The organism is Bacteroides luhongzhouii (assembly GCF_009193295.2).
GTDB lineage: Bacteria > Bacteroidota > Bacteroidia > Bacteroidales > Bacteroidaceae > Bacteroides > Bacteroides luhongzhouii.
Genome location: NZ_CP059973.1, coordinates 5,536,458 through 5,651,800 on the forward strand (window position 1 = coordinate 5,536,458; position 115,343 = coordinate 5,651,800).

A 115,343-nucleotide genomic window follows, 5' to 3' on the forward strand; every position below is an offset into this window, starting at 1 on the left:
TTTGCCGGGAGGAGCGAATAAAACTCCGCTAAAGGAAGGTCAGAGCGTTATGGTGGACTTGGGAGGCAACTTCAACGGCTACATGAACGACATGAGCCGTGTATTCTCAATTGGCAAACTGCCAGAAGAGGCTTACACCGCCCACCAGGTTTGTTTGGATATTCAGGAAAAAATTGCTTCCATTGCCAAACCGGGCATTGCTTGTGAAGTGCTCTATGACACAGCTGCCGAAATAGCCAAAGAAGCCGGATTTGCCGACAAATTCATGGGAACAGGACAACAAGCCAAGTTTATCGGCCACGGTATCGGACTCGAAATTAATGAAGCTCCGGTATTGGCTCCCCGCATGAAACAACCATTAGAATCGGGCATGGTCTTTGCCCTCGAACCGAAAATCGTTATTCCGGGTGTAGGTCCGGTAGGTATTGAAAACTCTTGGGTGGTAACCAACGAAGGAATAGAAAAACTGACGAACTGCAATGAAGAAATCATTGAATTAAGTTGAACAAGTGCGGTTTTAGATTAAAACCAGCTCGTTTCGGTACGCTTATGAACTGTTTCAGCCTATTCTGACAAGGGTATATACTCATTGCAATGAGAAAAAATTCTCATAGTAATGAGTATTTTTTCTCGTTACTATGAGTATTTTTTCTCATAAGGATAAGTACAGTTGAGAATATTTACGGAAGTTTTTTTGATCCACCCTATATCAGCGCACCGGTGTCAGCCCCATCTTCTTAGCCCGCTCCAGCATGAAAGCATGAGCTGCCTCATATTCGTTCGGAATCACTCCATCCAGGATAGCATCCTTTATAGCACTTTTCAGAACACCGACTTCACGACAAGGTTCCAAACCGAAAATCTCCATAATTTCTTCTCCACTCACGGGTGGCTGAAAATTACGGACACGGTCTTTCTCCTCCAAATCCTTCAGTTTTTGTCGAACCAACTGGAAGTTATTCAGGAAACGCTGCTTACGTTCCATATTCTTGGAAGTAATATCCGCTTCACAGAGCATCATCAAGTCATCAATATCATCTCCCGCCTCAAAAAGCAAACGACGTACAGCCGAGTCTGTCACCACATCATCCGCGATAACAATCGGACGCATGTGCAGGCTGACCAGCTTCTGCACGTACTTCATCTTCTCATTCATCGGCAACTTCATCTTGCGGAAGATATTCGGAATCATCTTTTCACCGATAAAGTTATGATTATGGAACGTCCATCCCGCTTTAGGTTCCCAACGTTTCGTGGCAGGCTTGGCAATGTCATGCAGCAAGGCAGCCCAGCGTAACCAAAGGTTATCAGTCTTCTTGCTGATATTATCCAGCACTTCCAATGTATGATAAAAATTATCCTTATGCGAACGTCCGTTCCGGGTTTCCACACCCTGCAAGGCAGCAAATTCCGGGAAAATCAACGACAGCAAACCACTACGTTCCAAATCAATAAAACCTTTTGAGGGAATCGGAGAAAGAATAATCTTATTCAATTCGTCCGCAATACGTTCACGGGAGATGATTTCAATCCGTTCTTTATTCCGGCAAAGCGATTCAAAAGTATCATCGTCAATGTAAAAGCCCAGCTGCGTAGCAAAACGGATGCAACGCATCATGCGCAAAGGATCATCACTGAAAGTGATATCCGGGTCGAGCGGAGTACGGATTGTCTTTTCCTTCATATCCTCCATGCCTCCGAAGGGGTCCACCAGTTCGCCAAAACGTGCTTTATTGAGACATACGGCAAGAGCATTGATCGTGAAATCACGACGGTTCTGATCGTCTTCCAGCGTACCGTCTTCAACAATCGGTTTGCGCGAATCCCGTTGATAAGACTCCTTACGCGCACCTACAAACTCTACTTCCGTACCTCTGTATTTTACTTGTGCTGTTCCGAAATTCTTGAAAACAGAAACATGAGCACCACGTCCCAACCGTTTTCCAAGGGCTTCTGCCATTGCAATTCCACTTCCTACAACTACTACATCTATATCTTTAGAGGGACGTTGCAGAAAAATATCACGAACGTAACCACCTACCACGTAACACTCCATGCCGAGCGCATCGGCCGTTTCGGCTATCTGTCCGAAGATGGGTTCGCTAAAATGCTGCTTCAATTCCTCTTGAGTCAACTCTATCATTCTTTTTAGTTATAAGTTTTGAGGGGACAAAATTACAAAAATAAGGGATATATTTGTATTTTTGCCGCTAATAAAGTGAATGAAGAACAGAACGATGAACAGTGAATGGCAAACGGACACTGCTTATTCATGTAAATAATAAAACTAGTAAATAGAATTTGTGATGAAAAAACTGATTATCCTCTTTTGTGGTACGCTGGCATTAGCTGCCTGCGGAAATGGCCTTGAGAAAAAAGCCAATGAAAAACTGATGGTTGCCAAGGCTGCCTACGAACGTGGCGACTATGAAGAAGCTAAGTTGCAAATTGACAGTATCAAGATTTTGTATCCCAAAGCGTTCGAAGCACGTAAGGCGGGACAGGCACTGATGCTTGATGTTGAAACAAAGGCACAGCAAAAAACACTTGCTTATCTGGACAGCGCCTTTCAAGCAAAAACGAAAGAATTCAACGCCATCAAAGACAAATTCACACTAGAAAAAGATGCCGAATATCAACAAGTAGGCAACTACCTCTGGCCTACACAGACCATTGAGAAAAATATGCACCGTTCGTACCTCCGCTTCCAAGTGAACGAGCAAGGCATCATGAGTATGACCTCTATCTATTGCGGTGCCGGCAATATCCACCACAACAAAGTGAAAGTGATTGCTCCTGACGGCAGTTTTGCCGAAACTCCAAGCTCCAAAGACAGCTACGAAACAACCGATATGAACGAGAAAATAGAAAAAGCTGATTACAAACTGGGAGAAGACGGAAATGTAATCGAATTCCTACATCTCAATAAAGACAAAAATATCCGTGTGGAATATATAGGCGACCGTACCTATAAAACAACGATGAGTCCCACCGACCGGCAAGCCGCAGCAAATGTTTATGAATTAGCGCAAATCCTCTCTGCGATGGAACAGATTAAAAAAGAACAAGAGGAAGCTAATCTGAAAATCGGATTTATCAATAAGAAAAAAGAACGGAAGGCACAGGAGAAAATTACCGACTAATAAAAAGGAAATCCATTTGGCAAAAAGAAAGCTATCCACAGTAACACTCATAACCGTCAAAAGAGAAGCTATTTAGCAGAAAAAGCTATCGGTTAACAATAAAACTGACGGGAATAGTTGTTATTTTTCATAAACGACAACCATTCCCGTCAAATGTATAATGAGTCTCTTTATTCTCTGCGTAGGAGAAAAGGCGTTTCCTGGTATGGAGAAAAGGCGTAGTCTGTCATCATTAAACGGCGTAGCCTGGCAAGCAAAAACGGCGTAGCCTCCACATCCTTATTTTACCCTTCTATTCAATTGATTATTAGCCTTTTCCTGTTTTGATTTTCCGACCCGTTTTCCGGTTGTCTTCTTTTTACCGGCTGCGGACTTTGTCTTTCCGACGAAAGGATTGTTACTTTTTTTGATTGGCATAGACAACACTTATATAAACAGTAGTTATATCTTATTCTTGTTCTTCTTATTCTCCTTCGTAATATTCACCCAAAAACCAGCGAGCCACAAAATCCCAGTTTTCCTGCAACAGCTCTTTCCCGTTCTCAAACGGGAACTGTGCTTCTGACAACAGATCATGTTCCATTCCATATTTCAACAAATCAAACGGGCATAAACCTTCTTCACAAAACAGCTCGTATGCTTCCTCTTCTGCTAGTTCAGCATTGTAAAGCGGGTTGTGTTTGTCAGCAAAATATTCGGCCACGTCAGGACCGATCAACAACCCTTTCGGATTGGCGAAAACCACGAAGTTATCAAACGCGTTCAAATCAGGCAACAGAGAATCTTCTTCATCCTCCCACTTCAATGATTGCACAAAGAAAAATTTCAGCGCATCGTAAGAGTCGAAGTATAAAAGCGGTTCACCTTTGCTTGCTTCAAGAAAACGTTCTACGTTGGCAGGCATTTTTTCTCCCGGCAAAGCTACCGGCAGAGGCATTCGCTTCTTTTGCATCAGTTCCGTTTCCATCAGCCAGTCCGTTGCAAGGTAATCACTGATAGGAGCCAATTCAAACGCAGCATCCAAACGGTTGTATAGCGCATCTGCAAACTCCAGCAAATCTGCGTCCATCGGGTTCTCCACTCCGTCAAAATCATCACCGACCGGTGAATTGATTGCCCACAAAAGGAAAACAACATCTTCACGGTTGATTTCATCCGGCAGATATTCGTCCGTCAAAGCGTAGAAAGGCAGGTAACGTCCGTAGTTTTCCTGATGCCAGTGAATAAATTGACGCCAATTTCCTCCGTCTGCCACACAGTCTTCCAAGTATAAAGCACATGTCAAAGCCACTCGTTTCTGGTCTTCTTCCATGTCTTTCCCACCATATATATACGATTCAGTCACCAATGGCAACAGCTGATTAGCGAAATCCAGATACCACTCATCCGTATCCACCGCCTTTACACGACCGTGAGCATCCAGCCATGCCTTCATATAAATTTTCTGTTGTTTCATACTACAAACGTTTCAAAGCCAGTTTGATAACCTTTTCTACCGGAGCATCCGGCTCTTCCTTCAAGATAGCCAACACCACCTTCTGCGAAGGCGCGGCAGCGAAACCAAGCATTGTCAATGCAGACACTGCCTCTTCCTGCACTTCCGCATTGGCAGGTTGCAGCAACAAACCTGCGGAAGCACCTCCACCGGCAGCAGACATTCCCATTGTTTTTATCTTATCTTTCAGATCGACAATCACCCGTTGTGCAGTCTTCAGCCCGATACCTTTCACCGTTTTCAGCAGATTCGCGTTTTCGGTGCTGATTACGTTCACCAGTTCGGCAGGTGAGAGCGCCGAGAGAATCATACGTGCCGTATTCCCCCCGATTCCGGAAACGGAAATCAATAACAGGAAAATCTCCCGTTCCTGTTTCTCGGCAAATCCGTAAAGCACATACGCGTCTTCCCGAATCGCCTCGTAAATATATAGCTTACAGTTTTTCTTTCCCTGAATAGCCGAATAGGTATTCAAGGATATATTGGCGGCATATCCCACCCCGTTACAGTCAATCACTGCGGTTGCCGGACTCAGTTCGGCAAGTTCGCCTCTAATATATTCTATCATAACAGGGACAAAGATAAAACAATTTCACCACAGAGGACACAGAGGCCACAGAGTTTTTTCGATGTAATACATCACACCCTGATTTGCTTTCATGCGGACCGGTATTGCCTGCTAGTGAAAAAAAATAAAATATTAAAGCGAATGAACCAAAGTTAGTAGTAAATTGTTTACTTTTGCAAGCAAAAGAAAGAAATTTGTTCATTAAAACCAAGAAAAGAATGAAAAAAGTAAGAGCTGCCATCGTTGGTTATGGTAACATTGGGCATTATGTACTAGAAGCGCTTCAGGCGGCACCTGATTTCGAAATAGCCGGAGTCGTTCGTCGTGCAGGAGCAGAGAACAAACCGGAAGAGTTGGCAAACTATGCAGTAGTAAAGGACATAAAAGAGTTGGGGGATGTAGACGTAGCTATTCTTTGCACGCCAACCCGCAGCGTTGAGAAATATGCAAAAGAATATCTGGCAATGGGAATTAATACGGTAGACAGTTTCGATATCCACACTGGTATCGTAGACTTACGCCGCACACTGGATGCTGCCGCCAAAGAACATAAAGCCGTATCGATCATCTCTGCCGGATGGGATCCGGGAAGCGACTCTATCGTACGCACCCTGCTGGAAGCGATTGCTCCGAAAGGAATCACTTACACCAACTTCGGTCCGGGTATGAGCATGGGACACACAGTAGCCGTAAAAGCTATCGACGGGGTGAAAGCCGCTCTTTCCATGACTATTCCTACCGGCACAGGAATCCACCGCCGCATGGTATACATCGAACTGAAAGACGGATATAAATTCGAAGAGGTAGCGGCTGCCATCAAAGCAGATCCTTACTTCGTGAATGATGAAACGCACGTGAAACTCGTTCCGAGCGTAGACGCTCTATTGGATATGGGTCATGGCGTGAATCTCACCCGCAAAGGTGTATCCGGCAAAACACAGAATCAGTTGTTCGAATTTAATATGCGTATTAACAACCCCGCACTGACAGCACAAGTGCTGGTATGCGTGGCACGTGCTTCGATGAAGCAACAACCGGGATGCTACACAATGGTAGAAGTTCCTGTTATCGACCTTCTCCCCGGCGACCGTGAAGAATGGATCGGACATTTGGTATAATATATTTTATACATAAAATAAAAATTGAATAGAGAAAGGTGATGCACCTTTCTCTATTTTTTATCTTTATGAACATACTACAAAAATTTCTTGATTTCCGCAAGCAAGTAGCCAGGCAATACAGTGGAAAAATCATTCTAAAAAAAGAATAAGGGGGAAATGCTTTACGGAAAATAAAGTATCTTTGCGACTCAATATTTTTGTGGCTTAACAATTCAAAAAAAGGAACATTGAAGAACAAACGATACAATAATATAGAAGAATGGGCAAATACCCTTAGTCATGGAATAGGCATTCTGCTTGGAATCGTGGCCGGATATTTGTTATTGGAAAAGGCTTCCGAAAATGTAGAGCCGCAGTGGGCAGTTGCTTGTGTATCTGTCTACTTGGCGGGGATGCTTTCTTCTTATGTCAGTTCTACGTGGTATCACGGCAGCCGTCCGGGAAAGCTGAAAGAACTGCTCCGTAAATTCGATCATGGAGCTATCTATTTGCACATTGCCGGAACCTACACTCCTTTTACCCTGCTCGTTCTGCGGCATGCCGGCGGATGGGGATGGGGAATTTTTACTTTCGTCTGGCTGTCGGCTATCGCCGGTTTCATTCTTAGCTTCAAAAAACTGAAAGAACATAGTAATCTCGAAACTGCTTGTTACGTAGGTATGGGCGCCTGTATATTAGTAGCCATGAAACCTTTGTTAGATCATCTGGCAGAGTTGGGAGCCACTACCGCTTTCTGGTGGCTGATTGGCGGAGGAGTTTCGTATATCGTGGGAGCTGTTTTTTATTCGTTGCGCAAACCATACATGCATGCCACTTTCCACTTGTTTTGTCTGGGAGGCAGCATCGGACATATCATTGCCATCTGGCTGATTCTATAAGGAATAGTAGGGACAAAAAAAAGGCTATCTATCCCAGACAGCCAATCTTTGTTAACCTTAAATCTAATACTATGAAAAACACAGTACAAAGATACGGACTTTTCGGTTATCTCCAAATTTCCGGGGCCAAGCTGCCTAACTTATAACACGGTTTAATAAAAAGCAGAGGTTCGTTAACGTTTAACGCAACAAAGTTAAAAATTAACGAATCGTTTATCAACTATTTAAATGATTGAATGGCCGTTGAAGAGACTTTTCCCATCTGAAATTGAAACGAACATACAAACAGATTCGCCGATTCGTTATATATAGAGAAACTTAAAACTATTACCGGTGTCATAGAGAGCGGTCTTTTCATAGGTTACGATGTCGAAATTATCGTGGCAGAATAAAAGAACGTAAACCGGGAAATTCATTAAAAATTCGGGTAGAATATTACCCCCCATCTCAAAATTAATGAGAAACAGAGACGACTAAATAAATAAGAACTGATAAGGAAAGTTTCAATAAAAGAAACCGAAAGAATGGGTATATTTGCGAAAAATGAAACAAAATCACTGAAAAACAATAAGATAGAAGAGGAAAGTACGAAAAAACAGGAAGAAAAAAAATCAATAAGTCTTAGCAGAACTTGGTACATTCGCGATTGTAAACTTACCATCAATATCAGTGATAGTACCAAGGGTAGTGCCATTCACCAATATTGAAGCACCTACGACAGGTTGTCCATCTTCTTCAGAAGTAACCAAACCGGTAACTCTGGATGTCTGCGCTGTCACCAGACCTATACCTATAAAAAGGAAGGTCATTAAGAACATCAATTTTCTTTTCATAAATTCTCTCTTAAATTTAACCTATAAACAGATTTTTTGTCTCTAACAGGTTGCAAAGATAACACTAATTACGACAGATTAAAAAAAGCGTTACGTTTTTAACTAAAAAATATCATTCTGTAAGCAATAAGCCACCTAAAAATAACAAGTTCAAATATTACATTTCCAAATTAGCTTATTTTAAAAGAAAAGCTCTATCATAAAGATATCGCAAAAAGCCGCCTTTCCAAGAAAAAAAGAACATTATTTCCTCCAAAACGGTATCTTTTTATCATTTTATATCTCCAAGAATACTAAATAACTATTAACAATGATGAAAACTGAAGCGTTCATGTACCAAGTTCTGCTAAAACTTTGCGCATTTCTTATGTAGGAATGATTTCGCAGGACGTTTCCATCAAACCGGGAGTAATAAAAGTCGTATTAAAAAGTGACGCGAAGGCACTGGATGAGGTTGTAGTGACAGCTATGGGTATCTCGCGTGAAAAGAAGGCACTGGGTTACGCCGTTCAGGACGTAAAATCAGATCAGTTGACGCAAGCTGCCAACTCCAATCTGGCAGGAGCGCTGCAAGGTAAAGTATCCGGTTTGGACGTTAAGCCTTCAAGTGGTATGCCAGGAGCTTCTTCACAGATTACCATTCGTGGTGCACGTTCTTTCTCGGGTGACAACACTCCGCTTTACGTTATTGACGGAATGCCGGTAACCAGTACGCCGGACGTTAGCACAGATATACAGAACAATGGTAGTGTGAGCGGGGCAGACTTCGCCAACCGTGCGGTAGATATCGACCCTAATGATATTGAAAGTATCAACATCCTAAAAGGACAAGCTGCTTCTGCACTTTATGGTATCCGTGCTTCCAATGGTGTGATTATCATCACAACCAAAAGTGGTAAAGGACTGGAAAAAGGCAAACCGCAGGTTAGCTTCTCTTCTAATGTCAGCTTCGATGTAGTCGGCCGTCTGCCGGAGTTTCAGAAAACATACGCACAAGGTTCGGGTGGAAAATTCAGTGCCACATCAGGAACCTCTTGGGGACCCAAGATTTCCGAACTTCCCAACGATGCAACATACGGTGGTAACACGGACAACAAATACACTCAACAGTATGGTAAGCAACAAGGAAAATATTATGTTCCTCAACGTGCATCAGCCGGTCTTGACCCATGGGTCACTCCACAAGCATACGACAATGCCAAAGATTTTTTTGATACAGGAATCACTTGGAGCAACTCACTGAATGTTGCACAGATGCTCGAAAAAAGCTCCTACTCTATCTCATTGGGAAATACACATCAGGACGGTATTATCTCAAGCACCGGTATGGACAGATATAATGTAAAAGTTAGTGCCGACACCAAACTGACCAACAACTGGAGTTCCGGATTTACAGCCAATTATATCACTACTTCTATCGACAAGGCAGTGACTTCCGGTAACGGTCTGTTGAGAACGGTTTACGCAGCTCCTCCCAGCTATGATCTTGCCGGGATTCCAAGCCATGTAGACGGTAACCAATACACACAGAACTCTTTCCGTGGTAGCTTTGACAACGCTTATTGGGCGATGGAAAACAACAAATTCACAGAAGATACTAACCGTTTCTTCGGAAATGTATACGCAAGCTATCAGACTGATTTCGGTACAACTAACCACAAGTTGAACGCAAAATACATGGTCGGCGTGGATGCTTACACCACTCACTATGTAGACAGCTACGGATACGGTAGTAACACGGGTGGCGGTCGCGGACAAATCGAAAACTACGGTTGGACGAACGCTACATACAACTCTTTGCTGACCATCAACTACGACTGGCACATCAATGAGGACTGGGGACTGAACGCCGTATTGGGTAACGAAATTATCCAAAGCAACAGAAAGAAGTATTATGAATATGGTACGAACTACAACTTCCCGGGATGGAACCACATCAACAATGCCACTACTCAACAGACAGAGGAAGAGACGTGGAAAAACCGCACGGTGGGATTCTTCGGTAACGTATCGGCTTCTTACAAAAATATGCTTTATCTGACCCTCACCGGACGTCAGGACTACGTATCTAATATGCCACGCAACAACCGCTCGTTCTTCTATCCTTCTATTTCAGCAGGTTTTATCCTGACGGAACTGGATGCATTGAAAAACAATGTTGTTAATCACGCTAAATTGAGAGTATCTTATGCGGAAGTAGGACAAGCAGGAAATTTCCTCGAAAACTACTACTCAACTCCGACATACGGAGGTGGTTTCTATATGCTGACTCCAATCATGTATCCTATGAAAGGTACTACCGCCTATACTCCGTACTACACGATTTTTGACCCGAAACTGAAACCACAGAACACACGTTCGTATGAAGTGGGTACTGACATGAACTTCCTCGATAACTTAATCACATTCAGCTATACATACTCACGTCAGAATGTGAAAGACCAGATTTTTGAAGTGCCTTTGGCTTCTTCTACCGGTGCTAGCAAGCTGCTCACCAACGGTGGTAAGATTCATACCAATACGCATGAATTCACTCTCGGCTTCAACCCCATCCGTACGAAGAATATCAACTGGGATTTTGCATTCAACTGGACCAAAATCGACAACTACGTAGATGAACTGGCACCGGGAGTAGAAAATATCTCTCTGGGTGGTTATGTTACTCCACAGGTACGCGCTTCAGCAGGTGAAAAATTCCCTGTAATCTATGGTGTAGGCTACAAGAGAGATGAAAACGGCAATCGCCTGGTGGACGAAAACGGTCTTCCTATCGCTGGTGAAGCACAGGTAATCGGTAAAGTTTCTCCGGACTTCCTGATGGGATTCAACACCACATTACGCTTATGGAAGTGTACAATCAGTGCAGTACTCGACTGGAAACAGGGTGGGCAGATGTACAGTAGAACAACCGGACTTGCAGACTACTACGGTGTCAGCAAGAGAACGGAAAACCGCGAAGGTACCATCATCTTCGACGGATACAAAACCGATGGAACTAAAAATGATATCGCCATCACTGGTGCAAACGCACAACAGGTATATTACAGCCGTCTGAACGATATCGACGAATCTTCAGTATATGACAACTCTTTCATCAAACTGCGTGAAGTGGCTGTCAACTACAAAATTCTTCAAAAACGTTCAATGGAACTTTCTGTAAACGCATTTGCCAGAAATATCCTAATCTGGGCTCAATTGCCTGACCTTGATCCGGAAGCCAGTCAGGGTAACAACAACATGGCAGGAGCATTTGAAGATTATTCAATGCCGCAGACAGCTAGTTTCGGCTTTGGTTTCAACATTAAATTTTAATCTGCAAGACAATGAAAAAATATAAATCAATAGGAAAATTGCTGGCAGTTTCTTTCTTGACTGCTGCCATTGCTTCTGCTTGTACGGAAGATGCAATGGATAAAATCAATGAAAACCCTAACAATCCGTTGGATGCACCCGCTAAGTTTTTGATAACAGACTTAGGTGTAAACACTGGATTTAGCACTGTGGGAGGAGATTTTTCACTCTATTCCTCTGTTTACATGGAACATGAAACTGGTATATCAAACCAGCTTTACCGTGCGGAAGCACGTAGCGGAGAGCCTACAACGGCTACTACTTACAATAACGCATGGATCAACGTCTACGCAAATATCAAGAACGCTAAAATCGTTATCAAAAAGTGCGAAGAAGATCCCTCGGAAAAAGGAAATGTAGTGACGGAAGCGATTGCTAAAATCTTGCTCGCCTACAACGGAGCAGTGGCAGCCGATGTGTTCGGAAACACACCGTACAGCCAGACTGGTATCCTCAATCCGGACGGCACACCAATGTATATGCAGCCTAAAATAGATACGCAGGAAAGCATTTACCAAGAAGTAATGCAGAATCTGGATGATGCTATCACTCTACTGAATAACGGTACTGCCAAAGATACAGGGTTATCCGGCGCAGTCGGTTCTAAAGATTTGATCTATGGCTCAAACACCAGTACACAAGCAAGTATGTGGCTCAAAACGGCCTATGCGTTAAAAGCACGTTATACAATGCGTTTGCTCAATAAAAGTGCCAACAAGACAACAGATCTTCAGAATATTCTCACTTATGTGAGCAAATCATTTGCTAATGCAAGTGAAGAATGTAAACTGGCTATTTATGATGCTGACTCACAGCTAAATCCGCTTTGGGCCTTTAGCTACAGCCGTAACAGTTTGGCAGCTAGCGCAAGTCTGATTGAAAAATTTGTTGAACGCAATGACCCTAGAGCACCGCAGGCGTTTCTGGAACCCGACCCCAGCGGAAACTTCCCTGCCGGCTATGCAAGTGGTACGCAAGCTACAGACATCGCAAGTATCAAAGCGGCTCCTAACGGAACCCCGCAAGAGTTGCAGAACAATTATGGTATGTCAATGATATCATGGGCAATGTCGGCTCCTACCCTTTTAATCAGTTATCACGAAGTGAAATTCCTCGAAGCAGAAGCATTATGCCGCTTAGGAGGCAGACTGGACGAAGCTAAGACTGCTTTAAAGGAGGCAATCACTGCCGGATTCAAGAATCTGGAAAACTCAATTATAGATGCCGTTGATACTTGGGTAGCAGATGGTGACAGTGATTTGGGTGCAGATGTGGCAGAAGCCTATTTCACAGACGAAGTAGAACCGTTATTCAATGCCAACCCTTTGCAAGAAACAATGATACAGAAATACCTCGCTTTCTTCGGTGCATCCGGCGAATCACTGGAAGCCTATAACGACTACCGTCGTTTGAAAGGTGCAGGAGAAAATTTCATTGTACTGAAAAACCCGTTGAACAACAATAAGTTCCCATTGCGCTTCGGTTATGGAGCAGACGACGTATTGGCAAATCCTGAAGTGAAAGCAGCTTTCGGTGATGGCCAGTATGTATATAGCGAAGCTGTCTGGTGGGCTGGCGGAAACAAATAATGAACTTAAAATCTCTCAAAGGAGAGACTTTACATGGAGTCGTCTCTGTACTCTAACAAATTAACAGAGGCGAACAAAAATAGGCCAACCGTGAGGTTCGCCTATTTTATTTTATCCAATTTCATCAGATGAATGTTCCATACCATTTTTCTACCCGGTCATACTCTTTTTCTACTTTATTCCGTATTTAATGTTTAAGCACCTTTTAAATAAATTTAAAAAATCCCGTACGAATCAATTTCACCACTGCAAATCGGGTAAATATTTGCTCAAAGTAGTGCGGAGAATACTCAAGGTAATAGGTTTTACCAATACTTCAGTTGCTCCTGCGTTCATTGCGTTTTCCTTATCCGAGCTGAAAGCATAGGCTGTCTGCATGATAATAGGAATTTCGGTATTAGACTCACGAATTATCTTCGTTGCCTCCAATCCATTCATCACCGGCATCTTGATATCCATCAGCATTGCTTTGGCTCTTTCCTGATGCTGTTGAAACAACTGCACCATTTCCTGCCCATTTTTAGCCCACTCGATATCACACTTTTTGCCTATGATAGCCTTGATTAATTTAAAGTTGCTGTCATCGTCCTCAGCCACCAAAATTAAGGGTCTGAATTCATTCATTTGTTCGCTTTCCATATCGCTTATATATTGTTTTTTTATCTGTTTTTTTGGATCAATCTCCCTTTTCAGCCCGCAAGTTATAAAAAAGATTCATATATTTCGCTATCTTTGCGCCTCAATTTAAAAGAATAGTATGATTTCTGTTGACGGACTAGCCGTAGAGTTTGGCGGCACTGCTTTATTTAGTGATATATCTTTCGTAATTAATGAAAAAGACCGCATCGCACTGATGGGTAAAAATGGGGCGGGGAAAAGTACGCTGCTGAAAATTTTGGCAGGCGTACGACAACCGACACGTGGAAAAGTTTCCGCGCCCAAAGATTGCGTAGTTGCCTATCTGCCTCAACATCTGATGACGGAAGACGGAAGAACAGTGTTTGACGAAACGGCCCAGGCATTTTCACATCTGCATGAAATGGAAGCGCAGATTGAAAAACTGAACAAAGAGCTCGAAACACGGACGGACTACGAGAGCGACAGTTACATGGCGCTGATCGAGGAAGTGTCTGCCTTGAGCGAGAAGTTTTATTCGATTGACGCGACTAATTATGAAGAGGATGTGGAAAAGGCATTGCTCGGATTAGGGTTCACCCGGAGTGATTTTCAACGCCAGACGAGTGACTTCAGCGGTGGATGGCGGATGCGCATCGAGCTCGCTAAGTTGCTGTTGCAGAAACCGGACGTCCTCTTGCTCGATGAGCCGACGAATCACTTGGATATTGAATCTATTCAATGGTTGGAAGATTTTCTTATTAATAATGGAAAAGCAGTTATCGTAATCAGCCACGACCGTAAATTCGTGGATAATATTACAACACGCACCATCGAAGTGACGATGGGACGTATTTATGATTACAAGGTGAATTACTCCCAATATCTGCAACTGCGCAAGGACCGCCGTGAACAACAGCAGAAGGCTTATGACGAACAGCAGAAATTTATTGCTGAAACAAAGGAGTTCATCGAACGATTCAAAGGAACATATTCAAAGACATTACAGGTACAGAGCCGCGTCAAAATGCTGGAAAAGCTGGAATTGCTCGAAGTCGATGAGGAAGATACTTCTGCATTGCGACTGAAATTCCCGCCTTCACCCCGTTCGGGCAGTTATCCGGTTATCATGGAGGGTGTTGGAAAGGCATACGGAGAAAAAGTGGTGTTCCGCAACGCCAATCTGACGATTGAGCGTGGTGATAAAGTAGCTTTTGTCGGTAAAAACGGTGAAGGTAAATCTACTCTTGTGAAATGTATCATGAAAGAAATTGAGCACGACGGTACACTGACTCTCGGACATAATGTACAAATCGGATACTTTGCCCAAAATCAAGCTTCATTGATGGATGAAAACCTGACGGTTTTCCAAACGATTGATGATGTAGCCAAGGGGGATATCCGGAACAAGATCCGTGATTTACTGGGTGCTTTCATGTTTGGTGGTCCCGAGGAATCGATGAAGAAGGTAAAAGTGCTTTCGGGTGGAGAGCGTACCCGCCTTGCCATGATTAAATTGCTGTTGGAACCTGTTAACCTCCTGATTCTGGATGAGCCGACGAATCATCTGGACATGAAGACGAAAGATATTCTGAAACAGGCTTTGCTGGATTTTGACGGCACACTGATTGTTGTTTCACACGACCGTGATTTCCTCGACGGACTGGTAACCAAAGTGTATGAGTTCGGAAATCAAAAGGTGACGGAACATCTTTGCGGTATCTATGAATTCCTCGAAAAGAAGAAAATGGATTCGTTGCAAGAACTGGAAAAGAAATAATAAATAATAAAAAGAGGATATCGGCTGCAGGCGGAATAAAAGTATTTGTATATTTGCATTTTAAATGCTCTGAAAAAGCTGATAACCTCTAAAAGAAAGGATGAAAGGGAAGAAAAGAATTATAGTAACTCTGCTGTTTTTAATCAACATTATAATGTTGGTGGCAGCCGTTATTCCCCATCACCATCATCCCAACGGAATGATTTGCATGAAGCAGGACTTGCCTGTAGAACAGCAATGTCCCACGCATCATCATCACCCGGGAAACGATTCATGTTGCAGCAGCGAATGTATGACTCGTTTCTACTCTCCTACTCCATCCGTACATACGGATAGCGGACCGGATTACGTATTCATCGCTACCCTGTTCACGGATGTAATCATCGAACATCTACTACGGCCACAAGAGAGACGGATCAAGAACTATTACGTCTACCGAGACTCTCTGCATGGGACGGATATACACCGTGCCACTCCTCTTCGTGCCCCTCCCTACTCTGTTTTTGCGTAAAAGCGTGAATGCAAATCAGTCGCATTTACGTTACCTTATCTTTGTAGCGTACAAAAAACAGTAAAATTTAGTAGGAAAATATCATTATGAAAAAACTTATTTTCGTAGGAATCCTAGGCTTATTCGTGCTGGGTTCCTGTAATAATAGTACCGTCACACACACACACAATGAACACGATCATGCCACAGAAGGACATAATCACGAGGCAGAGGGTTCCGAACATTCTCATGAAGGCAAATGTAACGGAGAACACAACCATGAAGCGGCCGATGAACATAACGAGTCTGTCGAAGCGCACACTGATGAAATCATCCTTCCGAAGGCAAAAGCTGAAGCAGCCGGCGTTAAGGTGAGCGTTATCGAACCTGCACCTTTCCGGCAAGTGATTAAAACCAGCGGACAGGTGCTGGCTGCCCAAGGTGATGAATCGGTTGCCGTAGCTACAGTGGCCGGCGTTGTATCTTTCCGTGGAAAAGTAACGGAAGGAATGAGCGTCGGCAGCGGCACGCCGCTAGTCACCATTTCTTCAAAGAATATCGCCGACGGTGATCCGGTACAACGTGCCCGCATTGCCTACGAGGTATCTAAGAAGGAGTACGAACGTATGAAAGAGCTTGTTAAAAACAAGATTGTATCTGACAAGGATTTTGCACAGGCAGAGCAAAGTTATGAAAATGCCCGCCTTAGTTACGAAGCCCTTTCCAAGAATCATTCGGCTATCGGCCAAAGTATTACAGCTCCTATTGCAGGATATGTAAAAAGCATTCTTGTGAAAGAAGGTGACTACGTGACCATCGGGCAACCGCTGGTGAGCGTAACGCAGAATCGTCGTCTTTTCCTCCGTGCCGAAGTGTCGGAAAAGTATTATCCATACCTCCGTACAATCAGTTCCGCCAATTTCCAGACTCCTTATAATAATCAGGTGTACGAGTTGAAAGCATTGAACGGCAAACTTCTCTCTTTTGGAAAAGCTGCCGGAGACAACTCTTTTTATGTGCCTGTCACTTTTGAGTTCGACAATAAAGGGGAAGTGATCCCCGGATCATTCGTAGAGGTGTTCTTGCTTTCTTCAACGATGGAAAACGTACTTTCTCTCCCACGCACGGCACTGACAGAGGAACAAGGTATCTTCTTTATCTACCTGCAACTGGACGAAGAGGGTTATAAAAAACAGGAAGTAACGATAGGAGCCGACAACGGTAAAAGTGTTCAGATCCTGACCGGAGTGAAGGCTGGCGACCGTGTAGTGACCGAAGGTGCTTATCAGGTTCGACTGGCAAGCGCAAGCAATGCCATCCCGGCACATAGTCACGAACATTAAAGCGGCGAGGTGCCGCAGCCGGATTTTCTTGCGGCGCATCTATCAAGTTATTTATAACTCTCAATTAATGAAATATCATGCTTAATAAAATTATACATTACTCCCTACACAACCGATTGGTTGTAGTCTGCGCGGCCATCCTCCTGCTAATTGCGGGAACGTATACCGCCATGCATACGGAAGTAGACGTATTCCCCGACCTGAACGCACCTACGGTAGTCATCATGACCGAAGCCAACGGTATGGCTGCGGAAGAGGTTGAACAGCTCGTCACTTTTCCTGTTGAAACTGCCGTAAACGGAGCTACGGGTGTACGCCGTGTCCGCTCTTCTTCTACCAACGGATTTTCCGTTGTCTGGGTAGAATTTGATTGGGGAACCGATATTTATCTCGCTCGCCAGATTGTTAGCGAGAAATTAGCTGTGGTCAGTGAATCACTGCCGGTCAACGTCGGTAAACCGACACTCGGACCACAATCTTCCATCTTGGGCGAAATGCTCATTGTCGGTCTGACTGCCGACTCTACTTCAATGCTCGATCTTCGTACAATTGCCGACTGGACTATCCGTCCCCGTCTATTGTCTACCGGAGGAGTGGCGCAGGTTGCCGTGCTCGGAGGAGATATCAAAGAATATCAGATTCAGCTGGATCCCGAACGGATGCGTCATTACGGTATTTCAATGGGAGAAGTGATGGCTGCGACACAGGATATGAACCTGAACGCAAACGGAGGCGTGCTCTACGAATTTGGAAATGAATATATCGTACGTGGTGTACTTTCAACTTCTAAAACAGAGCAACTTGGCAAAGCGGTAGTAAAGACAGTGAACAACTTCCCTGTTACGCTGGAAGATATTGCAGACGTAACCATCGGACCGAAAGCTCCGAAACTGGGAACTGCTTCCGAGCGTGGAAAATCGGCCGTATTGATGACCATTACCAAACAACCGGCTACCAGTACGCTGGAACTGACAGATAAACTGGAAGCATCTTTGAAAGATCTTCAAAAAAACCTGCCACCGGACGTAAAAGTTTCAACGGACATATTCCGTCAAAGCCGCTTTATCGAAAGCTCCATCGGCAATGTGAAAAAATCACTCTTTGAAGGAGGTATTTTCGTAGTAATCGTACTTTTCCTGTTTCTGGCAAATGTGCGCACTACATTGATTTCATTGGTAACACTGCCTCTTTCCCTGCTCGTTTCGATTTTGACCCTACACTACATGGGACTGACAATCAACACCATGAGTCTCGGAGGTATGGCGATAGCCATCGGCTCGTTGGTAGACGACGCCATCGTCGATGTGGAAAACGTGTATAAACGACTGCGTGAGAACCGTCAGAAAGCAGAAGCGGAAAGATTAAGTACACTCGAGGTGGTATTCAATGCTTCGAAAGAGGTGCGGATGCCTATACTTAATTCTACACTGATTATCGTTGTCAGCTTTGTCCCGTTGTTCTTCCTTAGCGGAATGGAAGGCAGAATGTTGGTTCCGCTGGGCGTTGCCTTTATCGTGGCATTATTCGCGTCGACAGTAGTTGCTCTGACGCTGACTCCGGTGCTCTGTTCTTATCTATTAGGAAGCAATAAGACAAACAAGGAACTGAAAGAAGCTCCCCTTGCTCGTTGGATGAAAGGGGGGTATGAAAAGGCATTGACTTGGGTGCTGACACACAAACGAGTGACACTTGGAAGTACGATCGCACTCTTTGTGGTTGCGCTCGGAGTGTTCTTTACACTCGGACGCAGTTTCCTTCCTTCCTTTAATGAAGGGTCATTCACCATCAATATCAGTTCTCTACCGGGTATTTCACTGGAAGAAAGCAATAAAATGGGACAGCGGGCAGAAGAGTTATTGATGACGATTCCCGAAATACAAACCGTAGCCCGAAAAACGGGACGTGCCGAACTGGACGAGCACGCGTTAGGGGTAAACGTTTCCGAAATAGAAGCTCCGTTTGAACTGAAAGATCGTTCGCGCAGTGAACTGGTAGCGGATGTACGTGAGAAATTGAGTACTATCACCGGAGCAAATATAGAAATCGGACAACCAATCAGTCACCGTATCGACGCTATGTTATCAGGTACGAAAGCGAATATCGCTATCAAGCTGTTCGGAGACGACCTGAATAAGATGTTCTCACTCGGTAATCAAATTAAAGGAGCTATCAGTGATATTCCCGGTGTTGCCGACCTGAACGTGGAGCAACAGATTGAGCGTCCACAGCTGAAAATACAACCTAAACGGGAAATGTTGGCTAAGTTCGGTATTACTCTGCCGGAGTTCTCGGAATATGTGAACGTTGCTTTGGCTGGAAAAGTGATCTCGCAGGTTTATGAACAAGGCAAGAGTTTCGATCTGATCGTGAAAGTAAAGGATGATGCCCGGGATGAAATAGAAAAAATCCGCAACTTAATGGTAGACACGAACGACGGCCGGAAAGTTCCTTTGAGCTATGTAGCCGAAGTGGTATCAGCCATGGGACCAAATACGATCAACCGCGAGAATGTAAAACGTAAAATTGTGATTTCTGCCAATGTGGCCGACCGCGATTTGCGTAGTGTCGTAAATGATATTCAGAAGCGCATTGACACATCGGTACAATTGCCCGAAGGTTATCACATCGAATATGGCGGACAGTTTGAAAGTGAACAGGCTGCCAGCCGGACATTGGCGCTGACTTCATTTATCAGCATCGTAGTAATCTTCCTATTATTGTATAATGAGTTCCGTAGCGTGAAAGAGTCTGGTGTCATCTTGCTGAATCTTCCGCTGGCACTGATCGGTGGTGTATTTGCTTTGGTGATTACAACAGGAGAGGTCAGTATTCCGGCTATCATCGGTTTCATTTCCTTGTTCGGTATTGCAACACGTAACGGTATGTTGCTCATCAGCCACTACAATCATTTGCAAAAGGAAGAAGGTTTGAATGTGTATGATAGTGTGATTCAAGGTTCTCTCGACCGTCTGAATCCGATTTTGATGACAGCATTGTCTTCTGCACTGGCACTGATTCCATTGGCACTGGGCGGCGACTTGCCCGGTAACGAAATTCAAAGTCCGATGGCAAAAGTGATTTTAGGAGGATTATTAACGTCTACTTTTCTGAACGGTTTTATCGTTCCGATTGTTTATCTGATGATGCATCGGAAAAAGGCCCAGGAAAGCCTGTAGCGGGTAATGTTTTTCCTCGGAGCCAACCAAATAGATGCCTTATCATAAAGTATCTATCAACAATAGCTTGTAATAAATAAAGAAATTAGAAATGAAACAAATCATGACCATAAGTGCTGCACTTCTTTTCTTAACCATAGGCGAAGTGCAAGCCCAAAACGGAATTGAACAGGTATTGAAGAATATCGAAACGAACAATAAGGAGTTGCAGGCAAACGAGCAACTGATTACTTCGCAGAAGCTGGAAGCTAAAACGGATAATAACCTGCCTGATCCTACTCTTTCTTACGCACATCTATGGGGAGCGAAAGATAAAAGCGAAACAATCGGCGAACTGGTTGTTTCACAAAGCTTTGATTTCCCTAGTTTATATGCTACACGTAACAAGTTGAACCGTCTGAAAGCCGGAGCTTTTGACAGTCAGTCGGATGTTTTCCGTCAAGAGAAGCTGTTACAGGCGAAAGAACTTTGCCTAGACATTATCATGCTTCGTCAGCAAAAGCATATTTTGGAAGAACGCCTCCGCAATGCGGAAGAACTTGCAAAGATGTATGCCAAACGTCTTCAAACAGGAGATGCAAATGCTCTCGAAACCAACAAAATCAATTTGGAACTGTTGAATGTCAGAACAGAAGCGTCTCTGAACGAAACAGCACTCCGCAACAAACAGCAGGAGCTGAATACGCTGAATGGTAATATTCCGGTAGTTTTCGAGGAAAACCAATATCCGGCTATACCTTTCCCCACTGATTATCAAATATTGAAGTCGGAAGTCATGGCAACGGACCGTACTCTTATGGCACTCGGCAACGAGAGTCTTGTCGCCCGTAAACAGATTGCTGTCAATAAATCCCAATGGCTGCCAAAACTGGAACTCGGCTACCGTCGGAACACAGAAACAGGCGTACCTTTCAACGGTGTAGTGGTAGGTTTCTCTTTCCCGCTATTCGAAAATCGGAATAAAGTAAAAATCGCTAGAGCACAAGCTCTTAACATTGATTTGCAAAAGGATAATGCTACCCTGCAAGTGGAATCTGAATTGGCACAGCTTTACCGGGAAGCAAAAACACTGCATGCTTCGATGGAAGAATATAGCAAGACTTTCCAGTCGCAACAAGATCTGTCACTGCTGAAACAGGCTCTGACAGGTGGACAGATTAGCATGATCGAATATTTCGTTGAAGTTTCTGTCATCTACCAAAGCCATCAAAATTATCTGCAACTGGAAAATCAGTACCAGAAAGCAATGGCACGGATTTACAAGAGTAAGCTGTAAATAAGTACATAAAGCCCTTTAGGCACGGATTACACGGATTTCACGGCTTTTAGAAATATGATTGCCATAAAGCAACAGCATAATCCATGTAATCCGTGCCCATATATATCCCCTCTCATTTTCTTCAAGTTCCAACTAAATATTTCAAAATAATATGTTACATTTGCAACGAACATAAAATACAGATTATGAAACCTAAACAATTCTATCTATTAATGTTATGTTGCATCCTTACACTATTCAGTGGATGTAAAGAGGATGAAGAAAATCCACTTCGTTTTTACAACAGTGAATATGAAGTACCCATGGGTGGCAGACGTTACCTTGGACTGGAAAGCGGAAATGGTGATTACTCGCTTGAAGTTAAAGACACACGCATCGCAAGCGCAGGAACCGAAACCGGCTGGACCGGAGTACCTGCCGGACGTATGATTTATGTTACCGGTATTCTCACCGGGCAAACTTATCTAAAAGTAACGGATAACGCTACACAAGAGACCTGCACCCTGCCAATCAAGGTTGTCGACAATTACGAAGATATAAAGTTGCTCCGCAGCTACTTGTCTAACTTACCAAACGGAGACGCAAATCTTTTGCCTGGTATTTCCGACATTTTTCTAATCAACAACCACGCACGGGATGCTTATTTTTTCAAACAGGGAGAACAAACAGCTTTTTCATCCGGACTTACCTTAATAACTCAAGGAAGTTATAAACTGGAAAAAGAAGAAGGAAATAATGAGAAAGCCATACTGACCCTCACCTTTTCCAAAGATGCAGCAACACCTGTTTCCGATCATAAATTCATCTTGTGGGGGAATACATACGCATTTCACCGGCTGGATAAAAGCTTAAATTTGAATTGGAATACTCCACCCATCGGAGAAACACGGACATCACCTGTGCCACCTCCCTCCTACACGCTGGAAGAGCTCGCTGGAGGCGAACCAGGCACAGGCAGACAATTGAGTTTTACCCTTTCCGAACAGGAAATACCTGCAGGAATACTGCCTTAATCAACAGTGTCTTCCGATAATATGCGTATATTTTCCGGCAAGTATCCACTACGAATACGCCATTCTTGCGGATAGAGATTATTGGCACGATTGCCGATGTTCTTCACAAATCCGAGAGGAATATGCCGATACGTAAGCAAAACATATCCACGAGGGGCTGTTACCGGCAAGGTAATGGCCTCTTTTCGTAAATAAGTGATGGCCTGTTTATAACTTATTTCTTCCGTAGCGAAAGCTTCCCGGCATAAAAGTGAACTACACATCGCCAATGCATGGTCAGGTATCAAATCCTTTCCTTTCACTTCTCCTATCTCCACTCCTGCCGATACGATTTTCAGGCATTGTTTCATCGCCATTAATTCATCAGCATAATGCCGTGAAAAAGCCCGGATACTTGTTCCTTCCGCCGACAAAATATACTGGTCCGAATTTTCATTATTCAGCCAACTTTTTGCTATATTCAGCTGTTCTTTCGAAACAGGAGAAGATGCTGCTCCCCCTTTCCTATCTTTCTTTTTAGAAGCTTTCTCCTTCGAGAAAGAAGCTACCGGAATCTCGTCTCCTGTCTCCGGTTTCCGAAAAGCTGCCAGAAAAAAACCTTCTCCTTTCGTCTTATGAGGGAAAAAATGATAGACAGGAATAGAAGATTTAGAACCATCACAGTTATCCGCCAGGAGATCTCCTGTTATATTCCAGTTTTCCTGTATCTGCACAGTTAACGGTTCAGCTCCATACTCTTGTTGAATCCAACGTGCATTCTCTTCATCTTCTTTCGTATTAAATGTACACGTACTATATATAAGAATTCCCCCAGGCTTCAACGTGTCCCAAATATCTCCAATAATCCGCCGCTGCCGCTGCCAACAGATTTCTACATTCTCGGGACTCCACTCTTCTACAGCGACAGGGTCTTTACGAAACATTCCTTCACCGGAGCAGGGAACATCTGTAAGAATCACGTCAAAGAAAGACGGCAAAGCCGAAAAATCTGCCGGATCATTATTAGTTACTACCACATCCGGATGTCCCCACTTCGTTAAATTCTCCGCAAGGATCTGCGAACGGTTCCGAATGACTTCATTAGCCACCAGCAAACTCCCTTCAGGAAGCACACTGCGGGCATGAGTTGACTTTCCACCGGGAGCTGCACAAAGATCCAGCATCTTCACCGGTCCGGTAACATACTGCCGGAGCACCTGCTCCACAAACATAGAAGAAGCCTCCTGAACATAATAACAGCCTGCATGAAACAATGGATCAAACGTGAAAGTGAGACGTTCATCCAGATAAAACCCTTCGGAAGACCAAGGGACTTGATTTAATTCAAAATTAAAAGTTGAAAGTTGAAAATCAGTAGCACAACTTGCTTGCTGTACAATTGTGCATTTTCCATTTTCAGTTTTCAATTTCCCATCATTCAACCGGATGCTGACAGGTGGTTCTTGTTGGATGGCAACAGCTAATTTGGCGTATTCTTCATCGCCCAGCAGGGCGCGGGTATAGTCTATAAAAGAAGCAGGTAATTCCATTTCTCGTGATAAATTTCCGCAAATATCAAAAATATTTCGTCTCTTTGCAACTTTCTATGATATTAACTACGTCTAACAGACAAAGAAATAAATAAAAAAACTATTGATATGAAAAATTTTCTATTAGCATTGATGGTTGTACTGACCACTTGCACACTGGCTATTGCCCAAAACAAAACCACCATTGTCCGCGATTCCGTCGGAACAGTCAAAGTAACTGTGGCCAAGGATAACAAAGCAAATACAAACAATACCGCTGTCACAGTCATCGGTGTAGATACAGCGGATACTGATTCCACAGAAGTAGATGCAAACTCTAGTAATGTCAGTACAGGTCATGGTAAGGCCAGTTTTACATTCGAATCGGACGACGACGATTTCCCATTCCATGGTTTTGGTATTAATGGAGGTATTCTCATAGCAATCATATCGATCATTGCCGTATTCGGATTTCCGGTATTCATTCTGTTTGTAATCTTCTTTTTCCGTTATAAAAACCGGAAAGCACGCTATCGCCTTGCCGAACAGGCACTCGCAGCAGGTCAGCCATTGCCAGAAGAATTTATTCGTGAAAACAAAACGGTTGACTCACGTTCACAAGGCATCAAGAACACCTTTACAGGTGTCGGTCTTTTCATCTTCCTTTGGGCAATCACCGGTGAATTCGGAATTGGAGCTATTGGTTTACTTGTTACATTTATGGGTATCGGACAATGGATTATCGGCAGCAAACAACAGACTCAAGGTATAAATGCTCCCCAGATGTATACTACCCATAAAAATGAAAAAAAGAATCAGGATAACGTCAAAACCGATGGCTTCGAAATCATCCCTTCCGAATCCGGAGAGAAAGATAATGGAGTAAACGAAGAAAAGAACGACGAGAATAAATGAGCCAACTCAATGATATATCGTTAGTCGCACAGGTCGTGGTGTTCAAGAACACCAGGGCCTTCGACCAGTTGGTCGGGAAGTACCAGTCACCCATCCGACGATTCTTCCTGAACCTGACTTGCGGCGACAGCGAATTGAGTGACGACCTTGCACAAGATACGTTTATCAAAGCATATACAAACATTGCCTCTTTTCGAAATTTGTCAAGCTTCTCTACGTGGCTGTACCGTATTGCTTATAATGTTTTTTATGATTATATTCGCAGCCGGAAAGAGACAGCCGACTTGGATACAAAAGAAATAGACGCCATTAACAGTACCGAACAAGAGAATGTAGGACAGAAAATGGATGTCTACCAGTCACTCAGAATGCTTAAGGAAGTGGAAAGAACCTGCATTATGTTGTTCTATATGGAGGACATCAGCATCGACAAAATAGCAGGTATTGTAGGAGTACCGTCAGGAACGGTGAAAAGCCACCTGTCACGTGGAAAAGAAAAATTAGCAACGTATTTAAAACAAAACGGTTATGGCAGAAATAGACAATGATAAGCTCTTGCGTGATTTCTTCGCAGAAAACAAGCAGGAAATAGCTGACAACGGATTCAGTCGCCGTGTCATGCACCATTTACCCGGTCGTAGCAACCACTTGGCTCGTATCTGGAGTGCCTTCGTAATGGCTGTGGCCGCCGTACTTTTTGTATGGTTAGGCGGATTGGAAGCAGCTTGGGAAACAATAAGAGAAGTATTTATCGGTATGATTAATCATGGCACTACCAGCCTTGATCCAAAGTCAATAATTATCGCAGCTGTTGTACTATTATTTATGGCTACACGAAAGGTCGCTTCTATGGCATAATTAGTTCCTAGAAGTTTCTCTTTTCGTTAAAGAATGATAAATTTACCCTTAATAGGAAAGGGGCCCAAACATAGATATCGTATCTTTGTTCTTCTGTAAACTAAAATAGAGAGAAGAGTTTTGAAACTACGTATATTTATTTTATTTCTGTTCCTGTCTTTATTACATGTTCAGGCAGATGTCATCGACAGTCTGATGACGCAGCCCAGAGACTCAATCGGACTAACAAGCGATTCCCTAGTACTGCATTTCTTGGAAGAGTCGGGAATCCCTATCTCTGATAATAATAAAGTAAAACTGCTAAAAAGCGGACGGGAAAAGTTTATCGATCTATTTGAAGCCATCCGGGAAGCTAAACACCATGTTCATCTGGAATATTTCAACTTCCGAAATGACTCCATCGCCAATGCGTTATTCACTTTGTTAGCCGAAAAGGTGAAAGAAGGCGTTGAAGTACGAGCCATGTTTGACGCTTTCGGCAACTGGTCGAACAACAAGCCCCTTAAAAAGAAACACCTCAAGAAAATACGTGAACAAGGAGTCGAAATCGTTAAGTTTGACCCGTTCACTTTCCCTTATATCAATCATGCCGCTCACCGCGACCATCGCAAAATTGCTGTTATCGATGGAAAAGTGGCATATACAGGCGGAATGAATATCGCCGATTATTATATCAACGGACTACCCAAAATCGGAACCTGGCGTGATATGCACATGCGTATCGAAGGGGATGCTGTCAATGATTTGCAGGAGATTTTCCTGACTATCTGGAACAAAGAGACTAAACAGAATATAGGAGGGGAAGCTTATTTTCCCCAACATGAGGGACAGACAGACAGCACAAATATCGTTGTAGCAATCGTAGACCGTACCCCGAAAAAGAATAGCCGTATGTTAAGTCATGCCTATGCCATGAGCATCTACTCGGCACAAAAGAATGTCCATATCGTCAATCCTTATTTTGTACCGACCTCTTCTATCAAAAAGGCGTTGAACCGGACAATCGACCGGGGAGTAGATGTAACCATCATGGTTTCCTCTGCTTCCGATATCCCTTTTACTCCGGATGCCGCACTTTATAAGTTACATAAACTGATGAAAAGAGGAGCTACTGTCTACATGTACAACGGGGGATTCCATCACTCGAAAATTATGATGGTGGACGACTTGTTCTGCACAGTCGGTACTGCTAACCTGAACAGTCGTAGCCTACGATATGACTACGAAACAAATGCCTTTATTTTTGATAAAAGAACAACCAGTGAATTGAATAATATGTTCCGAAACGATATCGAGCATTGCACCCAGCTGACACCGGAGTTTTGGAAAAAGCGTTCTCCCTGGAAAAAGTTCGTCGGCTGGTTTGCTAATTTATTCACTCCATTTTTGTAATTTTGTACGGAGAATCATTTTCACTGCAAATTATTCATTATGAAACAATACCTGGATTTACTCAATCGTGTGCTAACCGAAGGCACGGAAAAAGGGGATCGTACCGGAACCGGAACAATCAGTATCTTCGGTCATCAGATGCGTTTTAACCTTGATGACGGTTTCCCGTGTCTGACAACCAAAAAATTGCATCTGAAATCAATCATATACGAATTGCTTTGGTTTCTGCAAGGAGATACAAACGTGAAATACCTGCAGGAACATGGAGTACGTATTTGGAACGAATGGGCGGACGAGAACGGTGATTTGGGTCATGTCTACGGTTATCAATGGCGTTCATGGCCTGATTACAACGGCGGCTTCATCGACCAGATCAGCGAAGTAGTGGAGACACTCAAACACAATCCGGATTCACGCCGTATCATCGTTAGTGCCTGGAACGTAGCAGATTTGAACAATATGAATCTACCTCCCTGCCATGCATTCTTTCAGTTTTACGTAGCAGACGGGCGGTTGAGCCTGCAACTATATCAACGCAGTGCCGATATATTTCTCGGCGTCCCCTTCAACATTGCTTCATACGCATTATTACTGCAAATGATGGCACAAGTGACAGGTTTGAAAGCCGGTGATTTCGTTCATACTTTCGGTGATGCCCATATCTACCTGAACCATTTGGAACAAGTAAAGCTCCAGTTATCTAGGGAGCCTCGTCCATTGCCACAAATGAAAATCAATCCGGACGTGAAAAACATCTTCGATTTTAAATTTGAGGACTTCGAGTTAGTAAACTATGATCCGCATCCGCATATTGCAGGAGCAGTAGCCGTGTAAAAACATGAGTAAAGTATCCATCATTGCTGCCGTAGACCGCCGCATGGCTATAGGCTTCGAGAATAAACTTCTTTTCTGGTTACCGAATGATTTGAAACGTTTCAAGGCATTAACTACCGGAAACACCATACTTATGGGACGCAAAACTTTCGACTCATTACCGAAAGGTGCGTTGCCCAATCGTAGAAATATCGTTTTATCTTCCAACCCGGATACAGTATGTCCTGGTGCGGAAGTGTTTCCTTCACTCGAAACGGCTTTGAAAAGTTGCCGGGAGGATGAACATATATATATTATAGGAGGGGCAAGCATTTATCAGCAGGCTCTTTCCTTCGCTGACGAACTTTGCCTGACAGAGATAGACAGTACGGCTCCCGAAGCTGATGCCTATTTTCCGGAAGTATCCCCAGAGCTATGGCAAGAAAAAAGCAGAGAAGCCCATCCTACGGATGAGAAACATCTCTACTCCTATGCTTTTGTTGATTACGTGAGAAAGTAAAGGAAACGATTCTTACCGCACCTCAACCACGAATACTGACTAACGATTAATCTTCATCTTCTATGTCGACCATAATCGGCATTTGCCGCTTAATGGCTTCATGGAAGGAGATTAATGTTTCGGTACGTGCCAAACCCAATGGTTGCAACTTATCGTGAATAATACTCAATAAGTGATGGTTATTCTTTGCGTAAATTTTGATAAACATATCGTACTTTCCGGTAGTGAAATGACACTCCACCACTTCGGGGATAGCTTCCAAAGCTTTTGTTACCGAATCAAAGGATTCGGGGTCTTTTAGATATATACCAATATAAGCGCAAGTCTCATATCCGATTTTCTCGGGGTCGATGACATACTCCGAACCTTTTAATATTCCTAGATTAGTAAGCTTCTGAATACGCTGATGGATCGCAGCGCCGGAAACATTACATGCTCTTGCCACTTCCAAAAAAGGAATACGCGCATTCCCTGCAATCAGTTTCAGAATTTGCTCATCTAAAGCATCTAATTGATGATGTCCCATTTTTGAATCAAATTGTTTTTATCAATGAATCTTTTATGCAAAGTTAGCGATTTTTCGACAACAAATACTATAATCTATTACTTTTATTTGCAGAAAGCGGATAAGTCAACAATAGTTCGTACCTTTGCAAAAAACATAAATATACCATTTATATGAAACATATTTGCTGTATCATTCTGTGTTTCTGTACTTCTATAGGAAGTTACGCACAGAATTTTGCTGATTATTTTCAGAATAAAACATTGCGAGTGGATTATATCTTTACCGGGGATGCTACACAACAGGCTATTTATCTGGATGAGCTTTCACAGCTCCCTACCTGGGCAGGCCGTCAACACCATCTCTCCGAACTTCCTCTGGAAGGCAACGGACAAATTATTGTGAAAGACCTTGCCAGCAAACAGTGTATCTACAAAACTTCTTTCTCTTCTTTATTTCAAGAATGGCTGTCAACAGACGAAGCTAAAGAAACAGCTAAAGGATTTGAGAATACCTTTCTCCTTCCCTATCCCAAACAGCCTGTGGAAATAGAAGTGACTTTATATTCTCCGCGAAAGAAAACAATGGCTGCTTACAAACATATCGTGCGTCCGGATGACATATTGATTCATAAACGGGGAGTATCACATGTTACTCCACACCGGTATATGCTACAAAGTGGCAATGAAAAAGACTGCATAGATGTTGCTATCCTGGCAGAGGGATATACAGAAAAAGAAATGGATATATTCTATCAGGATGCACAACGTACCTGCGAAAGTTTGTTTTCGTACGAGCCGTTCCGTTCCATGAAGAGTAAATTTAATATTGTTGCTGTAGCCAGTCCTTCTACAGATAGTGGTGTCAGTGTTCCTCGCGAAAATCAGTGGAAAGAAACAGCGGTTCATTCTCATTTCGATACCTTTTATTCAGACCGCTATCTGACTACCAGTCGGGTAAAGTCCATCCACAATGTATTGGCTGGTATCCCTTACGAACATATCATTATCCTCGCTAACACGGATGTATATGGCGGAGGAGGAATATACAATTCTTATACGCTGACCACGGCTCATCACCCCATGTTCAAACCGGTGGTAGTGCACGAATTCGGACACAGCTTCGGTGGATTGGCCGACGAGTATTTCTATGAAGATGATGTGATGACGGACACTTATCCCCTGGATGTCGAACCGTGGGAACAGAATATTTCAACACAGGTGAACTTCACTTCCAAATGGAAAGATATGCTCCCGTCAGGTACTCCGATCCCTACTCCTATTACTGAAAGAAAGAAATATCCGGTAGGAGTATATGAAGGAGGAGGTTATTCTGCCAAAGGTATTTATCGTCCTGCCTACGACTGCCGCATGAAAACAAACGGATATCCGGAATTTTGTCCGGTTTGCCAACGTGCCATCCGCCGAATGATTGAGTTTTATGTTCCTTAATTGAATTGCAATCATCGATAGTTGCCAACGGTAAATACTCATCCAAAAACAAAATCAATATACAATCATATTATTGTCAAACTTAAAACCCAAACCTCATGATTAGACTTCAACCAATCAGTACGTCGGATCTGCAACATTACAAATTTATGGAAGAACTCCTGATTGATGCATTTCCACCGGAAGAGTACCGCCAATTGGAACAACTGCGCGAGTACACTGACCGTACGGGCAACTTTCATAATAACATCATCTTCGATGATGACCTGCCGGTCGGCTTCATTACCTATTGGGATTTTGACAGTTTCTACTATGTAGAACACTTTGCAACCAATCCTGCCCTGCGAAATGGAGGTTATGGAAAACGTACACTGGAATACTTGTGCAATTATTTAAAACACCCGATCGTATTGGAAGTAGAACGTCCGGTGGAAGAAATGGCCAAACGACGTATCAACTTTTATCAACGCCAAGACTTTACACTATGGAAAAAAGAGTACTGCCAACCTCCTTACAAGCCCGGAGATGACTTTCTCCCCATGTATTTAATGGTACACGGAGAACTGGATTGTGAAAAGGATTTTGAAACAATCAAAAAGAGAATACATAAAGAAGTATATGGAGTAAAAGACAATTAAAAAAGAATCCCGATAGTTCCAATGACTACCGGGATTTTTTATATCATACCATTACAGTTCTGTAATTAAGTCCAACCGTTACTGTATCTAAAACGATAACGAATATCAAATACTCTGCCATTCATCTGATAATATCTATCGAACTCTTTTTTATCCGGATCTCCCAAAATTTCCCCTAAATTTGCTGTCTTCAGAGAAAGAACAAAGAATTTCCCGTTGGCTAACCCGACTCCCAGTTGATTACCTTGTGAAGTTTCCGCATTCAAAGCTGTAACTTCCGCATCAAATGTTTTCAATTTTATCGGTTCATCCCTGTCTATCGTTGTACGGTCAACATAATAAAGGTCGTTCCCTTTACCTATCAACAGATAGGTTCTATTATTAATATAAGGTGCTGTATAAATTACAGCTCCTTCTAATAAATTACCAAAACTAATTGACTTGTTGACAGATGGAGTAGCCGTTACCTGATTGCTATTAGAAGCCTTGTTGACAGAATATTCCTGATACAAATATTCACTTCCCTTTTTCAGAATCAGAGTCATCACATATGTACCATCTGTCAGTCCAGTAGTTTTAGGGCGGGCATAACCCAGATACACAACTTCATAATCCAACAGATCATGCAACTTCGGCGCATCATAAAAGCCATTCTTATTATAGTCTTCTTCCTTTGCTGTAAATTGAAGTACCTTACCGGCAGATTGCTTGTCATAATCCATTAGGGCTAAAATACGTTGGTGTCCTTTCTCACCTTCCACAAATGCCATATTCAAAGCACGCATTTCCGGTATAATCAAAAATCTATCAACTTTTACCTCTTTATTTTCAAAAGTCAATGGTATTGACAGGAATTTACCTGTATGAAAAGCTTTTTCTGATAGCTTTTTACGTGTGTATGCTTTTCCGTCTTGGTCCACTACAACAGTCAACCATTTTAGCTCTGCAATCTGCTTCACATTCAAGTTATCTGCAAAACTGGGTTCTAGAAAAGCATCCGGTAAAACAAGGTCTTTAGTAAAAGCGGCACCTTCCAAATCCACACACTTAGTAGCTTTCGGATTCACAATCCATACAGAAGAAGGATTACTACTTGAACCTCCTGAACGGAAATGTTCTAATAACCCTAACGTTTCCTTAGGAAGAGCTTCTCGATTTTGTTCTTGATAAACTTCCAGATGCTCCTGATAAGTCACCGCATCAGTACCTGTTGCAGTCATAAAATTCAGATAAGAAGCTTGTTCATCCTTTGACAACACCAGCCAACCATATAAATTATATTTCTGCGTGAAATCCATCGATGTACGGCCGATGTATGTAAGACCAGTCTTCGGATTAGTCACACGCAACTGACATTCTACCTGGCTTGCTATTTTCTCCACCGTGAATTCCAATACACGTTTATCAGATATAAATTCACCATTCAATGTCCAGTTGTATTCCAGTTCTGACTCTGCAACTTCTTCCGTAGCAAAAGTAATGGTCGGTTCCAATTTGGCTACATTTCCTACAACATAAGTATATTTAGCACCTCCTAAATCAACTGTTATCTCATTTACATCCTCATAATCATAGTTTCCTTTATCGCCATAGCAACTTTCCAAAACCACTGTCAGAGAAAATAACAGTAGAATATATATATTCTTTTTCATATTCAAATCCATTTTACTCATTAATAAACCGGAATATCAATATCCAATCCGTGCTCTGTTATATACTCCTTGAAATCCAATGCATATTTTCGAATCAAGGTTTCATCCATACCAGTCAGATCATTCACTCCTGTACATTTTATAAACTCTTCAAACTTATAAGGATCATACTTGCCTAAATAACTTTCGACAGTCTTATCCCACCACAAAGGTGGCTTAGCTATATTATCAAAATTAATAGTAATACTACACTGATCGGCAAAGCCCGGTTGAAAATTTTCATTCTCCTTAATACCAAACACTAACGTCGCTTCTTTATCTTTCAATATATTATTCGGATTCTTCAAAGTCACCGTAACCTGATCGATAGGAGTTCCTTGATGAAATATAGGGTGAAGATTTAACTCATACATTTCCGGAGTAGCAGTTGTTTTCTCTGTATCAATATACAGTTCAAAATCCTTGTCTTCTTCCAATAAACCTCCCATAAGATTTACCTCAAATTCTAGTGAATGAGTGTCAAGGCCAGGATAATAAGAAAAAGAGAAATTCTGTACTGTAGTTTCCTTTTGCGTAAAATAAACATACGATCCCAAATCATATCTGCCTATCTGGTCTTTCTCACATGCCGTGAGTGTCAAAACCATTGCCGTTAAAAATAAATATATCTGTTTCATTTTCGATCCGTCTATAAATTAGTAAACCATCTCGTTATCCGGTAATGGGAATATAAAGTTAGCCTTTGAATTAGGAAGTATATTATACTTCTTATAAAAATAATATAACTGACCTTCACCTAAAAATTCCTTACGTGCATCCTTTAAAACAGCTTCCTGATATTCCTCTAAAGTAGAAACGTATGAGAAAATACCGGCTGTACACCCTCTATTGGTTGCAACAGTTTCTAACTCCAGTGCTCCACTTGCAGGATCTGTTTTCGCCAAATATTCACCACGGATATAATACATTTCACTCAAACGGATAACAGGAATAATACGTTTATCAAGATCCGTATAAGAGGCATCATCCATATATTTTTTAGAAATCACACAATACCAGTCATAGTCGCTATGAATTTCCATCATACCCCCACTCTCATTCCAACGTCTGTCATTCGCATTTTCATTCAAAATTTCCTCATAATCATCATAATCGATAGAAACCATTCCACCATCTTCATCCACATTATCCCACGCCTTGAAAAGTTCTACTTCTTTTGAATTTGAAAGAGCGAAAATTAAATCATCCTTCATCTTAGGATTCGTATTAAAGCTTGCATTAGCAGTGAAAGTAAACATCTTATCTCCATTATCGTCTGTATAATTTATAACCTCTGACGCTGCATCATAAGCTTTTTTCGCCTCTCCCGCATAAGAGAATACACGTGCTTGTAAAGCCGTAATAGCCATATAGCTCATGCGAAAACCACGGCTAGCGTAAAAAAGGTCTGTCACCAAATCCCCACCTTCAAAGCGATAACCTTTGGTCATTAATATCTTATAACCTTCTTGATTATCATAGGTCTGCACCAAATTGCGCGCATCTTCCAAATCTTTTTCTATTTTAGCCAATATCTCTTTCACTGTTAGGTAGGGTTCTGACACAGAAGGGAAAGTTGCATAATAAGGAATGTATTTCTTACCATCATCTGCTGCTACACTAGGAGCAAAAAAACGAAGGACTTCGAAATGCAAAATTGCTCTTAACGCCAACGCTTCTCCATGAATTAGATCTCGTTCAAGCGTTTTACCCTGAAAGATGGTAGGATCGACACTTTCTATATTCTTTATCAATTCATTGCAATTGGCTATTGCATTGTAAGCCGTAGACCAGATGCTCTGAATAACCGGTTCCAACGTTTTATCCGTATATTTATACTGGCAGGCTTGCCAATACTTGGAGTCCGTACTACCTAAATTAGATTTAGTATAATTCTGTCCCAATACATCAGCCATTCCCCAGGTCAGTTCTTCTCCCCAAAGATACTGGCTTGACATCTGTTTGTAAATACCGTTTAAGGCAATGCGGTATCCACTGCCAGAGTTAAACAGGTCTTCTCCATCCACTTGATTATTAGGACGTACATCCAACCAATCGGAGCAGGAACAAAACGTCAATGACGTACATAAAACTAATATAATATGCTTAATTTTCATATACTTCCTTCTTTTTAAAATTTGTCACGATCAACTTAGAAACTTGCATTCACAGTAAAATTGACGCTTCTTGAGTAAGGATAACTCAAACCGCGTTCTTGTTTCACTGTACAGAAACGGGCAAGGTCATTAGCACCTATTTCCAAACGGAGCATGCTCAATCCTAATTTCTTGATTTGTTCCGCAGCGAAAGTATACCCTAATGTAATTGAATTCAATGACAACAAGTTGTAGTCTTCAATAAAACGGGTCGTTGATTTAGTTATTTCAATGCTGTTCTTACCATTATACAACGCTTTAAAACGTGCATTGTCTCCCGGCTCTTTCCAACGGTCGGAAAGAACACGCTTGTCTACGTTAGAGTTGTAGATATCAGCATTCTCAACCTTAGATACCAGCGTTGAATTATAGCGTTGACCACCATACTCATACATAAATGTAGTGTACAAGCTGAATTTCTTCCAAGAGAAGTTGAAACCAAATGTTCCCTGAATATCCGGTTCGGTATCACCACAACTAATCATATCAGCTGAATCCCATTTAGTAGTCAATGTACCGTCTCGTTTTTCAAAGATTTCTTTTCCCGTTGCCGGATCGATCCCATGAGATTTCACTGCAGAAATTGCAGTAGTAGACACACCTTCTTCATATTTGCGGAAAGGCTTAGCAGCATTAGCATCATAATTGCCCAGTTCTGCATATTTCTGATCGACCAAATCATTATATGCTTTCAGACTATTGGAAATCTTCACCAACTTATTCTCATTGTGCCCTAAGTTAGCAAATAATGACAACTGCATATCACGCTTACGAATAATATTACTGCGTACATTGATTTCATATCCACGATTCTGCATTTCCCCAACATTGTCTTTATAAGAAGTAAAACCGGTAGAACTAGGAATCGTTACATCATTCACCAAATCCACTGTACGTTTATTATAGTAAGCAAATGAAACATAGAACAAACGTTTCAACAGACCTAATTCAAATCCAAAGTCCGTCTGATAGGTCGTTTCCCAACCCAAGTTCACATTCCCCATTGCTATCATATTGGCCCCCATTCCGGTTTCATACCATTCATCACCATTAATCTCGTAAACGGTTTTTGCAGCAAAAGGCTCAAAATTAACTTTACCGGAAGAACCATAAGTTCCGCGAATTTTAAATTCATCAATAAAGCTCAACTTCTTTATAAACTCATAGTTATGCAAAGCAAGTCCCAACCCAAACGACCAGAATAAGGCAGTCTTGTTGTCCGACCCAAATTCGGAAGAGCCATCGCTACGAACAGAAGCGTCAAGCAAATAAATGTTCCGATAACTATAGTTTAAAGTAGCCAACGCACCGAACAAACGTGATTTGTTATCGCTCCAATCCGGTTTTTCGTAAATTTTTTGTGCATAATTAGGAGAATCGAAGTCACCGGACGGGAATCCCATATAGCGAGCCGAAGAACTTGTAGCACTGGAAGAAGTAGCGTTAATACCTACTGATAGATTAATATTATGCTCTTTAATAGTCCGGTTATATGCCAGAAAAGCATTCATATCCCAAGAAAAAGAATTACCACTACCAGTAGTCAATTCACCGGATATTTTATTCGTTCCACCCAAAACGTCTGTATTTTTTGCCGACAACGGGTCAAGAAAGTTACGGGACTCGGAATAACTTTTAGTTAATGCAAACTGCCCTTTAATTTGCCAGTGATCATTAATGTACCAATTTGCAGACAAGTTATCAATAAATTCGTCCGCACTAGACCTATCATAACTTTTCAATGTAGCTTCATATAAAGGATTGGCCAAGTTATCCATCCCTAACTTATGCCACTCGGTTGTCTTTGTTACATAAGTTCCATCATCATCACGGAAAGTATCATACGGCAACTTAGTTGTATAATCCGAGAAATTTCCATAAGGCGATTCTTTAGAACGTGTTGCCGAATAAGAAACGTAATTACGTACTTGCAAACGACCGATACGGTAATCCAAAGATAAACCTCCACTTGTACGATCACGATAAGAACCCTTCATCACACCATCAGATTTATTATAGCTCAAGTCCACAGAGAAACGTAGATTTTCCGTACCTCCGGTCAAAGACAAACTATGTTTATGATTGAATACGGAATGTACCGGTTGAGAAATCCAGTCGGTATCAACTCCCCGTCTTACATTCTGTAATTTACCATAATATTCTTTGTCAAGAGTATATTGTTCAGCAGCATCTTTACCTTTATAAAAACCGGACAAACGTTCTGTTTCCAGTTTTTCCGATGCATTCATCAAATTATAGTCAGACAAGTCCGGCATCTGCAAAGTTCCGGTCATACTATAATCAATCTGCAATTTTCCTGGTTTAGGAGGTACAGTAGTGATAACAACGATACCGTTTGCCGCACGTGAACCATACATAGCTGTCGCAGCCGCATCCTTTAAGATGGTAATACTTTCAATACGGTTCGGATCAAGGTCATATAATTTAGTAGCCGAAACTTCAAAACCATCCATAATGAACAACGGGAGGTTCGGATTATTCTGCAAATTAGATTTAGACACTGTTTCCGAGTCCAACTCTTTGATACCTATACCAGAACGACCTCGAATATACAGTTCCGGAATAGCGTTCGGGTCCGACCCCCATTGACTATTTTCCTGAATACGGAAAGAAGGGTCGAATGCCTGCAAAGCAGAAAAAACATTTGTCTTGGAAACCTTTAACAGTTCGTCTTTTTTAATCTGCACACTGTTACCCGTAAAGCTCTTCTTATTGATATTAGAATAACCGGTAATCACCACTTCATCAGTCATCACAGCATCTTCTTTCATAGAAATCACCCGGGCCTTTATGTCTTTTGACGCATCATCTCCCAAGCTTATCTCCTGTGTAGTCATTCCTATATAGGAAACAATAATCACCGGATGTTTACGAATAGGATACATTAATTTAAAGTCTCCATTAACATCCGTAGTGGTACCAAAATCTGTGCCTTTCAGTCGAATAGTAACTCCAACTAATTGAAGCCCTTCCTGATCAACCACTTTTCCAAAAACAGTCCGATATTCTGATGACTGTTCTTTACTTTCAACCTTTGGCCTTTGGCCTTGTTGCTTATTATCTTTCTGTTGAGCCACCACCGTGACTATAGACAAAAGATATACCAAGGAAAAAAGAAATACTTTTTTCATAATCCGTGTTGTATTCTATTTATGCAAAACAATATATTGTATTATTTAAATTTTAGGAATATCTTTCCAAGAACGTGTCATCAAGAACAGTAAATATTTATAGTGAGCACGCGTCTGTTCATCTCCCGTCATTTGTTGTTTCTTTATTAACTCCGACAACTTCTGATAAGTGCCGTACCATAAATGATTCTGATTATCAGCCGCAATGTTATAAACAACAGCACGAGACCCATAACCTTGTTCCTCTATGGCACTTTCAGCATCTTCATTTTCCTCCTCATCCAAGGCACCTACTTTATCAGCGTTGTCATCCGACAGATAATATTGTCCGAACCATCTCTTCTGACCATTTATATCCACGCTATTACGCACATTCGACAAAAATTCAGCTTGCATAATACGTTCGGGTTCTGTCAACGAACGTCCCTCCATTGTCGGACGCCATACAAACTCATATAAATCATCGATATATTCTTTTGGGCTATAAGAAGAGGGATCGCGATAGTACGTCAACGAAATACGCTTGGTTTGATACAAATCTGTAATCACATTCTTTTCTTTTACTACATAGTTCTTCAGAATTTTACGGGCTTGTGAACCGGAGAATGAAAGTTTCTTTATAACATCTTCATCATCAATCCATTCCAAATCTTTCAGTTGAGTAAACAGGAACTCTAAAGATGCCTTTTGTAATTCCTTGGGTACCGCCGTGAGAGTTGCGTTAGCGTCACCTACAAAATGCTCATTCAGATAGAATGAACCAATGTTACGATATACATTAAACAAATATCCTCGCAATTGCTGTACAATAAACGGGAAGACCATATTACGATAATCATAATTCTTATCTTCCGCATCCATCCACTCATGCATATGAGCTACAATGTAACGCAAATTATTGATACCGTATGTACTAGCTTTAATCGCATCATTTCCTAAATCAAAAGAAAGAGCTGACGGGTCGAACGTGGTCAACAAATACTGTTTGGTTCCGAAACGATACATCGGATCACCGCTTTTCTCACTAATCCACTGGCGCACTATCTTATTTTCTTCCTGCGGAGTTTGTGCTTCTAAAATTGGTTTGTAGGCTACTTTAATAGCATAATAATCATACACTCCCAATTTAGGAGAAAGCATCACTCCCTTATCACCCGGTTGAGCAACGTAATTGAAACCTACTTCATCCATCACAGATGCAGTTATTCCATATTTCTGTGTATAAGAAGCTGACCGTAATGAATCTGTCGGTATAGCAGCAGAACCTGCCATATTCTCTATCAATCCCAGAGCAAAACCAACTTCCCGACGAACGGCACAACGAAGCGTTTCACTCATTAAGTCATCCGGTAACCGAAGATGACGCGCATCCGGATCAACCTGGGAAGTCTGTACAAAACGCTGGATATTATTCCACTTAAGCAAATCATGATAAAGATATAAAGAAGCATTCATGATTTCTCCGGTACGAGGATCAGCAAATGACGCATCTTTCATAGTCGTTACCACCCCGGTAGGAACATAACGAATCGTACTGTATTTCAAATTATCAGGATCAAAATTCGGATCATCTTTCGGAAAGTCCTTTACCTGGATAGCATCTTTAAAACCAATAGCCTCGAAAGCCTTATTCCAGTCATTTACTCCTGCTTTTACAGCGGCTCTCCAACTTACCGGAAAATTCGGATCCATATAAAAAACAATCGGCTTTTTCGGTTCTGTCAGATCACCACGTTTGTACTTGTCAACATCCGACACCTCCAGATTCCAACGTTTCATCCGGTGTTCCATTCTGGAACCGTCTACCTCCGTACCCATATTTTCCATAGCTACAGTCCCTATTCCTATTCGGGGATCGGCCAAACGGGGACGCATCTGCGGTTTCTCCGGAAGCAATAATAAAGTACGGTTTACTGTTATGCTAACAGGTTCATCCACACTTACAAGTTGTCCCCCCACACTTAAATTCATTAAGTAAGTCAATTTAGAAATAATAGAGACGTTATCTTCAAAGGCCTTCACCCCCATCAGGTAAGACAAATCATCCTTGAATTTTACCGCCTGACTACCCGATCCATATTCCATTGTACGTTTGCCACTTGAAAAAGGATTCATATTTTCTGTATGAGATACAAAGTAGGAAGTCATATCTACCACAACAGCCGAAGAGTCTTTATTAAAGGCAGCAATAGTGAACGCATCAACAATGGTTGATAATGAATTCTTCTTCAATCCCTCCTGCATATTCTGGTTCGCCGAACTGGAGAATATCATATTCTGTCCTGTTCTACTGACTTCCTTCATATATAGCGTACTGTCTACCATTGCAAATTTGATGTGCCGGGGAGTATACGACATCGTTCCTGCCGGTCCATTTCCCATGTCAGAGGTTTCTACCACCTTCGATCCTAAAAGAAACTCACGTCCCATGAGTGAAACAGGGAACTCGACGAGCAGTTTTTTCTTGTCTACAAAGTGTAAAGTGAGCAGACCTTTAGAGGTTTCCACCTTCTTGTCTTTAAACAGCTTTTCGTATTTGCTGAGTTTTTTCTCTTTCTTTTCTGTTTTGTCTTTTTTCTTTTTCCAGAAAATCGTATTTGCGTCTGCAGCAGGCAACGTAAATACCGCAGCCAGACAAATGATTAAAAATCGTCTCATATCGTGTTTTCTTATTATTTTACCAATTACGTATATCTTCTATCTTCTCAAGCAACTGTCCATAGTGCATCCTTGTTTCATCAGAACCAGAATTCAAACGCGATTCCATCAACTTCTGAACACGAATCAACAGCCCATGATACAAATGCAACTGATTATCATTAGATAAATTGGTGATATATCCCAAAGGTCCGAATCCTCCAACTGTATTTACTTCAGGCCGAACAGACTGTAACAGTGTTTCAATCTTCTTACCTTTCTTTTCACGACCTGTAGTTTCCATGTGATTGGGCAACTGCAACTTTCTCAAAATCGCAGCAATCACTTCATATTGAAGCAGCATCTCTGCACGGTTCAATGACTTACCTTTTAAAGTCGATGCCCATACACCACTGTAAATGTCATTCAAGTATTCTTCAGGAGAATAACTGTTCTTATCTTTGTAGTAAGCTAATGACACTCGTTTAGTAGCCACCAAAGCAGTTGCAAAATTCTTAATCATCTTTTGATAAACCGGAGTTTGTACCGGCATATTACGAAGGATGGAAGAATCATCCAACCAGGTCATATTACACAACTCGTTCATTACAAAACGAGCCGCTTCACGCTGTTGCGCTTTAGATACAACAGATAGAGCCTGATTACGATCGCCTACCCTATGTTCGGACAGATAAAATCCTCCTACATTTCGAAAAGCATACATCAAATATCGGTTATACTGATTAACTATCTCCGGGTAAATCTGAATGCGGAAACGATAGTCCGAATCTTGTTGTTCCACCCATTTATCCATGTTTCCCAAGATATATTTCAGATTACTGATTCCATATTTTCCCGCTTTAACAGCATTGTTGCTCAAATCACCTCCGAGCGCACTCGGATCATATTCTGCGTCCTGATATTGCGCTTTTCCATAGCGATAAACCGGATCTCCTGACTTCATAGATACCCATCTCATGATCTTTTCACAGATTTCTTCCGGCGTCTTCGCATCCGGAATGAGCATATATCCCATCTGAATCGCATATAAGTCATAAGCTCCCAACTTATTTTGAACAAAATCAACCTTACCATCTCGCGGTTGGGCAATATAATTAAAAGGAAGCTCATCCATCACAGAAGAAGCAATGCCGTTCTGTTTGGTAAATTCAGGTGAACGCAATGATTCTACAGAAAATGCAGCCGAAGCGGAAGCATTTTCTGCCAAACCTAAACAATGACCTACTTCACGAGCTACATAAAGCCGGATACCCTCTAATAAAATCTCTTCCGACAACTGCCCCCCCCGTATACGTTCATCAGCTTGAGCTGTTTGAACAAAACGTTGATTGGCTATTGTCTTAGCTATATCATGTCCGACAAAAATAGTTCCATTAATAATTTCTCCACTACGAGGATCCACCCAAACTTTACTCTGAGTTTTTGAAAGATTTACAGGAACATAACGGATACAAGAATACTTCAAATTTCCGGCATAAAACGTCGTATCATTTGCTGGAAAATCCGCAGTCTGCACAGCATCTTTAAATCCAGCCATTTTAAACGCTTCATTCCACCAGTTAACTCCTTCTTTTATTGCTTTTTTCCAGGCTTCCGGAAAATCACTATCGATATAGAACAACACAGGTTTTCGTGGAGCAACTAAATCACCCCGGCGATATGCCTCCTCATCGGCAGGAAGCAGATTCCATTTATGTTGCAAATATGAAAAAGCCGTACCGTCTTTTTCTGTCGATATCTTTTGCTTCTTGGTATATGTATATCCTAAACGAGGATCGCCCAACCGCCAGGTCATTACCTCTTCCGGCAATAAAAGCATTGAATAAACAGCCTTCACCCGTACATTTCCTCCTCTAACCTCTCTTTTATTAGCAAGTAGAGACTGATAAAAACTCATATCCAGATTAATTTCCAAGTTATCATCAAAGACATAGAAATTCCTGATAGAAGAGAGATTCTTTTTCAAGATAGCTTTCAACTCCAATTTACCATATTTCTCATCTCTTAAAGAAGCACTATTCTGGTCAAATAAAGGAAGGCGTTTATTATCAGCAAGAAAGAACTTAGTAACTTCAAATACCACTGCCGTGCTATCCATATTATAAGCCGCAATCTTGAATGATTCCATATTCGGCGTTATATTACTTTTCGCTACTGCCCTACTTATATCAGACTGGTTGCTATATACATCCATTCGAGAAACAGGGGTTACATTTTGCATATATATCTGATCCTCTTGTATAGCAAAACGAATATGCAACGGAGTAGTCATAGTCTGTCCTACAAGACCGCTTGCATTATTACTTGTTGCCGAAACCGAAGAACCCATCAAAAAGTCACGTCCAAGCAAACTTTTAGGAAATTCAAAGTAAAGTTTATCATTAATCTTATGGATTGTAATAAGCCCTTTCTTTGTCACCACTCTTTTGTTCTTAAACAAACGTGGATATTGAGTATTCCTTTTTTTAGAAGCAGTCTGAACCGTATCCGATTTTGCTTCCGTTTGCACCTTCTCCTTTTTCTTGGCAAAAACATCAGAAGTTCCGGTAGCTAACATAAAAGCCCCGGTCAATAACACTATAAATAACTTCATCACTCAACAATTTTTATTTTGCCTTTTCAAAATCAGTAATGATAGACAATAAATATTCATAGTGAGAACGGGTTGCATATGAACCTGAATTCTTACGCTTTTCCACTATATTCTTTATACGTGTCAATAAATCAAAGTACAGATGATTCTGATTATTATTTGAAGTGTTAAGCACATAATAGATATAATCAAAACCTGCATATTCATTTATCTTTTTCAGTGCGTTAGCAGTCTTGTAATAATGTCCTGCATCTACACAACAATCTGCATCTCCCTGCTCTGTCAAGTGCTTATATACATCAAATAGTTGGAACAAAGGTAAATCCGTATTGGCGGGTAACTGTAAAGCACCCGTCTGGGCAGCTTGTTTCAGATCTGCAAACAAAACTTCATCAATCTCGTCTTTCTTCGTCAGCGGGTCAGCATTACGAATAATGCCCATCAAGACTTCGGTCTGCAAAATACGTTCGGATTCGGTCGGTTCTACGTTCTTTATAGTCGACTCCCACAAAATATTATAAATATCATCTAAATATTCCTGTGGAGAATATGCGGAAGAATCACGGTAAGCAGCCAATGAAACACGTTTTGTATTCAGAATCTTCTTGCTCATTGATTTCAAGATAGAACGTGACATTGAACCATCAAAAGTCAGATTCTTTACCACATCAGGATTATCTATCCAGTCGATGTTCTTTAATTCATTCAAAACAAACTGAACAGCACGTTTTTGCATATCATGAGGAATCACTTCAGATGTGTTATACGGATCGCCGACATAATGTTCATTGATAAAGAAACCGCCCACATTTGCCCAGGCATTATTCAGATAACGTACATACTGCGAAACCAATGCGTCATAAAGATGATCACGATATGTAAAATCAGGATCCTTGTCATTCAGCCATGCATTGAGATTACCTAATATATATTTCAGATTCTTGATGCCATAAGCACCTGCCTTCATGGCATCATTACTGATATCTTCCGATAAAGAAGTCGGGTCGAAAACCCCATAACCCAATTGTTGCTTTCCATATCTATATTCCAAATCCCCTATTTTACTCTTAATGATGTTTTCCAAATAAGGAACCTCCTCTTCTGAAGTTTTTGCCTGCGGGAATACGGTATATCCCCACTTGATGGCATAATAATCATAAGTGCCTAATACCGGAGGAGTAAGACATACATCTTTGTCTTCAGGTTGTGCTATATAATTAAAACGGGCATAGTCCATGATGGACGGAGTTGTACCATGTTCTTTCATAAACACAGGATCACGATATGATTCCGTTGCATAAGCAAAAGAAGATCCCATATTGTGCATCAATCCCAAACAGTGACCTACCTCATGAGATATGATATAGCGCAAGCTCTCGTCTAATACATCCTGCGGAAGTTTAGGAGTACGTACTCTTGGATCAACCTGTGCCGTTTGCACGAATCTCATGTCATTCACCAACTGGATAACATCGTGATATACAAATACAGAAGCATTAATGATCTGACTGTTTCTGGGATCAATCCACGATGGTCCCATTGCGTTTGCAATTCCAATCGGAGCATAATTAATGCAATTATATTTAATATTAGCCGGATCAAATTCTGGATCATCCTTTGGGAAATCCTTCACTTGCATTACATTCTTAAAGCCAATACGTTCAAAGGCTTTATTCCATACCAGCACTCCTTCATGGATACCCTTTTTCCATTCTTCAGGAAAAGCGTCATCTACATAAAAAAGAATAGGCTTGGTAGGTTCAACAAGTTCTCCTCGTTTGTAAGCTTCTACATCTTTAGGATATACATTCCACTTGTTGGTATAAGTATTCATTTTTACTCCGTCATAATCATCGGCGATTTCTTCCTTATTAGAAGTAAAATAACCAATTCGGGGGTCAGCCATACGCGGCATCATTTCAGGAGTCTCCGGCAACAAAACAAATGACCGGTTTACTTTTACCGTCACGGGTTCCTGATAGGCTATTGCAACAATCCCCATATAAAGTAAATCCTGCAAATAGCTCAAACTTGATGTTACTGATATATTATCATCAAATGATTTTATCTGATCGACATAAGAGAGCTCTTTTTTGAACGTCGCCCGACGAACGCAAGCACCGAACATTGTTTTCTTACCATAAGGATCAAAAATAGCCATACGCTTATTGTCGCTCACCAAAAAATCCGTCATGTCAAATACTACAGCTGTACTATCTGCATTATAAGCCATCACTTTGAATCCTTCCATTACAGGCTCTCCGATTCCTTTCTTCATCGCCTCTTTAATAGACTCATCCTTACTCGTAGAAAAGATTGGGCGACGTGCAAAGTTACTCACTTCGCGCATCTCCATCACACTATCGCGTAATGCGAATTTAATGTGCAGGGGCTTCTTAACCTTTTGCCCAACCAATGCATTTCCATTGTCACTAATCTCTGAAACTGTCGATCCTAAAAGCATCTCGCGATTCTGAAGAGTAAGAGGGAATTCAAATAAGATTTTTCCTTCAATCTTATGAAGAGTTATCACCCCTTTTTTCACCTCATCTTTCTTCCCTTTAAAAATCTTCTCATAGGGAGACTCTTTCTTCGCAGTTTTCGTGTTTTTTTTCTTCTTTGCGTAAATCGGTTCTACCGTCACTAACATTGCGCACGCTAGTACCAGCAAAAGAAACGCCTTCTTTGCAACTAACTTATTCACAATTAAAATTATTTAATAATATTATAAATAATAAAACAGGTGCAAACATATATATAATTCTTATTGAAAGTGAATAACATCACACCAAATTAGCATTCTTTTATTCTTTTTTATCTTATATATCTTTTATTTAAAAGAGTGTAAAATGGCTATATTCCAATATGATGTAACATTTGCATATAAAAAGAAAGGGTGTCCAAACCGATTTGGACACCCTTTCTTTTTATATATCAAATTAACTAATTACTTTTCACCACGTTTAGTAGCCGAATAGTTAATCTTCAAAGCATAAGATTTTCTAAGAGCATTTTTTACGTCAGTAATAATACCCATCTTTGTCTTTTGGTCTACTTTCAGAGACACAGTCATTTTAGCTGCATCACCTTCATTCATACTTGCACGTTCCTGGAAAATGAAGTCTTGTACTTCACCAACTTCAGCATAGCTGTCGTTGAGCTGAATACGACTTTCAGTACCCATTTTCGCGCGATATTCCTGTGTAGGTTCTCCTACATAGATGAATGTTACCAGCGATTTCTTCTCCAGTTTTTCGAGTTCAGTACCTTGCGGAAGTGTAAACTGTACCTTTAACGTTACCTCACGCATTGTTGTTACAATCATAAAGAAGAACAACAAGGTAAAGATAAGGTCAGGCAACGAAGAAGTATTCAATGCCGGCATTTCACGTTTACCAGTCTTATTAAATTTTCCCATTACTTACTTCTTTTTTTCTCCGTATTTTTTAGGTTCTGCCTCAGAAATTCTCTGCGGATAAATTTCGCGAATCGCTTTTTGCTGATCGTCATTCAATTCCGCATATGTAGTTCCAAATTTCTGTTGAGCCAACTCGTCTCTCAATTCATTGTATGCAGCCACCAATTCGTTCTGCACGCTAATATAAGCCTGATAAGAAGATCCACGGTCATTCTGCAAAGAAATTACATGCTTGTCGTTAACGAGATAAGTGCCGAAGAATTCCACATTCTTTTGTGTTTTTTCAGGCATATGTTCTGCGTTAGCAACGTTAGCAATAAATTCTTTAGCTTTCTCTTTCAACTGATCAACACCGATATAATCATTTCCACACATCAAGGCATCATCCTTATTCAGATATACCTGTAAGACGTTACGTTCTTTGATTTTATCAGTATTATCCTGATCTTGATCTTCGGGTGGTGGAGGCAAAAGTCTTGCCAAACCACGGTCCGTATCCATTGATGTTGTAATCAAGAAGAAGATCAGCAACAAGAAAGCGATATCCGCTGTAGAACTTGAGTTAATATCAGGAACTTTTCTTTTTCCTCTTGCCATTGTAATTACTTATTTAATTGAGAATTACTCAATTGATTAGGATAATTTCTTCTTTATGCCACTCACGATGATTGCAACAACTGTCACAAACAACAAAATGTAAATAGAATAAAGGAACATATCTGTTATTTTCAGCCAAAAAGGAACGTTGTCTGTACCACTATAACCCTGGATCTGCATTGGTGTTCCGTCACCCATAGACCAAGCTACAACTAAAACAACAACTAAAAGAACCAAACCAAGTAAAGATTTAATAGCATTTGCCGGATTATCTTTCAAGGCTGCTCCAAATTGGAATATTGCACCGAGTATAGTAGCTGCAATAGCAATGCCAAACAAAGCATACATCAAATAAAGTAAGGCGTCTGTTTGAGCCGGCTGCCACATCTCGGGATCTACCCCCGCAATCGCTGCATCGCCTGTAGCATCTCCTCCTAAAAAGAAAAGGCACAATACGACCAGAATGATGGCAAACATCGCATAAAGTGCGTAATACGATGCTCTATATGTTAACTTACTCATCTTCGATTATTTTTTGTATTTCAAATTATATTTGATTACCATGTCTAACAAAGAGATAGAAGAATCTTCCATTTCGCTAGTCAGAGCTTCAATCTTAGCAAGTACATAGTTGTAGAATACCTGAAGGATCAACGCTACGATCAAACCGAAGATAGTTGTAATCAAGGCAACTTTCATACCACCTGCAACAACCGTCGGAGAGATATCACCTACCTGCTGGATTTTATCAAATGCCTGCACCATACCGATTACAGTACCCAAGAATCCGAGTGACGGAGCCATTGCGATAAACAGTGTGATCCAAGAACATCCTTTTTCAAGGTAACCAGCCTGTACACCACCGTAAGATACAACTGACTTCTCAACTACATCAATACCCTGATCAATTCTCATCAGACCTTGATAGTAGATAGAAGCAACCGGACCTCTGGTGTTACGAGCAATGTCTTTAGCAGCTTCAACATCACCTTTTTCCAAAGCAGCTTCGATAGATGCCATGAATTTTTTTGTGTTGATTTCAGCCAAGCTCAAATAAATGATACGTTCGATACAGAAAGCCAAACCGATCACCAAAGCGATAGCTACCAAACTCATGAAAGATGCAGTACCTTCGATGAATTTAACTTTGATTTCCTTGTGAATACCACCTTCTTCTGCAGCAGGAGCAGCAGCTGTAGTAGCTTCAGCGGCAGGAGCAGCTTGTTGTTCAGTTTGTTCTGCTGCAGGAGCATCTTGAGCCTGAGCAAGTTGAATTGAGCCAAAAGTGAAGGCCCCAATCACAGCAACAATTGCAAATAACTTTTTCATTGTGTGTCTAATTTTTAAGATTAATTAATTGATTATTATTATTGTATTTACTTCTCATCTCTCTTTCATTTCTGCGGAGAGACGGGGATTCGAACCCCGGATACGCTTTTGGCGTATACACGCTTTCCAGGCGTGCCTCTTCAACCACTCGAGCATCTCTCCTTATGAGTTTTCCGCATTTTCAGCTACAAATGTATTCTTTTTTTTCTTTTCTTGAAGCATTCTCCCTCTTTTATCTTGAATAAATACTGCAAATTAATATAATTTAAAACCTTTCGAACCTTATTTGCGGATTCCGAACACTTTTAACGCATTCACGGAAGTGACCTGTGCCACGTACTCCGGGTCCATCTGATAAATATCAGCCACCTTCATTAGTGTATCTCGCACATTAGCGCTCTCATTTCTCTTTCCCCGGTTCGGCACGGGAGCTAGATAGGGGGAATCGGTTTCGAGCACAATACGTTCCAAAGGAACTGTCATCAGTGTTTCCGGTAAAGTCGATTTTTTAAAAGTAACGACTCCATTAATACCCAACATAAATCCTTCGAATTCCAACAATTTCATTGCTTCTTCCGATGTTCCGGTGAAACTATGAAAAATGCCGGTCAATGCCGTCTTTTTATAGGGTTCCATTACCTTATATATATATTCAAATGCTTCTCTTGAATGAATAACGATTGGAAGACCATACTCCAGCGCCCACCCTATTTGCTTTTCAAAAACCAAAATTTGCTCTTTCAGAAAAGTCTTATCCCAATAAAGATCAAGGCCTATTTCTCCGATAGCCACGAATTCATTGGAAGTCGACAAGTACTTGTGCGCAATTGCTAATTCCTGTTCATAGGATTCATTGACGGAAGTCGGATGCAACCCGATCATCGGATGGCAAAAACCCGGATAATCCCTACACACTGACAACATGGCATCAATCGTGGTACTATCTATATTGGGCATGAAAATATGGGAGACTCCCGCTTTTCGTGCACGTTCCATCACCTGTGGCAGGTCTTCGGTAAATTCTTCAACAAAAAGGTGAGAATGAGTATCTATCAGCATGATATTTCTTTTTCTTCTTTTACTTTTTCGCTGGAGCGATAATAATATATCAGCCCGTAGTCGCGACATTTTTCTAATCTGGTATCATTGGGAGTGACATCCTGATATTTAGCTTCTACCTGGTTCCAGATATCCAAAATCAATTCATCTGCACGATCACGCATGGATGCCAATTCATCAAGACTTCGAGTGGTTAATGCCTGATAGTTTTTCTGTCGTTCATAGCTCTCCAGGAAAATATCATAATGCACTTTTACGCGTGCAATAGTCGGATTATAAATAGGTATGCCACCTTGAGTTGTTCTTTGTTGTTCGCCTTCAATTATTTTCTTCCCCCACTCTACCAGTGCGGCTTCACTCAACAGGTCCGGTACAGTATTTGAAACAGGTAGGCCATACAGTTCTTTATGTGCCACTTTGATTTCATCCCGAAGTACCGCCAAATTGAGTACTTGAATAAAATGAGAGATATATAACCGGGCGGTCTTCACATTCATCTGATGCTTACGGCTGGCACGCGATTGATTGTCATAACACTGGGTATAGTAAATCTGCGCTGCCTCGAACCGATGCAAGAAATTACGCGCCTCAAATAATGTCTTTAATGTAATAGCCAAATCACGTACATTATACATTTCACCCTTTTCGACCGCTGCTTTCAGCGCCCGAACCCTTGCTTGATCTGTATTTGGCAGTCGTCTGTAAGGCATATCTTTAGTCGTTAACTACATTTCACGATACATTAATAATTTCACCAGATTCTTCAGTTCTTTTTTTCTGTCTTCTGCAACAGCCACCGCTGCCAAACTCTCCATAGCAAGCGTATAATATTCGCGCATTTTGTTTTCGCAGACATTGCGGATATTCAACTGATTATAGATTTCAGTTACCGCTTCTATTTTTTCAGAAGGCTGAGAAGTTTCCGTATTCAACCAACGATTCAATTCTATATGCTGCTTTTCATCCGCACGATTCAGTGCTTTGATAAGCATATATGTTTTTTTATTGCAGAGGATATCTCCACCTATCTTCTTACCAAACACTTTCGGATCACCGTATACATCCAACAAATCATCCTGTAACTGGAATGCAACTCCGATATGCATTCCAAAATTATAAAGATTCTCTGCATCTTCAGCAGTCGCTCCTGCCAAAATTGCACCGATTTTAAGACTAGCCGCAAGCAACACCGCAGTTTTCAAACGAATCATTTCAATGTATTCGTCTTCTGTAACATCACAGCGAGACTCAAATTCCATATCCAGTTGCTGCCCTTCACAGATCTCAAGTGTAGTCAAACTGAATAAATCCATCACTTCTTTCAGATGTTCCTGCGGACATCCCGTCATATAGCGAAATGCCAGAATCAACATAGCATCTCCTGAAAGAACAGCTGTATTATCGTTCCAAACTTTATGTACGGTAGGCTTCCCTCTGCGCACATCCGAACGATCCATCAAATCATCATGCAACAAGGTGTGATTGTGATAAACTTCGATTGCTGTGGCAGGATCGTATATAGACGCAATATCCTCCCGATACAAGTTATATCCCATCAACATTAATACAGGACGTATCCGCTTCCCACCCAAAGAAAGGATATATTCAATCGGTTCATAAAGTCCTTTCGGCGTCCGGGTAAACTGAATTTCAGAAATATGATTATTTATCTTATCAAGTAATTGAGAAGCTGTAAACATGATGAATAAAAAATTAATGAATAAAAAGAGGCTGCCGAAAGCAGCCTCCTAATTTATATTATTACAAATTACTGCAATCTAAACATCACAGGAACCGTAAATTTAACACGTACCGGTTTTCCGCGCTGCATACCTGGTTTCCACTTCGGCATGGTGTTAATCACACGGAGGGCTTCTTTATCCAGATACGGGTCAACACTACGTACAACCTTCGCATCCACGATACTACCGTCTTTGTTAACAACGAACTGTACAATAACACGTCCTTGAGTTCCGTTTTCCTGTGCGATAGTCGGATATTTAATATTCTTTGCCAGATATTGCATCAAAGCTGCTTGTCCGCCCGGGAAGTCCGGCATGTTTTCTACAACCTCGAAAATAGTCTGTTCTTCCGGTTCTTCTTCAACAACTTGTACAGGCACATATTTTACTTCTACACGAGCTTGATTATCTTCATTGATAATAGTTGTTGTTTCCTCAATATCAGCTTTATCATCCACAATCTCCAGCAATTCTGCTACTTTTGGAGCTTCAGGTGGTGGTGGAGCTGCTTGTTCAGGGGTTTCGGTAATAGGAATGATTTCCTCTTCAAACACGACATCAGCTACTGCCTGGCTTGTATCAATCTTCACGTCACGCTGGGTCCATTCGAACGCCACGAACATGAAAGCTAGAACTACCACGTAACCAACGAGCAACCATGTAGACTTCTTGCCTTCCAGGTCTGCTTTGGGTGATTTTTTAACTTCCATAAATTTATTAATATAATGATTAAAAAAAAGTGTCCTTTCATGTGTCTCCGGGCAAATATAGTACATTTTCATGTATTCATTCCTCTCTTTACCTCTTTTTATCCGGCTTTTTAACTTTTTTAATTCTTTCATACTTGTCTTGCTCCTTTTAACGGCAAACTTATGGTTGATTTTCAAATTTACCGTATCTTTGGCGGACAAATCAGATGAACTGAATATGAAAAAGATAACAATTGCAATCGATGGTTTTTCCTCTTGCGGAAAAAGCACAATGGCTAAAGATCTGGCCCGTGAAGTGGGCTACATTTACATTGACAGCGGAGCCATGTATCGTGCGGTCACTTTATATAGTATAGAAAATGGAATTTTCGACGGAGACGTTATCGATACGGAGAGGCTAAAAAAAGAAATTAAGAACATTCATATATCGTTCCGGCTAAATAAAGAAACCGGACGTCCCGACACTTATCTCAACGGCGTGAATGTAGAGAACAAAATCCGTTCGATGGAGGTTTCTTCCAAAGTGAGCCCTATCAGTACGCTCGACTTCGTACGTGAAGCAATGGTAGCTCAACAACAGGCAATGGGAAATGAGAAGGGGATTGTCATGGATGGCCGGGACATAGGTACCACTGTTTTCCCGGATGCGGAACTGAAAATATTTGTAACCGCCACTCCCGAAATCCGTGCTCAACGCCGTTACGACGAGCTGAAAGCAAAGGGGCAGGAAGCCAGCTTCGACGAGATTCTGGAAAATGTGAAACAACGGGATTATATAGATCAGCACCGGGAAGTTAGTCCGCTGCGCAAAGCAGAAGATGCGTTACTCCTGGATAATACCAACCTATCGATTGAAGAGCAAAAAGAATGGCTTTTCGAACAATTTAATAAGGTAAGTAAATAGTTTGTTTTATGATCAAGGTAGAGATAGACGAAGATTCCGGCTTCTGCTTTGGTGTGGTGACAGCCATTCATAAGGCAGAAGAAGAGTTGGCAAAGGGAGAAACACTCTATTGCCTTGGAGACATCGTGCACAATAGCCGTGAAGTGGACAGGCTGAAAACGATGGGATTAATCACGATCAACCGGGAAGAATTCAAGCAATTGAAGAATGCTAAAGTATTGCTCCGGGCGCATGGAGAGCCACCGGAAACTTATATGATTGCCCGTGAAAATAATATCGAGATTATCGACGCGACCTGTCCGGTTGTATTACGTTTGCAGAAACGCATCAGACAAGACTATCTGGCAGACAGTGACGAAGAAAAACAAATTGTCATCTACGGCAAGAGCGGACACGCTGAAGTACTGGGGCTGGTGGGGCAGACAGACGGAAAAGCAATTGTGATCGAAAAGGCAGAAGAAGCCAAAAAGCTGGATTTAAACAAAAGTATCCGCCTTTTCTCGCAGACGACCAAGTCACTGGATGAGTTTCAGGAAATTGTAGAATACTTCAAACAACATATTTCACCGGAAGCGACTTTCGAATATTATGACACTATCTGCCGCCAGGTTGCCAACCGAATGCCTAAGCTCCGGGAGTTTGCGGCTACACACGATTTGATTTTCTTCGTCAGCGGCAAAAAGAGTTCGAACGGGAAGATGCTGTTTGAAGAATGTTTGAAGGTGAATGCCAATTCACATTTGATAGATAACGAGAAAGAAATCGATCCTTCTCTTCTTCAAAATGTAAAATCGATTGGCGTATGTGGGGCGACTTCTACTCCGAAATGGTTGATGGAGAAGATTTACAATCATATTCGGACGCTTATCAAAGAATAACTGCTTTATTCATAAAAGAATAATAGCAAAGCAATATAAGAAAAAAACGGCAAAGTAACACGAATGAATAAAAAGAAAGCAAAAAGAGGCTATTTGAACATTTTTAATGTTTTCTTCATACGAAAAAAAACTTCATAACCACTGCTTTCAACTTTTTATTGTACATTTGCCGCGTCAAACTAATTAATGAGAGATTGTTATATGGGAACAGTTAAGTGTATCGGAATTTTGACCTCCGGAGGTGATGCTCCGGGAATGAACGCTGCTATACGTGCAGTGACACGTGCAGCTATCTATAATGGATTGCAAGTCAAAGGTATATACAGAGGCTATAAAGGTCTGGTCACAGGTGAAATCAAAGAATTTAAGAGTCAGAATGTTAGTAATATCATCCAGTTGGGTGGTACTATCCTGAAAACAGCCCGCTGTAAAGAGTTCATGACCCCTGAAGGTCGTCAAGTGGCTTATGACAATATGAAAAAAGAAGGCATTGATGCCTTGGTTGTCATTGGTGGAGACGGTTCACTGACAGGCGCACGCATCTTTGCACAGGAATTTGATGTTCCGTGTATCGGACTGCCGGGAACTATTGATAATGACCTTTACGGTACAGATACTACCATCGGATATGATACTGCATTAAATACAATATTGGATGCTGTGGATAAGATACGTGACACGGCCACTTCGCATGAACGTTTGTTCTTCGTAGAAGTGATGGGACGTGACGCCGGTTTCCTTGCACTGAACGGAGCGATTGCTTCGGGAGCGGAAGCTGCTATTATTCCGGAATTCAGTACGGAAGTCGACCAACTGGAAGAGTTTATCAAGAACGGATTCCGTAAATCAAAAAACAGTAGTATTGTATTGGTAGCCGAAAGCGAACTGACCGGAGGAGCCATGCATTATGCCGAACGTGTGAAAAACGAATACCCGCAATACGATGTACGCGTGACGATCTTAGGTCACCTGCAACGTGGTGGTAGCCCGACTGCCCACGACCGTATCTTGGCAAGCCGCCTCGGTGCTGCTGCTATTGATGCTATTATGGAAGATCAACGTAATGTAATGATTGGAATCGAACATGATGAAATCGTTTACGTACCGTTCAGCAAGGCTATTAAAAATGACAAACCGATCAAGAGAGATCTTGTCACTGTATTGAAAGAGCTTTCAATCTAATCTTATTATTTTTAGGAGATCAGCTTATATCGATATGTAATCAAGATAAAGAGCGGTGGATGAACAACAGATTTACCAGTCATTCACCGCTCTTCTTTCATTTATTCAATACTATACTGATTTGAGCCGAAATATAATCTCACAATATTTCACTAGAGAATTAAAAAATGAAAATTTGCTGTCATCTGTCACCTGTTTGTATTTAAACATTTGACTATAAGCACACTATAATGTGACAGCAACCTGTGATAGCACGGTGACAGCATCTTTGTTATCACCGAACAAAGTTCTAAATTAGTTTCTACAGCTTGAAACTTTAGTTTCAGCAAGGAGAAACTAGAGTTTCATAGGTGAGAAACAATAGTTTCCAAGCTGGAGAAACTTTAGTTTCAAACGTGTGGCACTAGAGTTTCTAGTAATTGAAACCAAAGTTTCAACCGTTGAAACTGGAGTTTCTAAGGCGGGAAAGCAAATGCTTCCTTACGACTAAGAAATATGAACGATGTAAGTTGTGATTCTTAAGAAAAATCACTGATTACATGACTGAAAGTAAACGTATGCGCCTGTCCGATATGGTAATTCATCTTCAGCGTTCCATTCTAGTTTTTATTTTTAGATTCACTGTTCTGGTTAGACTGTTCTCCACGACTGCTTATTAGTAAAAATAAGACAACAAAAATGAGATATAGATATGTATAATACCTATATATAAGTAAATACTGGATAATTTAAATAAAAAAAAGAAACCCTACTTCAGCCAACTTGCCAATGCACGCTCCGTTATCTCCCACAATTGCTCTTTCTTCACATGATTAACGTATGTATCGGATAATTTTTTCCGGTGGTTATTGACGTATAATTGTCCTGTCACTCCTGTTTCCTTTTCGTCCAACAGTAAACCGATTGCCGTAGAAGCCCCCTTCTTCGGTTTACGGATAAAAGGACGGAAAAAGATATCCGTCAACGGATCGAACCACTTGTGCATAGTGATGATATCAGTAGAAACAATTCCCGGATCGGCAGCATTGACGGTAATCCCCTTCTCTCGAAGTTGCTCGGAAAGTTCGAAAGTAAACAACAATAAAGCCAACTTCGTGTTACTGTAGACAGGAATGCGCCAAAACGTTCCCGTTTTCCCCCTGTGAAGAAAATCAGGGAAGTCGAGCCTGCCGATTGCGTATGTACAGGAAACCATATTTACGATACGCGCTCCACGCACCATCAGCGGAATCAGTTTCCGGGTAAGCAGATAAGGCCCCATATAGTTCACGCTTACCGTTCGTTCGAATCCGTCGGAAGTGGTATGAAAGCCTGTCTCCATCGTTCCGGCATTATTCATCAGCAAAGCGATGGGAAGATTCCTTTCTAAAATTTGATTGGCAAAAGCAACAACGGATTGCATAGAAGATAAATCGATAGCTATTACTTCCAAATTCGGGTTTCCGGTTTCCTTGCTCAAACGTTCACGAACAATCTCCGCTTTCTTCGGGTGATAACAAGCCATAATGATTCGATAACCGGCTTTGGCTACGGCACGTGTTATTTCTGTCCCCATTCCTCCGTCCGCACCGGTAATGATTGCCCATCTCATTTCACTCATTTTTTCTCTAGTTTATCAATCTCCTTTTGTAAAGAGGAAGGTAATTGTTCTTTCAAATGTTGATGACAAGCCATTTCTATCGTATACATACGACCTATACAATAATTACTGTGTCCACAGTTGCAACGTGCTTGTTCCTCTTGTTTCATACGGTTCACAAAACCCGGTTCGTTCAGCAACGCTCTCGCCATCTGCACGGCATCAAAACCGGAATCGAGCACTTCATCTATTTTCTGACGGGAAACAAGACCACCGACATAAATCAACGGCGCATCCGGAAGAGCCGCACGGAACTTCAGTGCATCTTCAAGGAAATAGGCCTCTTTGAAGGGCACAGAAGGTATCATCCATTTGCCAAACATACGGACTCCATATTTCAGCCACCAGCAATTCATATAGTAAGACATCGAACGAATCGGCATGGCACCTCTCATCACATACATCGGTGCTTTGCTGACAAAACCGCCACTCAACACCAACCCATGAGCACCAAGTTCCAGCAGACGTTTAGCCACTTGTATGGATTCGTCTATCTCCATTCCTCCTTTGAAGCCGTCACGCATATTCATTTTTACGAAAACTGCCATATCACTGCCTGCCGCTTTCATCACTTCTTCCATCACCATATCCATAAAACGCATCCGGTTTTCGAGCGAACCGCCATATTCATCTTTCCGGTGATTGGTGTAGGGAGACAAGAATTGACTTATCAAATAACCGTGTCCCGCATGTACTTCAACGGCGTCAAACCCGGCTTTCCGCGCCAGATTGACTGCATTTCCATACGCTTGCGCCATTTCCGGCAACTCCTTTTTTTCCATTCCACGCACAAACGTAGGAGAATAGAGATTGAAACCCGAAGATGCGGATATAGGAGTGACACCACAAATATTTCTATGGGACATATTTCCACAATGCCCGATTTGTATACCTACTGCGGCACCTTCATCGTGCACAGCTTTTGTCAGTTCATGTAAACGGGGAATAATGGACGGGCGCAACCACAACTGACGGTCGAAAGAAAGTCCGCTTTGTGTCACGGCAGCATAAGCCACTGTTGTCATACCCACTCCCCCCGCAGCTACCGACCGATGGTAATCCAGCAACATCTGCGTGGGAGTATTCTCCGGACACATACTCTCAAAAGCTGCCGAACGGATCGTTCGATTCCGCAGCGTCAAAGGGCCAAAGGTGACCGGGCTAAAAAGTTTAGATTCCATAGTAGTTGATATTTTATTTAAGTCATATGTAAATCGTGATGAAGAGCGTCCCTAATAAAGGAAAGGGAACACTCGTTTCCGCTCTCCCACTGCGTCTCCGAATTCTTCGCGATAACGGCACCAAATAGCGTTGGCACGGGGAACAAGATTAGCAATCGTCCACCAAAGGAAGACCAAGCCGGAAAGTGAACAAGTGAGTATCGCCCAACCTGCCCATTCTACTATCTCACCGAAATAGTTGGCGGAAGTGACATAACGGTACATTCCTTTTTGAGGCAGATAATGCCGGGTATCTCCCGGTTTGCGCAAATGACGGATGATATAATCCGAATGCCAGTTCAACAACATACCTGTGAAAAAGAGCAGTGTGCCTATAATAAACCACGGCGAAGTGAACCAACCGGATTGATACATCGTTTCGGGAGCAAGATAAAAGATCCATTTTCCTTGCATATAGCCATTCAGCAGATTAAAAAGAACTCCCATCGACATGATTGCCAGCGGCATCTTACTTTTCCCAGTCAGCAACAGTGGGAAAATGAAAGCACGCTGAAAATAGTGGATTTGAAAGAAGAGGAAGAAAGTAAAGATCACCGGCTCGAACCTACGTTCGGAATATATCCACATCACGCACATCACCACGAAAACCGGAGCTTCCATCAATATCCAGGCTAGTTTATTGGAGATAGCTACACCCCACGATGCCGTGCGGAAAATACCATATCCGGCTTTCACAAAGTAAAGGGAGATAAAAACAAGCAAAGCAATCAGGCTCATCACACCCAGAAACAGATTAAAAGCATCTATACTCATATCGATCTATTTTGTAACACGCAAAAATAACAAAAATGAGATAAACGACGATACAAAAAATAGAAAGAATCTGAAGTACATTCTTTTACGAACATAAAAAAGGAGAAAATGTAAAATTTCCCGGATGCATACCTGAAATGATCAGACACACATCCGGGATTACTTATCTATTCAATAAAAGGATTTGTTTTTATCAGCGTTTCTTAATTGGAATATAAGCCAAATCATCAAGCACATTCTTATAAGCCGGGCGGATAATCCGTTTACCGTCGAAGGTCAATTCTTCATTGCGGTGTGCACACCAGCCTACGATACGCGCCATGGCAAACAGAGGGGTGAAGATTTCCTGCGGCAAACCGATCATTTCATAAACGAAGCCCGAATAGAAGTCGATATTGCTGGATACTGTCTTTCCATTGTTTTTAACACGTCCGAAAGTAGCGATGGCACGTTCTTCCAACAGTTCGAGGAAAGCAAATTCGCTTTCTCTGCCTTTTTCACGGGCAAGGTCGCGAGCCAGTTCTTTCAATAGAAGAGCACGAGGGTCGGAAATGGTATAAACGGCATGTCCTATACCATAGATCAGTCCGGTCTTGTTATACACTTCTTTGTTCAACATTCGGGTGAAGTAAGTGTCTATTTCATCTACACTTGTCCAGTCCTTGATATTCTCTTTCAGATGGTGGAACATGTCGGCAACCTGAATATTGGCACCTCCATGAAGCGGGCCTTTCAGCGAACCGATACCTGCGGCGATGGCCGAATAAGTATCTGTTCCGGTAGAAGAAGTAACACGAACGGTGAAAGTGGAGTTATTACCACCACCATGCTCTGCCTGAAGAATCAGCAACAAATCGAGGGTGCGTGCATCCAGTTCGGTATAGTCTTTTTTCAGCATATACAGGAAATTCTCGGCAATAGAGAGCTTTTCCTGCGGATGGCGGATATGCAGAGAACGTCCGAAAGTAGCATGACGAAGCATATTATAAGCATAAGCGATGATAGTGGGGAATTTCGAAATCAGTTCAATACTCTGACGCATCAGGTTATCCCGGGAAGTATCATCCGCATTTGCGTCAAAACGATACATTTCGAGTACACTGCGTGAAAGAATATTCATGATGTTGTTTCCTTCCAACTCGATGATGTTCATTTTCGTTTTCTGTTCCAACGGCATATTGTCGTTAATCAACTCACGGAAAGAAAGCAGTTCTTCTTTATCCGGCAGACGTCCGGAAAGCAGCAGGTAAGCCACTTCTTCAAAACCAAAGCGTTTCTCTTTGATAATGGCATGAGAAATATCTTCCACATCATAACCGCGATAGAACAATTTTCCCGGTATGGGCTTCAGTCCACCGCCCGGAACACGTTCATAGCCTACTACATTACCGATTCTGGTTAAACCTACCAATACACCTGTGCCGTCTTCATTACGCAATCCACGCTTCACATCAAACTTGGAGAACAATTCTGTATCAATCCGGGTAGCTTCCTTCATTTCCTCGGAAAGCTTGTAAATCAAGTACTCTTTTTTCATCTTTCTTCGTTTTTTATTCGTTACTTTTGTTTTTCAATTCTTTCCACGATCTCACGAGTGAAAGCGGAAGTAGAGAGGGAGGTTCCATTCGGCATAAAACGGGCTAAATCGTGTGTAGCGCGAGCGTCCAGGAAGCTTTGTTCCAAGGCTTTCTCTATCAGAGCAGCCGCTTCTTTCCAGTCAAAATATTCGAGCATCATTACTGCCGAAAGGATAATAGAACAAGGGTTCACCACATCTTTTCCCGCAATATTGGGGGCTGTTCCATGAGTCGCTTCAAAGATGGCATGGCCTGTCTGGTAGTTGATATTTGCTCCCGGAGCGATACCGATACCGCCTACCATAGCCGCCAATTGGTCGGAAACGTAGTCTCCGTTGAGGTTTAAGGTAGCTATCACGGAATATTCTTCGGGAATCAGGAGTGTATTTTGCAAGAAAGCATCCGCAATGCAATCTTTTATCACCAGTCTGCCATCTGCCAAAGCATCGCCAAATTCACGTTGTGCCAACTCGTAGCCCCATTTTTTGAAACCACCTTCGGTAAACTTCATAATATTCCCTTTATGCACCAGCGTTACGGAAGGCAAATGATGGTCGAGCGCATACTGGCAGGCAGCACGCACAAGACGCTCCGTACCCTCACGTGATACAGGTTTCACACCGAAAGAAGAGGTCTCCGGGAAACGGACTTTTGTCACCCCCATTTCGTCTTTCAGGAATTGATAGAACTTTTCAGCTTCCGGAGTTCCGGCTTCCCATTCGATACCCGCATAAATATCTTCCGTATTTTCACGGAACACGCACATATTCACTTTCTCCGGTGATTTGACAGGCGACTGTACTCCCTGATACCAACGAACCGGACGAAGACAGACGTATAAATCAAGTGTCTGACGCAATGCTACGTTCAACGAACGGATTCCACCTCCGACAGGAGTAGTCAACGGACCCTTGATTCCTACCAGGTATTCCTGAAAGGTTTCCATCGTTTCATCCGGCAACCAGGAACCAGTCGCATTGAAGGCACGTTCTCCCGCCAACACTTCTTTCCATTCGATACGACGTTTGCCACCATAGGCTTTCCGGATAGCTGCGTCCACTACGGCTTGCATGGCAGGAGTTACTTCGGCTCCTACTCCATCGCCGGTAATATAAGGTACTGTAGGCACATCGGGCACCAACAACGTACCATCTGCTTGCATAGTTATTTTGCTCATTTTTTATCTTGCATTTAAGGCAGAACCGGCACGGAACCAGGCTATCTGCTGTTCATTATATGTATGTTGCACTTCAAAACTTTCTTTCGTTCCATCTTCGTGATGAAGAACAATCGTCAGATTGCGCCCCGGCGCAAAATGAACTAAACCTAATACGGATAGAAGATCGTGCTCCCGAATTTTGTCATAATCTGCTTTATCTATAAAAGTAAGAGCAAGCATTCCTTGTTTTTTCAGGTTCGTTTCGTGGATACGGGCAAAACTCTTAGCCAAAATGACACGTACATTGAGGAAGCGTGGTTCCATGGCTGCATGTTCACGGCTGGAACCTTCTCCATAATTCTCTTCGGCAACAACAATAGAGGGAATACCTTCGGATTTATACATCTTTGCCGTACCGGAAACTGTTCCATAAGTATTTGTTGAACGATTCCAAACATTGTTCGTTTCACCGTTAAAAGCATTGACAGCTCCCATCAGCATATTATCGGAAATATTCTCCAAATGTCCTCGGAAGCGGAGCCACGGACCTGCCATAGAGATATGGTCGGTAGTACATTTGCCCTGTGCTTTAATCAATAAAGGCATGTTCAGCAGGTCCTGTCCGTCCCATGCCGGGAAAGGGGTCAGAAGCTGGAGACGTTGAGAATCCGGTTTTACCTTGATTTCCGTTTTTGCTCCATGTGGGGCGATATATCCCTCATTTCCCTGTTCAAAACCTTTCAAAGGGAGTTCATCTCCTACAGGCTCGGAGAGTTTCACTTTTTCTCCGTCATGATTCACCAATCTGTCTTTCAACGGATTGAAGCAAAGATCACCGGCAATCGTTAACGCCATCGTTAGTTCCGGAGAAGCTACAAACGCATAGGTATTCGGATTACCGTCAGCACGTTTGGCAAAATTACGGTTGAAAGAGGTGACGATTGAGTTTTTCCGTGTCGGATCGTCCGTCTCACGTTTCCATTGACCGATACAAGGTCCACAAGCATTTGCCATAATCGTGGCTCCCAGCCGTTCAAAAGCTTCAATCATACCGTCTCTTTCGGCAGTAGCCCGGATTTGCTCCGAACCTGGATTAACAATCAGCGGAGCAGCGACGCTCAAATTCTTTTCTGTCACCTGCTTTGCCAGAGAAGCTGCACGGCTCAAATCCTGATAAGAAGAATTGGTACATGAGCCTATCAAGCCCACCTCCATTTTACGGGGGTAGCCGTTCAGTAACACTTTTTCTGCAAATTCAGAGATAGGAGTAGCAGCATCCGGTGTAAACGGTCCGTTTATATAAGGTTCGAGTTCCGACAAGTCAATTTCAATTACACGGTCGTAATATTTGGATGGTTCATCGGTCACTATGTCATCTGCACGAAGGTCTGCATCAACAGATTCAGCCCAATCGACTACACAATTTCTTCCGGTAGCTCTCAAATAAGTAGCCATGCGTCCGTCAAACGGGAATAAAGAGGTAGTAGCTCCTACTTCAGCACCCATATTGCAAATGGTAGCTTTCCCGGTAGCAGAAAGGGATTCGGTTCCGGGACCAAAATATTCGATAATAGCATTCGTTCCTCCTTTTACGGTAAGGATGCCTGCCAGTTTCAGGATCACGTCTTTCGGAGAGGTCCACCCACTTAGCTTTCCGGTCAGACGGACACCGATAATCTTCGGCATTTTCAGCTCCCATTCCATTCCTGTCATCACATCCACGGCATCCGCGCCACCGACACCGATGGCTACCATACCCAGTCCGCCTGCATTAGGAGTATGAGAGTCTGTTCCCACCATCATACCGCCGGGGAAAGCATAGTTTTCGAGTACTACCTGATGGATAATTCCTGCTCCCGGTTTCCAGAAGCCAATGCCATAACGGGAGGATACATCGCGGAGGAAATCATATACTTCTTCATTAGTCAATCTTGCCGTAGCAATATCCGCCTTTGCACCTTTATACGCCTGTATCAAGTGATCGCAATGCACTGTTGAGGGGACAGCCACTTGATCCTTGCCTGCATTCATAAATTGAAGCAAAGCCATCTGTGCAGTCGCATCCTGCATAGCCACACGGTCGGGACGGAAATTCACATAATCCTCCCCCCGTTTGTAATCTTTTAAATCGGCTACATCATACAGATGAGCATACAAAATCTTCTCGGCCAACGTCAAAGGGCGTTTCAATATAGCCCGTACGTGTTCTACCTTTCCTTTATAAGCAGTGTAGAAAGCTTCTAACATAGTCACATCATATACCATATTGCTTTATCTTTTTGGAGTCTATCTATAAAAATAACGAACGGCGTTCAAGTAATGTTTAACAAAATGAAATATTTTTTCTACCCGGAACGAAGATTTGTTACCTTTGCGCCCAGTCAAGTACGAAATCATATATATGCACAGTTATTTTACAATACTAATTTCAGTCATACATCGTACACCGTCTAATCGTAAATATATAACCAGTTACTAATGAGTAATAATCCGAAAAGTCCAATTATAGACCTTCAGCAACAGCAACTCCTCCTGCGGATGGAGTACGAATATGAGAAGGAAGAATTTAAGCGGCAGACCGAAACAATGGGCGTTGCCCGTAAAGTGAAACGTGGTCTCTGCTGGTATCCTGTCTCTCTTGGCCGAGGTTACTACAATTCGCTGAATCAACTTGTAATAGATATTACACGGACCGAAAATAAAGAAATAGAGCATTCCTTTGAGTTTGGCCGTCCAGTTTGCTTTTTCCACCAGTCATTCGAAGGAAAAGTGAAATATATGGATTTCATCGCTACCGTCAGCTTTGCCGACGAGGAACGAATGGTCGTAGTACTTCCCGGAGCGGGAGCTTTAACGGAACTGCAAACTGACGGTATACTAGGGGTACAACTTTATTTTGACGAGACATCGTACCGAGCCATGTTTGAGGCATTGGAAGACACGATACGCGCCAAAGACAACCGCCTGGCGGAACTGCGCGACACTTTGCTGGGTACTCAAAAACCGGGATTCCGCGAATTATATCCTGTCCGTTTTCCATGGCTGAACAGTACACAGGAAACAGCAGTCAACAAGGTGCTTTGTACGCGTGACGTATCTATTGTTCACGGTCCTCCGGGAACCGGGAAGACAACGACTCTTGTCGAAGCGATTTACGAAACATTACACCGGGAGCCACAAGTGCTTGTCTGTGCGCAAAGCAACACGGCTGTCGACTGGATTTGTGAGAAACTGGTAGACCGGGGAGTACCCGTGCTCCGCATTGGAAATCCGACCCGAGTCAACGACAAAATGCTTTCATCTACCTACGAACGCCGGTTTGAAAGCCATCCGGCCTATCCGGAACTTTGGGGAATCCGCAAATCTATCCGCGAAATGGGAAGCCGGATGCGCCGGGGTAGTTATTCTGAACGGGAAGGAATGCGTAATCGCATGAGCCGTCTCCGCGACCGCGCTACGGAGTTGGAAATACAAATCAATGCCGATCTTTTCGACAATGCCCGCGTAATTGCTTCTACCCTGGTCAGCAGCAACCACCGCCTGCTCAACGGACGTCGTTTTCCGACTTTATTCATCGACGAAGCTGCACAAGCCCTCGAAGCAGCCTGCTGGATCGCTATCCGCAAAGCAGACCGGGTCATCCTTGCAGGAGATCATTGTCAGCTTCCGCCAACTATCAAATGTATAGAAGCTTCCCGTGGAGGATTGGATCATACGTTAATGGAAAAAGTGGTTCAACAAAAGCCTTCTGCGGTCTCTCTATTAAAAGTACAGTACAGAATGCATGAAGCCATCATGCAGTTTCCCTCCGACTGGTTCTATCATGGAGAACTGGAGGCTGCTCCGGAAGTACGCTATCGGGGGATTCTTGATTTCGACACTCCCATGAACTGGATCGATACTTCAGAGATGGACTTTCACGAAGATTTTGTAGGCGAAAGCTTCGGACGCATCAATAAACAGGAAGCTAACCTACTACTGCAAGAACTGGAAGCTTACATCGAGCGTATCGGCAAAGAACGGATATTGGATGAAAGAATTGATTTCGGTCTGATTTCGCCATACAAGGCACAAGTGCAATATTTGAGAGGAAAAATAAAAGGGAGCAGCTTTTTACGTCCTTTCCGCAGTCTCATCACCGTGAATACGGTAGACGGCTTTCAGGGACAAGAGCGAGACGTTATTTTCATCAGTCTCGTACGTGCCAACGAAGACGGACAAATCGGATTTCTAAATGACTTGCGAAGAATGAATGTAGCGATTACACGGGCACGAATGAAACTTGTTATATTAGGAGATGCCTCCACCCTTACCAAGCATCCTTTCTATAAAAGATTGATGTTATTCATTAAAAAAGAGGATTAAAATAATCCTCCTCTTGACAAAATCCACTTTCTCACGAAACCAAACTTCATTTAACACAAACAAAACAAACAATATTTTACATCAGTACTATTCCTTTATTTTAAAAGTCAATAAACGACTCTTACTTTCAAATATATATGATACAGATCTTAACAAGAAATATCAACTTACACAATGAAAAAACATACAAAATCACCACTTCTGATAAATCAAAAGCAGAGCCATTTGTTTATATAGTCAGTTATGTAGATCATTCTTCGGGGTTGGTTAATTATTTCATACTTCTTGTTTATTTTATCTGATGGTGCAAAGATAAACATAAGCTTGCATTTTTTATCCATATAATCAATATATTTTTGAAAAAAGATTTCGGAAAGCTTCATTTATACATTTCTAAATCTCTTTTTAACTAAAAAGGGAGAAAGCGAACAGCCCTCTCCCTTTATAAACTTGTATAATTTACCTAGTTAATTATTTTCCGGACGAAGTTTACGAACAGTTACGGCAGTCTGCCACATTTCGCTTTCACGCAACTGACGGAGCTCCTCGTTCAGTTTTTCACGATAATCAGGCTGTGAATTACTGTCGATAGAAATCTGTGCTTCGTTACCAGTCTTCACACTGTTATATAATTTTTCAACTACCGGCTTGACAGCATCGTGGAATGGGCCCATCCAATCAAGAGCACCACGCTGAGCAGTAGTAGAACAGTTAGCATACATCCAATCCATACCGTTCTTTGCGAACAACGGCATCAATGACTGCGTCAGTTCTTCCACTGTTTCATTAAATGCTTCAGAAGGAGTATGACCGTTTTCACGCAATACTTCGTACTGTGCCAACAGCAAACCTTGGATAGCCCCCATCAATGAACCACGTTCACCTGTCAAGTCAGAAGTAGCTTCACGTTGGAAAGTTGTTTCGAACAGATAACCGGAACCGATACCGATACCCAGCGCGATGGTTCTTTCGTAAGCCTTGCCTGTAACATCCTGATAGATAGCATAAGAAGAGTTCAAGCCACGTCCTTCGAGGAACATAGTACGCAAAGATGTACCTGAACCTTTAGGAGCAACCATGATGACGTCGATATCAGCAGGAGGAACTACGCCTGTACGGTCGTTCCAAGTGATAGCAAAGCCGTGTGAGAAATAAAGAGCTTTTCCGGCAGTCAGGTAAGGCTTGATAGTAGGCCATACTGACATTACTGCTGCGTCAGACAGCAGGCACATTACAATAGTACCTTTCTCGCAAGCTTCTTCGATGCCGAATAAAGTTTCACCCGGCACCCATCCGTCTGCAACTGCTTTATCGTATGTTTTTCCTTCACGTTGACCAACGATTACATTGAAACCGTTATCACGTAAGTTCAGTGCCTGTCCAGGCCCCTGTACGCCATAACCGATTACAGCGATTGTTTCATTTTTCAATACTTCACGAGCTTTTTCCAATGGAAATTCGTCACGGATTACTACAGTTTCAGTAGTACCTCCAAAATTCAACTGTGCCATTTTCTTTTTGTTTTTAGTTTTTGATGACTTACGCCATCCGTTATTAATTGATTTTATATTCTCACATTTATTCAAATATCACTTTCGAGCGGCAAACAACTTCGTTACCATTCTTCTTCACTTCTACGTGAAACTCGTTTGCGCTCACTTCATCGCAGAAGAAAGAGAGTTCATCGCCAAAATAACTTTCGGCCACATATGCCATTTCAAAACGACGGATACGTTTGGTCTTATACAGTTCAATCGGAAACAAATCAAGGATATGCTCGATGTAACGGATGCTGTTCACATGACCATTGATATCTATATCACTGTATTTTGCCGTCAGAGTAGCTATCGGCTGATCGCTTGTCACTTTGATGCGTGAAGGCTTTTCAATAGGGCAAGGTTCATCACAGACATAGTCTACGATACTTCCTCCGTGCAAGGTCAACAAATCGGCCGGCTTGCGGGTATTAAGATTAATCATTGCCCATACGGAACGTGCGTAACCAATCTTCTTCCCATTCTTATCAATGATAGCAAAATTACGGTCCGTAAACAGGCGGTAGACATTTTCCACCCACGTCTGAACAGAGAAATTCTCATACTGATAAGGCATTTCATCCAGCTCAATGGCCAGACGTGAAAGCACCCATGTGTAATTATCCTCATTCAGCGTTGCAATACCAAAGCCACGGTCATTGGCGTGAAAACCTGCACAATTCAGCAGATGATTTCCCAGTACACCCATGGTCAGACGTCCGTTGAAGTCTACATGAAACGGTTCTGCCACAAACTGATAAGTTCCTATTCTATTTTCTTCACTCATTATTCTTATTGGTTTTTACTTTGGTTATACATAGCTTCCCGCCCATCGAGAAACTCGTTCACCCGTTCAAAGCAACTGGTAGTAATCGCTACACGTCCCGAACGAACAAACTGCAAAACACAATTCAAAGCCTTCAGTTCACCATAGAGCGAGGTTATATCTTCGCTCATTCCATTTTTCTCGACAATAGAAAATACCGGATTGACTTCCACTACACGGGCATTGTATCTACGGATGAGCTTGGATGCTTCCGGATTCTCCTGAAAAGCAGGAGTAGACACCTTATATAATGCAATCTCGTGGAAATAAATTTCGTCCTCGGTGAAATAATGTGCCTGTATCACGTCGATTTTCTTTTCGATCTGTTTCACTACCTTCTCAATGGTGTCCTTATCAGTCCAGGCTGTTATCGTATACTTATGTACACCTTTAATAGAAGAAGCAGATACATTCAGACTCTCAATATTTATTTGCCGACGGGTAAATACAGCAGTTACCTGATTCAGCAAACCGGCTATATTTTCGGAATGAACTATTATCGTATATAATGTCTTATCACTCATAATCCTAAATTTAAATTGCGAACTTTCAATCTTCCATTCTCAACTCTCAACCTCTCCTAGCACTCCAGCAACATCTGGTTTACCGAACCGCCCGGAGGAGTCATCGGTAAAACATTGCCTTCTTCCACCACGCAGGCTTCGAGCAGGAACGGACCGTCCGTTGCAAGCATTTCAGCAATAGCTTCCTTCAGTTCTTCACGAGTGAAAACACGCTTGGAAGGAATATCATAAGCCGAGGCCACTTTCATATAATCCGGATTCAACATCGGGGTAAACGAATAGCGACGGTTGAAAAACATAGCTTGCCACTGACGTACGTTTCCGAGGTAATTATTGTTCAGACAGATAATCTTCACCGGAGCTTTCTGCTCCATAATCGTACCCAGTTCCTGAATATTCATTTGCAGTCCGCCATCTCCCATAAATACGCATACGGTACGTTCCGGTGCTCCGAAAGTTGCCCCGATAGCTGCGGGAAGACCGAAGCCCATTGTTCCAAGTCCTCCGGAAGTAATGATACTGCGTTCTTTCGTATATTTAAAGTAGCGTGCAGATATCATCTGATTTTGACCTACATCTGTGACCAAAACAGCTTCATGGTGAGTAGCGTCACTTACCGCACGTACCACTTCCCCCATACTCAAAGAGTTTGTTGCAGGATGAAGTTCGGGACGGATTACTTTTTCCTCCTCTACTTTCTCATATTCTTTGAAGCTATCAATCCATTCGGTATGAGTTTTCTTTTTCAGGAGTTTCGTCACAGAAGCCAACGTTTCCTTACAATCTCCCAATACAGCTACATCTACCTTTACATTCTTATTAACTTCCGCAGGATCGATATCAAAGTGAATCACTTTTGCCTGTTTGGCATAAGTAGCCAAATTACCGGTCACACGGTCGTCAAAACGCATACCGACAGCAATCAGTACATCGCATTTATTGGTATTGATATTCGGCCCCAGATTGCCGTGCATACCCAACATACCTTTATTCAGCGGATGTTCTGTCGGCAAAGCCGAAAGTCCGAGCAGCGTACAGCCCGCAGGCATATCCGCTTTTTCGATAAACTCACGTAACTCGCCCTGTGCATTTCCCAATTCAACGCCCTGTCCCACCAATACAAGCGGACGTTCGGCGTTATTAATCAGTTCGGCAGCAGCCTGTACAGACTCCTCGTCCGTGTCGGGAACAGGAACATAACTACGGATAAAATCGACTTTCGTCGGTTCGTATTTCGTTTTCTCTACTTGCGCATTCTTGGCAAAGTCCAGTACCACCGGACCGGGACGACCACTACGGGCAATGTAAAACGCACGTGCTACCGCCCAAGCTACATCTTCCGCACGGCGGATCTGATAACTCCATTTTGCGATCGGCTGCGTGATACCTACCAGGTCAACTTCCTGAAAAGCATCTGTTCCGAGAAAGCCTGTTCCTACCTGTCCGGCAATCACTACGATAGGCGTACTATCAATCATCGCATCTGCAATGCCTGTTACCGTATTGGTTGCTCCGGGACCGCTCGTCACCAGGCAAACACCTACTTCACCCGATACACGGGCATAACCCTGTGCCGCATGAGCTGCTCCCTGTTCGTGACGAACCAAGATATGGTTCAATATATTTTGATGATCGTACAAGGCATCGAATACCGGCATAATAGAGCCACCGGGATAACCAAAGATGGTAGTCACTCCCTGATGTTCCAAAGAACGCATCAGAGCCTCTGCACCTGTTATTAAATCTTTCATATTTACGATTTGACTATTTACTATTTACGATTGAAGTAACCTATAAAACGATCTAACCGATTGATACCAAATCCAATTCCAATCGTTCAATCGTAAATCGCCTACTTATTAAATTATTCTCACTGCTCCCTTATCGGCAGAGCTTACCATGCTGGCATACGCCTTCAGGCTCTTCGGTACATAACGGTCACGAGTGACAGGAGTCATCGGACGGGCCGCCAGTTCTTCATCCGTTAGTCGCACGTTAATCTTCCGGGCCGGAATATCGATTTCGATAATGTCTCCATCCATAATTTTTCCGATATTACCTCCAGCTGCCGCTTCAGGAGAAATATGTCCGATACTCAATCCGGAAGTTCCACCACTGAAACGTCCGTCGGTAATCAAAGCACATTCTTTTCCGAGATGACGGGATTTTATATAAGAGGTAGGATAAAGCATTTCCTGCATACCGGGACCACCCTTCGGACCTTCGTGCGTAATGACGACGACGTCACCACTGACTACTCGGCCTCCAAGGATGCCTTCACAAGCCGCTTCCTGAGAATCAAAAACTTTGGCAGGTCCGGTAAATTTCCAGATACTTTCGTCTACACCTGCTGTTTTTACTACACAACCGTCTTGAGCAATATTGCCTTTCAATACGGCCAGTCCGCCATCTTTGCTGTAAGCATGTTCCAAGTCACGGATACATCCGTTTGCACGGTCCTTATCCAGTTCCTTATAGTACATACCTTGTGAACCAAGTACGAGATTAAATTTATTTCCGGCTGCGCTCGAATATTTCTTAATTGCTTTTTCGCTCACATTCGGGCTGGTGATTGAATATTCATTAATGGCTTCTGCCAGTGACATTCCGTCTACCCGGCGAACGGATGTATCTATCAAACCGCCCTTTGCCAGTTCGTCCATAATGGCAATGATACCACCGGCACGGTTTACATCTTGAATATGATATTTCTGCGTATTGGGAGCCACCTTGCAGAGACAAGGAGTCTTGCGGGAAAGCATATCGATATCATCCATCTTAAAGTCTACCTCTGCTTCGTGTGCAACAGCTAACAGATGAAGAACCGTATTGGTAGAACCACCCATTGCTATATCCAGCGTCATGGCGTTCAGGAAAGCCTGACGGGTAGCGATGCTACGGGGAAGTACACTTTCGTCTCCTTCTTCATAATATAATTTTGCATTTTTCACGATCAGTTCCGCGGCGTCTTTGAAAAGCTGCGTACGGTTTTCGTGTGTCGCTACAATGGTTCCATTTCCGGGAAGAGCCAGTCCGATTGCTTCATTCAGGCAGTTCATCGAGTTGGCAGTAAACATACCGGAGCAGCATCCGCAAGTAGGGCAAGCATTTTGCTCGATATTCGCTACTTCCTGATCGCTAACACTTTCGTCCGCCGATTTAATCATCGCATCGATCAAATCCAAGTGCTGGCCATTCCATTCTCCGGCTTCCATCGGACCACCCGATACAAATACAGCAGGAATATTCAGACGCATAGCCGCCATCAACATTCCGGGAGTGTTCTTATCGCAATTGCTGATACATACCATTGCATCTGCCTTGTGCGCATTAACCATATATTCTACACTGTCTGCAATGATGTCACGTGAAGGAAGCGAGTAAAGCATACCGTCATGTCCCATTGCTATACCATCGTCGATAGCTATTGTATTGAATTCCGCAGCGAAGCATCCCAGCTTCTCAATCTCCGCCTTCACCAGCTGACCGATTTCATGTAGGTGTACATGCCCCGGGACAAACTGTGTGAACGAATTGACGATAGCGATAATGGGTTTACCCATCTGATTCTTCTTCATGCCGTTGGCCGCCCACAATGCACGGGCTCCCGCCATCCGACGGCCTTGTGTACTAAACGAACTGCGTAATTGCTTTTTCATTTCAATCTATCTTTTAATTAAAGAGCCTTCCTCACACAAGTGAGAAAGGCTCTAAATTCTATCTTTTATGGTACGAACACATACAACACAAAACCTTTCTCACGCTCTTGATGGGACCACCACGACGCGAATAATATGCAAGACTGCTAGGTTAATAGATGTATGTAACATATTCATATCTTCTTTTCTTTATTTTCGTGCTGCAAAGGTAAGGGCTTTTTTATTATATCCAAACAAATCGAAGAAAAAAATCACTTAAAAGCTAATAATTGTAAGAAAAGAGAGGTATTATTTCTCTATTTTATCACTTAAAGGTTGAATTTACAACTATTATCTAACTGTACACCGCACTTTCTTTTTCTGACAAAAGCACTTAATAATCTGAAATTTACTCTCCCCATACCGGACCACAAGCAAATAATTCGTATCTTTGCAGACCCGTATTTACGGGAATTATTAATCAGAAACAAAAAATATCAGATGGAAACAGTAGAAAACAAGTACATTACCGTTGCATACAAACTATATACAATGGAAGATGGTGAAAAAGAGTTGTTCGAAGAAGCAAAAGCAGAACATCCCTTTCAATTCATTTCAGGATTAGGAACAACACTCGAAGATTTCGAAAATCAGATAACAGCTCTTTCTAAAGGTGATAAATTTGATTTTACCATTCCGGCAGATAAGGCTTACGGACAATATGACGAACAACACGTTATTGACCTCCCCAAAAATATCTTTGAAATAGATGGCAAATTTGACAGCGAACGTATTAAAGAAGGTAACATCGTACCTTTGATGACAGGAGACGGTCAGCGCGTAAATGCCAGCGTAGTAGAAATCAAACCGGATGTTGTAGTAGTTGACCTCAATCACCCGTTGGCTGGTGCCGACCTGATTTTCGAAGGTGAAATACTGGAAAGCCGTCCTGCTACCAACGAAGAAATCCAGGAACTTGTGAAAATGATGAGTGGCGAAGGTGGTTGCAGTTGCGGATGCGACAGCTGCGGTGATGGCTGTGGCGACGACTGCGGTTGCGAAGGCGGACACTGTCATTAATTGAAGTATTAAGTATAAAGTATTAAGTATTAATTTCGTGCGGATATAGCCGGAGTTTTAATACTTAATACTTGCTACCTAATACTTAAAATCAGCATCCTTTGTGCGTCATGATATCAAGTACCATTTTATCCGTTTCGTTCATGGCTTGCGAGCCGATTCTTGTCAGGTTACGGATACTTTGGTCTACATCTTCATCTATAATCCCTTCTACGGAAGTTACGCAACGGTCCTCCATTGCCATCATGGCAGACAGTACAGCTGTCGAAACTCCGGTGGTTACTTTCAAAGCACAACTCGGTTTTGCACCGTCACAAATCATTCCTGTCAGATTGGCAATCATATTTTGAACAGCGAAGGCAACTTGGTTATAACTTCCTCCCATCAACCAGGTGATTCCACAACTGGAACCTGTGGCAGCTACCACACAACCACACAAAGCAGACAGACGTCCCAAACTTTGTTTGATATATATAACAGTGAGATGACTTAGCATTAAAGCACGGATCAGTTCCTCTTCACTTTTTCCGTTTTCTTCCGCAAAAACAACAACAGGAAGTGTAGCAGATATTCCCTGATTACCGCTGCCGGAATTACTCATTACAGGAATCATAGCACCAGCCATACGGGCATCGCAAGCAGCCGACGTATAAGAGAGGATATGAGAAAACACGCTATCTCCCATCACTTTATGTTCATAAGTCCCCCGAAGCATTTTACCTAAAGAATGTCCGTAGTTACCTTTAAAGGCTTGCTCGGCAGCAGCTTTGTTCAATCGGGCTGTATCAAGGATGAAGCGGATTTCATCTAGCGGAGCAGTCAGTGCAAAATCATAGACCTTGCGCAAGTTTAGTTCGAGCGAAGCATCTTCCTCTTCCTCGCTGACTGTCTGTTGCTTGTCGAGCAACGTTTGTTCATCTTTTGCTATATATATAAAGGTAGTATGTCCACCGGCAATGATGGCTTTAGCCATTGTATCTCCCATTTTACAGATCACTTCGATATAAAGCTTTTCCGTAATATCTTCTTTTAGAGAAATACAAATCCGTTTTTCTGCGATAAACTGTTTTCCCTGTTCTACCGCTTCCGGCGTACAATCCCTCAACACCTCCAACTGATAATCTGATTTGCCTATCAACGCACCCAAAGCAACCGCTATGGGAAGTCCGACCATACCCGTTCCCGGGATTCCGACTCCCATGGCATTCTTTAATATATTGGCACTTAACAGGACTTCTATCTTCTCCGGTTTCGCCCCCAGTGTTTCGGCAGCTTTAGCTACACAAAGCGCCACTGCGATAGGTTCCGTACATCCGATAGCTGGAATGACCTCTCTCTTAATCAATTCTATAATTTGCCTTCTTTCTGATTCAGTCATGGACTTATAAGTTTTGGTTCCACAAAAATAGGAAATTCTTTCTTTTCCAACACTCTATAATGAACAAATAAAATCTCATATTGTTATAAAATCTCCCATACGCTAAACTTTAACAGAAAGAATTGATAGAAAAATGAAAGCGAAACACGTGATTATCTATTTGCTACTAGCAATTGTATCCTCCTCATGTATCCGCGAAGAAGCCCTCAATGCAGAAGCAGACATATTAAGTTGCATATTACCGGGAGTAACCATGACAACCAGTCCTATTATTAACAATAATTCCATAACTATCTTTGTCGGTCCGGGAACTGATATTTCAGAACTCAAGCCTGAATTTACATTAACTCCAGGAGCTACGATCAGTCCGCTTAGCGGCACGGAACGAAATTTCAATACCCCACAGAAATATACTGTCACAGCCGCTGATGGCGTTTGGGAAAAAGCATATACCGTATCGGTGATCGACACGGAACTTGCCACAAACTATAATTTCGAAGATACACTTGGTGGAAAGAAGTACTACATATTTGTGGAACGCGAAAGAGATAAAGTAGTAATGGAATGGGCCAGCGGAAATGCGGGTTATGCCATGACCGGAGTAGCCAAAACAGCCGATGATTATCCCACTTTCCAAATAACGGACGGGAAAGCCGGCAAATGCCTCTCTCTAGTGACACGCAGTACCGGATTCTTCGGTCAGCTAGCAGGAATGCCTATTGCGGCAGGAAATCTGTTTATCGGCTCTTTCGATGTGAATAACGCTATGAGCAATCCGCTGAAAGCAACCAAATTCGGGCTCCCTTTCCGGCATGTACCCACTTATCTGGCAGGTTATTATAAATACAAAGCAGGAGATCAGTTTACAGAGGGAGGAAAGCCTGTGAACGGGAAACGGGACATCTGTGACATATATGCCATCATGTACGAAACCAGCGAATCCGTTCCTACTCTTGACGGAACGAATGCATTCACCAGTCCGAACCTGATTTCAACGGCACGGATTGATGATGCCAAAGAAACGAACGAATGGACTTACTTTAAACTTCCTTTTATCACTCTCCCCGGAAAATTCATAGATAAGGAGAAGCTAAGGGATGGGAAATATAATATAGCCATCGTGTTCACCTCAAGCCTGGAAGGAGATCATTTTAACGGAGCAATCGGAAGTACATTACTAATCGATGAAGCCGAGTTAATCTATCACTCGGAAAATTAGTGGGATTAAATAACTTTATAACAACAATCATGATAAAAATCTATCCGTATATATTCAGTTTACTAGCCTGTATAGGAATAGCTCTCCCCGGCTATTCACAGGTAGACCGAAATGAAACACTGATCCGTTCCGCCCTTCACGGACTGGAATATGAGATCAAAGCAGGTTTCAGCATTGGCGGCACGGCTCCGCTTCCCCTTCCGGTAGAAATCCGTTCGATTGACGGATATAACCCGACGCTGGCCATCAGCATAGGGGGCGAAGTGACCAAATGGATTGCCGTTCAGAACAAGCTCGGAATCATAGTCGGACTCCGGCTCGAAAACAAAGCAATGACCACCGAAGCCACCGTGAAGAATTACAATATGGAAATTCTCGGGCAGGGAGGTGAAAGAATCAGCGGAGTATGGACGGGCGGAGTGAAAACCAAAGTACATACCGCCGGACTGACCATACCTCTAATGGCCACCTACAAACTAAGTAACCGATGGAACATCAAAGCCGGACCTTATTTCTCCTATCTGCTTTCAAGAGAATTTTCAGGTCATGTGTACGAAGGATATTTGCGGGAAGATGATCCTACCGGTCCGAAAGTAGAGTTTACCGACGGCAAAATTGCAACCTACGATTTCTCGGACGACTTGAGACATTTTCAGTGGGGATTACAGGTGGGAGCCGGATGGCGAGCTTTCAAGCACCTCAATGTGTACGCTGATCTCACCTGGGGATTGAACGATATATTTAAAAACGATTTTAATACAATCACTTTTGCAATGTACCCCATCTATTTAAACATAGGTTTTGGGTACGCATTTTAAACTTCACTGCAGATAATACGCGGATTCACACTGATTATTTATATTAATAGTCTCTATTTTATAATCTGTATGAATCCGCGTGTCCTGTGATAAAAAAGAAGATTAATTGCCACCAGGCTCTGCCACCTGTTTCACTCCGGAATAGGTCACTTTTACAGTCTGTTGCAATGTAGGCACTTTCACGTTAATGGTCATGTCTGCATTTCCATCTTCTACCGTTCCCGTAACAGTTACAGGACAAGTACCCAAAGAAGCAGCATTTCCCTCAAACGTAAGGTCCTGCTGTCCGGTAAACGTAGACACCCCTTCCCCCTTCTTCACTTCACATTTATCAACAACAATATCTCCAAACTTCAGAATCTGTTGATTGATAAACAATTCAAAATCCTTCAGTTCAATCTTCACTTCCGTATTGCTGACCTGCGATAGGGTGATAAACTTCTCTATTCCATCCCCTATGACAATTTCCTGGTCAGAGCCATCCGGTATCATGGATATATCCAGATTTCCCCAATACGTTCCGACTACATCCGGAGCCGTTATCGCAGCTTCTTCTTCAGGAGGATTCCCATTATCCTTGTTATCACTGTCGTCATCATCACTGCTACAAGCAGCAAAGAAAGTAAGAGAGCAGACTAATGCTAATAAATACAATAGATTCTTTTTCATACGTCTTTGGTTTAGTTATTATAATAAACTTCGTCCCTTATAAACTAAAAAGAAGAAAAAAGGTTCAATATGCTTCCTTTTTCGAAGATATTTCGAGTTCACAACTTTCTTATCGAAAACTTTGTTATATTTGCATATAGTAATTTTAAAAAAGCCACAACTATGTTTAATTCATTTGGCAATATCTTTCGGCTCACAAGTTTCGGTGAGTCTCATGGAAAAGGAGTTGGAGGAGTGATTGACGGATTTCCGGCAGGAATTATCATCGACGAAGAATTTGTACAACAAGAACTTAATCGTCGCCGTCCGGGACAATCTATTCTTACTACTGCACGTAAAGAACCCGATAAAGTTGAGTTTCTTTCAGGTATTTTTGAAGGGAAATCCACCGGATGCCCTATTGGCTTTATCGTTTGGAATGAAAACCAACACTCCAATGACTACAACAATCTGAAAAATGTATATCGTCCTTCACACGCTGATTACACGTACACAGTAAAGTACGGAATCCGTGACCACCGTGGCGGCGGACGTTCTTCCGCACGCGAAACGATTTCACGCGTGGTAGCCGGCGCATTGGCCAAGTTAGCGCTTCGTCAACTGGGTATCAGCATCACTGCTTATACTTCGCAGGTGGGTCCTATCAAGCTAGAGGGCACTTACTCGGATTACGATCTCGATTTGATAGAAACAAACGATGTGCGTTGTCCGGACCCGGAAAAAGCAAAAGAAATGGCAGACCTTATATATAAAGTGAAGGGGGAAGGTGACACCATCGGCGGCACACTGACCTGCGTCATCAAGGGATGCCCCATCGGACTGGGACAACCTGTTTTCGGCAAGCTCCATGCAGCCTTGGGCAACGCAATGTTAAGCATCAACGCTGCCAAAGCATTCGAATACGGTGAAGGATTCAAGGGACTGAAAATGAAAGGTTCCGAACAGAACGATGTTTTCTATAATAACAACGGACGCATCGAGACACATACCAATCACTCCGGAGGTATTCAGGGAGGATTGAGTAATGGTCAGGATATCTATTTCCGTGTAGTATTCAAACCTATTGCAACATTGCTGATGGAACAAGAAACCGTCAACATTGATGGTATCGACACCACCCTGAAAGCACGCGGACGCCATGACGCTTGTGTACTGCCCCGTGCCGTGCCTATCGTAGAAGCAATGACCGCCATGACCATACTTGATTATTACTTATTGGATAAAACGACGCAACTATAATGAACGAAATTCAGAAATACATAATAGCGCACGAACCGGAAATGATGAATGACCTGTTCAGCCTCATCCGTATCCCCAGCATCAGTGCTCTGCCGGAGCATCACGATGATATGCTGGCTTGTGCGGAACGCTGGGCGCAGTTGTTACTTGAAGCCGGAGCAGACGAAGCATTGGTGATGCCCTCAAAAGGCAATCCGATTGTTTTTGCTCAAAAAATTGTCGATCCGGACGCAAAGACTGTATTGGTTTATGCTCATTACGATGTAATGCCGGCCGAACCGCTGGAACTTTGGAAGAGCCAACCGTTTGAACCGGAAATACGGGACGGATATATCTGGGCACGTGGAGCAGATGACGACAAAGGACAATCATTCATCCAGGTGAAAGCATTCGAATATCTCGTCAAAAACGGATTACTGAAGAATAATGTAAAATTCATCTTCGAAGGTGAAGAAGAAATAGGCTCGCCCAGCCTGGAGGCTTTCTGCGAAGAGCACAAAGAGTTACTGAAAGCAGACGTCATCCTTGTCTCGGACACGAGTATGCTGGGAGCTGAACTTCCGTCTTTAACGACCGGTCTTCGCGGACTGGCTTACTGGGAAATAGAAGTGACCGGACCGAACCGTGATTTACACTCCGGACATTTCGGAGGTGCAGTAGCCAATCCGATCAACGTACTTTGCCAGATTATCAGCAAGGTGACGGATACCGACGGACGTATCACTGTCCCCGGATTCTATGACGATGTGGAAGAAGTGCCTCAAGCGGAAAGGGACATGATAGCCCATATTCCTTTTGACGAAAAGAAATACAAAGAAGCAATCGGCGTAAAAGAACTTTTCGGAGAAAAAGGATACAGTACATTGGAACGCAACAGCTGTCGTCCGTCTTTTGACGTATGTGGCATTTGGGGCGGATATACGGGGGAAGGTTCTAAAACCGTACTTCCCTCAAAGGCGTATGCTAAAGTTTCCTGCCGGTTAGTGCCGCATCAGGATCATCATAAGATTTCGCAGATGTTTGCAGAGTATATTTCAAGCATTGCTCCGGAAACTGTTCAGGTGAAAGTGACTCCAATGCATGGAGGACAAGGATACGTATGCCCGATTTCGCTTTCTGCTTATCAGGCTGCCGAAAAAGGCTTTGAAATTGCTTTCGGAAAGAAACCATTGGCAGTACGCCGTGGCGGCAGTATTCCTATCATTTCCACTTTCGAGCAAGTGCTGGGAATCAAAACCGTATTGATGGGATTCGGACTTGAATCAGACGCCATCCATTCACCCAACGAAAACTTTTCACTGGATATTTTCCGTAAAGGGATAGAGGCAGTCATTGAATTTCATCAGGAATATGCCAGACGATAAAGCGGACAGACAAAAGGTCAAGTTATAAACGGTATATAAAAAAGAGCGATGGACAAGCTTGTAATCAAACACTTGTCCACCGCTCTTTTTATATATTTGCAGACACCGACAAACTACATAACCGGAGTCTGGAAAAGGAAAGTAAACGATTGACTGTCTTTCAAATCCTTCACTGCATCACCTGCGTAAATCTCTCCCTTTGTCAGAGACAATTTCTTAATCCCTGCTTTCGGACTAAAATCTATTTTCTTCAAGTCCAGCCAAAACATGTTCGGTGTCAAAGTAGATTCGAAATAATACACTTTATTCTTCTGATCGGAGACAGAACGCCAACGGGTAGAAGAAATATAAGGCTTCTCCGGCGTATTAATACCAAATGGCACAGAAACATTACGCATCACACTCAATACACTGGGAACAGCAATTTTTGCATCAGCTGTTTGCGGAATGGCATGAATGTAGAAAGAAGCCCTGACAAAGCGGTCACTCGCACGATTTGTTCCCGGTAGCATCTGTAAGCCACCAATTTCTTTCCAATAATCATTAATAGCCAACTGATAGTCATATCGGGGAGAATTTGTCATCACCCGGTATTCCTTCCCTTCGTGAATACTCAATTTTCCATCCAGATATTCCAATACAGCCGTATTTCCAGTTTCATCGGTTATAGCCAAATGCAAGGTAGATTCCGGTCCCCCATTCGGCATACGGGGAGCATCAATCCGGAAAGTCTCTTTTTTCAGTTCATCAACGGCTTCGCGTACCGTAGCAAAGTTATCGAGTACATACTGTGTCCAAATACTGATTCCCATTGCCGGACGAGTATCACCGGGAAGAGAATAAACAGATTCCGGCAAGAAAAGCAGACTCGCCACCAATCCTTTCTCGTTCATTCCGTCGCAAGTACCAATATCATATCCTGTGGCAATCACACTTCCGTATTTGGCAGTCCAGTTTACCGTTTTATCCTTGTTATGTCCCGCACGCTGGATACCGCGTGGAAATACATAGATATTCGTCATGATATCTTCCTTCCAGTCCATGGTACGCCCTGTTATCACCATCTGCTCAGGACCTATGTATACTGCACGCGTGCATGCTTCCACAGGCTGTATACTCCCCAAAGAGACGGTAGCCAACACCAATGCAACTCCTACTAATCTTTTCTTCATATTCTTTCTTTTTAAATAATTGATACTCTTATTTATAAATAACAAATATGCCACGATTATTGCCCACAAGAAAGAGGATTTTAATGAAAAAAAAGAATTTATTCGATGGGGAAAGAAGTTTTTTGTTTTTCGATACATGATAGTTATCATCGCAGGAAGCATTTTCTACCTATTCATTCTGTTTGTACTTCTCCTCTAACTGTTGTAACACCCGTTTAAGCTGAATAGCTTTTTCTTGAGATACACTACCTCCCTCTTTTTCGTACCATTCCAATTGCTGTTTAATGAACTTACGAGTAGTTTGCAATGACTGTTGCAATGAATCACGTTGCGCCACCTTGTTACTAAATTGCTCCACAATACCTGATGTCTCATAGATATGTATTGCACCATCAATGTCCCCCTTCTCCACTAACGCCAAAGCTTGCCGTTCCATGGCTGATAGTTCGTCCTTGTTAATACGCGCAAACTTATCGGCATAGTATTCCAGCAACTTCATACGCTTGTCATACTCCTGATTGAGTTGTGCCATTTCTTGTTCAAAAGCCGTAGCATCTGCTTGCTGCAACTCGCGTGTCACACGAAGTTCCTGCAATTTACGTTCATACTCTCGCTGGTAATGACTTTTACCTATGTTGTAGAATTTCCGTCTGCTCTGTTCAATATACCCCTTCGGACAGAGCACTACTTTATAAAGTATATCTTCACTCGCCACCCATTGCTCCACTTCTTTGAGATTAACTATCTCCATGTCCTGTTTATGAATACGGATGTCGAACAAGAGATCACCCGGTTCCATGTGAGGTAGTTTCAGTATAAAGGCACCTGCACCATCAGTGAGAGTAGGCACACCACCTTGCACTACAACCTCTACTCCTGCCACAGGAGTAAAAGCAGAATTCATTTTCACAGCCACTCCCCTGAGCGTAACTTGAGCATGGATATTAAAGCCACATAACCCACAGAAAACAAACAACAAAAACTTTTTCATGACAACAATTGGATGAGTAGATTAAGTGTAGGTTGATAGTCTTGATTTATATGGTCTTTCATCTGTTTACCATAAAGCAACAAAACAGGAGCATAACATTCTTCACTTCCAGGCAACTTACGAGTTTTGAGATGAGCCACCAGTTCCTTACCCGCCTCGTCATCAGTATGTAAAGCGTAAAGTGCTAGCATAAAAGCCTGTTGAATGAATCCCTGACGGGCTGTTTTCATCTGTCGCATATTTTGCTCTGTTTTATAGAAATCATTATCCAATAATAATGACGACACCCAACCATACATATAAGTATAACATTGCACATTTGAATTTGCATGATATTCATAAAATGAAGAGATGGCATTTTCATAGGCATCAAGAGTCTTCTGATATTGGTGAGTGAAGTAAGCCAAGTCTCCACATTTGTTCAGCAACAGTATTTGCATATAGACACCTCGAACAGGTGATTCCTCGGTCAAACCATTCACGACATCGGACAGTTTGGAGATTATATCATTAGCCTGTTTATATTGTTTGTCCTGTATAGCATAATAGAGACACAAAAAATAGTAGTCAGACATCAACTCATAATACCTAAAGAGGCTATACCTGCGTACATCCTCGGCTTCGACCACGAAACGGTCAAAATAGGTTTTCGCCTCCTGCTTGGTATGCATACATAATACTGCCTGTGCCAACAACGAGCGGGCACGTCCGGCTGCAGCGTCTTGCGCCGGCATCTGATTCATGAGTTGTGAGATGCGCTTAGCTTCATCCCATTGCCCCAGCATCATATGAGCCATCATTTGGACATACTTCAACTGTGCAAAACTATCGTTATCGGCTTGCCGTTTCTTTAATTCGATTTCTATAGCCGGAGCACCGGCAATAACTTCCTGCGCCCGATGGCATATAAGACTAAGTGACAGACGATTAAGTTTATTGTAAGCTAACATACGCGTATGTCCATGCTGAGCAGCACACTTATCGCTAAGGTCATAGAAATAAAGAGCTGTGTCCACATGACCGGTATTGAAAAAGAGTGCACCCAATAAAGCATAACAAGCATTGACCTGCGAATAAAAAGTCTCGTTATCTTGACACACCTTAAGGGTTTCGACGATTTCTTTGCCATATTTCATAATTTCATAACGTCCTAAATTGTAAGCAGCATTGAGAGCTGTGAACCATATACTTACAGCATATTGTGGCTCCTCAATCTTCAAATATGGATGGATTTTTTCGATAGCATCATAAGCTTCATTATGCTGTTGGGTATAATAGTAGCACTGATAAAGATTGTAATATAAGTTATAATAGAGTTCACGCTGCATATCTTTCTCCTCGTCAGGGAGGGTATTGAAAATAGCCAATCCCTCTTCGTCAATGTTCACCGCCTCAACATACCGGTCTAACTCATAGTAGGCGGTAGCCAACAACTGATAGACAGTGATACGCTCTATCTTATACTGACGGGGATTATTACGATACAATTTTTCTACAACCTCATCAGCTTTCTGGCAAGCAGCCAACATCTCGGCATATTTTTGATTGTAGTGAGCATGATTTACCTTCGACACCCAATAGTCTAGTTGTGTATCGGCTTCCGCACTGACCATATCGAGTTTGTCGATACCCGATTGAACTTGTGCCAGCCCTTTCTTATCATCAATTATTCTATAGAAAACAGCCATGTTTTGATAACAAGCCATGAGCTTCGATTCGTAATCTTGCATCTGCGTAGATCCTAAAGCTAATAGGATATTCACAGCCTCCTTAAGCATATTAAGTGCCAGTTGGCACCCCTTCTTTTTTTCGTTATCCGCACTCTTGCGCACTATCTTAAGGAGCAGGACCGAAAAATTGATATTGAGGTTCACGGCAAGTTCGGCTGTAGCCAACATGTTTTTTGGTAGCTTATCGAGCACCTGTATCGCCTTGTTAAAATAATCAAAGCTCTCGTCCAAACGGTTCACATCATCATATATAAGGCCTAGTTTTGTATACCAATCAGCCAAATCGTAAGGTGTTTTGCTGTGCTCTACGGCTTTCTTGTAGTAAATCTCGGCATCTGTAAAGTTTCTCTGATGATAAGCGAAGTTCGCATAGTCGGCATTACGGTTCATGTGCGTAGGGCTGCTGTCGGCTATCATTTTAAACAACTTTCCCGCCCTCTGATAACTCTCCTCACCACCTTGCAGTACCAATGTTTGCGCAAATCGTTCTAAGGTGGGTATCATGTCTTCAATATCTTCATCCCACTGTTTCTTCAGACCAAGGTCATGCGCCAACTTCTTTTCCAATTGTAATCCTTCGTATAAGCCGATAGCCTCATCGAGTTTCCCCTGTGTCACTAACTGCTGCGCCTGTTTCTCTATAGGCTCCAAATAATCTGTATTAATGGCTACTAACAAGGGGACATAATAGTCTAACATCTCTTGCGCATTGTTCAGGGCCGCCTGTATCTCTTTCCGACGCTGCATATAATGGTCGCTATTCACTTTACCTTCCTCTTTGAGTTGTTTGAGTTGCGCCATGGCACTAGCGTACTTAGCCTTCGCATTGGTTTTACCTATTTGGTAGAATTGCTCTACTCTAGCTGTATACTCCTCTTTAGCACACATATCTACCCGATAGTTTTTGGTAGGTGCATATACCCATTGGTTCACCATGTGTTGATTAACCACCACCCAGTCACGATAGGCTATCTGTTGTATAAGCAACCGTTGCCCCTCTATATGATTGGGTAGTTGCACCTCAAAACAACCCCGTGCATCACTGGTAGTGGGTGTAGCCCCCTCTATCACTATATTCACTTGCGGCAAGGCTTTTTTGCCAGAATTTTGTATCACTACAGTGCCGCGTTGGCTCTGTGCACATATAACCGAAAAAGTAGCTACACATATCGCAACTGTAAACAGGAGTTTTTTCATGAGTACACTGTTGTTTGAAGGTTATACTATTTTTTGCGCAAGGCTATGCGCATCTGCTCGGTAGGCGACGGAGCTACCCCATTGTAATCCCAGATTTCGAAGCCTTCTTTCATCACAGTGAGACGATAGCTAGTGGCTTGCTGCGATAACGGTACCTCTATCAAGAAGGAACCATCGGCCCCGGTCTGTGCAGAGTAGTCCAGTACCTGCACACGAGCATCGGCTACGGGTCTTCTCTCTTCATCAGTCACTATCCCTTTCAGCAGACCGGCATCATTATTACGACAAATGTTCAGAGAGCAAACATGGGTGTAACTTAGTGTAGTATCTACAGCCATATAGCCCTTAGCTTTGAAACTTAGCGTGAAGTCGTCGAGCCAAGCATGCTTGCGGTTGATGCCTTCAAATTTCACCATCTCTTGCAACGTAGCCAGTTCACGGGTTTCCACTACATCGGCATACTTCAGCGTGAGCGTAGCTCCCCGGAAGGGCAGCGTGGTAGCTATATTCTCTTTTAGTTCGACCCTAAACGTCACAGGTTGCCACAACTGATAGGCCAACAAGAAAAGAGCCACTATCACCACAGGCAGCAAACAAAGCAGTACAAAACGTCTCGTACGTGGCAAGTCTACAGGATCGGGACGTATGAAACCTTCGTTTTCCAGTTGCGTTAACTGATAGTCAAAGTGATGAAACAACTCATTGTAGTCGGCATAAGTATCACAGAAGTGCCCATATTCTTGCTCACTGTATTGTTTTAGTTTCTCCAGTAGTGCCGCGCCATGCTCGTCGCGTTTAGCATAAATGTAAATTTTGGGACGTTTACCACCACTCGCCTTCACTTGTTCAAAAGCAACTTGCAGTTCGCGTAGCGTATATTGCCCCAAACGAGTGTGGAAAAGAAAAATCACAATATCACATTGGCGAATGTAATCATCATATCTATTCTGCAGATGCTCCTCGGAAAGGTAACTGGGAAAATCACGCCAGGTACGCTGTTCGAAGCAGATGGCACGTTTCCTATATCCCTTATTCTTCTGCGAAAAGTAGAGATCCATCTGCAATTTATCTTCATCGAGTTCTGCCGACGAAGCAATAAAGACTTTTACGTTTTTCATGTATCTAAATGTTGTGTCGTTATATACAAATGTTAAATAGATCTATTGATCGTCCAATCTATAAAGTTCATATCCTCCCAATGCCAGTATGTAGGGCAGATTATAAATAACATCAGCGTCCTTCTCTAGCTCCTCGGGATGCTTTTGCAGTAGCTCGCTGAAAGGCATAATAAGAGGATGTTGCAAAAATACTTTATCCTTCACCTTAGCACGTCTCCAGCCGGCCACTGTACGCTCGGCATTCCATCGGTACTTCTCCATGCGCACTAACAAATACAAAACTTGAGCTGGCAGTTCTTCATTGAACATAGATTCGGATATGCGTGTCGGTGAGCGGTCACTCCGTCTGATGCCGTAGCCCAGTGTGCGACAAAATACACTGTAGGCATCTAGTTGATAGCGGTTAGCCCAACGCAACGGCTCGCTTAGTTTATTCCACAGAAACTGCGCCTGATGGTTCATCAAAATAAAGTCGGCAGAGTGGTTACCGTAGGATTCATACATCTTCTTCAATACCTCTTTTTGTTTGAGACTTTCATCAGCATAACAACAATCGTATAAATAGTTCACATACAAAGCCAGTTTATCTTGCAAGATGTTTTTCTTTATTCCCCTGTCTACCATACCAAACACCTTGACATAGCGATAGCGTCCCTTCTCGTCGTCCACCATCGACGACAAATCATTATTAAACTCCTGACGGATTAGCACACGACACTGATATTGATAAACTTCATGCGGTAAGTTGAGTCCTAATGAAAGACTCAAATCTGGATCATGCACACAAATGGCCACTGTAAGCATACAATGTTTATTTTGTGCCCACTGCTGCAGGCGGGTACGCATAGCAGTACTGCAAATGTCGTCATGGCAATATTCCACCTCAATATCATCTATTTGACTCTCTATATAGGGAAACTGAGCTTTGAAGTAGTCTTTCTGTGCTTCCATCTCGCGATCCACTAAAGTGATGCGGGTACGTATACGTTCATCCGCAGGCAGGCGGTCATCATAATTGGCATAATGGCAGATACGTAGTGCTTCGAGTAGCAACGAACGTCCCACTCGGTTGAATCCCACGATAACCAGATGCACATAGTCTTGACTGGTAGCACTCCAACTTCCATCAGGCTGTTGCGTTATGCTTATGGGGCGATAATCCAGCGGATCATAACGCCTTTCACAATCGGCTGCGTAGAGGCTCCATAGCTGCCGGGCCAAATTTTCGTGGAGGTTAAAGGGGCGAAAGAAAATATTAGGTTTGCCTTCTATACTAAATACTTCGGGCGGCAAATTCATTTTCTGTATGTTAGAATATGAAGGGATGCTGTCGAACTGCACATACACAGGCATCATCTCGCCGCCGGAACATTTACCACGCAGAGCACTCACCAAATGCACAATAGCTATATTCTTAGCATCACGTCCGTAACGTTCTTCATCTCCCAACACATACACCTCAATAGCACTCGCTATGTTCAACCGCTGAAGTTCTTCAATCGACTCAATATTGCCAAAGTAAACAAGCACTTGCCGCTCTATCTCGATGGGGAGGGCCGACTGTATACGATGGCGCACTGTTGCCGCCTCTATACCGCTCATCAGCAAGATGCGTGCTGAAGGACATTCGTTATACAGTTCACGTATCATATTGATAGACAACTCATTGAATCCTATCAACACATAATGATTTTTTATATTACGATAAGTCATCCGCCCTGTGTATACCACCCCTACACGCCGCTCTATAATATTAGAGATGGTAGAGATAAGCACACCACCCAACAAAATGGATCCCGAAAAACTGATAAGTCCCACTAACATCCTGTTAGGCCAAGCAGTCTCTTCTATCTGGTTACCGGGATCTACAAAGTTGTTGTACACCACCCAGAGCTTTTCTCCCCACTCCTCGTGTCCATGCAGTTGGATGGAAAAGAGCATCACGATAACAAAAAAGATAGCCAGCACCGTAGCGATGGTAATGAGTAGCAGGGTGAGTTGTGATTTGATCCCCCCCGAAATAGTGCGATCCATGTACTCTTGTGAGAATATCTTCTTATAGTAGTTTATAAAGCGGCTCATATGAATAATTTATTGAAAACACAAAATAAATCAGTGAAAAACAATAGCAGGGTCACTTCTTTTCTATCAGAAACTCTTTCGGAAAGTACATCCATTTCTCCATTCCGAACATCCGTAAGCAGTCTTCCCTTTAATGATGGTTCCTTTACCACAAAGCGGACAGAGTTGACCAACAAACGCATCTCCCCCACCTGTTGCAGAAGGAGTTGAAGCAGCCGTAGCCATCGGAGCCGGAGAACCGGGCGAATCGGTTTTCACTTCATTCGTCTTTTTTTCCGCCTTTGGTTTCTTTTCTTTCGGTGTACTCGGTTTTCGTTCACGCTTTTTAGATTCCTTCTTTTCTTTCTCTCCGGCTTTTGCAGCAACTGCATCCTGAATAGTAATACGTCGATTCGTATTATCAGAAAGTACGCTCATCACGATTTCCGAAACCATCTGCTTCAGCTCTTCGAGAAACTGGCGGGCATCGTATGTTTTCTTTTCAATCTCCCGCAACTTCTTTTCCCAGATCCCGGTCAGTTCTGCCGATTTCAGCAACTCTTCGTGGATGATCTGCACCAGTTCCACACCTGTCGAGGTAGCAATCAGATTCTTTCTTTCCTTACGGATATAATTTCGCTTAAACAACGTTTCAATAATAGCCGCACGGGTAGACGGACGACCGATGCCATTCTCTTTCAAGGCATCACGAAGTTCATCATTGTCCACCAGTTTTCCGGCCGTTTCCATAGCACGAAGCAGTGTTGCTTCGGTATAAGGTCTGGGCGGCTGCGTCCATTTTTCATTCAGGTCCGGAATGTGAGGACCACTTTCGCCCTTCACAAAAGCAGGAAGTACATTTTCATCCTCTTCTTCTTTTTCTTCGGTAGGGTCTTTTACTTCCTTGGCAAACACGACACGCCATCCCGGTTCCAGAATTTGTTTTCCGGTTACCCGGAATTCTATCTTATCCACTTCTCCCATTACAGTAGTAGTAGAAATCTTACAGTCCGGATAGAACACGGCTATAAAACGACGGGCTATCAGATCGTAGACACGGCGTTCCATATCCGTCAGGTTTTGAGCATAGACTCCGGTAGGGATAATGGCATGGTGATCCGTCACCTTCGAGTTGTCAAATACCTTTTTTGATTTAGGAAGCGTGGTACCGGCTAACGGAGCTGTCAGCACCTCGTAATCACGGAGTCCTTTCAGGATAGCAGGACATTTCGGATAAATGTCATCACTCAAGAAAGTGGTATCGACACGCGGATAGGTGGCCACCTTCTTCTCATAAAGAGACTGAATCAGTTTCAGTGTTTCATCGGCCGAATAAGCGAATTTTTTGTTGCATTCTACCTGAAGTGAGGTCAAGTCGAACAAACGTGGAGCAAACTCCCTCCCATCTTTCTTGCCTACACTGGTGACTACAAACGGAAGATTCTTAATGCGTTCTACCAGTGCCTCGCCTTCTTCCCGGTTGGCAATAGGGTCGATGCCCGGATTATCTATTTTCTTTTTTCCACCATTCTTTTCCTCTTCCGCAGCTATTTCTTCATCACTTTTGCGGATGAGTGCAGAGAAAGTAGTATCCCGGTAATTGGTTTTCAACTCCCAGTATTGTTTGGGTTCAAAATTGGCTATTTCCAATTGACGGTTGACAATCAATGCCAGAGTCGGTGTCTGTACACGACCGATAGAGAGTACCTGTTTATTTTGACCGTATTTAATAGTATAAAGACGGGTAGCATTCATTCCCAGCAACCAATCACCCATCGCACGGGAAAGACCGGCTTCATAGAGTGATTGGAAATCCGTCTGGTCTTTCAGTTTGGCAAATCCTTCCCGGATGGCTTCTTCTGTCAATGAAGAAATCCACAGACGCTTCACCGGACAGCGTGCACCGGCTTTCTGCATCACCCAGCGCTGAATCAATTCTCCTTCTTGCCCGGCATCACCGCAGTTGATGATTTCATCCGCGTTCTGCATCAGCCCCTCGATAATGTGGAATTGTTTTTCGTAGGTAGGATTCTCTATCAGCTTGATGCCGAAACGTGGAGGAATCATCGGCAGACTACCTAAATTCCATGATTTCCAGTTAGGCGTGTATTCATGTGGCTCCTTCAGGGTACAAAGATGCCCGAATGTCCAGGTCACCTGGTATCCGTTTCCTTCTATATATCCTTCTTTTCTGGTATGAGCACCGAGTACTTCGGCTATATCACGTGCTACAGACGGCTTTTCGGCTATGCAAACTATCATTTTTTCTCTTCTTGTTTTATATTATCAGCCTACAAAGTTACACGAATATTTGTCTAAAAGAACAATATCCCACAGAATATGTTACCTTTGCAAGAGTAGAATTCTTATAACAAAGAACAAGTATGATTGATTTAAACCGCAAATTACCCATCGGGATACAAACTTTCGAGAAAATTCGCAAAGGAAATTATCTGTATGTAGATAAAACTGCTCTTGTCGGAAAAATGGTATCAACAAGCATCCCCTATTTCCTTAGCCGTCCCCGACGCTTCGGAAAAAGCCTGCTGATTTCCACTTTCGAGGCTTACTTTTTGGGACGTAAAGACTTGTTCGAAGGACTAGCCATCTCACAAATGGAAGTTGACTGGCAAGTCTATCCGGTTTTTCATATTGACCTGAATGCACGCAAGTATGATTCTCCGGCAGATTTGACAGCGATGCTCAACCAACATCTGGAGAAATGGGAAGCAATCTACGGAACCGAAAAACAAGATCGACAACCGGAAGAACGATTCGCCTATATTATAGAGCGTGCATGCGTGCAAAGCGGGAAACAAGTAGTCGTATTAGTAGACGAATATGACAAACCTCTGTTACAGGCTTTGGACAATCTGCCTTTGTTTGAAGAATACCGTAAAATGCTAAAAGCATTCTATGGAGTACTAAAAAGCACTGACCGCTATCTGCGTTTCGTCTTTCTGACAGGTGTTACCAAATTCTCACAAGTCAGTGTATTCAGTGATTTAAACCAACTGAATGACATCAGCATGAAACCGCCTTATGCCACCATTTGCGGCATCACCAAGCAAGAACTGACAGATACATTCACCCCGGAATTGGATAAGCTAGCCTCATACAACCGGATGACACCGGAAGATACAATCCATAAGATGACTGCACTGTATGACGGGTATCATTTCTGTGAATATGCAGAAGGTGTGTTCAATCCGTTCAGTGTATTGAATGTGTTCGACGGATATAAATTTGAGAATTACTGGTTTCAGACAGGAACTCCTACTTTCCTTGTCAAGATGCTGATGGATAGTAACTATGACCTGCGGACGCTCATTGACGGAGTGGAAGCAAACGCAGCGTCATTCAACGAATACCGGGCAGAAAGCAGGAACCCTATTCCGCTGATTTATCAAAGCGGGTATCTGACAATTAAAGAATACGACCCTCGTTTCAAGACTTATCAACTTGCTTTTCCCAATGATGAAGTGAGATATGGCTTTATGAATTTCCTTCTACCATTCTACTCTAATATTCCCGATAATGAGCAAGATTTCTATATTGGCAAATTTGTCCATGAGTTGGAAAGTGGCAATATCAATGCCTTTCTAACCCGTCTTCAAGCCTTCTTTGCCGATATACCTTACGAACTGAATGACCAGACAGAGCGACATTACCAGACTGTTTTCTATCTGATATTCAAACTCATGGGACAGTTCACACAAGCAGAGGTACGCAGTGCAAAAGGACGGGCCGATGCAGTTGTCAAAACACCGAAGTATATTTATGTGTTCGAATTCAAGCTGAATGGCACAGCCGAGCAGGCATTACAGCAAATCGAAGATAAAGGGTATCTTATCCCTTATCAGGCAGATGAACGGGAAGTCAAAAAGGTGGGAGTAGAATTCAGTACTGACACACGAAATGTCAGTCGATGGCTACCCGAGGAATAAGAAAGTATAATTACTTCTTCCTCATATTTATCGACAAATGATTCCTACTACACTTCCCAGCACTTCCATCCCTTGTTGGCACAGATATACACCACATACGAGCGGACATGATAATTGGGAAATTTCCTTTTCGTGTCTTCTGCATAGCCTTTCACCTGCTCCACGTGTTCGGCCAGCGGTTCGGTTAGGGCCAGCATCCGGTCAGCGTCTTTGGCATGATAGTATTTGAATTCCACCACACGGTCGTCTGTATAATAATCCGTGCCGGGGATGCCGGTCATTTCGAAATCCGAACGGCCTACGGAGTTGTTCTGCTCGATGGCAAAGGTATAGCAACGACTCAAATAGCGGGAGACGAGCTCGTAAAAAGAACAACGGATGAAGTTCTCATTAATCTTATCAAAGACCTGTGCGGGGAATTGTCCCAAGTATTGTTCGAAATAGTTTTGGACGAGGGGTTCGAGACTACGGTTGGAATCATACAGCTCGTAAACCGGGACGTAGCGGCTGGCGTTGCCTTCAATCTTGTTCAGTTGGTTGTAATAATCCATGTAGATGCTGCGCATAGTCATGTTGGGGAGTACCATGCGGTAAGCACTCTTCAAGGTGGTCATGCCCAGGTAGAACAGGCTGACAGGATAGAATTCTTTCTCGAAGAACTTCTTTTTGTTGAACTTACTGGACAAGTCGGTAACGTTGTAGGACAGTTCATCGTCTATCACCAGGGCATCGAGCATTTCTTTGGCATTGGTAAGCGAAAGAGTCAGGCGACGAATCCAGTTGATGTCCGTACGCAGGTTCTCATCGATCAGTTCGGACGGAATGCTTCCGGCATTAGCAGCAAATTTCTTAAGGAAATAGGTCAGAATAGTAGAGTTAAAAAGACGCTCACCACTGGGGCTGAAACGATAACCGTCGTAGTTACTCACAATAAGTTGCCAGATTTCCTCGAAACGTTCTTCGCTTGCACCGGGAGTATATTTATCAAGTACATAGCGCAAGTATGTCTTCGTTTCTTCATAGGTGAAACCGAGCATATTGAGGAAAGACGGTTCGAGGGTGAGGATTTCCGCAATGTTGTATCCGCTAGTCAGGTCGTCCATAGTAACCGGCAATACGCCTGTGCAGAAACAAGTGCGGATAGTACCTTCGCCTATGCCTTTTTTAATTACTTTAAAGAAGGTACGAAGAAAACTGTCGCTGGTGGTTACCTTTTCATAAAGCGGATCATTATAAGAAGTAAGCAATTGATTGGTGAAGTTATCATATTCGTCAATCAGGATATAGGCTTTGGGAAGTCCGTACAAACGGATATAGGAAAGAGCTTCCTCAAGCATTTGGGCAGCATTTCCGCGATTGGTAAATTGGAAATCACCAAACAAATCACGATTATGCTCCACCATTATTTCTACAGGGCTGCAATTCAAGGCGTCAAAGTTCTGTGCCAGTCCTTGCATATCATTCGCCATCACCATAGCCGAGAAGTCATAACGAATCACCATATATTGATTATGCTCTTCTGTAGGATGTTCGCCAATCCAAGTGCCGCCGAAGAGTTCTTCAAAACGATTCGCTTTCGTACGGTCGTAGTAGTGAGCCAGCGTAGAGATAAGCAGACTTTTCCCGAAACGGCGGGGACGGAGAAAGACGGGAGCATTATAGTCTTCAAGCTTCGGAATGTAATTTGTCTTATCGACATAATAAAAGCCACGTTCGCGAAGGTCTGCGAAATCTGCCACTGCATAAGGAATCGTTATTCTTGCCATAATCTTTAATATTTTCTTTCGGTAGAGACAAAAGTACTAATAAATTAGTACTATAAACAAATATAGTACAAAAAAGATAGCTAAACACCAAACTCAAATATGGTTATATTCGTAAGTATTTGATAAAAAAGAGAGCAAAACAAGAAAAAATATCAGAGTTATGCACGCATCATGTATAGCCCTATACACGAAGGCTGCACAACTCTATACATGATGCGTGTATAGAGCTATGCAGCCTCTCTGCATAAACCGGGCGGGGTGTTGCTACATCCGGCCAAGAGAACATTTTATTCTGCAGGATCGGGAGCTTCTCCGCTTCCTCCGCCGCTTCCACCAGAGCCGGAGCCGCCTCCCGCATCGGGTTTCTTGCCGACATAGAAAGTAGCGATAGCGGTTCGGGGTGTTTTCAAGAGCGTGCTTCCTGCATACTGAGTAGTGACGGTGAGGGTATATTCGCCATCAGCCAGCCCGGCAGGAACAATGAATGTGAGTTGCGACGGGTTGTTGACGACCAGCATATTGAGGTCGACCGGTGTGGTTTGTTCCTTACTGTCGGAGATAGTGATTCCGACGGAAGAATCCGTACCTGCAATTTTCAACATACGGCCGTTGACCGTGAACGGACGGCCTGCAGTGGCGGTGGCAGGTGAGAATCCGGCAACGTACATCACGTTTTGGCGTTCGCCCAGAATACTGATAGAGGTTTGGGCGATAGCTTCACGCAGTTCTTTGTCTTGGGTGAAAGAAACGTAGACGGAGTTCTTTTCGGGATTCCATCTTCCGCCATCGATAACGCCGCGGAGTTGTGCTACGGCGTGGTAAAGACCGGTGTTGACACTATATCCACTAAGGATGAGATCGCCTACCACACGGTTGTAGAGCTTCACGACGTGCTCGATGGTTTCGGGACGGAGCCCGGTGTCCTCCTTGTGCATCTCGTTGAGGATGTCCTGCAACGAAAGATTACCGGACGATTCGAGCTGACCGATCTTATCGTCTTTGTTGTCGACGGTTACAGTGTTGTCGACTAACCAGATTTTCAATACATTCTTCATTATTCAATTTATTAGTAAAAAAGTTATTTTGTTGTATTCAACTATAAACTACGGACATATTCGACATCAGCCAGTCCGAAATGACTGACAACTGTTTGATTACTCATTCTGATGTACTACTTTATTATCAAAAGAATAAATAATAGCCCCCAGAAAAGCTTTATGGATTCTCGATATGGAGAATTAGCATTTTAGGCTGTTACCAGTCTTTACGGAAATAAGTATTATCACGGTCATTTCCTACAGCACCTGACTGTCGAGGATTTACGGATACTTGAGTTTCAAAATTAGGGTCATACAAAAATAACATATCCTCCATTGGAGCTTTTACAAAATTCTCCATTCCTCTTATATTATCACGTAGATCATAAGCAATATACCCTTTTTTGCTCTCATTAAAAACTTGAATTCCAGGAACGGTGCCACCGGTACCCTCCATATCCATTATAAAGTTGAGATAAGCTTCAGATTCACCATAAGTAGTTAACAAAGATTGAGTAAAATCTTGAGTAAAACACACAAAACGATTCTTTTCTAGCCCGGCAAATGGTTTTCGTCCACAAATCATCCATTCAGCTTCAGGAACTTCAAAATCTGTCCAAAAAGGAATAGAATACTGGTTCACATACCCATTGTAAGCATAATCAATGTATTTGCCAACTTCTATACCACCACATTTTTCTTTGTCAAAGAAGGTTGCTGTCGCTTCCCCCTTATCAGCAACCGTCAACATAGTTTCCTTTGATAATGCCCCACGCAAAGCTTTTATTAATTTTGGATAGGCACTGGTGTTCTTTATTCCATTTGCTCCATATTCATCACTATCATCCCAAAGGTCGATACCATCCAATCCATACAATTCTACTGCGGTTTTCACTTGTGCTACCAAATTATCAATCTCACCATCTGTCAGATGACAAAAGCCTATAGCTGAACTATTTTTCACTGTCAGACAAACTTTCATGCCCATTAACTGCAAGGGGCGGATATACTTATCTGCATTTTTCAATACATGACTTATGTCTGCATTCAAATTCAGTTTACCTCCTGCATCAATAGTAGCTCTTAGTAGATTTACAACATCAAAAAGTTGAGGAAATCGAGTTTTGTCAAAATCCATAAAATTTTCTTCCAACCAATACACAGAACTTACCAAAGGACTCATCTTTTCTGTGTCAACATATCCTATACAAGTATATCCTTTGTCAGAAGTCAAACGATGCTTTCCATTGGTCCAATTGATACGATAAAGTAACGTTTGATATTTGCCATCTTCCTTTATTTTAAGAGGAAGTAAATACTGAGAAGCTCCCAAATTAGAATTTTCTGGAACCGGTAACATCCATCCCTTAAGAATTAAAGTCATCTTACCCGATTGCATAGCTCCGGCAGCAATTGTCAGACTACCACCATTGCCCAATTCATAAGCATTATCCGGTAACAATGTGTAATTCGAGTTGGTATATGCTAATTGGAAAGCTTCCACATCGAAATCTTTATCTACCACCACTGTCAAATTCTTCGTTCCCGTAGCGGCTTCTTTCAGTACAACAGACACTTGGTCTGTTACGACCTCATTCTCTTTATCAGTAACTATAAGGAACACCTGTTGATTATCTTTCTGCAGATCGCTGCACAATCTTGGCGAATCACCTATGACCACTTCTGTCGGTTTATCATGCGAAACATCAGGATTGATTACAGCCGCTTCTTCCTCACAAGAAGAAACGCATAAAGACAGCAAGCCCCAAAGCCATATATATTTTAATATTCGTTTCATATCGTCATTCGTTTTTAGTTTATAACCACTTTGACTTATTTATTCATTATAGGCACTTCCACACCACTGGGCCATAACTCTGCTTCCGTTTTCGGACGTGGCTGTGTATAGGTGTCATTCGTCCAGTATGGAATCATCTTCGCATCATTGTGATGTCCGGTCCGATCTATAATAGTATTTCCAGCGCCTTCGTCAAATTTCCAGTAAGCCTGTAAATCAGATTCGGCTGCCGGGTCATCGATATTATACATATTCTCATAGATTTGCTGTTCGGTACGTGCCACGCTCCATATACGGGCTTCACAAATATCACCGTTTAACTGACGACTTATATCATGAGATTCACCGTACGAACGTCCGAAATAGAAATTAAAGTCACCGCCATTACCATTGTCATTATCCGCCAGTTTATCCCCCAAACTAATGGTTGTTACATCACTCTTGCCGTGTCCTTCTTCCCTGCTTTGCAATTTTCCGTTCACATAGAAAGCAATCACCTGCGTTTTCAAGTCCCACGTCAATGCGATGTGATACCACTCTCCCGCTTGAAGCTGGAGTTTTTTGTCGGCAGTAGGAAATTTGCCCACAGGGGTCTGAACCTGCAACTGCTGACGAGGGAAGCCCGTATCTCCCAAACGTACACACAAATACTGCTCGATACCCATTATGGAGGAAATATTCGTTTCATCATCAAATTGGTTAATCCGTATGATTGCTTCCATTGTAATAGCTGTCAGATTATTCACTACATCTGCGGTAGGGCTTCCCTTATCGAATCCCGGAACGGCGACATACACGTTCTTCAGGTTCATTGCCGTAGTGATGGCACTGGAACGACGCACGAGGTAATACATTGTGCGTGAACCGTTCATGATGCCCACTCCTTCGGCTCCTCCTATAGAAAGAGGGCAAAGATAGGTAGCATCAATCTCCAGTTCATCGAGTTTCAGAAACTTGATGCGTATTTCTTCGGAAGTAGTCTTCCCTGCCGGAATAGTCACCGCGTCTGTCGACAACTGGTAATATGCTTCGGGAAGTGCTTCATAGTGGGTGTCATTCTTTGCATTATAGGTGCTAATCATTGAAGGGTCTACCTTCAGGCTGACCTTCACGTCATTCCCCGACGGATAAGTCAAGTTCACGTTAAAGGCTTTCGTTTGGCTTGTCACTTTACGGTTAAAAGTGAAAGCCTCCGTATTTTTACTGGCTGCTACATTCAAGTATGCCGAATTATCGAACGGTGACTTTTCGCTGTAATCCGTATTATCACAGGCAACCGGCAGAAATAACAAAACTGCGGCTGCAAAGCACTGATAAAGTTTATGTATTCTCATAGCTTCCATCGTTTAGTGAACCGAAGCGGGATTCAAAAATTGAATGCCTCCACGGGTCTGTTTATAAATAATATCAGTATCGTAGTAATCGGCAGAGATATTGTAAATAGCAATGCCTCCCAACGGTGTATCCATATTGAGAGCACCGTAAGCTGCTCCGGCGATAGCATTACGCGTCACTCCGTTATAGTCGGTCAATGTACCGTCAGGAGTGACTGCCAGCAACAGACGCTCCGGGGCGGTCTTGCCATATCCGGTGGCATAGAGTACGGAGGTTTCTATATCATATTCATCGGATGCAGCGGAAATATCGAGCACAAAATAGCTGAAAAGGCTGCGCTGCGCTTCCGGCAACAAAGAAGGAGTACCCTCAAAAACTAACAGACACGGTGTCTGTCCCAAAGCATCCACAAGCGGCTTTAACGCCGAAACATCTACCGCAGCACCTTCCGAACCGAGGGCAATTCCGTCAAATGTCCCTGTACGCACTGCCTCAACTGCAGAAGCAACAGAGGTGTTCAGCTTATCTTCAGCCGTGCAGTCTATATAGTAAAGCACTCTCGTCCCATAATCCTCACGCACCAACTTCATATCCTCCCGATCATATTCGGACAGGCGGCCGGCATTACGCATCGTCACTATATCGATACTGTCCGGCAACGCACGGAGAAAATCCTTCTCACCGGTAGATACTTCCGGAGCATTATCCAACCGGGCATAAACGACTGCGTGTTTCGTAGCCTTATATGCACGGAGATTCTGTGTATATGCTGCATATTCCTGCGGATTCTGTTCCTTAAACCCATTCACCTGACTATCGTGTATTTCCATTTCCGTCCAGTCGTCACAACCGACGGCGGCAACCGACAGAAAAGTAGTCAGCAAGCATAACTTAAAGATTGATTTATATTTCATAATCTCATTGATTTAAAGGTTTGTTCTAGTTTGAGGATTGACTATTCTCGATGGAATGGTCTTTCTTATCCCACCAAAGTTTTGTTCCGGCGGCATCGGGACCATTCAGCATTTGTACAGCTTGATCTATGTACTTCGGATTTCCCGTATATTCATCGGCAGGGAAAGGCAGACGACGGGGACCGATCGTTACATTCACACTATTGTTGGGATCTTTATTCTCCACGGCAGGCAACAACTTCGGATAACCCGTACGACGATGTTCCGCCCATGCTTCCAGCCCCAGCGGGAATATTGCAATCCATTTTTGAGTAATGATACGCTCCAGATTCCGTTCGAAATACTCCGCTCCCGGCTCCCAGGCAATCGTAATGGTGCTTACAGCCGGATGACTATACTTAATATCAGCCCCATCCATCGGATTCACATAATCCAAAGGCTTTTTCTCCGTATCCTTCACATATTGGTCCGCTCCGGTGGCTCCGCCGCGCTCTTCGAATGAAAGGGCAATAGCCTTTTCATACAATGCCTGCGCATCGCCTCCCATATCCCAACCACGCAACGCGCCTTCGGCACGAAGGAAAGTCACCTCTGCCGCATTCATCCAGAGATAAGGGTCGGTGCTGGAAATCACCTGCTTTGAGTAAAGGTTAATCATGTCGTCTTTCTTCTGGGTGAATATGCCGATACGTACACCATAATAGTCGTTCACTTCGACTTTCTCGCCATCCTGATCGACTGTCTGCACGCCTTTGACAAACATCTTATCCAAACGAGGGTCTTCGTAACCTTTCATAACAGAAACCAAATCGGCACTGATACGGTAGTCATTCCAGTTATTAAACAGCAATTCCGAACGGTTCTCCGCTACATGAAGCATGGCGTTGTCCTCATTCGATTCAATCACTCCCGCTTCCACAGCCTCCTGCGCAATACGCTGCGCCTCGGTCGGATTGACATAGCTCATACGCATGGCAATACGAAGTTGCATGGAATGTACGAACTTACGCCATTTGGAAATGTTTCCGTAATACAAGTCTTCCAGTTTGCGGAAAGCCTCGGATGACAGGTCTTTGTTTTCCTCCAACACTTTGTCCGCTTCTTCCAGTTCTTTCAGCATCTGTGTATACACCTGCTCCTGCGAATCGTAAGGGACAGCCAGGTCTTCACCCGAATTATCATTATCCATCATCTTCGAATAAGGAATCGGACCGTAAATGTCCGTCACACGATGCATGATGCACACCCGGAGAATCTTACCGAATGCCAGAGCCACAGGGTCATCCGTCTTGTTCAGCATATCGCGGTACTGCGGGTACATGTCTTTAATCGGATCGGAAAACGGGGATTTGAGCCATCCCTGTTCGGGATTGAATGTGGAGAATTTCATCACCCAAGTGTCTACGATTCCTTCCAGATAGCCACCATAAGCTCCTCCCGCCATGGCATCCATAAACTGGTAAAGGTGCTCACGTGTAGGAACCACCAGTCCCTGCATCCCTTTGAGCGTAGCACCCACAATGTGATTCTCACGCTGCATTTCTTCTCCGTCCGCCTCATACATGCTCCGGTTAATATCACTGTCGAAACAACCGCCCAAGGGAAACAGAAATAATGAAAGGATCATTATCAGAAGAATGTTATATTTTCGTTTCATGTCCATCATAGTATTTAGAAGTTAATCTTTATGTTGAATCCTATATTCCGGGAACTCGGCATCATGAAGTAGTCGATTCCCTGATAATAGTTGTTCGTAGTAGCTACTGCTTCAGGATCGAAAGGAGCTTTACAGTAGATCATCCAGAGATTCCTGCCCACAAGGGATACATTGATATCACAGACATTGCCCAGCCAGCGGCGCGGAACGGTGTAACCGATATGTGCCTCCTGCAGACGCAGGTTGGTGGCACTATAAGTATAGTAGGTAGGCAATCCGCTCTGCGACGCTACCACTTCATAGAAACTTTGCGGGTTCACGCGGCTACGGCCATTCACCCATACTCCTCCGGCATCACGCGCGGCGGCAGACGTCTCTGATACTCCATAGAGATCGAGGTAGGCCTGTGTTGCCGAATAAACGATTCCTCCCAAACGGGCTGTCAGCAAGAAACCGGCATTAATGCCTTTATAAGAAAAACTATTATTCCAGGCAAGATTTGCTTTAGGCAGTACGCTCCCCAACTTTATGTCACCGGCATTGTCGATGGCTGTCACATTGCCGCTATCGTCAATCAGGATATTACCGTTAATATCACGCTTCAAATCGGCATGGGTATAAAGATCGCCCAGCGTGCCGCCTTCCTTCAGGATAAATTTCGCCTTTCCGAATCCGCGGCCTTCATCGGTTTTGAGTTCCAGTTTATCGACATTGTAAGTTTTGCCCGTTTCCGGGTGAACATAATCCTTCACCAGTTCGACGATTTCATTCTTGTTGGCCGAGAAAGTAAAGCTGCTGTCCCAACCGAAATCTCCCCAACGATGCCCATAAGACAACATAGCCTCGAAACCATAGTTGCGTACATAGCCCGTCTGTACATACAGTTTGTCATATCCCGATGATACAGGAAGCCGCGGGTCGAATGTCTGGTTGTAAGTATTGGCGTAATAGAAGGATCCGCTCAGCTTGATATCCTTGAATAAGGTTGCATCCAACCCTATTTCCCATGAATCGGTACGTTCGGGATATAGTTTGCCTATGGGATAATTCGTCTGCGATTTCCAGTCCTGCTTATTGGCATCATACGAATAGGTAGGATAAGTAAGGAAACGGGGGTAAGGATTACCTACAGAACTGAATGATCCGCGTACTTTAAGATAATCCACCCAATCGGGCAGTTCCAACATTTCAGTGATGACTGCCGAAAGTCCCACGGAAGGATAGAAGAAAGAAGCCTGCGGAGAATGTGTCAACTGGGAAGCCCAGTCGTTACGCCCTGTCACGGTGAGGTAGAGCATACTTTTCCACCCTACTTCGGCACTGGCAAAAACAGACTCGGTCGCTTCACGCCAACCCACCTGCGTAGCACGTTTCTTCGCATTGTCAAGGTCGTAGACATTGAACAGATTAGGAATACCCGTCTCGCGTATCGGGCCGGCGTAACCCAATTCCTTACTGGTCACTCCACTATAACTGGCACCAATATTGGCAACAATTGTAAAATCCTGAATACGTTTGTTTATATTCACCAATACATCGGCATAAGTCTGTGAATATTGTCCGTTGTTTACTGTATAATGCCCTTGTGAACTACCGTCAGTCAGCGTGTTGCTACTGCTTGCATAAAGCTTGCCTTCATATTCACTATGAGTATTGTCGATGCGGACACGCCCTGCCACATTCAGCCAGTCAAGAATCTGGTAACTCAAACCTGCCGAAGCCATATAACGTTTCTTATTGTTGAGACGGAGATTACGGTAAGCAATCCAATAAGGATTCTGCATACGAAGGTCACCTTCGCCCTGCGGCCAGAACTGTACACTGATTTTCCGAGCTTCATCCCAACGCTCAAAATTCTTCACGATCGAGAAATCATCCCCGCGAGGGAAAAGATAAGCAGAAACCAACGGATTGGAGTACTGCCCCTGATTGGTCATGTTGCGGTCGTTCTGAAGAATATAGCTTGCGCTTACATCCAGTTTCATCTTGTCATTCAAGAAACTGGTCGTATTGCGGAAAGTAAAATTATATCTGTTATACCTATTGTTCGGGACCATCCCTGCCGAATTGACGGCAGCCGCAGAAAAGAATGTCTGATTTTTATCCGTTCCGGTAGACAGCGTAACGGAATTTGTATATACCGCACCCGTATCAAAGAAATCATCGGGTTCATATCCTGTCTGAGCAGCCGAGTTTAACTTCGGTCCCCAGCTATAAATATTGGAATTTCCCGTTTTACCATTACTCCCCGTGCCATAACGTCCCTGGAATTCGGGCATCTTAAAAGCATTCAACCATTCGATGCCACTGGATACACCTACTTGCAGTTTACCTACCTGTCCTTTTTTTGTAGTAATCACAATCGCACCGTTTGCCGCATTACTACCGTAAAGGGCGGCTGCCGCCGCTCCGGTCAGTACGGAAATGCTTTCTATGTCTTCCGGATTAATATCAGCAATGGCTTCGGTAGCTCCCTTCGAGCCAAATTCCGTATCACCTCCACCACCGAAATTATACATCGGAATACCGTCAATCACGTACAAGGCATTACTGCTCTGTTCAATGGACTTCGTACCACGCATCACCACTCTACTTGCCCCGCCGACACCGGAAGAACTTGTATTAATAGTAACGCCTGCCACTTTACCATTCAGGCTGTTCACAAAATTAGCATCCTTAATCTGGGTCAGTTCGTCGGACTTGACTTGTTGCACGTTGTAGCTCAATGCTTTCTGCTCACGTTTGATGCCAAGTGCAGTTACAACGACTTCACTCAACAGTTTCGTATCCGAAGCCAGCTGCACGCTATATGTATTCTGCCCAGTCACTTTTACCGTCTGTGGAGTATAACCTACGTAACTGATACTCAACACGCTTCCTACCGGAGCTTCGAGTGTGAAACGACCGTCCATGTCTGTGATAGATCCGGCACTCGTTCCTTCTACATGTACATTGACACCGATTAGCGGCTCTCCGTTATCATCCAGCACACGTCCGGTGATACGTTTGGCAGAAGCTGCTTCCACTTCCTGTTTTTCCTGTGGAACAATGATTACGTATTTCCCTTTCAACTGATAGGTATATCCCGTATTTCTAAGGATTTCTTTGAGAGAACTCTCCAACGTGGCTTTTTCCAACGCCAAATTGATGGAGGGTTTGTTTTTCAACTGCGACTCGTTGTAGCCAACGGACAGTTTCGTTTGTTTTTCCACTTCTTTCAATGCCTCGATGACCGATATGTTTTTCTTATGGATCGTAATCCGGGCATTGCTACTTTGAGCAAAAGTAGGGGTAGAAAGGAGCAGACAGCACAAAAAAAGCATAAATACTCGACTGATTGCCTGCTTATTGGCTATTAATTCATAAATTTGCTGCATCTTCTTAGTATTAGTTTATACAGATAAAGTTAGATTCTCGAATTTAGTAGCGTCTGATTAACGCTAATAGTAAGAATTTCGATTTCACATCCGGGGGAAGGTTGCAGCTTCTCCCGGATATTTTTTCCGCATAGGCTCAATGTATTTTTAAGGTTAATATTAGTATGATATACAGGTTCTATTTCGTCCCCTGATGTCGGAGCCTGCTTTTTCCGGCACTGGAAATATAGCACTTGTCTCCCACAATCTGATAGTCCAGATTCCCTGCTACACGAACAACAATATCCATTATTTCTTCTATGGAAGCATTTTGCCCGAAAGTAAGATTGAAACGGTCTTCTTTCATACTACGGAAACTATACACAAATGTGTAGGGGTATTTACGTTCAAGGCGGGTGAATATTTCCTCCAGCGTCATACTGCGAAGAACGAGTTCACCATGCTGCCAGGCTGTGACATCCTGCATATCAGGACAAAGTACATTTCCGGAACGGGTGCGCTTATTGTAAGCCAACTGCTCGTTCGGCCTCAATATTTCCTGATTTTTCTGTCCGTTATACTCTACCAGCACCTTCCCGGAAATCAATGTTGCTGTCACTACTTCTTCGTCCGGATAAGCTGTCACGTTAAACTCTGTCCCTAATGCGGTCACCTGAAAATCAGAAGACTTTACTATAAAAGGATGTTCTTCATCACGCTTCACTTTGAAAGCGGCTTCTCCCACTAAATAAACGGAACGTGTATCACCCGTAAATTCTTTGGGATAAAGTAAAGTGCTTTGAGAATTTATTAATACCTGTGTACCGTCCGGCAAAGTGAGATTACGCATTTCAGCAGTAGGAATATATGCTTGCAACAGATCCGGTGCCTGACGGTTCTGCAATGCCAAATAAATCGAAACGGAAGATACGGCTATCAATAAAGCCGCTGCTATCTGCCAGACTGCCAGACGAACATGTAGATAATGAATCCGCCGTCTTACTCCGATCCCAGTTAGCTCGTACATCCGTTCCAAAGAGCCACGATAACCGGGAGTTGTGGCAGCTTCGGTTGCCTCCCAAAGTTTATTGAGTTCGCAGTCTTTTTCGTCGGCACGCTCCTCATCAGTCAACCATGTGCGAAAATCCTGATTGACTTCTTCCGGATAGTCATGCTTAATATAACGGTCGATTACGTCGCGAATATAATTCTTCATAAAGTGATATTTATTATTGTATTTAGAAACACTTACATAGATATCACTATTCAGAAAAAGAAACTACGGGAAGAAGCGGAACAAAATAACAAACATTAACACTTTACGGAGCTCAGTCAATGTTTTATAAATATGATCTTCTACCGTGCGTAAGGGGATTTGCAATTTATCTGCTATTTCTTTATGAGAAAGTCCTTCAAAACGACTCATTTCAAAAACCTGTCTACGACGATCAGGCAGCTGGCTGAGTGTCATCTTGATAAGCATTAATACTTCTTTATAGTACAGATTCTCTAACAGGGAAGAATCTTCGTCACAAAGCTCACCCAGCAACTGTGCTTTCAAAACTTTATCTTCATATTCCTGCTCTACCTTCTGATGCTTGAAAAGATTGAATATTTCATTCCGGGTCACGGTATAGAGATAACCGGTCATGGTTTCCTGTTCTCGCCAAAGTTCAGGGCGTGTCCATAACTTAAGAAATATATTCTGGGCAATGTCTTCCGCATCTTCCTCCGATTTGGTCAATAACCTTGCAAAGTTCTTGACTCTTGGGAAGTTGGCGGCATAAAACTGCTCAAAACAGACATCTATATTGTCATTCTTTCCGTTCATTTGTTAAACCTTTCCCAATGAAAGTTGGGCAAATATAGGCAAAATAAAAAGATAGCAAAGAATATAAACAAAAAAACATCCCGCCTTTTAAACTAAAACAAGTCTAAAAAGCGGGAATATATTATTGTTTAGAAGAATTCCAGCTGTTATTCTTCATCCATCAAAATCTCCAGAATCTGACAAGCAGCCTTCGCCACCGGAGTACCCGGACCAAAAATAGCAGCTACACCTGCCTTATACAGGAAGTCATAATCCTGTGCAGGAATAACACCACCGGCAATCACTACAATGTCTTCACGTCCCAGTTTCTTCAGTTCTTCAATAATCTGCGGAACCAATGTCTTATGTCCGGCAGCCAGTGAAGAAACACCTACTACATGAACGTCGTTTTCCACCGCTTCACGGGCAGCTTCTGCCGGAGTCTGGAACAATGGTCCCATATCCACGTCGAAACCGCAGTCTGCATAACCTGTTGCTACCACCTTGGCACCACGGTCGTGACCGTCTTGTCCCATCTTTGCAACCATGATACGAGGTTGACGTCCCTCTTTTTTCGCAAACTTCTCTGCCAGTTCACAAGCACGCTTGAAGTCGCTATCGTTTTTACTTTCTGATGAATACACGCCTGATATCGTTCTAATTATTGCTTTATAACGTCCTACAATCTGTTCGCACGCATAAGAAATCTCGCCCAAAGTAGCACGAACACGAGCTGCTTCAACTGCCAGTTCAAGCAAGTTACCCTTGCCAGTCTTCACACATTCAGTGATAGCCGCCAATGCTTTGTCCACTTCTGCCTGATTACGTCCTTCTTTCAAACGTTTCAGGTTTTCAATCTGTTCAAGACGAACTGCCGTATTATCAATTTCAAGGATATCAATCGGAGCTTCTTTTTCCAAACGATACTTGTTCACACCCACAATGGTCTGCTGACCGCTGTCGATACGAGCCTGTGTACGTGCAGCCGCTTCTTCGATACGCATTTTAGGAATACCTGTTTCGATAGCTTTCGCCATACCACCCAGTTTTTCAACTTCCTGGATCAAATCCCATGCCTTGTGAATCAATTCATTAGTCAGAGATTCTACATAATAAGAACCACCCCATGGGTCAACGTTCTTACAGATGTAAGTTTCTTCCTGAATATAAATCTGCGTGTTACGTGCGATACGTGCAGAGAAATCCGTCGGAAGAGCGATAGCCTCATCCAATGCATTAGTATGCAAAGATTGGGTATGCCCCAAAGCTGCAGCCATAGCCTCAATACAGGTACGTCCTACGTTGTTGAACGGATCTTGCTCCGTCAATGACCATCCGGAAGTCTGTGAGTGAGTACGCAATGCCAGTGATTTCGGGTTCTTCGGATTAAATTGTTTCACAATCTTTGCCCACAACATACGTGCGGCACGCATCTTGGCAATTTCCATAAAGTGATTGGTTCCGATTGCCCAGAAGAAAGAAAGACGCGGAGCAAATGCATCAATATCGATGCCTGCCGCTGTTCCGGCACGGAGATATTCCAAACCGTCAGCCAATGTATAAGCCAACTCGATATCTGCGGTAGCACCTGCTTCCTGCATGTGATAACCGGAGATAGAGATAGAGTTAAACTTAGGCATCTTCTGTGAAGTGTATTCGAAGATATCAGAGATAATCTTCATAGAGAACGCAGGTGGATAAATATAGGTGTTACGCACCATGAATTCTTTTAAAATGTCGTTCTGGATAGTACCTGCCATTTCTTCGAGTTTAGCGCCCTGTTCCAAACCGGCATTGATATAGAATGCCATAATCGGAAGTACAGCACCATTCATCGTCATGGATACAGACATCTTATTCAAAGGAATACCATCGAACAAAACTTTCATGTTTTCCAATGAACAGATAGACACACCTGCTTTACCTACGTCCCCCACTACACGTTCGTGGTCGGGGTCATAACCGCGGTGAGTAGCCAAGTCAAACGCTACTGACAAACCTTTCTGACCGGAAGCCAAATTACGGCGATAGAAAGCATTGGATTCTTCGGCAGTAGAAAATCCGGCATACTGACGGATGGTCCAGGGGCGAAGAGTGTACATTACTGAATACGGACCACGCAGATAAGGAGGAAGTCCGGCAGCATAGCCGAGGTGTTCCATTCCTTCGAGGTCTTCTTTTGTATAAACAGGCTTCACTTCAATGTGTTCCGGTGTTTTCCAATCGGCGGAGATACCGTTAGCCTTTTGCCATTCAGCACCGTTAACCGGCTGAAATGCGGCATATATATCGATGTTTTTAAAATCTTTTCTCATCTTACTTCAATAGTTTAGCGTTAAACTCTTTCAAGGTATCCAATACGTTGACACGAACATGGATGAAGTTTTCGATACCTGCGGCTTTCAAGTCATCCATACAAGCCGGAGCACCGGCAACGATAAACATAGCGCGACCATTCAAGGCTTTGAAAGCAGGAACTGCATATTCAGCATATTCATCATCGCTGGAACAGATTACAACAATATCAGCTTTCGCAGCCATAGCTGCCTCTACTCCTGCCTCTACTGTTTCAAATCCAAGATTATCGACAACTTCATAACCGGCACAAGCCAGGAAGTTGCAGGAATATTGTGCACGTGCCTGACGCATCGCCAAATTACCGATTGTCAGCATGAACGCCTTCGGACGTTTACCTGATGCTTCCGTTTCAAGACGTAACGCTTCAAACTCACTGGCTGCACGATCGAATACCAATGTATCCACATCTTTCTCACAAGTATGAGAGTCACCACCACAGCAGCATTTTCCTTCCACTGGTTTCTTGTCACCGGCTTTTTCGTTGAAGTTCGGGAATTGGTTAGTACCCAACAGAATTTCACGACGCTGCGCCACTGCTTTATGACGGGCTTTATTGCTTTCGTTTACTGCAGCCTGAACTGTACCAGCTTTTAATGCGGTATAGAAACCGCCTGCTTCTTCTGTAGCAAGGAAGATTTCCCACGCTTGTTTAGCAATAGATACAGTCAGATTCTCAATATAATAAGAACCGGCAGACGGGTCAATTACTTTATCGAAATGAGATTCTTCTTTCAGCAATAGTTGTTGATTGCGAGCCAGACGTTCTGATAATTCATCCGGAGTCCCATAAGCCTTATCAAACGGAACGACTGTCATTGAATCTACCCCACCCAAAGCAGCGCTCATTGCTTCAGTCTGTGTACGAAGCAAATTCACGTGTGCGTCAAACAAAGTAAGATTAAAAGTAGAAGTTTCGGCATGAACCGCCATTTTTGCTGCACAACGACATTCGCCGTTAGCTCCCTTATTGCTGCAATCACGCAGACATTCAGGTTTATAAGAAGCTACGATATTTGCCCACAACAGACGTGCGGCGCGGAACTTAGCAATTTCAAGGAAGTAATTGGAGCTGATACCGAAGTTGAATTTTATCTTTTTAGCTACTACGGCAGCGGGAATACCGGCATCAGTCAACTGATTCATGTATTCATTACCCCAAGCCAATGCATAACCCAACTCTTGAGAGATATAAGCTCCGGCATTGTTTAATGAGATTGCATTTACATTCAATACACGATAAAAAGGAAGTGGCTGGATAGCTTCGATCAATGCTTTCGCTGTCTGCACCATATCCCCTTTTTCCTTACCGCGAGTCAGCATCTTATTGAAGAAATCATAATTGATAGAGCCTTTCAGCTTCTTTACATCATAGTCTTTCTTCTGGAAATAAGCCACCAGTAAGTTAGCCAACTCCACAACATGCCCCTGGCAAGTTGAGAAATTTAATTCAACGCACTCTGCCTGAATATCATTCAACAGCGTTTCAATATATTCCGCATTGAGCTCTTTTGCTTTTACATGGAAAGATAGTGAATCAACACCCTTATTTAAGATGTCCAATGCTTTTGCATTAGCCTCTTTGGGGCATTCTACCCTGATTTCCTGGCGAACCAACCACTCATTGTTGTCTTTTTTAGTACCTCTCAGATAAGGGAACTCTCCGGGAAGCGCATCAGTAGTTTTTAAACCCTCCAGATCTTCCATCCGGTAGAAAGGTTTCACTTTAAACCCTTCGTTTGTTTTCCAAACGAGCTTCTTCTCAAAATCAGCACCTTTCAAGTCGGCTGTAACCTTCTCCATCCATTGTTCGGTGGAGACAGGAGAAAAGTCTGAGAAGAGTTTTTCTTTTTTGTCTGCCATAGTTTATCTAAAATTAAAACAAGATTAATATTGTCTTTATTTTTATCTATCTCTTTCTGAATGTCTGTTGTTCGACATGCAAATATAACCAATAAGTTAAAACAAAACTTCTTTTTATAGAAAATTCGCACACCTCTCACTCTCGCATAGAATCTGTATAGAAATTCTTCATTCTTTATTTTTTTTAGTTCTTCATTTATTTGATTTGCTCCAATGTTATGAGTAATTTTGCACCCGTTTTTAGAAAAACATTATAAAAACTGCTATATTATGGATTGGTTACAAAGTTTATTGTGGGACCCCAGTTCCGTAGCTCACATCGTGCTCCTCTACGCATTTGTAGTGGCAGCCGGAGTGTATCTGGGTAAGATAAAGATATTCGGAGTATCTTTGGGCGTCACATTTGTTTTGTTTGCCGGCATCCTAATGGGACATTTCGGCTTCACAGCCGATACACACATCCTACATTTCATCCGTGAATTCGGATTGATCTTGTTCGTATTCTGTATCGGTCTTCAGGTGGGGCCATCTTTCTTCTCTTCTTTCAAAAAAGGAGGAATGACATTGAACCTGTTGGCTGTAGGCATCGTAGTGTTAAATATTGCTGTTGCGCTGGGGCTTTACTACCTCTGGAACGGCCGGGTAGAACTGCCGATGATGGTAGGTATCCTCTATGGAGCTGTCACAAACACTCCGGGACTTGGTGCCGCCAATGAAGCATTGAACCAGCTTAATTACACTGGTCCACAAATCGCACTGGGATATGCGTGCGCTTATCCGCTTGGCGTGGTAGGTATTATCGGTTCAATCATCGCTATTCGTTACATCTTCCGTGTCAATATGACTAAAGAAGAAGAAAGTCTGAAAGCCCAAAATGGAGATGCACATCACAAACCTCACATGATGAGTCTGGAAGTGCGTAATGAATCAATCAGTGGGAAAACTTTGATTGAAATCAAAGAGTTTTTAGGCCGTCAGTTCGTTTGTTCACGCATTCGTCATGAAGGCCATGTAAGCGTTCCCAACCATGAAACCATATTCAATATGGGGGATCAATTGTTCATTGTATGCTCGGAAGAAGACGCCCCTGCAATTACCGTATTTATCGGTAAAGAAGTGGAACTCGACTGGGAGAAACAAGACCTTCCCATGGTTTCCCGCCGTATTCTGGTGACTAAACCGGAAATCAACGGAAAGACTTTAGGATCTATGCATTTTCGCAGTATGTATGGAGTGAACGTTACCCGCATCAACCGTTCCGGTATGGACTTGTTTGCCGATCCAAATCTGGTACTTCAGGTAGGTGACCGTGTGATGGTGGTAGGTCAGCAAGATGCAGTTGAACGTGTGGCAGGTGTGTTGGGTAATCAGTTAAAACGTCTGGACACACCGAACATTGTGACTATTTTTGTTGGTATCTTCTTAGGAATTCTTCTGGGCAGCCTTCCTATAGCATTCCCCGGTATGCCGACTCCTTTGAAATTAGGTTTGGCAGGCGGACCGCTGGTAGTAGCTATCCTTATCGGACGTTTCGGTCATAAGCTCCATTTAGTGACTTATACAACCATGAGCGCCAACCTGATGCTTCGAGAAATCGGTATCGTACTCTTCCTTGCCAGTGTCGGTATAGATGCCGGAGCCAATTTTGTGCAAACGGTAGTCGAAGGTGACGGATTATTATACGTAGGTTGTGGTTTCCTTATCACCGTTATCCCGTTGCTTATAATCGGTGCTATCGCAAGATTATATTATAAGGTAAACTACTTCACCCTGATGGGATTGATAGCCGGTAGTAATACCGACCCGCCCGCATTGGCTTATTCCAATCAAACAACATCCGGAGATGCTCCGGCAGTAGGGTATTCTACAGTTTACCCATTATCCATGTTCCTCCGTATTCTGACGGGACAGATGATATTATTAACGATGATGTAAATCATGTTTAACTTATAAATAATAAAGCCGGTATATTCCATTGAAGGATATAACCGGCTTCATTTATTTTTCTTATAAACTTCTTCTACACCTATTATATAAGTTGCAGCTTCTTCACCACAAATTCTTCTATAAACCGTACAGTCTCTTCAACTCCCAAAGAAGAAGAATCAACACATAAGTGATAAGTAGCAGCTGCTCCCCACGTTTTATAACTATAATAATTATAATACTCCGAACGTCTCTTATCCGCTTTCTCTATCATTTCTTCTGCAGCTTCCGCATCAATATGATGCATGGCACATAATCGAGCAATACGATCTTCCATAGAGGCCGAAATAAAAATATTCGCACAACGGGGATGTTCACGCAGGATATAGTCCGCACAGCGTCCGACAAAGACACAAGACTTTTCTGCCGCCAGATGACGAATCACATCACTTTGCACCTTAAACAAGGCATCATTGCTCAAACAGTTATTACACGGCATAGCCCCCTCACTGATAAAAGGAAAACGCATACCGAACAATCCGCCAATAATACCTTGCGAAGCTTTCTCATCCGCTTTCTCAAAAAACTCTTTGCACAATCCGCTTTCTTCAGAAGCCAGATTAATCAATTCTTTATCGTAGAAGTCAATCCCCAAACGGGCTGCCAACTTCTCTCCTATTTCTTTTCCGCCGCTACCTAGTTGCCGACCGATGTTGATAACATAATTACCGCTCATAGTACATTTTGTTTTATGGTTCTGTAGCAAACATACGACTTTTTTCTAAAAATCACATCATCAAACGAAAGTTATATTTGAAAGTAACGATGAAATACCCTTTTATTTCCTGCGTACGATACTCATAAAAGCCATCGGAAGTTGCCATGCGGTTATAACTTTTCCTCTTTCCTAAAATGTCTACCCAATGAGCAGACAGCTCTGCTTCTTTCTTTTTCAAGAATCTCCAGGTAGCACTTGCATTCCATAACATCTCATCATCTTCTCCTTTGCGGATATTCGTACCATTACGGAATGTATAAGCCCCATCCGTCCGTAACTGTATGCCCAAAGGAAGATCAACATATCCTTCCAGACGAAAATTATAATAACGTGTATACGTATTGTTGTCATTTACAGAGTTGAGCGAATACTGATAATTCCAGGAAGTAGAGAAGTCAAGACCTCCCCACATAGGCTGATAAGAAACATTCGCCTCACAATTCAATCCAGTGTCACGCGTTGTACTTTTCACCGGCTCAAGACTTCTATCTTCGTTAATCATGCTGACACGATTACTATGATTACCGTTCATATCCAACCGTAAAGAGAAGTGTCCTAAACGTTTCCACCAGTTAGCACTTCCATACACATTCCAGTTACCGTTTATATTAATAGGATATGTCTCACGTCCGCCAGTCTGTGCATCATATATCATTACCTGTGTAACGCTATTCTGTTCCAACTGTCCTCCAAGATTCGCAGATATGCCTTTTTTAGAATGTTGAAAGCTTATACGCATACTATGAGCAAACATTTGCTTCAAATCCGGATTCCCTCGAGTAATATATAATGGATTACTATTATCTGTAAGTGGCATTAAGTCCGATAAAGAAGGTTGCCGGGTTCTACCGTCATAATTAAAAGTAATTCGTGCCTCTTTCTTTTTCCAGGCCAACCATATCATAGGCTGAAAGTCGATAGTATGCACAGTGGTATCCGCATACAGTTTCCCCATTTTCCGTTCAATGGTTCGCCTTTGCGGAGTAATCCCTAATGATGCATTCACCATCCATGTATCATCAGAGTAATTGAAGCCTACATTCAGATCATGTCCATTAGTACGACTATGACTTCGATTACTCAAACTATCTACATAACCCGTTTCATAATCAGGAGGCAACTCACCAAAGACATCCGACTTCGCCAAAGAAGACAATTCATAAGTGTCGCGGTTATCGCGTTCATAATGAGTGTTCCAGTTATACGCTGCACGAATATGCATTTTCTTACCGATAGGTTGGGTGAAGTTAATCCCTACCCGCCACGAATTATTTTTCTGGGGTGACTTCAAATACTGGTTACGATAAAGCAATGAATCGTTGCCTTGCTTATCTTTAAGACGGAAATAAGTAGTTTTTGAAAGCGAAAAACTTTCATTATCCCCCCAAGAATCCGAACTTTGAATGTTCAATCCTAAAGTTGTACCTTTTTCATTCAGCCGCCTCATAATCCCCATCATCCAATTATAACGGTTCGATTGCCCTTCCGAACGCGACCGGTTTTCACTACGATTTACTTTGATATCTTGGGAAATCGATTCAAAATCATCGAACAAACTTTCATGATTGACGTTAGGAGGAGCGTCAAAAGAAGCATTCTGGCTATTGCTTTCATTCCGGTTAGGAGAAAAACTGAAACCACCGTTAAAATGTATGCGTGTACGTTTATCCACTTCCCAACTACCCATGATATTAGAATTGAACGACCTGCTTTTAGAGTTACCTTCATTAGTAGATGCAGAATATTGGTTACCAGCAGTTAAATATTGCTCCTGATACATGGAAGAAATATTTCCGTTCCGATTGAGATTATAGTTCATGCTTCCGGTCAAAGAAAACTTCTTTCCGAATTTATGAGTTATATTCACTCCCACCGAATTATTAATATTATCCTTATAAGTGCTATTCTGATATCTGTTGGTGGAACGTCCAATGAAAGAAAGATTTTCTCCGTCTTTATTAAAATAATTCACCTGCCCTTCCAAATCCTTCTTCTGGTTATTTCCATACCCCACAGTGGCATTCGTCAACCAGGTTTTATTCAATTCATCCTTGGTCTGCAAGTCAAGTACATATTTCTTTTCTCCTGAACTAATTCCGGTAAATTCTTCTTCTTTTGATTTTTTATCGTACACTTTCAACTTACTAATCAAATCTGCCGGCAGA

The 115,343-nt window shown here is 42.7% G+C and carries 85 protein-coding genes, 1 tRNA gene and 1 pseudogene (2 of these 87 cut by a window edge); 32 read left to right on the forward strand and 55 right to left on the reverse strand.

The genetic code is table 11. The annotated features are described in order from the left end of the window. Nucleotides 1–505: the final stretch of a M24 family metallopeptidase gene (locus GD631_RS21190; RefSeq protein ID WP_143257912.1), read on the forward strand. The gene continues 659 nt to the left of window position 1, outside the view; 505 of the gene's 1,164 nt are visible here — the last part of the coding sequence; its start codon lies off the left edge, out of view; the stop codon is at nt 503–505. A 204-nt stretch (nt 506–709) separates the two neighbouring features. Here the strand turns inward: GD631_RS21190 and GD631_RS21195 are convergent, their stop codons facing one another. Next, a complete protein-coding gene (locus GD631_RS21195) occupies nt 710–2,143 on the reverse strand; it encodes a CCA tRNA nucleotidyltransferase (protein WP_143257911.1) in 1,434 nt (477 codons plus the stop codon). A 163-nt stretch (nt 2,144–2,306) separates the two neighbouring features. Here GD631_RS21195 and GD631_RS21200 point away from each other — a divergent pair, with 163 nt between their 5' ends. After that, on the forward strand, nt 2,307–3,143 hold the full coding sequence (locus tag GD631_RS21200) for an outer membrane protein assembly factor BamD (RefSeq protein ID WP_143257910.1): 837 nt from the start codon (nt 2,307–2,309) through the stop codon (nt 3,141–3,143). 463 nt (nt 3,144–3,606) lie between these two features. Here GD631_RS21200 and GD631_RS21205 read toward each other — a convergent pair whose 3' ends face one another. Continuing rightward, on the reverse strand, nt 3,607–4,599 hold the full coding sequence (locus GD631_RS21205; RefSeq protein ID WP_143257909.1) for a DUF3843 family protein: 993 nt from the start codon (nt 4,597–4,599) through the stop codon (nt 3,607–3,609). Between the two features lies 1 nt (nt 4,600). Continuing rightward, a complete protein-coding gene (ruvA, locus tag GD631_RS21210) occupies nt 4,601–5,206 on the reverse strand; it encodes a Holliday junction branch migration protein RuvA (RefSeq protein WP_143257908.1) in 606 nt (201 codons plus the stop codon). 218 nt (nt 5,207–5,424) lie between these two features. Between ruvA and GD631_RS21215 the strand changes: the two genes are divergently transcribed. From GD631_RS21215 to GD631_RS21225, 3 genes and pseudogenes are all read left to right on the forward strand, one after another. Then, on the forward strand, nt 5,425–6,324 hold the full coding sequence (locus GD631_RS21215) for a diaminopimelate dehydrogenase (protein ID WP_143257907.1): 900 nt from the start codon (nt 5,425–5,427) through the stop codon (nt 6,322–6,324). A gap of 230 nt (nt 6,325–6,554) precedes the next feature. Next, the gene (gene trhA / locus GD631_RS21220) at nt 6,555–7,205 is read left to right on the forward strand and encodes a PAQR family membrane homeostasis protein TrhA (RefSeq protein WP_143257906.1); all 651 of its coding nucleotides are present in this window, start codon (nt 6,555–6,557) and stop codon (nt 7,203–7,205) included. A 296-nt stretch (nt 7,206–7,501) separates the two neighbouring features. After that, nucleotides 7,502–7,597: pseudogene (locus GD631_RS21225) on the forward strand (ribose 5-phosphate isomerase A); the annotation flags it as partial. Nucleotides 7,598–7,816: 219 nt separating this feature from the next. Here the strand turns inward: GD631_RS21225 and GD631_RS21230 are convergent. After that, nucleotides 7,817–8,038 carry a carboxypeptidase-like regulatory domain-containing protein gene (locus tag GD631_RS21230; RefSeq protein WP_143257904.1) on the reverse strand — a complete coding sequence of 74 codons (222 nt, stop codon included), beginning with the start codon at nt 8,036–8,038 and terminating at the stop codon, nt 7,817–7,819. A gap of 354 nt (nt 8,039–8,392) precedes the next feature. Between GD631_RS21230 and GD631_RS21235 the strand changes: the two genes are divergently transcribed. After that, entirely contained in the window at nt 8,393–11,350 is a 2,958-nt protein-coding gene (locus GD631_RS21235; RefSeq protein WP_143257903.1) for a SusC/RagA family TonB-linked outer membrane protein, read from the forward strand. Nucleotides 11,351–11,361: 11 nt separating this feature from the next. After that, complete coding sequence (locus tag GD631_RS21240) at nt 11,362–12,978, forward strand: SusD/RagB family nutrient-binding outer membrane lipoprotein (protein WP_143257902.1); 1,617 nt, start codon at nt 11,362–11,364, stop codon at nt 12,976–12,978. Between the two features lie 240 nt (nt 12,979–13,218). Here GD631_RS21240 and GD631_RS21245 read toward each other — a convergent pair whose 3' ends face one another. Continuing rightward, complete coding sequence (locus GD631_RS21245; RefSeq protein ID WP_143257901.1) at nt 13,219–13,617, reverse strand: response regulator; 399 nt, start codon at nt 13,615–13,617, stop codon at nt 13,219–13,221. A 118-nt stretch (nt 13,618–13,735) separates the two neighbouring features. On the opposite strand from GD631_RS21245, the gene GD631_RS21250 reads away from it, so the two are divergent. From GD631_RS21250 to GD631_RS21275, 6 genes are all read left to right on the forward strand, one after another. Further along, the gene (locus GD631_RS21250; protein WP_143257900.1) at nt 13,736–15,373 is read left to right on the forward strand and encodes an ABC-F family ATP-binding cassette domain-containing protein; all 1,638 of its coding nucleotides are present in this window, start codon (nt 13,736–13,738) and stop codon (nt 15,371–15,373) included. 100 nt (nt 15,374–15,473) lie between these two features. Beyond that, nucleotides 15,474–15,884: a DUF6769 family protein gene (locus tag GD631_RS21255; RefSeq protein WP_008024755.1), complete on the forward strand. Its 411-nt coding sequence runs from the start codon at nt 15,474–15,476 to the stop codon at nt 15,882–15,884. An 86-nt stretch (nt 15,885–15,970) separates the two neighbouring features. Beyond that, nucleotides 15,971–17,206 (forward strand): efflux RND transporter periplasmic adaptor subunit, encoded by a 1,236-nt coding sequence (locus tag GD631_RS21260; RefSeq protein ID WP_143257899.1) that lies wholly within the window; start codon nt 15,971–15,973, stop codon nt 17,204–17,206. A 77-nt stretch (nt 17,207–17,283) separates the two neighbouring features. Next, nucleotides 17,284–20,382, forward strand: coding sequence for an efflux RND transporter permease subunit (locus tag GD631_RS21265; protein WP_143257898.1), 3,099 nt, complete (start codon nt 17,284–17,286; stop codon nt 20,380–20,382). A 91-nt stretch (nt 20,383–20,473) separates the two neighbouring features. Next, the gene (locus tag GD631_RS21270) at nt 20,474–21,658 is read left to right on the forward strand and encodes a TolC family protein (RefSeq protein WP_143257897.1); all 1,185 of its coding nucleotides are present in this window, start codon (nt 20,474–20,476) and stop codon (nt 21,656–21,658) included. Nucleotides 21,659–21,846: 188 nt separating this feature from the next. Further along, nucleotides 21,847–22,674 carry a hypothetical protein gene (locus GD631_RS21275; RefSeq protein ID WP_143257896.1) on the forward strand — a complete coding sequence of 276 codons (828 nt, stop codon included), beginning with the start codon at nt 21,847–21,849 and terminating at the stop codon, nt 22,672–22,674. On the opposite strand, the gene GD631_RS21280 is transcribed toward GD631_RS21275, so the two are convergent. Further along, nucleotides 22,671–24,203: a methyltransferase RsmF C-terminal domain-like protein gene (locus tag GD631_RS21280; RefSeq protein WP_143257895.1), complete on the reverse strand. Its 1,533-nt coding sequence runs from the start codon at nt 24,201–24,203 to the stop codon at nt 22,671–22,673. The two genes, GD631_RS21275 and GD631_RS21280, sit on opposite strands and share 4 nt — an antisense overlap. A gap of 108 nt (nt 24,204–24,311) precedes the next feature. Here GD631_RS21280 and GD631_RS21285 point away from each other — a divergent pair, with 108 nt between their 5' ends. The 6 genes from GD631_RS21285 (at nt 24,312) to GD631_RS21310 (ending at nt 28,680) form a co-directional block, all read left to right on the forward strand. Then, nucleotides 24,312–25,097 carry a DUF6249 domain-containing protein gene (locus tag GD631_RS21285; protein ID WP_143257894.1) on the forward strand — a complete coding sequence of 262 codons (786 nt, stop codon included), beginning with the start codon at nt 24,312–24,314 and terminating at the stop codon, nt 25,095–25,097. After that, nucleotides 25,094–25,645 (forward strand): RNA polymerase sigma factor, encoded by a 552-nt coding sequence (locus GD631_RS21290; protein ID WP_143257893.1) that lies wholly within the window; start codon nt 25,094–25,096, stop codon nt 25,643–25,645. The genes GD631_RS21285 and GD631_RS21290 overlap by 4 nt, the downstream gene beginning before the upstream one ends. Then, entirely contained in the window at nt 25,626–25,955 is a 330-nt protein-coding gene (locus tag GD631_RS21295; protein WP_143257892.1) for a DUF5056 domain-containing protein, read from the forward strand. The genes GD631_RS21290 and GD631_RS21295 overlap by 20 nt, the downstream gene beginning before the upstream one ends. Before the next feature lie 120 nt (nt 25,956–26,075). Then, nucleotides 26,076–27,347, forward strand: coding sequence for a cardiolipin synthase (gene cls, locus GD631_RS21300; RefSeq protein WP_185911534.1), 1,272 nt, complete (start codon nt 26,076–26,078; stop codon nt 27,345–27,347). A 39-nt stretch (nt 27,348–27,386) separates the two neighbouring features. Then, the gene (locus tag GD631_RS21305) at nt 27,387–28,181 is read left to right on the forward strand and encodes a thymidylate synthase (RefSeq protein ID WP_055236357.1); all 795 of its coding nucleotides are present in this window, start codon (nt 27,387–27,389) and stop codon (nt 28,179–28,181) included. 4 nt (nt 28,182–28,185) lie between these two features. After that, the gene (locus tag GD631_RS21310; protein ID WP_143257891.1) at nt 28,186–28,680 is read left to right on the forward strand and encodes a dihydrofolate reductase; all 495 of its coding nucleotides are present in this window, start codon (nt 28,186–28,188) and stop codon (nt 28,678–28,680) included. A gap of 46 nt (nt 28,681–28,726) precedes the next feature. On the opposite strand, the gene GD631_RS21315 is transcribed toward GD631_RS21310, so the two are convergent. Continuing rightward, nucleotides 28,727–29,206 (reverse strand): Lrp/AsnC family transcriptional regulator, encoded by a 480-nt coding sequence (locus GD631_RS21315; RefSeq protein WP_004297952.1) that lies wholly within the window; start codon nt 29,204–29,206, stop codon nt 28,727–28,729. 152 nt (nt 29,207–29,358) lie between these two features. Here GD631_RS21315 and GD631_RS21320 point away from each other — a divergent pair, with 152 nt between their 5' ends. Both GD631_RS21320 and GD631_RS21325 read left to right on the forward strand, forming a co-directional pair. Beyond that, nucleotides 29,359–30,636 carry an IgA Peptidase M64 gene (locus tag GD631_RS21320; RefSeq protein WP_143257890.1) on the forward strand — a complete coding sequence of 426 codons (1,278 nt, stop codon included), beginning with the start codon at nt 29,359–29,361 and terminating at the stop codon, nt 30,634–30,636. Between the two features lie 98 nt (nt 30,637–30,734). After that, nucleotides 30,735–31,274 carry a GNAT family N-acetyltransferase gene (locus GD631_RS21325; RefSeq protein WP_143257889.1) on the forward strand — a complete coding sequence of 180 codons (540 nt, stop codon included), beginning with the start codon at nt 30,735–30,737 and terminating at the stop codon, nt 31,272–31,274. A 65-nt stretch (nt 31,275–31,339) separates the two neighbouring features. Here the strand turns inward: GD631_RS21325 and GD631_RS21330 are convergent, their stop codons facing one another. The 16 genes from GD631_RS21330 to GD631_RS21405 all read right to left on the reverse strand — a co-directional run bounded on the left by GD631_RS21330 (nt 31,340) and on the right by GD631_RS21405 (nt 52,379). Then, the gene (locus GD631_RS21330) at nt 31,340–32,926 is read right to left on the reverse strand and encodes a PKD-like family lipoprotein (RefSeq protein ID WP_143257888.1); all 1,587 of its coding nucleotides are present in this window, start codon (nt 32,924–32,926) and stop codon (nt 31,340–31,342) included. Between the two features lie 20 nt (nt 32,927–32,946). Beyond that, a complete protein-coding gene (locus tag GD631_RS21335; RefSeq protein WP_143257887.1) occupies nt 32,947–33,603 on the reverse strand; it encodes a DUF4843 domain-containing protein in 657 nt (218 codons plus the stop codon). A gap of 18 nt (nt 33,604–33,621) precedes the next feature. Next, on the reverse strand, nt 33,622–35,082 hold the full coding sequence (locus GD631_RS21340) for a RagB/SusD family nutrient uptake outer membrane protein (protein ID WP_143257886.1): 1,461 nt from the start codon (nt 35,080–35,082) through the stop codon (nt 33,622–33,624). Nucleotides 35,083–35,117: 35 nt separating this feature from the next. Continuing rightward, nucleotides 35,118–38,273, reverse strand: a complete 3,156-nt coding sequence (locus GD631_RS21345; protein ID WP_143257885.1) for a SusC/RagA family TonB-linked outer membrane protein — start codon at nt 38,271–38,273, stop codon at nt 35,118–35,120. 45 nt (nt 38,274–38,318) lie between these two features. Next, nucleotides 38,319–40,931, reverse strand: coding sequence for a zinc-dependent metalloprotease (locus GD631_RS21350; protein ID WP_143257884.1), 2,613 nt, complete (start codon nt 40,929–40,931; stop codon nt 38,319–38,321). Nucleotides 40,932–40,950: 19 nt separating this feature from the next. Continuing rightward, nucleotides 40,951–43,524: a zinc-dependent metalloprotease gene (locus GD631_RS21355; protein WP_143257883.1), complete on the reverse strand. Its 2,574-nt coding sequence runs from the start codon at nt 43,522–43,524 to the stop codon at nt 40,951–40,953. Nucleotides 43,525–43,537: 13 nt separating this feature from the next. Further along, entirely contained in the window at nt 43,538–46,228 is a 2,691-nt protein-coding gene (locus tag GD631_RS21360) for a zinc-dependent metalloprotease (RefSeq protein ID WP_143257882.1), read from the reverse strand. A 243-nt stretch (nt 46,229–46,471) separates the two neighbouring features. Further along, nucleotides 46,472–46,942: an ExbD/TolR family protein gene (locus GD631_RS21365; protein ID WP_004315772.1), complete on the reverse strand. Its 471-nt coding sequence runs from the start codon at nt 46,940–46,942 to the stop codon at nt 46,472–46,474. Between the two features lie 3 nt (nt 46,943–46,945). Next, nucleotides 46,946–47,539, reverse strand: coding sequence for an ExbD/TolR family protein (locus GD631_RS21370; protein WP_143257881.1), 594 nt, complete (start codon nt 47,537–47,539; stop codon nt 46,946–46,948). A 36-nt stretch (nt 47,540–47,575) separates the two neighbouring features. Continuing rightward, a complete protein-coding gene (locus tag GD631_RS21375) occupies nt 47,576–48,061 on the reverse strand; it encodes a hypothetical protein (RefSeq protein WP_143257880.1) in 486 nt (161 codons plus the stop codon). A 6-nt stretch (nt 48,062–48,067) separates the two neighbouring features. Further along, a complete protein-coding gene (locus tag GD631_RS21380; RefSeq protein WP_004315775.1) occupies nt 48,068–48,868 on the reverse strand; it encodes a MotA/TolQ/ExbB proton channel family protein in 801 nt (266 codons plus the stop codon). A 74-nt stretch (nt 48,869–48,942) separates the two neighbouring features. Beyond that, nucleotides 48,943–49,030: transfer RNA gene (locus tag GD631_RS21385), tRNA-Ser, on the reverse strand. A gap of 120 nt (nt 49,031–49,150) precedes the next feature. Next, entirely contained in the window at nt 49,151–49,927 is a 777-nt protein-coding gene (locus GD631_RS21390) for a TatD family hydrolase (protein ID WP_143257879.1), read from the reverse strand. Beyond that, nucleotides 49,921–50,637 (reverse strand): hypothetical protein, encoded by a 717-nt coding sequence (locus GD631_RS21395; protein ID WP_143257878.1) that lies wholly within the window; start codon nt 50,635–50,637, stop codon nt 49,921–49,923. The genes GD631_RS21390 and GD631_RS21395 overlap by 7 nt, the downstream gene beginning before the upstream one ends. Nucleotides 50,638–50,652: 15 nt before the next feature. Next, a complete protein-coding gene (locus tag GD631_RS21400; RefSeq protein ID WP_143257877.1) occupies nt 50,653–51,627 on the reverse strand; it encodes a polyprenyl synthetase family protein in 975 nt (324 codons plus the stop codon). Nucleotides 51,628–51,695: 68 nt separating this feature from the next. Continuing rightward, nucleotides 51,696–52,379, reverse strand: a complete 684-nt coding sequence (locus GD631_RS21405; protein ID WP_004321840.1) for an energy transducer TonB — start codon at nt 52,377–52,379, stop codon at nt 51,696–51,698. Nucleotides 52,380–52,449: 70 nt separating this feature from the next. Between GD631_RS21405 and cmk the strand changes: the two genes are divergently transcribed. From cmk to pfkA, 3 genes are all read left to right on the forward strand, one after another. Next, nucleotides 52,450–53,283, forward strand: a complete 834-nt coding sequence (gene cmk / locus GD631_RS21410) for a (d)CMP kinase (RefSeq protein WP_185911535.1) — start codon at nt 52,450–52,452, stop codon at nt 53,281–53,283. An 8-nt stretch (nt 53,284–53,291) separates the two neighbouring features. Next, on the forward strand, nt 53,292–54,161 hold the full coding sequence (locus tag GD631_RS21415) for a 4-hydroxy-3-methylbut-2-enyl diphosphate reductase (protein WP_143257875.1): 870 nt from the start codon (nt 53,292–53,294) through the stop codon (nt 54,159–54,161). Nucleotides 54,162–54,362: 201 nt separating this feature from the next. After that, entirely contained in the window at nt 54,363–55,343 is a 981-nt protein-coding gene (pfkA, locus tag GD631_RS21420; RefSeq protein WP_143257874.1) for a 6-phosphofructokinase, read from the forward strand. A 748-nt stretch (nt 55,344–56,091) separates the two neighbouring features. Here pfkA and GD631_RS21425 read toward each other — a convergent pair. The 6 genes from GD631_RS21425 to GD631_RS21450 form a co-directional block, all read right to left on the reverse strand. Further along, nucleotides 56,092–56,943: an SDR family oxidoreductase gene (locus GD631_RS21425; RefSeq protein ID WP_143257873.1), complete on the reverse strand. Its 852-nt coding sequence runs from the start codon at nt 56,941–56,943 to the stop codon at nt 56,092–56,094. Then, nucleotides 56,940–58,163 (reverse strand): NADH:flavin oxidoreductase, encoded by a 1,224-nt coding sequence (locus GD631_RS21430; protein ID WP_143257872.1) that lies wholly within the window; start codon nt 58,161–58,163, stop codon nt 56,940–56,942. The genes GD631_RS21425 and GD631_RS21430 overlap by 4 nt, the downstream gene beginning before the upstream one ends. Before the next feature lie 51 nt (nt 58,164–58,214). After that, nucleotides 58,215–58,976: a DUF1295 domain-containing protein gene (locus GD631_RS21435; RefSeq protein WP_008650284.1), complete on the reverse strand. Its 762-nt coding sequence runs from the start codon at nt 58,974–58,976 to the stop codon at nt 58,215–58,217. 193 nt (nt 58,977–59,169) lie between these two features. Then, nucleotides 59,170–60,513: a citrate/2-methylcitrate synthase gene (locus tag GD631_RS21440; RefSeq protein WP_008650283.1), complete on the reverse strand. Its 1,344-nt coding sequence runs from the start codon at nt 60,511–60,513 to the stop codon at nt 59,170–59,172. Between the two features lie 20 nt (nt 60,514–60,533). Then, nucleotides 60,534–61,730: an NADP-dependent isocitrate dehydrogenase gene (gene icd, locus GD631_RS21445; protein WP_143257871.1), complete on the reverse strand. Its 1,197-nt coding sequence runs from the start codon at nt 61,728–61,730 to the stop codon at nt 60,534–60,536. A 3-nt stretch (nt 61,731–61,733) separates the two neighbouring features. Then, the gene (locus GD631_RS21450) at nt 61,734–63,977 is read right to left on the reverse strand and encodes an aconitate hydratase (RefSeq protein ID WP_143257870.1); all 2,244 of its coding nucleotides are present in this window, start codon (nt 63,975–63,977) and stop codon (nt 61,734–61,736) included. A gap of 213 nt (nt 63,978–64,190) precedes the next feature. Between GD631_RS21450 and GD631_RS21455 the strand changes: the two genes are divergently transcribed. Then, the gene (locus GD631_RS21455) at nt 64,191–66,077 is read left to right on the forward strand and encodes an AAA domain-containing protein (protein ID WP_185911536.1); all 1,887 of its coding nucleotides are present in this window, start codon (nt 64,191–64,193) and stop codon (nt 66,075–66,077) included. A gap of 467 nt (nt 66,078–66,544) precedes the next feature. On the opposite strand, the gene ilvC is transcribed toward GD631_RS21455, so the two are convergent. From ilvC to ilvD, 5 genes are all read right to left on the reverse strand, one after another. Next, complete coding sequence (gene ilvC, locus GD631_RS21460) at nt 66,545–67,588, reverse strand: ketol-acid reductoisomerase (protein ID WP_143257868.1); 1,044 nt, start codon at nt 67,586–67,588, stop codon at nt 66,545–66,547. Nucleotides 67,589–67,655: 67 nt separating this feature from the next. Further along, nucleotides 67,656–68,399, reverse strand: coding sequence for an acyl-[acyl-carrier-protein] thioesterase (locus tag GD631_RS21465; protein ID WP_143257867.1), 744 nt, complete (start codon nt 68,397–68,399; stop codon nt 67,656–67,658). 5 nt (nt 68,400–68,404) lie between these two features. Further along, on the reverse strand, nt 68,405–68,962 hold the full coding sequence (ilvN, locus tag GD631_RS21470) for an acetolactate synthase small subunit (protein ID WP_143257866.1): 558 nt from the start codon (nt 68,960–68,962) through the stop codon (nt 68,405–68,407). A gap of 56 nt (nt 68,963–69,018) precedes the next feature. Continuing rightward, nucleotides 69,019–70,713, reverse strand: a complete 1,695-nt coding sequence (ilvB, locus tag GD631_RS21475; protein ID WP_143257865.1) for a biosynthetic-type acetolactate synthase large subunit — start codon at nt 70,711–70,713, stop codon at nt 69,019–69,021. Nucleotides 70,714–70,821: 108 nt separating this feature from the next. Beyond that, nucleotides 70,822–72,621, reverse strand: a complete 1,800-nt coding sequence (ilvD, locus tag GD631_RS21480) for a dihydroxy-acid dehydratase (protein WP_143257864.1) — start codon at nt 72,619–72,621, stop codon at nt 70,822–70,824. A gap of 480 nt (nt 72,622–73,101) precedes the next feature. On the opposite strand from ilvD, the gene GD631_RS21485 reads away from it, so the two are divergent. After that, complete coding sequence (locus GD631_RS21485) at nt 73,102–73,680, forward strand: FKBP-type peptidyl-prolyl cis-trans isomerase (protein WP_143257863.1); 579 nt, start codon at nt 73,102–73,104, stop codon at nt 73,678–73,680. Nucleotides 73,681–73,771: 91 nt separating this feature from the next. Here the strand turns inward: GD631_RS21485 and GD631_RS21490 are convergent, their stop codons facing one another. Beyond that, nucleotides 73,772–75,058 carry an L-cysteine desulfidase family protein gene (locus tag GD631_RS21490; protein WP_143257862.1) on the reverse strand — a complete coding sequence of 429 codons (1,287 nt, stop codon included), beginning with the start codon at nt 75,056–75,058 and terminating at the stop codon, nt 73,772–73,774. Nucleotides 75,059–75,191: 133 nt separating this feature from the next. On the opposite strand from GD631_RS21490, the gene GD631_RS21495 reads away from it, so the two are divergent. Then, nucleotides 75,192–76,277, forward strand: a complete 1,086-nt coding sequence (locus GD631_RS21495) for a PCMD domain-containing protein (protein WP_143257861.1) — start codon at nt 75,192–75,194, stop codon at nt 76,275–76,277. A gap of 29 nt (nt 76,278–76,306) precedes the next feature. Then, nucleotides 76,307–77,095, forward strand: a complete 789-nt coding sequence (locus GD631_RS21500; protein ID WP_185911537.1) for a porin family protein — start codon at nt 76,307–76,309, stop codon at nt 77,093–77,095. A gap of 102 nt (nt 77,096–77,197) precedes the next feature. On the opposite strand, the gene GD631_RS21505 is transcribed toward GD631_RS21500, so the two are convergent. Beyond that, nucleotides 77,198–77,764 carry a calycin-like domain-containing protein gene (locus tag GD631_RS21505; protein ID WP_143257860.1) on the reverse strand — a complete coding sequence of 189 codons (567 nt, stop codon included), beginning with the start codon at nt 77,762–77,764 and terminating at the stop codon, nt 77,198–77,200. 162 nt (nt 77,765–77,926) lie between these two features. Between GD631_RS21505 and aroC the strand changes: the two genes are divergently transcribed. Both aroC and GD631_RS21515 read left to right on the forward strand, forming a co-directional pair. Beyond that, nucleotides 77,927–79,003 (forward strand): chorismate synthase, encoded by a 1,077-nt coding sequence (gene aroC / locus GD631_RS21510; protein WP_143257859.1) that lies wholly within the window; start codon nt 77,927–77,929, stop codon nt 79,001–79,003. Continuing rightward, nucleotides 79,003–80,367 carry a dipeptidase gene (locus GD631_RS21515; RefSeq protein WP_143257858.1) on the forward strand — a complete coding sequence of 455 codons (1,365 nt, stop codon included), beginning with the start codon at nt 79,003–79,005 and terminating at the stop codon, nt 80,365–80,367. The genes aroC and GD631_RS21515 overlap by 1 nt, the downstream gene beginning before the upstream one ends. Before the next feature lie 113 nt (nt 80,368–80,480). Here GD631_RS21515 and GD631_RS21520 read toward each other — a convergent pair whose 3' ends face one another. The 6 genes from GD631_RS21520 to GD631_RS21545 form a co-directional block, all read right to left on the reverse strand. Further along, nucleotides 80,481–81,539, reverse strand: coding sequence for a linear amide C-N hydrolase (locus GD631_RS21520; RefSeq protein ID WP_143257857.1), 1,059 nt, complete (start codon nt 81,537–81,539; stop codon nt 80,481–80,483). Between the two features lie 169 nt (nt 81,540–81,708). Further along, entirely contained in the window at nt 81,709–82,530 is an 822-nt protein-coding gene (locus GD631_RS21525; RefSeq protein ID WP_143257856.1) for a hypothetical protein, read from the reverse strand. Beyond that, nucleotides 82,527–85,457 carry a tetratricopeptide repeat protein gene (locus GD631_RS21530; protein ID WP_143257855.1) on the reverse strand — a complete coding sequence of 977 codons (2,931 nt, stop codon included), beginning with the start codon at nt 85,455–85,457 and terminating at the stop codon, nt 82,527–82,529. Before GD631_RS21530 ends, GD631_RS21525 begins: the two co-directional genes overlap by 4 nt. Before the next feature lie 26 nt (nt 85,458–85,483). After that, complete coding sequence (locus GD631_RS21535; protein ID WP_143257854.1) at nt 85,484–86,575, reverse strand: carboxypeptidase regulatory-like domain-containing protein; 1,092 nt, start codon at nt 86,573–86,575, stop codon at nt 85,484–85,486. A gap of 42 nt (nt 86,576–86,617) precedes the next feature. Continuing rightward, on the reverse strand, nt 86,618–88,657 hold the full coding sequence (locus GD631_RS21540) for a hypothetical protein (RefSeq protein ID WP_143257853.1): 2,040 nt from the start codon (nt 88,655–88,657) through the stop codon (nt 86,618–86,620). A gap of 66 nt (nt 88,658–88,723) precedes the next feature. Continuing rightward, complete coding sequence (locus GD631_RS21545; protein ID WP_143257852.1) at nt 88,724–90,898, reverse strand: DNA topoisomerase 3; 2,175 nt, start codon at nt 90,896–90,898, stop codon at nt 88,724–88,726. A gap of 122 nt (nt 90,899–91,020) precedes the next feature. On the opposite strand from GD631_RS21545, the gene GD631_RS21550 reads away from it, so the two are divergent. Next, nucleotides 91,021–92,583 carry an ATP-binding protein gene (locus GD631_RS21550; protein ID WP_143257851.1) on the forward strand — a complete coding sequence of 521 codons (1,563 nt, stop codon included), beginning with the start codon at nt 91,021–91,023 and terminating at the stop codon, nt 92,581–92,583. A 47-nt stretch (nt 92,584–92,630) separates the two neighbouring features. On the opposite strand, the gene GD631_RS21555 is transcribed toward GD631_RS21550, so the two are convergent. The 11 genes from GD631_RS21555 to mutA all read right to left on the reverse strand — a co-directional run bounded on the left by GD631_RS21555 (nt 92,631) and on the right by mutA (nt 110,474). Then, a complete protein-coding gene (locus GD631_RS21555; protein WP_143257850.1) occupies nt 92,631–94,349 on the reverse strand; it encodes an ATP-binding protein in 1,719 nt (572 codons plus the stop codon). 287 nt (nt 94,350–94,636) lie between these two features. Next, nucleotides 94,637–95,404 carry a DNA-binding domain-containing protein gene (locus GD631_RS21560; protein ID WP_143257849.1) on the reverse strand — a complete coding sequence of 256 codons (768 nt, stop codon included), beginning with the start codon at nt 95,402–95,404 and terminating at the stop codon, nt 94,637–94,639. 199 nt (nt 95,405–95,603) lie between these two features. Further along, nucleotides 95,604–97,184 carry a BT_3987 domain-containing protein gene (locus GD631_RS21565; protein ID WP_143257848.1) on the reverse strand — a complete coding sequence of 527 codons (1,581 nt, stop codon included), beginning with the start codon at nt 97,182–97,184 and terminating at the stop codon, nt 95,604–95,606. Nucleotides 97,185–97,219: 35 nt separating this feature from the next. Beyond that, nucleotides 97,220–98,518, reverse strand: coding sequence for a DUF1735 and LamG domain-containing protein (locus GD631_RS21570; RefSeq protein WP_143257847.1), 1,299 nt, complete (start codon nt 98,516–98,518; stop codon nt 97,220–97,222). A gap of 12 nt (nt 98,519–98,530) precedes the next feature. Further along, on the reverse strand, nt 98,531–99,433 hold the full coding sequence (locus tag GD631_RS21575) for a glycoside hydrolase family 18 (RefSeq protein ID WP_143257846.1): 903 nt from the start codon (nt 99,431–99,433) through the stop codon (nt 98,531–98,533). A gap of 25 nt (nt 99,434–99,458) precedes the next feature. Next, nucleotides 99,459–101,099: a SusD/RagB family nutrient-binding outer membrane lipoprotein gene (locus GD631_RS21580; RefSeq protein WP_143257845.1), complete on the reverse strand. Its 1,641-nt coding sequence runs from the start codon at nt 101,097–101,099 to the stop codon at nt 99,459–99,461. Nucleotides 101,100–101,104: 5 nt separating this feature from the next. Continuing rightward, the gene (locus tag GD631_RS21585; protein ID WP_143257844.1) at nt 101,105–104,467 is read right to left on the reverse strand and encodes a TonB-dependent receptor; all 3,363 of its coding nucleotides are present in this window, start codon (nt 104,465–104,467) and stop codon (nt 101,105–101,107) included. Nucleotides 104,468–104,645: 178 nt separating this feature from the next. Then, nucleotides 104,646–105,662 (reverse strand): FecR family protein, encoded by a 1,017-nt coding sequence (locus tag GD631_RS21590; RefSeq protein ID WP_143257843.1) that lies wholly within the window; start codon nt 105,660–105,662, stop codon nt 104,646–104,648. Nucleotides 105,663–105,725: 63 nt separating this feature from the next. Then, nucleotides 105,726–106,277: an RNA polymerase sigma-70 factor gene (locus tag GD631_RS21595; RefSeq protein ID WP_143257842.1), complete on the reverse strand. Its 552-nt coding sequence runs from the start codon at nt 106,275–106,277 to the stop codon at nt 105,726–105,728. A gap of 146 nt (nt 106,278–106,423) precedes the next feature. After that, nucleotides 106,424–108,571, reverse strand: a complete 2,148-nt coding sequence (scpA, locus tag GD631_RS21600; RefSeq protein ID WP_143257841.1) for a methylmalonyl-CoA mutase — start codon at nt 108,569–108,571, stop codon at nt 106,424–106,426. Nucleotide 108,572: 1 nt separating this feature from the next. Further along, nucleotides 108,573–110,474: a methylmalonyl-CoA mutase small subunit gene (gene mutA, locus GD631_RS21605; RefSeq protein WP_143257840.1), complete on the reverse strand. Its 1,902-nt coding sequence runs from the start codon at nt 110,472–110,474 to the stop codon at nt 108,573–108,575. A gap of 270 nt (nt 110,475–110,744) precedes the next feature. Between mutA and GD631_RS21610 the strand changes: the two genes are divergently transcribed. Further along, complete coding sequence (locus GD631_RS21610; RefSeq protein WP_143257839.1) at nt 110,745–112,409, forward strand: putative transporter; 1,665 nt, start codon at nt 110,745–110,747, stop codon at nt 112,407–112,409. Between the two features lie 94 nt (nt 112,410–112,503). Here the strand turns inward: GD631_RS21610 and GD631_RS21615 are convergent, their stop codons facing one another. Both GD631_RS21615 and GD631_RS21620 read right to left on the reverse strand, forming a co-directional pair. Next, nucleotides 112,504–113,136, reverse strand: coding sequence for a cytidylate kinase-like family protein (locus GD631_RS21615; RefSeq protein WP_143257838.1), 633 nt, complete (start codon nt 113,134–113,136; stop codon nt 112,504–112,506). A gap of 52 nt (nt 113,137–113,188) precedes the next feature. Then, nucleotides 113,189–115,343, reverse strand: partial view of an outer membrane beta-barrel protein gene (locus GD631_RS21620; protein ID WP_143257837.1) — the 3' portion only. 602 nt of this gene lie beyond the right edge of the window; 2,155 of the gene's 2,757 nt are visible here — the last part of the coding sequence; its start codon lies beyond the right edge, outside the window; it ends in the stop codon at nt 113,189–113,191.

Excerpts from the sequence above, each read along its gene's own strand:
- GD631_RS21335 (WP_143257887.1), bottom strand. The coding sequence starts at position 33,603 with ATGAAACAGATATATTTATTTTTAACGGCAATGGTTTTGACACTCACG.
- GD631_RS21365 (WP_004315772.1), bottom strand. The coding sequence starts at position 46,942 with ATGGGAAAATTTAATAAGACTGGTAAACGTGAAATGCCGGCATTGAAT.
- GD631_RS21450 (WP_143257870.1), bottom strand. The coding sequence starts at position 63,977 with ATGGTATATGATGTGACTATGTTAGAAGCTTTCTACACTGCTTATAAA.
- GD631_RS21540 (WP_143257853.1), bottom strand. The coding sequence starts at position 88,657 with ATGAGCCGCTTTATAAACTACTATAAGAAGATATTCTCACAAGAGTAC.
- GD631_RS21570 (WP_143257847.1), bottom strand. The coding sequence starts at position 98,518 with ATGAGAATACATAAACTTTATCAGTGCTTTGCAGCCGCAGTTTTGTTA.
- GD631_RS21490 (WP_143257862.1), bottom strand. The coding sequence starts at position 75,058 with ATGACTGAATCAGAAAGAAGGCAAATTATAGAATTGATTAAGAGAGAG.
- ruvA (WP_143257908.1), bottom strand. The coding sequence starts at position 5,206 with ATGATAGAATATATTAGAGGCGAACTTGCCGAACTGAGTCCGGCAACC.
- GD631_RS21585 (WP_143257844.1), bottom strand. The coding sequence starts at position 104,467 with ATGCAGCAAATTTATGAATTAATAGCCAATAAGCAGGCAATCAGTCGA.
- GD631_RS21195 (WP_143257911.1), bottom strand. The coding sequence starts at position 2,143 with ATGATAGAGTTGACTCAAGAGGAATTGAAGCAGCATTTTAGCGAACCC.
- GD631_RS21355 (WP_143257883.1), bottom strand. The coding sequence starts at position 43,524 with ATGAAGTTATTTATAGTGTTATTGACCGGGGCTTTTATGTTAGCTACC.
- GD631_RS21315 (WP_004297952.1), bottom strand. The coding sequence starts at position 29,206 with ATGGGACATCATCAATTAGATGCTTTAGATGAGCAAATTCTGAAACTG.
- GD631_RS21495 (WP_143257861.1), top strand. The coding sequence starts at position 75,192 with ATGAAAGCGAAACACGTGATTATCTATTTGCTACTAGCAATTGTATCC.
- GD631_RS21565 (WP_143257848.1), bottom strand. The coding sequence starts at position 97,184 with ATGAAACGAATATTAAAATATATATGGCTTTGGGGCTTGCTGTCTTTA.
- GD631_RS21310 (WP_143257891.1), top strand. The coding sequence starts at position 28,186 with ATGAGTAAAGTATCCATCATTGCTGCCGTAGACCGCCGCATGGCTATA.
- GD631_RS21545 (WP_143257852.1), bottom strand. The coding sequence starts at position 90,898 with ATGATAGTTTGCATAGCCGAAAAGCCGTCTGTAGCACGTGATATAGCC.
- GD631_RS21200 (WP_143257910.1), top strand. The coding sequence starts at position 2,307 with ATGAAAAAACTGATTATCCTCTTTTGTGGTACGCTGGCATTAGCTGCC.
- GD631_RS21425 (WP_143257873.1), bottom strand. The coding sequence starts at position 56,943 with ATGAGTGAAATGAGATGGGCAATCATTACCGGTGCGGACGGAGGAATG.
- GD631_RS21595 (WP_143257842.1), bottom strand. The coding sequence starts at position 106,277 with ATGAACGGAAAGAATGACAATATAGATGTCTGTTTTGAGCAGTTTTAT.
- GD631_RS21615 (WP_143257838.1), bottom strand. The coding sequence starts at position 113,136 with ATGAGCGGTAATTATGTTATCAACATCGGTCGGCAACTAGGTAGCGGC.
- GD631_RS21560 (WP_143257849.1), bottom strand. The coding sequence starts at position 95,404 with ATGAAGAATGTATTGAAAATCTGGTTAGTCGACAACACTGTAACCGTC.
- GD631_RS21270 (WP_143257897.1), top strand. The coding sequence starts at position 20,474 with ATGAAACAAATCATGACCATAAGTGCTGCACTTCTTTTCTTAACCATA.
- GD631_RS21400 (WP_143257877.1), bottom strand. The coding sequence starts at position 51,627 with ATGTTTACAGCTTCTCAATTACTTGATAAGATAAATAATCATATTTCT.
- GD631_RS21435 (WP_008650284.1), bottom strand. The coding sequence starts at position 58,976 with ATGAGTATAGATGCTTTTAATCTGTTTCTGGGTGTGATGAGCCTGATT.
- GD631_RS21610 (WP_143257839.1), top strand. The coding sequence starts at position 110,745 with ATGGATTGGTTACAAAGTTTATTGTGGGACCCCAGTTCCGTAGCTCAC.
- GD631_RS21485 (WP_143257863.1), top strand. The coding sequence starts at position 73,102 with ATGGAAACAGTAGAAAACAAGTACATTACCGTTGCATACAAACTATAT.
- GD631_RS21520 (WP_143257857.1), bottom strand. The coding sequence starts at position 81,539 with ATGAAGAAAAGATTAGTAGGAGTTGCATTGGTGTTGGCTACCGTCTCT.
- GD631_RS21230 (WP_143257904.1), bottom strand. The coding sequence starts at position 8,038 with ATGAAAAGAAAATTGATGTTCTTAATGACCTTCCTTTTTATAGGTATA.
- GD631_RS21590 (WP_143257843.1), bottom strand. The coding sequence starts at position 105,662 with ATGAAGAATTATATTCGCGACGTAATCGACCGTTATATTAAGCATGAC.
- GD631_RS21330 (WP_143257888.1), bottom strand. The coding sequence starts at position 32,926 with ATGAAAAAGAATATATATATTCTACTGTTATTTTCTCTGACAGTGGTT.
- GD631_RS21350 (WP_143257884.1), bottom strand. The coding sequence starts at position 40,931 with ATGAGACGATTTTTAATCATTTGTCTGGCTGCGGTATTTACGTTGCCT.
- GD631_RS21465 (WP_143257867.1), bottom strand. The coding sequence starts at position 68,399 with ATGAGTGAAGAAAATAGAATAGGAACTTATCAGTTTGTGGCAGAACCG.
- GD631_RS21390 (WP_143257879.1), bottom strand. The coding sequence starts at position 49,927 with ATGCTGATAGATACTCATTCTCACCTTTTTGTTGAAGAATTTACCGAA.
- GD631_RS21535 (WP_143257854.1), bottom strand. The coding sequence starts at position 86,575 with ATGAAAAACGTAAAAGTCTTTATTGCTTCGTCGGCAGAACTCGATGAA.
- aroC (WP_143257859.1), top strand. The coding sequence starts at position 77,927 with ATGTTTAATTCATTTGGCAATATCTTTCGGCTCACAAGTTTCGGTGAG.
- GD631_RS21375 (WP_143257880.1), bottom strand. The coding sequence starts at position 48,061 with ATGAGTAAGTTAACATATAGAGCATCGTATTACGCACTTTATGCGATG.
- GD631_RS21305 (WP_055236357.1), top strand. The coding sequence starts at position 27,387 with ATGAAACAATACCTGGATTTACTCAATCGTGTGCTAACCGAAGGCACG.
- GD631_RS21395 (WP_143257878.1), bottom strand. The coding sequence starts at position 50,637 with ATGCCTTACAGACGACTGCCAAATACAGATCAAGCAAGGGTTCGGGCG.
- GD631_RS21205 (WP_143257909.1), bottom strand. The coding sequence starts at position 4,599 with ATGAAACAACAGAAAATTTATATGAAGGCATGGCTGGATGCTCACGGT.
- mutA (WP_143257840.1), bottom strand. The coding sequence starts at position 110,474 with ATGGCAGACAAAAAAGAAAAACTCTTCTCAGACTTTTCTCCTGTCTCC.
- GD631_RS21275 (WP_143257896.1), top strand. The coding sequence starts at position 21,847 with ATGAAACCTAAACAATTCTATCTATTAATGTTATGTTGCATCCTTACA.
- GD631_RS21215 (WP_143257907.1), top strand. The coding sequence starts at position 5,425 with ATGAAAAAAGTAAGAGCTGCCATCGTTGGTTATGGTAACATTGGGCAT.
- icd (WP_143257871.1), bottom strand. The coding sequence starts at position 61,730 with ATGAGCAAAATAACTATGCAAGCAGATGGTACGTTGTTGGTGCCCGAT.
- scpA (WP_143257841.1), bottom strand. The coding sequence starts at position 108,571 with ATGAGAAAAGATTTTAAAAACATCGATATATATGCCGCATTTCAGCCG.
- GD631_RS21320 (WP_143257890.1), top strand. The coding sequence starts at position 29,359 with ATGAAACATATTTGCTGTATCATTCTGTGTTTCTGTACTTCTATAGGA.
- GD631_RS21500 (WP_185911537.1), top strand. The coding sequence starts at position 76,307 with ATGATAAAAATCTATCCGTATATATTCAGTTTACTAGCCTGTATAGGA.
- cmk (WP_185911535.1), top strand. The coding sequence starts at position 52,450 with ATGTATTCATTCCTCTCTTTACCTCTTTTTATCCGGCTTTTTAACTTT.
- GD631_RS21265 (WP_143257898.1), top strand. The coding sequence starts at position 17,284 with ATGCTTAATAAAATTATACATTACTCCCTACACAACCGATTGGTTGTA.
- GD631_RS21345 (WP_143257885.1), bottom strand. The coding sequence starts at position 38,273 with ATGAAAAAAGTATTTCTTTTTTCCTTGGTATATCTTTTGTCTATAGTC.
- GD631_RS21455 (WP_185911536.1), top strand. The coding sequence starts at position 64,191 with ATGAGTAATAATCCGAAAAGTCCAATTATAGACCTTCAGCAACAGCAA.
- GD631_RS21280 (WP_143257895.1), bottom strand. The coding sequence starts at position 24,203 with ATGGAATTACCTGCTTCTTTTATAGACTATACCCGCGCCCTGCTGGGC.
- GD631_RS21325 (WP_143257889.1), top strand. The coding sequence starts at position 30,735 with ATGATTAGACTTCAACCAATCAGTACGTCGGATCTGCAACATTACAAA.
- GD631_RS21255 (WP_008024755.1), top strand. The coding sequence starts at position 15,474 with ATGAAAGGGAAGAAAAGAATTATAGTAACTCTGCTGTTTTTAATCAAC.
- GD631_RS21440 (WP_008650283.1), bottom strand. The coding sequence starts at position 60,513 with ATGAAAAAAGAGTACTTGATTTACAAGCTTTCCGAGGAAATGAAGGAA.
- GD631_RS21290 (WP_143257893.1), top strand. The coding sequence starts at position 25,094 with ATGAGCCAACTCAATGATATATCGTTAGTCGCACAGGTCGTGGTGTTC.
- GD631_RS21260 (WP_143257899.1), top strand. The coding sequence starts at position 15,971 with ATGAAAAAACTTATTTTCGTAGGAATCCTAGGCTTATTCGTGCTGGGT.
- GD631_RS21295 (WP_143257892.1), top strand. The coding sequence starts at position 25,626 with ATGGCAGAAATAGACAATGATAAGCTCTTGCGTGATTTCTTCGCAGAA.
- GD631_RS21405 (WP_004321840.1), bottom strand. The coding sequence starts at position 52,379 with ATGGAAGTTAAAAAATCACCCAAAGCAGACCTGGAAGGCAAGAAGTCT.
- GD631_RS21555 (WP_143257850.1), bottom strand. The coding sequence starts at position 94,349 with ATGGCAAGAATAACGATTCCTTATGCAGTGGCAGATTTCGCAGACCTT.
- GD631_RS21430 (WP_143257872.1), bottom strand. The coding sequence starts at position 58,163 with ATGGAATCTAAACTTTTTAGCCCGGTCACCTTTGGCCCTTTGACGCTG.
- GD631_RS21415 (WP_143257875.1), top strand. The coding sequence starts at position 53,292 with ATGATCAAGGTAGAGATAGACGAAGATTCCGGCTTCTGCTTTGGTGTG.
- ilvN (WP_143257866.1), bottom strand. The coding sequence starts at position 68,962 with ATGAGTGATAAGACATTATATACGATAATAGTTCATTCCGAAAATATA.
- GD631_RS21575 (WP_143257846.1), bottom strand. The coding sequence starts at position 99,433 with ATGAAATATAAATCAATCTTTAAGTTATGCTTGCTGACTACTTTTCTG.
- GD631_RS21285 (WP_143257894.1), top strand. The coding sequence starts at position 24,312 with ATGAAAAATTTTCTATTAGCATTGATGGTTGTACTGACCACTTGCACA.
- ilvD (WP_143257864.1), bottom strand. The coding sequence starts at position 72,621 with ATGAAAAAGCAATTACGCAGTTCGTTTAGTACACAAGGCCGTCGGATG.
- GD631_RS21550 (WP_143257851.1), top strand. The coding sequence starts at position 91,021 with ATGATTGATTTAAACCGCAAATTACCCATCGGGATACAAACTTTCGAG.
- GD631_RS21370 (WP_143257881.1), bottom strand. The coding sequence starts at position 47,539 with ATGGCAAGAGGAAAAAGAAAAGTTCCTGATATTAACTCAAGTTCTACA.
- GD631_RS21240 (WP_143257902.1), top strand. The coding sequence starts at position 11,362 with ATGAAAAAATATAAATCAATAGGAAAATTGCTGGCAGTTTCTTTCTTG.
- pfkA (WP_143257874.1), top strand. The coding sequence starts at position 54,363 with ATGGGAACAGTTAAGTGTATCGGAATTTTGACCTCCGGAGGTGATGCT.
- GD631_RS21525 (WP_143257856.1), bottom strand. The coding sequence starts at position 82,530 with ATGAAAAAGTTTTTGTTGTTTGTTTTCTGTGGGTTATGTGGCTTTAAT.
- GD631_RS21340 (WP_143257886.1), bottom strand. The coding sequence starts at position 35,082 with ATGAAAATTAAGCATATTATATTAGTTTTATGTACGTCATTGACGTTT.
- ilvC (WP_143257868.1), bottom strand. The coding sequence starts at position 67,588 with ATGGCACAGTTGAATTTTGGAGGTACTACTGAAACTGTAGTAATCCGT.
- GD631_RS21515 (WP_143257858.1), top strand. The coding sequence starts at position 79,003 with ATGAACGAAATTCAGAAATACATAATAGCGCACGAACCGGAAATGATG.
- GD631_RS21530 (WP_143257855.1), bottom strand. The coding sequence starts at position 85,457 with ATGAAAAAACTCCTGTTTACAGTTGCGATATGTGTAGCTACTTTTTCG.
- GD631_RS21380 (WP_004315775.1), bottom strand. The coding sequence starts at position 48,868 with ATGAAAAAGTTATTTGCAATTGTTGCTGTGATTGGGGCCTTCACTTTT.
- GD631_RS21250 (WP_143257900.1), top strand. The coding sequence starts at position 13,736 with ATGATTTCTGTTGACGGACTAGCCGTAGAGTTTGGCGGCACTGCTTTA.
- GD631_RS21245 (WP_143257901.1), bottom strand. The coding sequence starts at position 13,617 with ATGGAAAGCGAACAAATGAATGAATTCAGACCCTTAATTTTGGTGGCT.
- GD631_RS21505 (WP_143257860.1), bottom strand. The coding sequence starts at position 77,764 with ATGAAAAAGAATCTATTGTATTTATTAGCATTAGTCTGCTCTCTTACT.
- GD631_RS21580 (WP_143257845.1), bottom strand. The coding sequence starts at position 101,099 with ATGATGGACATGAAACGAAAATATAACATTCTTCTGATAATGATCCTT.
- ilvB (WP_143257865.1), bottom strand. The coding sequence starts at position 70,713 with ATGAAAGATTTAATAACAGGTGCAGAGGCTCTGATGCGTTCTTTGGAA.